Source organism: Nocardia sp. NPDC003482, assembly GCF_053588115.1.
The window spans coordinates 1-113,162 of the sequence record NZ_JBSFPI010000005.1; the positions used below are offsets into that span (position 1 = coordinate 1).

At 66.2% G+C, this 113,162-nt stretch carries 110 protein-coding genes and 2 pseudogenes (1 of these 112 running past the window's edge); 61 read left to right on the forward strand and 51 right to left on the reverse strand.

Annotated elements, in window-relative coordinates; all coding sequences use genetic code 11:
- Positions 1-194 (reverse strand): hypothetical protein (locus ACWDSJ_RS09095; protein WP_450030439.1); only part of this gene is annotated, 194 nt, incomplete at its 3' end.
- A gap of 382 nt (positions 195-576) precedes the next feature.
- Between ACWDSJ_RS09095 and ACWDSJ_RS09100 the strand changes: the two genes are divergently transcribed.
- The 3 genes from ACWDSJ_RS09100 (at position 577) to ACWDSJ_RS09110 (ending at position 3,496) form a co-directional block, all read left to right on the forward strand.
- Positions 577-1,767, forward strand: a complete 1,191-nt coding sequence (locus ACWDSJ_RS09100; protein WP_450030441.1) for a hypothetical protein — start codon at positions 577-579, stop codon at positions 1,765-1,767.
- Positions 1,768-1,876: 109 nt separating this feature from the next.
- On the forward strand, positions 1,877-2,563 hold the full coding sequence (locus ACWDSJ_RS09105; protein ID WP_450030443.1) for a hypothetical protein: 687 nt from the start codon (positions 1,877-1,879) through the stop codon (positions 2,561-2,563).
- A gap of 9 nt (positions 2,564-2,572) precedes the next feature.
- Positions 2,573-3,496 (forward strand): hypothetical protein, encoded by a 924-nt coding sequence (locus tag ACWDSJ_RS09110; protein WP_450030445.1) that lies wholly within the window; start codon positions 2,573-2,575, stop codon positions 3,494-3,496.
- A gap of 151 nt (positions 3,497-3,647) precedes the next feature.
- On the opposite strand, the gene ACWDSJ_RS09115 is transcribed toward ACWDSJ_RS09110, so the two are convergent.
- The 7 genes from ACWDSJ_RS09115 to ACWDSJ_RS09145 all read right to left on the reverse strand — a co-directional run bounded on the left by ACWDSJ_RS09115 (position 3,648) and on the right by ACWDSJ_RS09145 (position 9,383).
- A complete protein-coding gene (locus tag ACWDSJ_RS09115; protein ID WP_450030447.1) occupies positions 3,648-4,328 on the reverse strand; it encodes an HIT family protein in 681 nt (226 codons plus the stop codon).
- A gap of 23 nt (positions 4,329-4,351) precedes the next feature.
- A complete protein-coding gene (locus ACWDSJ_RS09120; protein WP_450030449.1) occupies positions 4,352-5,263 on the reverse strand; it encodes a hypothetical protein in 912 nt (303 codons plus the stop codon).
- Positions 5,257-6,291, reverse strand: coding sequence for a hypothetical protein (locus ACWDSJ_RS09125; protein WP_450030451.1), 1,035 nt, complete (start codon positions 6,289-6,291; stop codon positions 5,257-5,259). Before ACWDSJ_RS09125 ends, ACWDSJ_RS09120 begins: the two co-directional genes overlap by 7 nt.
- Positions 6,291-6,956 (reverse strand): hypothetical protein, encoded by a 666-nt coding sequence (locus ACWDSJ_RS09130; protein WP_450030453.1) that lies wholly within the window; start codon positions 6,954-6,956, stop codon positions 6,291-6,293. Before ACWDSJ_RS09130 ends, ACWDSJ_RS09125 begins: the two co-directional genes overlap by 1 nt.
- Positions 6,950-7,849 carry a hypothetical protein gene (locus ACWDSJ_RS09135; RefSeq protein WP_450030455.1) on the reverse strand — a complete coding sequence of 300 codons (900 nt, stop codon included), beginning with the start codon at positions 7,847-7,849 and terminating at the stop codon, positions 6,950-6,952. Before ACWDSJ_RS09135 ends, ACWDSJ_RS09130 begins: the two co-directional genes overlap by 7 nt.
- Positions 7,846-8,541, reverse strand: coding sequence for a hypothetical protein (locus tag ACWDSJ_RS09140; RefSeq protein ID WP_450030457.1), 696 nt, complete (start codon positions 8,539-8,541; stop codon positions 7,846-7,848). Before ACWDSJ_RS09140 ends, ACWDSJ_RS09135 begins: the two co-directional genes overlap by 4 nt.
- Positions 8,542-8,945: 404 nt before the next feature.
- Positions 8,946-9,383: a hypothetical protein gene (locus ACWDSJ_RS09145; RefSeq protein ID WP_450030459.1), complete on the reverse strand. Its 438-nt coding sequence runs from the start codon at positions 9,381-9,383 to the stop codon at positions 8,946-8,948.
- Between the two features lie 272 nt (positions 9,384-9,655).
- On the opposite strand from ACWDSJ_RS09145, the gene ACWDSJ_RS09150 reads away from it, so the two are divergent.
- Both ACWDSJ_RS09150 and ACWDSJ_RS09155 read left to right on the forward strand, forming a co-directional pair.
- Positions 9,656-10,972 carry an XRE family transcriptional regulator gene (locus tag ACWDSJ_RS09150; protein ID WP_450030461.1) on the forward strand — a complete coding sequence of 439 codons (1,317 nt, stop codon included), beginning with the start codon at positions 9,656-9,658 and terminating at the stop codon, positions 10,970-10,972.
- On the forward strand, positions 10,969-11,862 hold the full coding sequence (locus ACWDSJ_RS09155; RefSeq protein WP_450030463.1) for a phosphotransferase enzyme family protein: 894 nt from the start codon (positions 10,969-10,971) through the stop codon (positions 11,860-11,862). Before ACWDSJ_RS09150 ends, ACWDSJ_RS09155 begins: the two co-directional genes overlap by 4 nt.
- 62 nt (positions 11,863-11,924) lie before the next feature.
- Here ACWDSJ_RS09155 and ACWDSJ_RS09160 read toward each other — a convergent pair whose 3' ends face one another.
- The 8 genes and pseudogenes from ACWDSJ_RS09160 to ACWDSJ_RS09195 form a co-directional block, all read right to left on the reverse strand.
- On the reverse strand, positions 11,925-13,058 hold the full coding sequence (locus ACWDSJ_RS09160) for a hypothetical protein (RefSeq protein ID WP_450030465.1): 1,134 nt from the start codon (positions 13,056-13,058) through the stop codon (positions 11,925-11,927).
- 17 nt (positions 13,059-13,075) lie between these two features.
- Entirely contained in the window at positions 13,076-13,879 is an 804-nt protein-coding gene (locus tag ACWDSJ_RS09165; RefSeq protein WP_450030467.1) for a hypothetical protein, read from the reverse strand.
- A complete protein-coding gene (locus ACWDSJ_RS09170) occupies positions 13,876-14,607 on the reverse strand; it encodes a hypothetical protein (protein WP_450030468.1) in 732 nt (243 codons plus the stop codon). The genes ACWDSJ_RS09165 and ACWDSJ_RS09170 overlap by 4 nt, the downstream gene beginning before the upstream one ends.
- Positions 14,608-14,628: 21 nt before the next feature.
- Positions 14,629-15,525: an MBL fold metallo-hydrolase gene (locus ACWDSJ_RS09175; protein WP_450030470.1), complete on the reverse strand. Its 897-nt coding sequence runs from the start codon at positions 15,523-15,525 to the stop codon at positions 14,629-14,631.
- A gap of 147 nt (positions 15,526-15,672) precedes the next feature.
- Positions 15,673-16,107: a sigma factor-like helix-turn-helix DNA-binding protein gene (locus ACWDSJ_RS09180; protein WP_450030472.1), complete on the reverse strand. Its 435-nt coding sequence runs from the start codon at positions 16,105-16,107 to the stop codon at positions 15,673-15,675.
- A gap of 759 nt (positions 16,108-16,866) precedes the next feature.
- The gene (locus ACWDSJ_RS09185; RefSeq protein ID WP_450030474.1) at positions 16,867-17,385 is read right to left on the reverse strand and encodes a GNAT family N-acetyltransferase; all 519 of its coding nucleotides are present in this window, start codon (positions 17,383-17,385) and stop codon (positions 16,867-16,869) included.
- Positions 17,385-17,924 carry a GntR family transcriptional regulator gene (locus ACWDSJ_RS09190; RefSeq protein ID WP_450031017.1) on the reverse strand — a complete coding sequence of 180 codons (540 nt, stop codon included), beginning with the start codon at positions 17,922-17,924 and terminating at the stop codon, positions 17,385-17,387. The genes ACWDSJ_RS09185 and ACWDSJ_RS09190 overlap by 1 nt, the downstream gene beginning before the upstream one ends.
- Positions 17,925-17,954: 30 nt before the next feature.
- Positions 17,955-18,173, reverse strand: a pseudogene (locus ACWDSJ_RS09195) (winged helix-turn-helix domain-containing protein); the annotation flags it as partial.
- Positions 18,174-19,022: 849 nt separating this feature from the next.
- On the opposite strand from ACWDSJ_RS09195, the gene ACWDSJ_RS09200 reads away from it, so the two are divergent.
- From ACWDSJ_RS09200 to ACWDSJ_RS09220, 5 genes are read left to right on the forward strand one after another with little or no spacing between them, the layout of a single operon-like run.
- Positions 19,023-19,493, forward strand: a complete 471-nt coding sequence (locus ACWDSJ_RS09200) for a hypothetical protein (RefSeq protein WP_450030476.1) — start codon at positions 19,023-19,025, stop codon at positions 19,491-19,493.
- Positions 19,493-19,846, forward strand: a complete 354-nt coding sequence (locus tag ACWDSJ_RS09205) for a hypothetical protein (protein WP_450030478.1) — start codon at positions 19,493-19,495, stop codon at positions 19,844-19,846. Before ACWDSJ_RS09200 ends, ACWDSJ_RS09205 begins: the two co-directional genes overlap by 1 nt.
- Positions 19,843-21,567, forward strand: a complete 1,725-nt coding sequence (locus tag ACWDSJ_RS09210) for a replication initiator (protein WP_450030480.1) — start codon at positions 19,843-19,845, stop codon at positions 21,565-21,567. The genes ACWDSJ_RS09205 and ACWDSJ_RS09210 overlap by 4 nt, the downstream gene beginning before the upstream one ends.
- Positions 21,564-21,794, forward strand: coding sequence for a helix-turn-helix domain-containing protein (locus ACWDSJ_RS09215; RefSeq protein ID WP_450030482.1), 231 nt, complete (start codon positions 21,564-21,566; stop codon positions 21,792-21,794). Before ACWDSJ_RS09210 ends, ACWDSJ_RS09215 begins: the two co-directional genes overlap by 4 nt.
- Positions 21,794-22,918, forward strand: a complete 1,125-nt coding sequence (locus ACWDSJ_RS09220; protein ID WP_450030484.1) for a tyrosine-type recombinase/integrase — start codon at positions 21,794-21,796, stop codon at positions 22,916-22,918. Before ACWDSJ_RS09215 ends, ACWDSJ_RS09220 begins: the two co-directional genes overlap by 1 nt.
- Here the strand turns inward: ACWDSJ_RS09220 and ACWDSJ_RS09225 are convergent.
- Entirely contained in the window at positions 22,814-23,212 is a 399-nt protein-coding gene (locus tag ACWDSJ_RS09225; RefSeq protein WP_450030486.1) for a hypothetical protein, read from the reverse strand. The two genes, ACWDSJ_RS09220 and ACWDSJ_RS09225, sit on opposite strands and share 105 nt — an antisense overlap.
- Positions 23,205-23,402 (reverse strand): hypothetical protein, encoded by a 198-nt coding sequence (locus ACWDSJ_RS09230; RefSeq protein WP_450030488.1) that lies wholly within the window; start codon positions 23,400-23,402, stop codon positions 23,205-23,207. Before ACWDSJ_RS09230 ends, ACWDSJ_RS09225 begins: the two co-directional genes overlap by 8 nt.
- Before the next feature lie 303 nt (positions 23,403-23,705).
- On the opposite strand from ACWDSJ_RS09230, the gene ACWDSJ_RS09235 reads away from it, so the two are divergent.
- The 3 genes from ACWDSJ_RS09235 (at position 23,706) to ACWDSJ_RS09245 (ending at position 25,493) form a co-directional block, all read left to right on the forward strand.
- Positions 23,706-23,900, forward strand: coding sequence for a hypothetical protein (locus tag ACWDSJ_RS09235; protein WP_450030490.1), 195 nt, complete (start codon positions 23,706-23,708; stop codon positions 23,898-23,900).
- On the forward strand, positions 23,879-24,436 hold the full coding sequence (locus ACWDSJ_RS09240; protein ID WP_450030492.1) for a hypothetical protein: 558 nt from the start codon (positions 23,879-23,881) through the stop codon (positions 24,434-24,436). The genes ACWDSJ_RS09235 and ACWDSJ_RS09240 overlap by 22 nt, the downstream gene beginning before the upstream one ends.
- Before the next feature lie 193 nt (positions 24,437-24,629).
- Positions 24,630-25,493 (forward strand): DUF4365 domain-containing protein, encoded by an 864-nt coding sequence (locus tag ACWDSJ_RS09245; RefSeq protein WP_450030494.1) that lies wholly within the window; start codon positions 24,630-24,632, stop codon positions 25,491-25,493.
- A 145-nt stretch (positions 25,494-25,638) separates the two neighbouring features.
- Here ACWDSJ_RS09245 and ACWDSJ_RS09250 read toward each other — a convergent pair whose 3' ends face one another.
- Both ACWDSJ_RS09250 and ACWDSJ_RS09255 read right to left on the reverse strand, forming a co-directional pair.
- On the reverse strand, positions 25,639-25,926 hold the full coding sequence (locus tag ACWDSJ_RS09250) for a hypothetical protein (RefSeq protein WP_450030496.1): 288 nt from the start codon (positions 25,924-25,926) through the stop codon (positions 25,639-25,641).
- A complete protein-coding gene (locus ACWDSJ_RS09255) occupies positions 25,923-26,606 on the reverse strand; it encodes a hypothetical protein (protein ID WP_450030498.1) in 684 nt (227 codons plus the stop codon). The genes ACWDSJ_RS09250 and ACWDSJ_RS09255 overlap by 4 nt, the downstream gene beginning before the upstream one ends.
- Positions 26,607-26,929: 323 nt before the next feature.
- On the opposite strand from ACWDSJ_RS09255, the gene ACWDSJ_RS09260 reads away from it, so the two are divergent.
- From ACWDSJ_RS09260 to ACWDSJ_RS09275, 4 genes are all read left to right on the forward strand, one after another.
- Positions 26,930-28,237: a helix-turn-helix domain-containing protein gene (locus ACWDSJ_RS09260; RefSeq protein ID WP_450030500.1), complete on the forward strand. Its 1,308-nt coding sequence runs from the start codon at positions 26,930-26,932 to the stop codon at positions 28,235-28,237.
- On the forward strand, positions 28,234-29,133 hold the full coding sequence (locus ACWDSJ_RS09265; protein ID WP_450030501.1) for a phosphotransferase enzyme family protein: 900 nt from the start codon (positions 28,234-28,236) through the stop codon (positions 29,131-29,133). The genes ACWDSJ_RS09260 and ACWDSJ_RS09265 overlap by 4 nt, the downstream gene beginning before the upstream one ends.
- 107 nt (positions 29,134-29,240) lie before the next feature.
- A complete protein-coding gene (locus ACWDSJ_RS09270; protein ID WP_450030503.1) occupies positions 29,241-30,554 on the forward strand; it encodes an AAA family ATPase in 1,314 nt (437 codons plus the stop codon).
- Complete coding sequence (locus ACWDSJ_RS09275) at positions 30,551-31,204, forward strand: HNH endonuclease (protein WP_450030505.1); 654 nt, start codon at positions 30,551-30,553, stop codon at positions 31,202-31,204. The genes ACWDSJ_RS09270 and ACWDSJ_RS09275 overlap by 4 nt, the downstream gene beginning before the upstream one ends.
- Positions 31,205-31,226: 22 nt before the next feature.
- Here the strand turns inward: ACWDSJ_RS09275 and ACWDSJ_RS09280 are convergent, their stop codons facing one another.
- From ACWDSJ_RS09280 to ACWDSJ_RS09295, 4 genes are all read right to left on the reverse strand, one after another.
- On the reverse strand, positions 31,227-32,114 hold the full coding sequence (locus tag ACWDSJ_RS09280) for a hypothetical protein (RefSeq protein WP_450030507.1): 888 nt from the start codon (positions 32,112-32,114) through the stop codon (positions 31,227-31,229).
- A 129-nt stretch (positions 32,115-32,243) separates the two neighbouring features.
- Entirely contained in the window at positions 32,244-32,504 is a 261-nt protein-coding gene (locus ACWDSJ_RS09285; RefSeq protein ID WP_450030509.1) for a helix-turn-helix domain-containing protein, read from the reverse strand.
- 195 nt (positions 32,505-32,699) lie between these two features.
- The gene (locus ACWDSJ_RS09290; protein WP_450031019.1) at positions 32,700-32,870 is read right to left on the reverse strand and encodes a hypothetical protein; all 171 of its coding nucleotides are present in this window, start codon (positions 32,868-32,870) and stop codon (positions 32,700-32,702) included.
- 5 nt (positions 32,871-32,875) lie between these two features.
- Positions 32,876-33,268: a hypothetical protein gene (locus ACWDSJ_RS09295; protein ID WP_450031037.1), complete on the reverse strand. Its 393-nt coding sequence runs from the start codon at positions 33,266-33,268 to the stop codon at positions 32,876-32,878.
- Between the two features lie 46 nt (positions 33,269-33,314).
- Here ACWDSJ_RS09295 and ACWDSJ_RS09300 point away from each other — a divergent pair, with 46 nt between their 5' ends.
- A complete protein-coding gene (locus ACWDSJ_RS09300; protein WP_450030511.1) occupies positions 33,315-33,827 on the forward strand; it encodes a hypothetical protein in 513 nt (170 codons plus the stop codon).
- 166 nt (positions 33,828-33,993) lie between these two features.
- On the opposite strand, the gene ACWDSJ_RS09305 is transcribed toward ACWDSJ_RS09300, so the two are convergent.
- The 3 genes from ACWDSJ_RS09305 to ACWDSJ_RS09315 all read right to left on the reverse strand — a co-directional run bounded on the left by ACWDSJ_RS09305 (position 33,994) and on the right by ACWDSJ_RS09315 (position 36,291).
- Positions 33,994-34,488, reverse strand: coding sequence for a MerR family transcriptional regulator (locus ACWDSJ_RS09305; RefSeq protein ID WP_450031021.1), 495 nt, complete (start codon positions 34,486-34,488; stop codon positions 33,994-33,996).
- A gap of 5 nt (positions 34,489-34,493) precedes the next feature.
- Complete coding sequence (locus ACWDSJ_RS09310) at positions 34,494-35,237, reverse strand: SDR family NAD(P)-dependent oxidoreductase (RefSeq protein WP_450030513.1); 744 nt, start codon at positions 35,235-35,237, stop codon at positions 34,494-34,496.
- A gap of 187 nt (positions 35,238-35,424) precedes the next feature.
- A complete protein-coding gene (locus tag ACWDSJ_RS09315) occupies positions 35,425-36,291 on the reverse strand; it encodes a LysR family transcriptional regulator (RefSeq protein ID WP_450030515.1) in 867 nt (288 codons plus the stop codon).
- Between the two features lie 119 nt (positions 36,292-36,410).
- Here ACWDSJ_RS09315 and ACWDSJ_RS09320 point away from each other — a divergent pair, with 119 nt between their 5' ends.
- Positions 36,411-36,896, forward strand: a complete 486-nt coding sequence (locus ACWDSJ_RS09320) for a pyridoxamine 5'-phosphate oxidase family protein (protein WP_450030517.1) — start codon at positions 36,411-36,413, stop codon at positions 36,894-36,896.
- A 112-nt stretch (positions 36,897-37,008) separates the two neighbouring features.
- On the opposite strand, the gene ACWDSJ_RS09325 is transcribed toward ACWDSJ_RS09320, so the two are convergent.
- Genes ACWDSJ_RS09325 through ACWDSJ_RS09335 form a run of 3 tightly spaced genes read right to left on the reverse strand, consistent with a single transcriptional unit; the run spans position 37,009 to position 38,946 of the window.
- Complete coding sequence (locus ACWDSJ_RS09325) at positions 37,009-38,235, reverse strand: RNA polymerase sigma factor (protein ID WP_450030519.1); 1,227 nt, start codon at positions 38,233-38,235, stop codon at positions 37,009-37,011.
- A complete protein-coding gene (locus tag ACWDSJ_RS09330) occupies positions 38,232-38,570 on the reverse strand; it encodes a YciI family protein (protein WP_450030520.1) in 339 nt (112 codons plus the stop codon). The genes ACWDSJ_RS09325 and ACWDSJ_RS09330 overlap by 4 nt, the downstream gene beginning before the upstream one ends.
- Positions 38,571-38,577: 7 nt before the next feature.
- A complete protein-coding gene (locus ACWDSJ_RS09335) occupies positions 38,578-38,946 on the reverse strand; it encodes a YciI family protein (RefSeq protein WP_450030522.1) in 369 nt (122 codons plus the stop codon).
- Positions 38,947-39,125: 179 nt separating this feature from the next.
- Between ACWDSJ_RS09335 and ACWDSJ_RS09340 the strand changes: the two genes are divergently transcribed.
- Positions 39,126-40,016 carry a TIGR03619 family F420-dependent LLM class oxidoreductase gene (locus tag ACWDSJ_RS09340; RefSeq protein WP_450030524.1) on the forward strand — a complete coding sequence of 297 codons (891 nt, stop codon included), beginning with the start codon at positions 39,126-39,128 and terminating at the stop codon, positions 40,014-40,016.
- Positions 40,017-40,021: 5 nt separating this feature from the next.
- Here the strand turns inward: ACWDSJ_RS09340 and ACWDSJ_RS09345 are convergent, their stop codons facing one another.
- The 3 genes from ACWDSJ_RS09345 to ACWDSJ_RS09355 all read right to left on the reverse strand — a co-directional run bounded on the left by ACWDSJ_RS09345 (position 40,022) and on the right by ACWDSJ_RS09355 (position 45,260).
- Positions 40,022-40,615 (reverse strand): hypothetical protein, encoded by a 594-nt coding sequence (locus tag ACWDSJ_RS09345; protein ID WP_450030525.1) that lies wholly within the window; start codon positions 40,613-40,615, stop codon positions 40,022-40,024.
- 67 nt (positions 40,616-40,682) lie between these two features.
- On the reverse strand, positions 40,683-43,562 hold the full coding sequence (locus tag ACWDSJ_RS09350; protein ID WP_450030526.1) for an EndoU domain-containing protein: 2,880 nt from the start codon (positions 43,560-43,562) through the stop codon (positions 40,683-40,685).
- 1,083 nt (positions 43,563-44,645) lie between these two features.
- Entirely contained in the window at positions 44,646-45,260 is a 615-nt protein-coding gene (locus tag ACWDSJ_RS09355) for a TetR/AcrR family transcriptional regulator (protein WP_387365243.1), read from the reverse strand.
- 104 nt (positions 45,261-45,364) lie between these two features.
- Between ACWDSJ_RS09355 and ACWDSJ_RS09360 the strand changes: the two genes are divergently transcribed.
- Positions 45,365-46,339 (forward strand): alpha/beta fold hydrolase, encoded by a 975-nt coding sequence (locus ACWDSJ_RS09360; protein WP_450030529.1) that lies wholly within the window; start codon positions 45,365-45,367, stop codon positions 46,337-46,339.
- A gap of 30 nt (positions 46,340-46,369) precedes the next feature.
- Here ACWDSJ_RS09360 and ACWDSJ_RS09365 read toward each other — a convergent pair whose 3' ends face one another.
- Positions 46,370-46,858: a hypothetical protein gene (locus ACWDSJ_RS09365; protein WP_450030531.1), complete on the reverse strand. Its 489-nt coding sequence runs from the start codon at positions 46,856-46,858 to the stop codon at positions 46,370-46,372.
- 110 nt (positions 46,859-46,968) lie between these two features.
- Between ACWDSJ_RS09365 and ACWDSJ_RS09370 the strand changes: the two genes are divergently transcribed.
- Together ACWDSJ_RS09370 and ACWDSJ_RS09375 are read left to right on the forward strand one after the other, a co-directional pair.
- Entirely contained in the window at positions 46,969-47,715 is a 747-nt protein-coding gene (locus ACWDSJ_RS09370) for a helix-turn-helix domain-containing protein (protein ID WP_450030533.1), read from the forward strand.
- 54 nt (positions 47,716-47,769) lie between these two features.
- Positions 47,770-48,189 carry a VOC family protein gene (locus tag ACWDSJ_RS09375; RefSeq protein ID WP_450030535.1) on the forward strand — a complete coding sequence of 140 codons (420 nt, stop codon included), beginning with the start codon at positions 47,770-47,772 and terminating at the stop codon, positions 48,187-48,189.
- Between the two features lie 104 nt (positions 48,190-48,293).
- Here the strand turns inward: ACWDSJ_RS09375 and ACWDSJ_RS09380 are convergent, their stop codons facing one another.
- On the reverse strand, positions 48,294-48,635 hold the full coding sequence (locus ACWDSJ_RS09380) for an LGFP repeat-containing protein (RefSeq protein WP_387365228.1): 342 nt from the start codon (positions 48,633-48,635) through the stop codon (positions 48,294-48,296).
- 215 nt (positions 48,636-48,850) lie between these two features.
- Positions 48,851-50,305, reverse strand: coding sequence for an MFS transporter (locus tag ACWDSJ_RS09385; RefSeq protein WP_450030537.1), 1,455 nt, complete (start codon positions 50,303-50,305; stop codon positions 48,851-48,853).
- A 1,163-nt stretch (positions 50,306-51,468) separates the two neighbouring features.
- Between ACWDSJ_RS09385 and ACWDSJ_RS09390 the strand changes: the two genes are divergently transcribed.
- From ACWDSJ_RS09390 to ACWDSJ_RS09430, 9 genes are read left to right on the forward strand one after another with little or no spacing between them, the layout of a single operon-like run.
- A complete protein-coding gene (locus ACWDSJ_RS09390) occupies positions 51,469-52,473 on the forward strand; it encodes a 2OG-Fe(II) oxygenase family protein (protein WP_450030539.1) in 1,005 nt (334 codons plus the stop codon).
- Positions 52,474-52,495: 22 nt separating this feature from the next.
- A complete protein-coding gene (locus ACWDSJ_RS09395; RefSeq protein WP_450030541.1) occupies positions 52,496-53,545 on the forward strand; it encodes a 2OG-Fe(II) oxygenase family protein in 1,050 nt (349 codons plus the stop codon).
- 23 nt (positions 53,546-53,568) lie between these two features.
- Positions 53,569-59,727, forward strand: coding sequence for a type I polyketide synthase (locus tag ACWDSJ_RS09400; RefSeq protein ID WP_450030543.1), 6,159 nt, complete (start codon positions 53,569-53,571; stop codon positions 59,725-59,727).
- 28 nt (positions 59,728-59,755) lie between these two features.
- Positions 59,756-60,367, forward strand: coding sequence for a hypothetical protein (locus ACWDSJ_RS09405; protein WP_450030545.1), 612 nt, complete (start codon positions 59,756-59,758; stop codon positions 60,365-60,367).
- Between the two features lie 12 nt (positions 60,368-60,379).
- Positions 60,380-61,192: a cupin-like domain-containing protein gene (locus tag ACWDSJ_RS09410; RefSeq protein ID WP_450030547.1), complete on the forward strand. Its 813-nt coding sequence runs from the start codon at positions 60,380-60,382 to the stop codon at positions 61,190-61,192.
- Positions 61,189-61,473, forward strand: a complete 285-nt coding sequence (locus tag ACWDSJ_RS09415; RefSeq protein WP_450030549.1) for an acyl carrier protein — start codon at positions 61,189-61,191, stop codon at positions 61,471-61,473. The genes ACWDSJ_RS09410 and ACWDSJ_RS09415 overlap by 4 nt, the downstream gene beginning before the upstream one ends.
- Positions 61,470-62,792 carry a cytochrome P450 gene (locus tag ACWDSJ_RS09420; protein WP_450030551.1) on the forward strand — a complete coding sequence of 441 codons (1,323 nt, stop codon included), beginning with the start codon at positions 61,470-61,472 and terminating at the stop codon, positions 62,790-62,792. Before ACWDSJ_RS09415 ends, ACWDSJ_RS09420 begins: the two co-directional genes overlap by 4 nt.
- 12 nt (positions 62,793-62,804) lie before the next feature.
- A complete protein-coding gene (locus ACWDSJ_RS09425; RefSeq protein ID WP_387365202.1) occupies positions 62,805-63,701 on the forward strand; it encodes a phytanoyl-CoA dioxygenase family protein in 897 nt (298 codons plus the stop codon).
- A gap of 30 nt (positions 63,702-63,731) precedes the next feature.
- Positions 63,732-64,619 carry a phytanoyl-CoA dioxygenase family protein gene (locus tag ACWDSJ_RS09430; RefSeq protein WP_450030554.1) on the forward strand — a complete coding sequence of 296 codons (888 nt, stop codon included), beginning with the start codon at positions 63,732-63,734 and terminating at the stop codon, positions 64,617-64,619.
- A gap of 15 nt (positions 64,620-64,634) precedes the next feature.
- Here the strand turns inward: ACWDSJ_RS09430 and ACWDSJ_RS09435 are convergent, their stop codons facing one another.
- Entirely contained in the window at positions 64,635-65,174 is a 540-nt protein-coding gene (locus ACWDSJ_RS09435) for a DUF6879 family protein (protein ID WP_450030556.1), read from the reverse strand.
- A 1-nt stretch (position 65,175) separates the two neighbouring features.
- Positions 65,176-66,210, reverse strand: a complete 1,035-nt coding sequence (locus tag ACWDSJ_RS09440; protein WP_450030558.1) for a 2OG-Fe(II) oxygenase family protein — start codon at positions 66,208-66,210, stop codon at positions 65,176-65,178.
- 221 nt (positions 66,211-66,431) lie between these two features.
- Here ACWDSJ_RS09440 and ACWDSJ_RS09445 point away from each other — a divergent pair, with 221 nt between their 5' ends.
- From ACWDSJ_RS09445 to ACWDSJ_RS09470, 6 genes are all read left to right on the forward strand, one after another.
- Entirely contained in the window at positions 66,432-68,027 is a 1,596-nt protein-coding gene (locus ACWDSJ_RS09445; protein WP_450030560.1) for an ABC transporter substrate-binding protein, read from the forward strand.
- Entirely contained in the window at positions 68,024-70,669 is a 2,646-nt protein-coding gene (locus ACWDSJ_RS09450) for an oligopeptide/dipeptide ABC transporter ATP-binding protein (RefSeq protein ID WP_450030561.1), read from the forward strand. The genes ACWDSJ_RS09445 and ACWDSJ_RS09450 overlap by 4 nt, the downstream gene beginning before the upstream one ends.
- A 35-nt stretch (positions 70,670-70,704) precedes the next feature.
- Positions 70,705-71,703 carry an ABC transporter permease gene (locus tag ACWDSJ_RS09455; protein WP_450030563.1) on the forward strand — a complete coding sequence of 333 codons (999 nt, stop codon included), beginning with the start codon at positions 70,705-70,707 and terminating at the stop codon, positions 71,701-71,703.
- 212 nt (positions 71,704-71,915) lie between these two features.
- The gene (locus tag ACWDSJ_RS09460) at positions 71,916-77,084 is read left to right on the forward strand and encodes a type I polyketide synthase (RefSeq protein WP_450030565.1); all 5,169 of its coding nucleotides are present in this window, start codon (positions 71,916-71,918) and stop codon (positions 77,082-77,084) included.
- Between the two features lie 33 nt (positions 77,085-77,117).
- Positions 77,118-77,975 (forward strand): SAM-dependent methyltransferase, encoded by an 858-nt coding sequence (locus tag ACWDSJ_RS09465; protein WP_450030566.1) that lies wholly within the window; start codon positions 77,118-77,120, stop codon positions 77,973-77,975.
- Positions 77,976-78,092: 117 nt separating this feature from the next.
- Positions 78,093-78,542, forward strand: coding sequence for a hypothetical protein (locus ACWDSJ_RS09470; RefSeq protein WP_450030567.1), 450 nt, complete (start codon positions 78,093-78,095; stop codon positions 78,540-78,542).
- 1 nt (position 78,543) lies between these two features.
- Here ACWDSJ_RS09470 and ACWDSJ_RS09475 read toward each other — a convergent pair whose 3' ends face one another.
- From ACWDSJ_RS09475 to ACWDSJ_RS09510, 8 genes are all read right to left on the reverse strand, one after another.
- The gene (locus ACWDSJ_RS09475) at positions 78,544-79,785 is read right to left on the reverse strand and encodes an esterase/lipase family protein (RefSeq protein ID WP_450030569.1); all 1,242 of its coding nucleotides are present in this window, start codon (positions 79,783-79,785) and stop codon (positions 78,544-78,546) included.
- Positions 79,786-79,857: 72 nt separating this feature from the next.
- Positions 79,858-80,805 carry an ABC transporter substrate-binding protein gene (locus ACWDSJ_RS09480; protein WP_450030571.1) on the reverse strand — a complete coding sequence of 316 codons (948 nt, stop codon included), beginning with the start codon at positions 80,803-80,805 and terminating at the stop codon, positions 79,858-79,860.
- Between the two features lie 35 nt (positions 80,806-80,840).
- A complete protein-coding gene (locus tag ACWDSJ_RS09485) occupies positions 80,841-82,010 on the reverse strand; it encodes an LLM class flavin-dependent oxidoreductase (protein WP_450030573.1) in 1,170 nt (389 codons plus the stop codon).
- A complete protein-coding gene (locus ACWDSJ_RS09490; RefSeq protein WP_450030575.1) occupies positions 82,007-83,068 on the reverse strand; it encodes an LLM class flavin-dependent oxidoreductase in 1,062 nt (353 codons plus the stop codon). Before ACWDSJ_RS09490 ends, ACWDSJ_RS09485 begins: the two co-directional genes overlap by 4 nt.
- Positions 83,065-84,090, reverse strand: a complete 1,026-nt coding sequence (locus ACWDSJ_RS09495; protein ID WP_450030577.1) for an ABC transporter substrate-binding protein — start codon at positions 84,088-84,090, stop codon at positions 83,065-83,067. Before ACWDSJ_RS09495 ends, ACWDSJ_RS09490 begins: the two co-directional genes overlap by 4 nt.
- On the reverse strand, positions 84,087-84,824 hold the full coding sequence (locus tag ACWDSJ_RS09500) for an ABC transporter ATP-binding protein (protein ID WP_450030579.1): 738 nt from the start codon (positions 84,822-84,824) through the stop codon (positions 84,087-84,089). Before ACWDSJ_RS09500 ends, ACWDSJ_RS09495 begins: the two co-directional genes overlap by 4 nt.
- Positions 84,821-85,660, reverse strand: a complete 840-nt coding sequence (locus ACWDSJ_RS09505) for an ABC transporter permease (protein WP_450030581.1) — start codon at positions 85,658-85,660, stop codon at positions 84,821-84,823. The genes ACWDSJ_RS09500 and ACWDSJ_RS09505 overlap by 4 nt, the downstream gene beginning before the upstream one ends.
- A gap of 1 nt (position 85,661) precedes the next feature.
- Positions 85,662-86,699 (reverse strand): NrtA/SsuA/CpmA family ABC transporter substrate-binding protein, encoded by a 1,038-nt coding sequence (locus ACWDSJ_RS09510; protein ID WP_450030583.1) that lies wholly within the window; start codon positions 86,697-86,699, stop codon positions 85,662-85,664.
- 285 nt (positions 86,700-86,984) lie between these two features.
- Here ACWDSJ_RS09510 and ACWDSJ_RS09515 point away from each other — a divergent pair, with 285 nt between their 5' ends.
- From ACWDSJ_RS09515 to ACWDSJ_RS09605, 19 genes are all read left to right on the forward strand, one after another.
- Entirely contained in the window at positions 86,985-87,740 is a 756-nt protein-coding gene (locus ACWDSJ_RS09515; protein ID WP_450030585.1) for an IclR family transcriptional regulator, read from the forward strand.
- A gap of 93 nt (positions 87,741-87,833) precedes the next feature.
- Positions 87,834-88,652, forward strand: coding sequence for a hypothetical protein (locus tag ACWDSJ_RS09520; RefSeq protein WP_450030587.1), 819 nt, complete (start codon positions 87,834-87,836; stop codon positions 88,650-88,652).
- A 33-nt stretch (positions 88,653-88,685) separates the two neighbouring features.
- On the forward strand, positions 88,686-88,832 hold the full coding sequence (locus ACWDSJ_RS09525) for a hypothetical protein (RefSeq protein ID WP_387365145.1): 147 nt from the start codon (positions 88,686-88,688) through the stop codon (positions 88,830-88,832).
- A gap of 50 nt (positions 88,833-88,882) precedes the next feature.
- A complete protein-coding gene (locus tag ACWDSJ_RS09530) occupies positions 88,883-90,004 on the forward strand; it encodes a hypothetical protein (RefSeq protein ID WP_450030589.1) in 1,122 nt (373 codons plus the stop codon).
- Positions 90,005-90,033: 29 nt separating this feature from the next.
- Complete coding sequence (locus tag ACWDSJ_RS09535) at positions 90,034-90,423, forward strand: hypothetical protein (protein WP_387365140.1); 390 nt, start codon at positions 90,034-90,036, stop codon at positions 90,421-90,423.
- Positions 90,424-90,425: 2 nt separating this feature from the next.
- Positions 90,426-90,590, forward strand: coding sequence for a hypothetical protein (locus ACWDSJ_RS09540; RefSeq protein ID WP_450030591.1), 165 nt, complete (start codon positions 90,426-90,428; stop codon positions 90,588-90,590).
- A gap of 30 nt (positions 90,591-90,620) precedes the next feature.
- Positions 90,621-92,099 carry a hypothetical protein gene (locus tag ACWDSJ_RS09545; protein WP_450030593.1) on the forward strand — a complete coding sequence of 493 codons (1,479 nt, stop codon included), beginning with the start codon at positions 90,621-90,623 and terminating at the stop codon, positions 92,097-92,099.
- Positions 92,099-94,963 (forward strand): hypothetical protein, encoded by a 2,865-nt coding sequence (locus ACWDSJ_RS09550; RefSeq protein ID WP_450030595.1) that lies wholly within the window; start codon positions 92,099-92,101, stop codon positions 94,961-94,963. Before ACWDSJ_RS09545 ends, ACWDSJ_RS09550 begins: the two co-directional genes overlap by 1 nt.
- The gene (locus ACWDSJ_RS09555) at positions 94,960-95,454 is read left to right on the forward strand and encodes a hypothetical protein (protein ID WP_450030597.1); all 495 of its coding nucleotides are present in this window, start codon (positions 94,960-94,962) and stop codon (positions 95,452-95,454) included. Before ACWDSJ_RS09550 ends, ACWDSJ_RS09555 begins: the two co-directional genes overlap by 4 nt.
- A 10-nt stretch (positions 95,455-95,464) precedes the next feature.
- Positions 95,465-95,842, forward strand: coding sequence for a hypothetical protein (locus ACWDSJ_RS09560; RefSeq protein WP_450030599.1), 378 nt, complete (start codon positions 95,465-95,467; stop codon positions 95,840-95,842).
- A complete protein-coding gene (locus tag ACWDSJ_RS09565) occupies positions 95,830-97,488 on the forward strand; it encodes a hypothetical protein (RefSeq protein WP_450030600.1) in 1,659 nt (552 codons plus the stop codon). The genes ACWDSJ_RS09560 and ACWDSJ_RS09565 overlap by 13 nt, the downstream gene beginning before the upstream one ends.
- On the forward strand, positions 97,488-97,796 hold the full coding sequence (locus ACWDSJ_RS09570; protein WP_450030602.1) for a hypothetical protein: 309 nt from the start codon (positions 97,488-97,490) through the stop codon (positions 97,794-97,796). The genes ACWDSJ_RS09565 and ACWDSJ_RS09570 overlap by 1 nt, the downstream gene beginning before the upstream one ends.
- A 7-nt stretch (positions 97,797-97,803) precedes the next feature.
- Complete coding sequence (locus tag ACWDSJ_RS09575; RefSeq protein WP_450030604.1) at positions 97,804-98,202, forward strand: hypothetical protein; 399 nt, start codon at positions 97,804-97,806, stop codon at positions 98,200-98,202.
- A complete protein-coding gene (locus tag ACWDSJ_RS09580) occupies positions 98,199-99,509 on the forward strand; it encodes a baseplate J/gp47 family protein (protein WP_450030606.1) in 1,311 nt (436 codons plus the stop codon). The genes ACWDSJ_RS09575 and ACWDSJ_RS09580 overlap by 4 nt, the downstream gene beginning before the upstream one ends.
- On the forward strand, positions 99,506-103,471 hold the full coding sequence (locus ACWDSJ_RS09585; RefSeq protein WP_450030608.1) for a LamG-like jellyroll fold domain-containing protein: 3,966 nt from the start codon (positions 99,506-99,508) through the stop codon (positions 103,469-103,471). Before ACWDSJ_RS09580 ends, ACWDSJ_RS09585 begins: the two co-directional genes overlap by 4 nt.
- 3 nt (positions 103,472-103,474) lie before the next feature.
- Positions 103,475-104,062 (forward strand): hypothetical protein, encoded by a 588-nt coding sequence (locus ACWDSJ_RS09590; RefSeq protein WP_387365108.1) that lies wholly within the window; start codon positions 103,475-103,477, stop codon positions 104,060-104,062.
- 41 nt (positions 104,063-104,103) lie between these two features.
- The gene (locus tag ACWDSJ_RS09595) at positions 104,104-105,192 is read left to right on the forward strand and encodes a hypothetical protein (RefSeq protein WP_450030610.1); all 1,089 of its coding nucleotides are present in this window, start codon (positions 104,104-104,106) and stop codon (positions 105,190-105,192) included.
- A 130-nt stretch (positions 105,193-105,322) separates the two neighbouring features.
- Positions 105,323-106,498 (forward strand): lipase family protein, encoded by a 1,176-nt coding sequence (locus tag ACWDSJ_RS09600; protein WP_450030612.1) that lies wholly within the window; start codon positions 105,323-105,325, stop codon positions 106,496-106,498.
- Positions 106,499-106,601: 103 nt separating this feature from the next.
- Positions 106,602-107,528 (forward strand): LysR family transcriptional regulator, encoded by a 927-nt coding sequence (locus ACWDSJ_RS09605; protein ID WP_450030613.1) that lies wholly within the window; start codon positions 106,602-106,604, stop codon positions 107,526-107,528.
- 76 nt (positions 107,529-107,604) lie between these two features.
- On the opposite strand, the gene ACWDSJ_RS09610 is transcribed toward ACWDSJ_RS09605, so the two are convergent.
- The 3 genes and pseudogenes from ACWDSJ_RS09610 to ACWDSJ_RS09620 all read right to left on the reverse strand — a co-directional run bounded on the left by ACWDSJ_RS09610 (position 107,605) and on the right by ACWDSJ_RS09620 (position 109,439).
- Positions 107,605-107,727: an SDR family oxidoreductase gene (locus ACWDSJ_RS09610; protein WP_450030615.1), complete on the reverse strand. Its 123-nt coding sequence runs from the start codon at positions 107,725-107,727 to the stop codon at positions 107,605-107,607.
- 65 nt (positions 107,728-107,792) lie between these two features.
- Positions 107,793-108,371: pseudogene (locus ACWDSJ_RS09615) on the reverse strand (SDR family NAD(P)-dependent oxidoreductase); the annotation flags it as partial.
- Positions 108,372-108,971: 600 nt separating this feature from the next.
- Positions 108,972-109,439, reverse strand: a complete 468-nt coding sequence (locus ACWDSJ_RS09620; protein WP_450030617.1) for a MarR family winged helix-turn-helix transcriptional regulator — start codon at positions 109,437-109,439, stop codon at positions 108,972-108,974.
- A gap of 80 nt (positions 109,440-109,519) precedes the next feature.
- On the opposite strand from ACWDSJ_RS09620, the gene ACWDSJ_RS09625 reads away from it, so the two are divergent.
- Both ACWDSJ_RS09625 and ACWDSJ_RS09630 read left to right on the forward strand, forming a co-directional pair.
- Positions 109,520-109,843 (forward strand): rhodanese-like domain-containing protein, encoded by a 324-nt coding sequence (locus ACWDSJ_RS09625; RefSeq protein ID WP_387365090.1) that lies wholly within the window; start codon positions 109,520-109,522, stop codon positions 109,841-109,843.
- Positions 109,844-109,928: 85 nt separating this feature from the next.
- Entirely contained in the window at positions 109,929-110,957 is a 1,029-nt protein-coding gene (locus ACWDSJ_RS09630) for a terpene synthase family protein (protein ID WP_450030619.1), read from the forward strand.
- On the opposite strand, the gene ACWDSJ_RS09635 is transcribed toward ACWDSJ_RS09630, so the two are convergent.
- Positions 110,920-111,750, reverse strand: coding sequence for an alpha/beta fold hydrolase (locus ACWDSJ_RS09635; protein ID WP_450030621.1), 831 nt, complete (start codon positions 111,748-111,750; stop codon positions 110,920-110,922). The two genes, ACWDSJ_RS09630 and ACWDSJ_RS09635, sit on opposite strands and share 38 nt — an antisense overlap.
- Before the next feature lie 82 nt (positions 111,751-111,832).
- Here ACWDSJ_RS09635 and ACWDSJ_RS09640 point away from each other — a divergent pair, with 82 nt between their 5' ends.
- On the forward strand, positions 111,833-112,366 hold the full coding sequence (locus ACWDSJ_RS09640; protein ID WP_450030623.1) for a TetR/AcrR family transcriptional regulator: 534 nt from the start codon (positions 111,833-111,835) through the stop codon (positions 112,364-112,366).
- Positions 112,367-112,376: 10 nt separating this feature from the next.
- Here the strand turns inward: ACWDSJ_RS09640 and ACWDSJ_RS09645 are convergent, their stop codons facing one another.
- Positions 112,377-112,832, reverse strand: coding sequence for a MerR family transcriptional regulator (locus ACWDSJ_RS09645; protein ID WP_450030625.1), 456 nt, complete (start codon positions 112,830-112,832; stop codon positions 112,377-112,379).
- Positions 112,833-112,872: 40 nt separating this feature from the next.
- Between ACWDSJ_RS09645 and ACWDSJ_RS09650 the strand changes: the two genes are divergently transcribed.
- On the forward strand, positions 112,873-113,162 hold the 5' portion of the coding sequence (locus ACWDSJ_RS09650) for an FAD-dependent oxidoreductase (protein ID WP_450031023.1). It continues 1,333 nt past the right edge of the window; 290 of the gene's 1,623 nt are visible here — the first part of the coding sequence; it begins with the start codon at positions 112,873-112,875; the stop codon falls past the right edge of the window.

A 113,162-nucleotide genomic window follows, 5' to 3' on the forward strand; every position in this document is an offset into this window, starting at 1 on the left:
CTGACCGTGGCGGGTGCCCGCTCGTCGCATTCGGCGAGCACAGTGCTCAGATCGCGATACAGGCTCAACGCCTGTGTCAGGACCAGGGTGAACACTTCGCCGGCCACGCGGGCATCATCGGTGCCCGGAACGACCGGGTACAGAGAATCTTCGATCTCGATACCCGTCGTTTGGACCGTCATCTTCGTGCCCATCGGGCACCACCTTTCTTCCTCTTCTTTTTCGTAGAGATCGGATGGTTGTTGTACGGTGCGGGCCTACTGCGCCCGAGAGTCTTCTTGCACCTGCAGCAGCATTTGCACTGCTTTTCCGGCTGTTCGTCGAAGCGCGGGAGCTTGTACAACTCGCGCAGGACATGAGGCCGAACGATCAGGAAACTCAAGGCGGCATAGGCCCACACCGTGAAGGCTGTTGGTTCCATTGCGGTCCCTCACACTGTGTAGTTCTCAAAGTTCGCGGTTGGCCCGGTTGAAGGAGCCACATTTGTTGTAGCGCACCGAATGCGGCCAAATCGAGCGCAGACGGTACTAACCGGGCGGGAACCGGAAATCGGGGCATGAAGCTGGTGGGAACCGGGTGGAAACCTTGCATAAACCCCTTGCAGATTTCGTTGCATATTGCTATTTAGCGGCGAATGTGTTATATGTAGTAGTACAACTAAATAAAACAAAACTGAATATGGTACATCACGAATCACTAGACACTCACGCCGACAGGCAACCGCATGTAGAAGCGGAAAATGTAGCCGAAGAACAGCACAGATTTCACTATTTCCGGGCTCCTGGAGTTGGAGCAAAAGTTCTTGAAGCCATAGCGCAGCCGTCGGGCGCCGACAAAAAGATCAGCGATGTACTTGATTGGAGACGTCAGAGAATCCTCGAACGATTCACGTCAGATATTGAAGGTCTTAACATCGAGCGTGTCGATAACTTCTTTGATGAACTCGGGCTCCGGCGGGCTCCGCTAGTTGTCATTGATAAATCTCGGAAAGCAGAGCTGCGACGGTTTCTTGAGAAAGTCGAAGGTCCGGTGCCAGTATTGGATGATGAGCACGATCACCGCGGGTGGTATAGGAACGACTTAGATATAGCCTTTGTATTCCGTAACCGAGAATTTGAAGAGTTTAACGGTCCAGAGTACACCGAGGGAATCATCGTACATGAACTAGCACACAGTTCCGGCAGGCGGCCAGATACAAGAGTCGTCGTCGAAGGAGAAGATGATGAGCAGGCTCTGGGTGTCACCTTTGTCCGCTCAGGCCAAACGGTTCACAGTTATTCCGCAGACATTAACGAAGATGAGGGCGTGCCCGACGCCACCGGAACATTCCTGGAAGAAGCTTTTGCCGAACAGATACGGGCGAAGTACCTGACAGATGAACTTGGCTTTACAGGAGGCTTGGCCAAACTAGAAAAAGAGACAGTGACTGGGAGGGTTGAGGAGACAGGGTTCGATTTTTCAGTACCGTCCAAGTACTTCCAGTATGAAAGCTCTGACGGCAATCCCGTTCTCTCTGCTTCGTCTTACCCAGGCGCGGCAATGGATGCACTGATCACCAAAGATCCAGAACTATTTCCGGCGCTGATAGAGGCGCGCCGTAGTGCTTATGGTCTCCGCGAGGTTGCCCGCCGGATAAATGGAATACACTCGGGCTTATATAAGACTTTGCGTGATGAGTTTAATCATTCCGGAGATTTTGCAAATGGATATTTCTATGTCCTTGAGGCCCTCGCTAGTGACGACGCCCGCGACGCAGAACCTTCATAGGATGGGTTCAGCCCGGTTGCTACATACATCATCACAAAATCCTGGGACGATTGCCGTCCGTGAGCCAAGCAGCCTGCTCCGGTGAGATACTTCTATGGTGCAGCCATCCGTGCCCACCGACTACCGATTCCGGTTCAAGCGTCTGGTCGATCAGCTTGGCCAGCTGCGTCTGCGTGGCGGTGCCAGTCGAGCATTCGTTGATCTTGAAGACCAGGGTCCGCTTGATCTCCCCGACTTCTTTCCTATCGTGAAGCGACTGCGATCCCAGATGTGGGCTGACGAGAATCGGCGGATCGAGGCGATCAACTGGGTGCTCGAAGACGCCATTAGCAGCTTGCCGACACACAGCTTGTCAGGAGCTATGCGAGATACGTTGAGTTGGCAAGAAGCAGCGCGGATTTTATTCAATATCCGCCTTACGTCAGAAGCCAAAGAAGCTATTCAAAGATACAGGGGGCAATTACATGCCAGACTGGCGCGCTATGTGCGCGAACAAACCGGGATGTATCCGAAAGAAGAAAAGTATAGAAAAGCAGAAGATAAAAGATTTCATAGCATCGTAGAAGAGATGAGGGAAAAGATGGCTGAGCACCTACTCAAGATTGTTCCTAACGACGGTAGCGATGAACAGGCGGAAGCATCTTCCGATGATTCTGCGGACATCGCCGAACCTGCGGGCGATCCCGAATCGGCAACAGCTCCCGACTATAGCAAAGGTAATGTGACAATCCACAAGGCAGCGCAAGTATTTACTGGCGACAACATAACAACAAACCCGACATTCAACAACTGGTGATCGCCGGTCGTGAGAATCAGACGAAGAGAAGCCGTCGTCAACGCTCAGGCTTCAAAGGTTGAATTCCAAGCAGCTCATGTTGTTCTCACTGGGAATAACAATAAAGTACGCGCTGAGGTCAACTACTACCTGAAACAGCGCTACTTCGGCGATAATGCTAAGCTGCGCCGAGCGATCCAGCATGATCTCGAAATGCTGGAGCGTTATCCCGATGGCAAGGTCAGGGATGAGCTGGTCGCCTCCATTGAGGAGAATACCAATAAACTCATCGCTCGCGGCCGGATCACACCTCAGCAGGTCTGGACACGACGTGGGATAAAAATCACCGTCGCGCTCGTCGTCATCATCGTCGTAGCCTTCTTCGGCATCGCGGTCACCACTCGTCACACCAGTATTGCGAACGGTCACCCGGAAGTTTCGTCATGGGGAAAATGGCTCTTTGCAGCCGAAAACCTGTTCGGCGGTCCAGACCTTTCGCCACGCGGCAATCCATTGATCAATCGTGGCACCGAAATCCCGATAAGTAGCTCGCTACCGGATGGAAAGAAGGTGACATCGGCGAACGTCAAGCTGCAGGATATCAGCGAAGTAAATACCTGCGATCCAAGTGTCCAGGACCGTGTTCCACACCCGAAGCACGGCTATTTTGTTCGACTAGACTTTGAGGTGGCAGGTGGGGATGAAATCGGACTCCAGGATGTCAACCTCCTTGCTCGGCGAAACTTTACCGTCATATCTTTTGACGGGAAGACGGCGGACCTTGGCGAGAACGCGGGCACTGACTGTCTTCGCGATGCGGTCTTGGATGGTCCACGGGATATTCCACGGCGTTCGGTTCAGCGTTTCACACTCCTTGCGGACATTCCCGTGGAACATGGCTATCTCTCGTTTTTCATAGACCCTTACGATTGGCCGACGGAGTGGGCATTCTAAGGTTTGCCCAGCACATATCGCGCCACTCATCACATCCTTGGCATCGAAAATCAACCAAGCCCCGAGCCGCTGACGGCTCGGGGCTTGGTTGGGGCATCGTCCCTCGCTGGTCGCTCAGGTACTGACCGCCCGAACGTACCAGGCCCACCCGCTATTCACGAACCCACGAGTGCCCGTGACGCTCGATCATGCTCCGCACGCGCTCCACTTCCGGGTACACCAGCCAATCCCAACTCCCGGCCTCCGCGCTCAGCCACTGTGCGAGGTGTCGTCGGAAGAATTGCGAGCGAGCTTGGCGTGAGTTGCCGATGTAGCTCTGCGAGGCCGTGCTCATCGCGAGGTACGACCGTTCATCTCGTCGCACGCTGCTTGTGGCGGCCTCGATCCAGTCGTCACACGGTCGCAGCACAACGTCTTCGGCGACGGCCTTTACGAACGCCTCGGGTTGCGCGGCTGTGGCGATCAGGTGGATGTGGGCATGGTCGTAGCAGGCTCCTCCCTTATCGCGGAAGTCGTAACTGCCGTGCTCGAACAGCACAACGTTGTCGGCCGTGCCGCGAAGCCGGCCAGCCCAGCGCGTGAGGAGCTGCCGCAGCTCGGCCTGCTCCGCGGCGTCGAACCATCCGGCAGACAACACGTGTCGTTTGCTCACCACCAATACGTAGTCCGGCACCAGCGCGCCGATGCAGGGGAATACGACGAAATGCTCTGTCTCATCGAGGATGTAGGCGCGGCTGCCTTCCTCAGTGATGTTGAGGTCGTAGAACAAATTCGATGCCGACCCGCCGCTAACTTCGCAGCAGAACGTGCAAATTTCCTCCAGTGCTGTCACTGGGGTGCTCCTGTCGTGAGCGGTCAGAACAGGCTGGCCTGTGCGGAAGCGGGCTTATTTTCGATCGAGTCGTCCAGTGTGATCATGCGGCCGACGAACGGCGCTTCGTTCACGAGCACGAGGTCAGGTGATCCATCGCCGTCATGGCAGAGCAGGGTGTGTCCGAGGGCATCTACAGCGTCGATGACATGCTCGCCGGCGCCGCCTGATGGTGGCACCGCTTCCAGCATCCGGCCGTACTCCAGCAGCTTGTTGTAGAACCACTCGCCGCCGGTCCATGTGTCGTAGAGGACAGAGGTTTCGGGCGGCAGGCTGCTCACGGCTTGGGCGGCTGCCTTGGAAAGCGCGCTCTCCAGCATTTGCCAGCCTTCGAGCGCGCCGGTGAGCGCCACCGTCTTGGCATTGCTCGTCATGGCCTGTTTGAATCCAGCGGCCGACACAGCTCGCTCCAGCTGGCGCACGTGCAGGCCATCCGGCGAGCTGGCGACGATGCGCGCCAGGATCGCTCCCTGCTCGTACAGGCGCGCGTTGCGGCGCGAGAGGGCAGCGGTGCCCACCTTGCACTCCTTGTTGCCGAAACAGGCGATGTAGAGGAGGTGTGGCTGCGCGATGTAGTCGCGGATCTGCGGCGGCAGCCCCTCCAAGTTCCCGAGGTGTTGATGTACCGCGCCGAAGCCTTCGAGATAGCGACACCGATCACACTGTTTGCCGGTTTTCAGCTCAGCGCGGTTCGCGCACGGCTGGCGCGTGCCCGCGCCCGCCTCAAACGTGAAATAGCCAAGGCACCAGCGCTTTTCGTCTTCGATCCGAAACGCCAGCCGGTTGTTTTGGCCCGGCCAAAACTCCACCGTTCCGTCGGACGAAATCGCCTCATGGAACCACTGGCCGTCTTCACGCCAGCTCAATCCGCAATACAGAAAAGGTCCCCTCAGCATGTCTGAATTATACTCCTTCGTATCATTTGCTCAGCTTCGAGCAGTAGTGTTTTCCGTTGCGATGCAATACTTTTCGAGCGTTCGTCGTACAGGCCCTGGTCGAAATCCTTGACGAGGTTATCCGTGACGAGATGCAAGTAGTCGAACGACGCGCCAGCCCGAACGGCGGCCCGCCCCATGTACCCGATTTCCGGGTCAACTACCTGAGCGTGCTGCGACGCTTCGGCCGCCCATTGCTTCGTCTCGTCGATCACCGAGGGCATTGTCACGTGACAGACATTCCGCAGTAGTCGAGCCGTGGGGTTCATGTGCTGGAGATGCCCGCGCCAGCTGACCGGCGAGCCGTCGACCACCGAGCTTTGTCCTGTGGCGAGCCACTGGTTCGGCATCAGGCTGGCATCCAACGACCCGAGCTTGCCGACGTACATCACCCACGACGTGACGCCGCCGCGGAAGAGGGCAGCCGCCAGACTTCCGGCCAAATCGCCCCAGTAGCTGAACTCACAGCCGAGCAGGAGTACCGCTGCCCCTGACACCTCGATGCGTTTCCATCCGAAGCCGTGGCATCCGCTCCACGGCACCTGTGCGGCTTCCCGACGGAAGAGTTGCTGAACGTAGCCGAGTATGACCAAATCCACAGGCGGGAGTGACTGCGGCAGCAGACGGCCGATGAACTTTTCCACGTCGTACCGGCGTGGCTGGGTGAGGAGCACGGGCACGTGCTTGTTTCGCATCAGCCCCGCAGTGGCCACGAGGTTGGCGTAGTGCCAGCTGTAGTCACGGCCCGGCGACGTGACGCAATGAATGTCTCGGCCGACCCTGACGAACTCGGGTCGCCGCCAGTTAAATTGCTTGCTCTCAATCGGTTTCGCGTTCAGGAGGAGCGATAGCGATTGCGAGCCGTACACCTTGATCGCCTGCACTCCCGACAAGTCAAGATCCGGCACCTTCGGTAGCACATACCGGTGGAGCTGATGGTCCATCGTGTGGTCGGCCGGCGGTGTCGGCGAAACAAGCTGCGTCACCATCAGCTGACTCCGAACAGATGTAAAAAGCCTGCGGCGTTCAACATCTCACCGGACGGGGCGTACCGAACGTCGGTCAGCTCGTCGTCGATGTCCTCGGCCAGCTCGCGTATATGGCTCCACGTCGCCTGTTGGTATCTGTCGAAGCTGGTGGCACCGCCCGTCTGAAACGCACCGAGTTCGGACGGCTTGAGCTGCTTCACCGGCCCGTCGCCCGCGATGACACCCGGCGGTAGCAGCAGCGTCTGGTCAGGCCACGGCAGCTCACGAAACACCCGGTCGGCGGTCTCGCGTATGGCTGGCGATTCGTGCATGCGGAAACGTGCCCAATGCTTGATCGCCCAGCCGTCGGTAACGACGAAGGGGGCGACGCGGCCCGCTTGCGTGATGACGGTTTCGTAATAGAGCCAGAACCAGCTGGCAAGGCTGTGCAGCCAGTAGCGTGTCCCGTATTCCCATACCTCCTCCTTGGGGTCGTAGTCCCATACCAATTCGCGGAGCGCGATCAACCGCTTACTCACGTACAAGGAGCTGTCCAGCGCCTGTTCCGGCTTGTCGTCGCGTACCAGCACGCGGGTGCGCTTCAGGTCGAAACCCTGCAGCTGGCGGGTGAGGGCAGTCTTGCCCGCGCCGTCTACTCCGTCGATCGAAATCCAATCCATCACCATCGCCTTACTTCGAAGCCTCGCTGCCGCAAGGTGATTGCCATATGGGAGAGAAGACCTGAGCGGACGTACACAATGCCGACGTCCGCGGATGCGAGGCTGTTCGCGAACTTCAGGAGTTCGTTCGCGCGTTCTCGGCCGATGCCGACTGCCAGGCGAACGGCTTCGGTTCGCGGAATCATCTGCTTGGTATTGGTGATGAGCGGGACATGTGCGGGCGCGGTCGGCTGTGCTTCAGCCGGTACCACCAGGCCGGTGGTTCGGATATTTTGCGGGCTCAATCCGAACCGGCGGGAGTAGTGCAGTTTGACACCAACGACGTTGGCGCCCACGGTTCGTCTGAGCTGCTGAAGCTCGCCGGCATTCTCGCCGATCCACGAAACCACATCGCGCAGCTGCCAGTCCTCAACCCGCGCGTACTGCGTGACGTAGCCTTGGTGGGTAGTCCAGTACTTGGCTGGCTGTGCAGCTACCGGCCCGCGAAGGCGGACGGAAATTTCGTCCGACGGGGTGAGGATGAGCGTGGTCGGCTCCGCCAGGTTATCCAGCTCCCAGATGCCGGGGATCAATTCCGCCACGTACTGGCGATCGGTCGCCACCAGCTCGACCGAAAATATGAGGTCGTCATAGGGCTGCACGACGACGGTCGCGACGCCATCAAGGACAGCTTCGGCCAACCAGGGCTCGACCTCACCGAGATCACAGCCGACGATCCGCGGAAGGTTCTGGTCTTCGCCCACGCCGCAGGCCCGCAGTGTGAAGCAGGTGGTGTTGGGCAACTGCTCTCGAATGACGTCAATCGGGTCGGCGCACGGAAGCTGCAGCAAAAATGCGGGAAGGCCGTCGAGATGGAGCCGCTGGAAGAGCGCGACGGCTTCGGCCTTCGTGATCGTCATGTGTTTGCCTCACTATTCAGCGGCGCGGTGACCGGCCGCGCTTGGACCAGAAACGTCGTCCGGCCGTCGAACACCCACTCGATGTCCACGGGTGTGCGCATGATTGCGTGGGTCCGAGCGCTCAGGCTTTCGATCTGCAGCGCGAACCGCTGATACTGCACGTTCTCATGGTCGACGAACTCCCAATCACGAACGCCCCCACGCGAAACCAGCCGCACTTGTGGAACCTCGCCACTCGTCGTGGCCCACGACGACTCAAAACTTCCTTCCACGACAAGCGATTCCGTCGTCATGAATGCGACGCCGCCCAGGACGCACGGAATTTGTTCTTGAAGGATGCAGCATCGCCCGCCCTTGTAGCGGTTCAGATCCGGCTCGATTTCCTGCTCGATAACCCGGATCAGATGTTCAGACGACCTCGGCAGATCCGTCAGCGAGACAGTCTGGCCCGCACCGGCTTCGTTCATTCGATCCTCTGCTTCGGTTGAGGAGCGAAGCACGACGCGATCGGAAACCAGCGCCTCCAACCAGTGGTCGAGGATGCGGCCTCGCCACAGCCCGGTCAACGCGCCTGGCTGCAGACATAAGGCGGGAGGCACGGGCAGTCCTTCGGTTGCCAGCTGACTCAACTGGGCTGCTTTGTTGCCCCAAAGACTCGGTGCCAGTGGGGCATTCGCAAGATCAACGATCATGGGCGGGATTCCTTTCGCCGTGAAGAGGGATCGTCTGCAACTGATGCGGTGTTTCTGGCGTGATCCATACGCAACGTTGGCGGGGCATCACATCGGTGACGTTCTCCGGCAGCGACTGGCTCGGCCGTGCTTCGACTGGCGGTACGGTGAAGGCTCCAAGTGATGAGAGGTTAAATGGCATGGGCAACAACTCTTTTCGATGTAGAGATGTACAACCGGTAGGTCAAGGCCATCGCCAGAGCCGGGCGCATGGCAGGGGCGGGAGGTCATCCCGGAGTTCGTCATCAAGAACGGCGGTGGCACCCACGGATGGCGCTGCCAGCGCGAACCGACATGCGACATCACGCTCAGCCCGGTAGTCGAGAGGCGGGAAGTCCGCAAACTGCACACGTAGGTGACACCATTCAGACATGGCGGAACCTCCTAGTGGTTGGGGAGGTAACTGGTTGCCAGGGAATGGAATTGGTCGATTGCACCGGCACGATGAACCAGGTGGCCTTGCCGATAGGGAGTCGGGTTTCATCCCATCGGACTGTCGGATACACCGGCGCGGCCGGCGGCATCGGGATGGCAACAACCGTGGGGTCTTCGACTGCGAACCCGACCACGCCGCTCCGAAACCACAGCACGCAACGGATCAGCGGGACGGCGTCATCGGCTTCGGTATGCGCTGGTCTCGCCGAACCGATCGTCGAGACCAGGCTCCTCACCAGATCAGTTGCCAGCGCCTCTATTACGCCCGCGATGTGGCTCAGGCCCCATTGAGGCAGTCGGACCAGCACGAGGTCCCGCACACACCGCACCGCGGTCGGTTGTGCGACGAGCTGCAAATCAGTCTGCATGCGGCCACCCCTGGGTGATAGGTAGGTGGCACCTACCGGTCGAGGTAGCGCGGAGGGGCGGCAACCCCGAGCGTCAGGTGCCGATTGAAGCGTCGCCCCAATCGCGAACGGCCGGAAGGCCCACCCGTCGCCCCCGTTTAGAACGGCGCTAAACGGGGGGCTCCGGGGCCGAAAACGGGGGGTAGAAAGGGGGTTTCGCGCCAAAAACCGCCGGTCGGCGTAACCTTCGACTAATCCGAAAGGCCCGACGGCACCCGCACCCGGAGGCGGATGTGACTAAAAATTTGGTGCCCAATGCGAAGCTGCAGCGCCTCATGAGCGAGGCGAACATGAAGCAGCAGCAATTGGCTGACCTGCTGAACGCGCGTGTCGAGCAGTGCGGCGGCAAGCCCGGCCGCTATACCGACGAGACAATCCGCCGGTATCTACGAGGCGAACGAACCTGGCCGAATCCTCGCTACCGCGAGGCATTCCGCTACGTCTTCAAGGTCGAATCCGACCATGACGTGGGGTTTTACGACCAGCGCTCACCCCTGACGCTGGTCTCTGATCTACCCGAGGAGGAACCAGTGCGCCGCTCCGATTTTTTCCGTGTGGCACTCGGCACGGCGGCAGCGTTCGCCATGCCGACGCCGCTTAAGGAGTTGGCGACGGTCATGCAGCCTACCCCGGTTCCCTCGTTGGTGGGGAAGACCGAGGTCCAGCAGGTACTCAATACGGCGCGCGTGTTCAGCACCTGGGACAACACGTACGGCGGTGGGCTGGTCCGCGAAGCAGTCGCGGCACAGCTGGCGTATGCAGTTGACCTGCTGAACGCGCGCTGCTCGGCGAGCAATCGGGCGGACCTGTTTACTGCTGTCGGTTTCCTCGGGCACACGTCGGCCTGGATGGCGTTCGACGCCTTCGCTCACGATGACGCCCGACGGATGATGCAACTTGCGCTAACGTGTGCCGAGCACGCTGGCAACCCGCATCTCAGGGCAGAAGTGTTGTCACGCATGGCTCGTCAGGCGATTTGGTGCGGTGACCCGGACACCGGACTCACGTTCGCGGAGCTGGCCCTCGTCCGCGCCGATATGCTGACGCCGACCGAGCGCGCCAACCTGCACACCGTGCGGGCACGAGCTTTGGCGAAGTTGCAGCGCGTCGATGATGCGGTGCGGGCCGTGGGACAGGCCGATGACGAGTTCAGCAATAGCAATCGCGAAAACGATCCGATCTGGATGGCGTACTACGACGAGGCTCAGCACGGCGGCGATACGGGACATGCCCTCTACGATTTGGCGATTCACGGCCGGTTCGTCTCGGAAGCACGCAAACGCCTTCAGACGGCCGTTGACGGGCATGGAGATAACTACGTGCGGTCCCGCGCTTTCGCCAGCTTGAAACTCACCTCGCTCGTGATGGCCACGGGAGAACCCGAGGAGGCCGCGGTGCTCGGACAGGCCGCGCTGGACGATGTAACCCATGTTCGGTCGCAGCGGGCGGGTTGGTATCTGCGGGAACTGAACGCGCTAGCGGCGCCGCACCGCAGGCTGGACCCTGTCGCCGACCTTCGGCAACGCCTTGGTGGTATAGCTGCTGTATGAGCCCGGAAGCTGAAACCCGCGCCGTCCTCGAAGCAGCGTGCACGGCAGTTGGTCTGTCCGCCGAAAGCGCCGAAGTGATCAGCATGAACGAGAACGCCGTCTACCGATTGCCTGGCGGCGTGGTTGCGCGAATCTCGCGGCCCGGACAGTTCGATGCTGCTCGGCGCGAGGTAGCGGTGTCCAAGTGGCTGGAGGAGTCCGGCGTCAGGGCAGTGCAGGTGATTCGCGACTACGACCAGCAGCCTTTGCTGGTAGATGATCGGCCAGTGGTGTTCTGGCATGAGCTGCCCCCGCACGGCATCAGCCGGCCGGATGTCATGGGCACCATGTTGCGTCAGCTTCATAGCTTGCCTGCGCCGAAGGGAATCGGCTTGGAGGACGTGCAGCCGTTCGTCCGTCTCGACAAACGCATCGAGGCGTCGCCGAGCCTCACCGAGGATGATCACATCTGGATGCGTGAGCACCTCGATTCGATGAAGCAGCGATGGTCCGAGTTGCCGCCCGGTTTGCCGTGGTGCGCGATTCACGGCGACGCTCACGAAGGAAACATTGTCACGGCCGACGATGGCGGAACGATCCTGCTGGATCTTGAGCGGTTCTGCGTCGGCCCGCCCGAGTGGGACACCGTGCAGACGGCGGTCAACTTCGCGACGTGCGGATGGATTACCGCGGCTGAGTACCGGGAGTTCGTGACGGCCTACGGACACGACATCATGGAGTGGGAAGGCTTCGAGCTGCTACGCGACGTTCGTGAGTTCCGAATGACGACGTGGTTGGCGCAGCTTGCCGCTGAACAACCGCGGCTCCGGGAGCAGGCCACGTACAGGGTGGCTTGCCTGCGCGGAAAGCATGGGGAACGTCCGTGGCTGGAATGGAAAGCCGAGTACTGAGGTACAGAGAAACGACTCTCGTCGCGTAAGCGCAATAGCGGAAATATCGGATGCAGATTTGGTTAACGATAGTTAATGTAGCTAGGCTCAAGCTGACCGAAATATGATCGGAATGCGGTAAGCGAAGTTAAAATATTGTAGCTTAGACTGTCCATACCTTGCGGAACAACGCAAAGAGCTCCGATTGCCGATCGCCATGCTCCAATGTTCTTTGCATCATCTCCTGCATTAAACATCACGAGCACTCGCACGACATCCTCGTTCGTCCACCGTTGGATCAACTCTGATAAAAGGGGGGTCGCCCGAGGGCGCTCTAAAACTTCGGAGTGGATGATGACAACTACATCGCCCTGGGCATGCAATGGGCGCGACTCGACCCTATAGTCAGAGCCTTCATCAAATCCAAACTGGGTAAAGAAAGGCGAAGTCCATTCATAAGTTGAATGAAGAATGCCGCGATGGATAGTGAGTGCACCCAGAGGATTCGCGAATAGGCCATCTGCGAAGACGGATTCGGTCTCCTCAAATCCATGATCATTCAACAAGCTCAGCGCTATGTCTTCAAACAACTTGGGCTCGGGACTCTTAAATGAACTACGAAGCGGGTCAATTCCATGTCCGAGGGCTCGCCCGCGAAAGGGCTTGTCGTCAATTCTCACGCTCTGATGACTCGGAACATCGTCGAGGAAATGTTTGAGACTATGCTCAAGCGATATCTTGAGTGTAGTCGTTTTATGCTCCCTCGCAATTCGACCGATGCCGCTGGAGCCGAGTTGTTCATCCACGAGACGACGGGCATCCTGTAGGAAGTAGTCGTCAAGACTCTCAACATACGCGACGAGGTAGACAGGCTCTGGAGCTGCATACCAGTAGGCGATATGTTGCGTATTTAGTCCTTTTACCGGAACATAACCAAGTCTCGTTACATCCAATTTTGATAGTTTCGAGGAGTTAATGCCTTTACATTGCATCCAGATGCGAGAGCTGCCCAGGAGCTTGTCAGTCCCTACGCCTGCTCGATAGAAATGCAGGCCGAGGTCGATGGTCGCCCGGTCCTTCACATACTCGATTAGCGATCCGTGCTTCGCCAAGATGGACATCAAGCGGTATTTGTAAACGTCCTCCATGACATCAGCGGCGCCTATTCTTATTTCAAAGGCATTGTCGTTATCTGCCGGCTTGAGAGCATCTGACATTCTTTCATTATCGCATATTACTGTACGAGCACGGTAAAAGTGAAGAAGAGACTATACTTGTAGCCTCCCCGGACTATTCCGTCCATCTGATCAAACCCCACTAGCTGCCCCTTTGAAGTCAGGAAGTCGTTGCCGGGGATACTGAAGCCAGGATTAGGATTTACGTTGTTTAGGACGGCTGCGTTTCCGTCATAGTAAGCCACATTGAAATCTTGGTCGGATGTGAAGGTTACTCCACCCCAAACTTGGCCTGGATATGAGTTAGAAGAGGTCACGAAAGCTGCGGAGGATATCCTACGTCCAGTGCATGCGGGAAGATTTATGGCAAGGCGGACGCCCTTCGCTGCCATATAATCAAAATCTCCTGCACTGTTGTGTATATAGACCTGAAGCAAGTATTTTTTGCCTCTTTGAACCTGAATGGTGTTAGACCATCCTCCAGGGCTCGTGTTACCAGCATCTTTCACTCGATAGAAATTTCTTTCGTCACCGTAGTTCGGATTGTCGGTATCAGCGTTTATTGATGGCCAGTTCAGAACCGTAGGACCGGAAACGACTGGGCGATCGGGACCCCATCCTGCCTTGTTGCTGGAGTCGTCACTACATGATTTGTCGATTTGTGGATTTTCTTGACCGGCCAGGCCGTTCACATTTGGAAGATAGTTATTAACTACCGGCGGGGGCGTGGCGGGTGGCTTCTTTACATACGCAAGTATCCCGACAATCAGTGCGAAAACTGCGACCATTGCCGAGATTGTTTTTACCCACCAGTCCGCCCACCAATGGGGCTTCCTGGGCTTCCACTCCTCAGTTCCAGTCACTCCCGTACCTCGCTTGGATTCAGTGTCTCCAGCGATGTAAACAGCTGAGCAGCATACTTTTCAGCAGAGCGGCGAACGGCCTCTTCCGTGCACAGGCGCCACCACCCGAGGGCGGCTAGGACATCAAAGCCGATGAGCGCCGTCTGCTGCTGCCAACTGAGCGGCACCACCGAAAAGTGCGCCAATATTGCGGTAGCTAGCCCTGCGAGCCCGCAGGTGACTATTGCGGGAATCCTGCATGCGTAGACGTTACGGCGAAATCCGTAAGAAATATTCTCTTCGTATACCAAAGGAAATTTCTTACTATCTCGCGTACGTTCTCGCAGCACAGCAGTCGCCGCAGCATACAGGCCATCGGCATCTGGCGGATCAGCTGTCTCGGCAGTTTCGTTGGGAAGCGTAATGCCTAGATGCTTCTTTACTAGCTTATGCCTACGAGCGATAGCCGACCTTGTGGTACTTGAACGCCACCGCAACATCTGTTCCGAAGGCCGCCCACCCCATTTCTGAAACAGCATCGACTCTACTTGAAGACCACGATCACGGACAATCTGCGACGCGACGAAAGGCAGGCAAAAGGTAGCAAAAACGGCAACTTTAGTCCAAATTGTTACGACTACAGGAACTGTCGTAACCGCAAGAACGATTATCGGCAGCACCGCTAGGACGGCGGGCAGGAAGCGCGCCGTACGGGTGTATCGATCTGTTATTTGTTCAAGAAGACTCACGACCCAGCCTTTGCGCGCAAATTAGTAGATATGACACGGCAAGGTGCCGATGTAGTAGAGGCCGTGGCTGTGATCTCGCCCTCTGTCATCGAGGAAATTGACGGAGTAGGCATTATCGCCTACATAGATGTGTACCTCGTAGGTATCCGTCTCGAATAGGATGTCGCCACAAGAGTTCTGAGTAATGGTGTTATAGCCATCGTAGTAGTGAAGGTATTCGGAGGGTGCCTCACCGATGACAACGAGACCAGGGTCCATCTTCTCAAGCCAGCCCTTCGGCACCTTGCCGGATGTGCGGCCGTGATGGGGTGCAAACAACACGTCGACTTTCGGTATGGCTACCTTGTCCGCGATTTTCTCCATGAAATCGGTTTCGAGATCTCCCATCCAAAGCATGCGAGGGCCATTCTGTGCAGAATACTGCAATATGCAGGAAATATTGTTCGGAGAGAGGCCGGCCGCCGCATCATCAAGAGCGCTTATGAAATCGGCATCGGAAGTGTCTGGCCAGAGAATGCTGAGCCCGGACGACTTGCGCTCATCGCTGTCGAGGTTCATCCACCGACGACTGCAGCCCTTATAGAGATAAAATGACTTTTTGGGATCGTCTCGAAGCAGGCAGTATCGCTTGAAGTCTACGGTTTCGTCCTCTTTGGTAGCTTCATTTTTGACACAGTAGAAGTTTCCGACGCCGAGGATGTCGTCCAGCTCGGCGAGACCTCCAATGTGATCCTGATCGGGATGCGTCGAAATGAATCGAGTAATGCCCTTGTCTTTGGACTGGGTAGCTATCTCGGTCAAGATGCTCCCGAGTCGGTCATCGGGCAACGAACAGTCGATGATCGTGAAGTTGTCACTGCCGTGCCGAATGTAGTACATGTCGCCATTGCCAATAGCGAATGACTTTACGATAGGCATACCTAACTCATCCTCCCTGGTGAGCGGCACCCGCCGTGACTCATCCCCCGTAGGGCAATCTATCCGCGACATGCCTGGCCTCGGTCAGCGCCGACTATTAGTTAGCGCATGGAAATTTCGCGTGATCGCCCCCGCTGGTACACCTCGTCAAGACCGATCTGCAGATGACTTTCGAGAAACCGGCCCCCGTGTTACACCCTGGCTGAGTACTGCCTCCCGTACGCTGCTCCTGGCCTTGCCAAGCCGTCGAGCAATCTCTGCATACGAGTGCCCTTCGCCGTAGAGGAGCACAGCCTGGCGAGTCTGCGCCTCGGTCATCCCTTGCTGACGCATCTTCACGTCAGCTTCGCGCAGAAGCTTGAGGATGCCGCCCTTCGACAGACCGTAGCGCTTGCAGAGTTCGGCTGTTGAGGCCCCTGACTCGTAGGCCGCTGCTATCTCGGCGATCGTGTCGACCGACAGCCGACGGTCGAGCCGTCGCGGTTGAACAACTTTTGTGTTCGTTCTCGCAGGTCGACGGAGCGGAGCAGCCTCGATCTTGGCGATCACTTGGCTCAGCCAGTCCGGCTCCCACTGTTTCAAGTACCGTCCGCTAACCCCGACCAACTTTGGTCGGTATCTGCCCTGGTCAGTCCAGTATCCGCGTACGTCGTCGCGCCGGAGTGATATCCCAATTTCGCCGTCGCTGACCGCTGTTTGCCTACAGCTGTTGCACGTAGATCGCACGGCCAGGTGCGGCCCCTGACTTCTCTTCCCCCACCTTCCTCATACTGGCCGCCCTCTGTGGAGGTCGGGCGTGTCAAGGATGCGGAGCACCGCGTAGCGGACACCGCAGGTGGTCCTTGACTCGTTCGACCGGAGCGAGACAATCGGGCCATGAGGAAGGTGGGGGATTCGTGCGTGCGCTGAGGCAACGGGACCACAGCCGGTTGCCGCGGCTGGAGGGCGGGGATTCGGCGTGCTGACTGCGGGAGGTCAGTCGGGGTACGGCTCTCGGCGCGCCCAGCACTGCTCGGTCGTTGCAAAAGTAGGCGGATAGGGGGTAGGGGCGTTCTGCCACGTCGCCAAAGCGGTGCCGACGCGCCCAACGGGCCACGGTGCGGCCGGAGCTTGCGGAGGCCGTGCCGTGCTGCGCGGTGCCGCGTGGCGGCACCGGTGGGCGGCGCGCCAGCGCCGCCCCTTGATCCTATATAGCCAAATTCGGCAGCAACTGCGAAAGGCGCGTGTCGGGCTTCAGGTGATGCTGGCTACGCGCTGCTCGGGTCAGTGAGCGGGCGGAAGTTGCTGCCCCGCAACGGTTCCTGTCGTCACGGCGGCGGAGGTGGGCTCCGAAGATCGAGGTCAGGCTGATTGCCTCGGCGCGACATACACAGCGGCGGGCTCGGCCTGGCCGTCGCTGTGGGTGTGAGTGACTGTGCCGATTCGCTGGCATCCCATTTTCTCGTAGAGCCGGATCGCGTCACGGTCCTTCAGCATCACGTCGAAGGCTATCGCGAGGCCGCGGCTGGTGGCGTAGTTGTAGGCGGCGGCCATGAGCTGGGTTCCGAAACCAGAGCGGCGATACTCGGGGTCGACAAACAATCGCACCAGAACGGCTAGCTCGGTGAGGCTTCGTCCTGTGTGTTGGTGCCACAGCCTGGCGGCGTCGTCATTTTGGCTGGCCTGTGTAAGTGCGATGTGCCCAATAGGCCGCCCGTCGATCAGAGCCGTCCAGGCCGCAAGCTCGTGCGGCGGGGTGAGCCAGGCTTGCGGATCGGAAACGCCTTCGACTGGGTAGCCGTCTCGCGCATGCACACGAATAAGAACCTTCCCGAGTTCGGTCAGGTCGCTATCCTCACGCGGGCGGACGGCTGGACTCATCAGTCGTCAACCCGCATCGTGTAATCCAGGCCCATATAGTCAGCTCGCATGGTGAACTCCGTGACTTCGAACGGGTGAAGGTTCTGGTCCAAGCCAGTATGCAGCACAACTAGGACCGGTACACCGTCCGGCAGCATCAATCCCTGAGCCTCCTTGAGCGTGGGCATTCTGGCGGTGACCTCCTCACGGGTGTAAGTGATCAGATGTCCCTTGTCCTCGAACCGTGCGTAGAGGTCGCCAGGTCCCAAGTCGTCGCTGACGCCCAGCACTGAGTCCTTGGCGATCTCCCACGGTATGAACGTCACCCCGATCTGCATCGGTTCTGAATCGGCGAAGTACCAGTTCTCTCGCCGTACGACACTCGCAGTGTCGGGGTCGACGTGGAGACGCTCGGCGACAGGTGGTGGCGGGACAACTCGTCCGATTTCCATGAGAAAGGCGTTCGGGACGCGCTTCTGCGCCTGAACTTCGGCATGGAACGGTGATACGCCGGTCTCATCCCGGAGCTTCTTAGAATATCGGCTTTGCCCGAATCTCATCAACCGTGGCCGACTCCGAACGAAAACTCCACGTCCATGCTGCGCGGTGACTAATCCGGATTCAGCGAGTTGCCGAATAGCTTCCCGTGCCGTATTACGCGCAACCCTATGAGAGGCTGCAAGTTCTCGCTCTGATGGGAGTTTGGCTCCCGGCTGAATTTCTCCGGACTCGATTGCGGCGCGGAGTTCGGCTGCAATTTGCCGACTGGCTGTATTGCTTCCCTGTGGTGTCCTGGGCGGCTGTGTCATGCCCTCCACCTTACTACTGGTCCAAGCCAGTATTGAAACTGGCTCAAGCCAGCGTTACACTGAGCTGGCTTAAGCCACATGACGCGACTACGGCAGGAGTGACATGGCAAGATTCGACTGGTGGAGGGAGGCTGAGCCGGACGAGACATCGGCCCAGGCGATCATAGACCGCGTACAGGCCGAATTGCGGGCTGAACAGGGTCGTCGGCGAGCTGCGGACATGAGGTACTGGCCGGATGGGTGGCCCCATGAGGCCCCCGAGCATCCGCTAGGGATTGATGAAGCTCACAGGATCATGCAGAGCCATCGCGGATGCCGTACCGACGAATGCCCGCGGAAGGATTCGGCTTGGCGAACTTTGATCGAGGCGGGACGTGTGACGCCCGATCCTAGACGTAACTACTAAATAGCTATACCGGTCAGAACAAAGAGGGGATTATTGAGCAATTGGAACTCGAGGAAGGCAAAAGAAGCCATTCTCAATGGGCAATTGTGACGTTGGGCAATAGTTGCGGTGAGCACAGCGGCCCATGCCCTAATGGCATATGGGGTCCATATGGAAGTATGCTGGAGGCACATTCGGCGTCGCGGTTTGTGTCAGCAGGACATAAGCCGCATGTTGTCCCTTATTGGGCGCGTGGAGTCGGACCTGTCAGCTAAATAACCACCTCTAGAACGAATGGGTCTCCGCAATGGCGCGGGGACCCTTTTTCTATGTAGTACATGCACACCTCTTATTCCTGCGTAGTTCGCGAGACTCCGGCCTCCATCAACTGGCTCGAGCCAGTCTTGCCAACTGGCGCAAGCCAGTGTTAAAGTGGCTTAAGCCAGTTGAACAGGGAGGTCATCGTGCAGGCATTGAGGATCGCGCCCCAGGAGGCGCTTCGTCCGGGACGGCTGAATGCCGCGGGTTGGTGCATGTATTGCGGTGAGCGGTGGTGTGAGTCGGCGCGGTGCGTGTCGATCTACGCGCGGTCGTTCTGGGTGGAGTGCGATCGGTGTGATGGCACGCAGCGGATCGACGGTCAGGTGGGTCTGTGCGGGTGGTGCTACGGCGGTCTGATCGAGGCGGAGCTGGGCGATCCGGTGGCTCCGCTGGCCGTGGTGCCTGAAGTGGTGGCTCCCTCGGCCGCGGAGGTCGCGGAGCAGGAGGCGGCGCGGCAGGCGCGGTTGCTGGGTGCGGATGCGTCGGCGGAGTTGCGTGAGGCGGCGGGGCTGGTGGCTCGCCCTCCGTCGGATGGGGCGCGTCGGGTGGCGGTGAGCGATCCGGATTACCGCCCGGCCGCGGGTATGGCGCACGTCCCGGGGTGGGGGCTGTGATGGCGAAGAAACTGGACGAGCTGGAAGCCAAGCTGCTGCTGTTGGGGATGGACGCGCTGCCGGTGCGGGAGCGGCCGTTGCTGATGTGGCTGGTGCGGGTCGGCGCGGATGTCGGGGCGGACTTCCTGGAGTTCACCCAGGCGCAGGGGATCGACTTCCAGGAGATGGCGACCCGGTGGAACCGGATGGGGTTGCTGGCGACGGGCTACGACTGGGAGCGGGATTGCTCGTTGTGGATGCCCTCGGATCGGGCGGTGGATCTGGTGTACCTGTCCGAGACGGAGTGGGTGATGGCGACCATGGCGAACCCGGTCGATCTGGACGCGCTGGACGTGTCGGGGGTGGCCGCGTGACGGAACCTGTTGTCACGGAACCGGTTTCGGATGTCACGAAACCCGAGGACGCGCGGCGTGCGACGGCGGCGGATCGTCGGGCGCGGCTGAATTTGGTGGAGTTGGCGCAGGCGACCGCGGACCGGTTCGAGGTGTGCAAGCGGCCGTTGGTGATGACGGCGACCGGGCCGGATGGTTCGACGGAATATGTTGGCGCGCCGTGTAAGTCGACGTTGGAGTGCGTGTGTCCGGCGTGCGCGAAACGGGCGTTGCGCCTGCGGATTCAGCAGTGCCGGGAGGGCTGGCATATCGAGGAGGAACCGGTGACGGAGAAGAACGAACCCACCGAAGCGCAAACCGACCTGATCCGGGCGCGGGCGGTGCTGGTCGATGAGTACGGCAAGGCCAAGACCGAGGGCGACGTCGACGCCATGGGCGAGATCGCCGAACTCGTCGCGGAGTTGGATCACGAGTTGCGCGCCTCGGGTATCCGCGGGAAGTTCCCGCCCCTGGAACCGCGGGAACGCACCGCGCGGAAGCGGTCGACCAGGCGGCGCCAGGCGGTCCCGGACCTCCCGCGTAGGAAGGTGGATAAGACCACGGTCGGGCGGGTGTACGCGGGCAAGTACCGGCCGTCGATGTTCCTGACCCTCACCTTGCCCTCCTACGGCCGTGTCGGCCCGGACGGGGCACCGATCGACCCGGCCAGCTACGACTACCGGCAGGCGGCGCGGGACATCATCCATTTCGCGGCCTTGTTCGACCGGTTCGTGCAGAACTATCGGCGGGCGTCGGGCCGTGACATCCAGTACTTCGCCACGGTCGAACCTCAACGGCGCGGTGCCCCGCACATCCACATGGGTATCCGCGGCACGGATGCGCGGCAGTTGATTCGCGAGATCGCGGCGGCGACGTATCACCAGGTGTGGTGGCCGCATTTCGACCGCGAGGTGTACGCGCCGGGCCGTCTGCCGTTCTGGGACTACAAGGCCGGTCGTTTCGTGGACCCGGACCGGATCGACCCCGACAGCGGGGAGCGGGTGCCGGTGCCGACGTGGGATGAGGCTTTGGACGCCATGGACGCGGTGGATGAGTTGGAGCCTGCGCATGTGGTGCGGTTCGGGTCGCAGATCGACGTGAAGGGCATCTTGGGTGGCACGGAGGAGGCGGGCCGTCATATCGGCTACCTGACCAAGTACCTGACGAAGTCGATCGGGGACGTGATCGAACCCGAATCCCAGAGGGCGGCCGATCATTACGACCGGTTGCACGCGGAGTTGCAGCGCACGCCGTGTTCCCCGTCGTGCGGGTTGTGGTTCCGCTACGGCATCGTCCCGAAGGGCGCGGGCGCGAAGACCATTCCGGGGGTGTGCAAGGGCAAGGCGCACCGCCGGGACACGCTCGGCCTGCGGGGGCGTCGGGTGCTGGTGTCGCGCAAGTGGACCGGCAAGGATCTCGCCGACCACAAGGCCGACCGGGTCGACTTCGTTCGGCAACGGCTCGCTGAGGCGGGTATCTCGGCTCCGGAGCTGGAGCGGGTGACGATCTCTCCGGCGTCGCCGGGTGACCCGAACGTCCCTCCGCGTGAGCATCTGATCTTGGCCATGGTGAACGACAAGCTGTCCAAACGCGCGCAGTACGACAGGGCGCAGATCGCGTTGGGGGAGAGATCATCTTTGGTTCCACGTGAAACGGAAACCGTTGTAACACAAGAGGATTCGACAGAATCGGACGTGGCATGAGTACGGGAACGGGCACGGGGTCGGCGTATCTGGATGTCGACCAGGCGGCCGTGTACCTCGGTGTTGGGGTGCGGTTCATTCGTCGGTTGGTGGCTGAGCGGCGGGTGGTCTTCTACAAGGTTGGCGGACATTTGCGTTTCAAGGTCGCGGACTTGGAGGCGTACGCCCAGGCGGGCAAGGTCGAGCCGGTCCGGGTCCGCTGGAGTGGTGGGCGGGCGGTGGCCTGATGGCGGGTAAGCGGCGTCGGTTCGACAACGTTCGTAAGCTGCCCTCGGGTCGGTATCAAGCGTCGTTCCCTGCCCCAAATGGCAAGCGGCAGAACGCACCTCATACTTTCCGTACCAAGACCGATGCGGATCGTTGGCTGGTCCAGGTAGAGACGGATATCAGTCGTGGCACGTGGCTTGATGAGGGCTTGGGGCGACAGCGGTTCGGCGAGTACGCCAAGGAGTACCTTCGCGATACGCCGGATATTGGACCGCGTTGGCAGGAGACCTGCCTGCGTAATCTGCGCTTGCACATGGTGACGCTCCACGACATGCCGTTAGCGGCGATCACTCCTGCCGTGGTGCGGCAGTGGTACGCGGAAGCGATGGCGGGCTCCGGCGGCAAGACCTCGATTGCCCAGTCGTACCGGTTTCTGCGGGCGGTGATGAACAACGCGGTCCGCGAGAAAGCGATTTCGGCAAACCCGTGCCAGGTGCGCGGTGCCGGTTCGGATCGAGCGAAGGAACGGCCGATCGCGACTCCAGCCAAAGTGGAAGCGCTCGTAGACGCGATCACCCCGCGGTATCGGGCGGCCGTGCTGCTGGCTGCGTGGTGTGAACTCCGGCGCGGTGAACTGTGCGCACTGCGGACAAGCGACGTGGACGCCGATGCGGGCGTGGTGTGGGTGTTTCAGAATCGCGTTGAGCTGCTGGAGAGTCCGGTCAAGTTCGATAAGGCACCGAAAACCGCGGCTGGCGTTCGCGCCGTGGCAGTGCCTCCGCATGTGCTGCCGTACCTCCGGAAACATCGGGACGAATGGGCTGGTCCTGACCGGTTCTTCGTCGGCCAGGATGGCCTGCCGATGCGGGGAAATGCGATCTCGCAGGCGTTCAACCGCGCCAAGAAGATCGTGGGGTTTGAGGGCAGCTTCCACGATTTGCGCCACACCGGGCAATCGCTGTCGGCGGCTTCCGGGGCCACGCTGGCCGACCTCAAGAAGCGGGCTGGGCATGCCTCCGATGCGGCGGCTTCGCGCTACCTACACGCTGTTGCTGGCCGTGATCGCGAGATCGCAAAACGGCTGAGCGAGTTGGCCGCCAACGGAGATGCGGCGCTGTTGCCTCCGGGGATCTTCATGCGCTAACGCGCCGGTGCGTGTTGCACATGGATTGCACATGTACACGCGGATAACCGACTGACCAGGGGAGATGTGCCCGCTTTGGGAGCGGAGGTGGAACTCCGCGACGGTGATCGCGTAAGTGCGTGCGAACGCGGTGGCCTGGTCGGTGTCGACGGCGTCGGGCCCGCGCGCGTCCTGGTAGCCCCAGGCGTAGCCCTCCGCGCGCAGATAGGCTTCGACAACCTCTGGCGCGACTTGTAGAGCGTCCCGGAATCGCTCGACGTCGATCATCGCGCGAATGACCGCGTCGTCAGTCATGGCAGCCTCCTCCGGCCGGGGTTGTCGAATGCGGGATCATTTGCCGCAGGCGGTAGCCGGTCAGGACGGCCGAGCGGTCGCGATGGACCACGGGATTGGCGAAGTCGCAGGCGACCACTTCGGTGTCGGGTTGTCTGAGCCGCCAGCGGTTGCGGAACAGCGAGGTATCGATGCCCTTCGACGGTTCCAAGATGACGCCGGTGCCCGCGACGAACCGCTCGTATTAGCGGCTTGCGTGCCAGGGCCTGTCTAGTTCTCCCGTCTAGTCCATTCGTTCAGTTCTTCAGATTCATCAGTGCCCCGGTTCGCCCCGCCGACCAGCCTTCAACATCTCAACCGAGCAGACACCACCACGAAAACCGCTGGTCGGCGGGGCGATCCGGGGCGCACACATGGGGGCGCATATCTGTGCGCCCCCCATGTGTGCGTAGCAATCTTGCCCCACAACGTTGATTCGGTAGACCTTCATCGCGTTGTAGGGAAGGATGCATCCGTGGCGGATGATCAATCGGACGAAAGCTTGAACAGCCCGGATGCAGACCCAGCAGCACTTCTGGGATTCAAGGAACGCATCCTTGCGCTGGTTCTCGGCATCTCGGGTGGAGTGCTGGGGCAGTCGCAGCTTTCGTGTCCGACAACCAAGCCGGCACAGCCGCACTATTCGTCGTGGCAGCTGCGCTGCTGTTGATGGCCGTGCAAGGGACTCCTCTGACACGGTTCGGTTCTGGTGATCACAGCTTCGAATTCGTGCGGAGAAAACTCGGTCGTGAATTGATCGAGCAAGGGAAACTGGAGGAAAACGGTGAGGCAGCTCAAGCATACACCGAGGCTGCTGAGATCGTAGAGCCCAGTATCGCCAGCAATATTCACGCGAGAGCAGCACTATGGGAAGCAGAACTCATTGAGGCACTGACACGCATATCCGGCTCTCATGTCAGAAGAGGGCACCTTGACTACGGTGTGGACTTATCCGTCAGGTATTCGGAAACTACAATTGGAGTAATAGTAAAATATGCGGACCAGTATCGGCACCCAATAATTCTTCCGCGACTACAAGATCCAGTAATCCGAATGAATAATCGGGTCTCGCCCCTACTCATCATAGCAAATGATGCCGATCCGATACTGTTGATAAGTTTTACAATTGGCTGGAGGGCGCTGACCGTCGCAATATCAAGCTGGTTGTATGGAATGGACGTCGTGATGACTCTGCGCTGCAAATGACAATGACTGACCTTGCGGCGAGCGTTTAATGGGTTTCCATCTCAATCCGATGCCGCGTCAGCCGGGGCCCCTCGCCTTAACCCGCTTCGACAGTAACCATCGCATAGCCGTGTTGCGTTAAGTTGGGTTGTACCGGGGAGTTCGCGTAGCCTCAGCAGCCGCGGACGCATAAATAACGACACAAGGGGGAACCTTGACTCATCGTCCACGCAGCCACGAGATTGCATCGATCGCCGCTGCCGCCGTTTCACGAATGTGGACAGACCAAGGCGCAGCGGTCGAGGAAGTTAGAAATGACTACGGCGAAGATCTTCTGGTACAAACGTCTCACAACGGCGAAATGGACGATTCTCGAATCTGGGTGCAGGTCAAGGGGCGCGAAAAACTCTCCTTGTCGAAAAGGGCAGGTTCGCCGCCGAATTTGGTGGTTGACTCAAGCCATGCACTCAGATGGGTTAATACGGCAGACCTCGTTGTAGTCGTACAATGGGACATTACCAGAAACACTGGCTGGTACGTAATCCCCAAAGACGTTATTAGGTCGTACGATCTGCTCGAATCCGGACGTCCTACAATAGGCTTAAGATTCGAGCCTAACCTAATCCTGGATGCTGAGGCAGTAAACCGAATTACATGGGACGCCAGACTCTGGCATGCTAGCCGACGGATTTCTTTTGCACGCCTATCGGATATCAACAGCATCGAAAGTCTAGATAGACCCCATAAAGCGGGCAGCCAGGAGGCGGCTGTCACGCTGCTGCGCTTGTGGCACAAGATGGGAATCGAATTCGACGAATCCGGGAGCCCTCGCGGAAAGTTCGATCGTCTCGTCAGGAGTGCATACAAGAACCTACTCGAAGACGACGACGATTTTATCCGAGACTCTAATAATCGATTCCTAGCGTCCATTCAGTTATCATTACTCGCAACAATTCAGAAAGTGGCGAATACCGGTCTAGATACTAATCTGATAGTCGAAATGTCCGAAGGTATGGCAAATGTCTACATGAGTGCGTACGGCGACATCGACGCCTGGGAGAGGAGCCGCCAAACATAGCGCGCGCGTTGGGACCGACTTGGGACCACACGCTGCACACGCTGGCAAACAATCCCTGGTAGCGAACACAGCCTGCAAAGATGCGTATCGTGCCCGACGTGCGCAAACGGTAAATCCGGATTCTGGGGGTCAAGGGGTCGCAGGTTCAAATCCTGTCAGCCCGACCGCCCAGCCGGCGCCAGGTGGTGAGCGTATCCACGATCTTCGGGAGTGGCATTTTCAGCGCTCGGTCCAGCCGTTCGCCCATGTAGCAGTGCTCACACCGCAGTTGGCAGGCCTCGGTGATGTAGAGGTAGACGTTGCGGAAGCGCCCGTACGCCACACGGTCGATCTTCTGTGGCTCGGGGACGTTTCCACCCCTGGGCATCCGGGCGTGGCCATACCCGTTGCCACTGAGCTTCAGCGACGGCATGGGCAAATTGGTACTCGTCATGACACTGGACTCCGTGAAATGAGAAGCGGCGCAAGCAAATTGGCCGCGCCGTCGATGGTGTTGGTGGTGTCGAGCTGCGTGACCGCCAAGCCGGAGGCGGCGAAGCTCTCGCGAATGCCTTCAGCCGCTTGGTGGTAGCGCTGGAGCCGGGCTTTGAACAGCCGCGGCGAATCTCCGCGCCTCGGATGGAGCAGGCCGCCGCACCGGCTACACGCCCAATCGTCATCATGCGCGGGTGCAGCGGGGAGCCGAGGATCGTGAATCGGATCGTCTTCGCATCGGTGGCAGACCTTGCGGCTCCGGGCTCGCTGCTTCAAAGTTTTTGCATCCGTGACGATCTCGACCGGTTCGATATGCACGGGCGGCAGCAGCGGCCAGAGCGTTGCGAGCAGTTGGCTCACCTGAGAGCCGGAACCGGGAAAGTTGTCCAAGAGGACCGTATGCACCGTGGGATCAGCCTGGGCGCTCGCGAAATAGGAACGGAGCGCATCGGCCACGGTGAACTCATCAATCCAGCCCAGGCGGGCGCTATCCGTAGCGGTGGCGGCAAGTACCTCCTTCGGAACATGTTCGCGCAGACGGAAAATGGTCCGGCCTGGCGACAGACCGAGGTGGAGCGTGAGTGTTGTTTTTCCTGCGGCCGGTGGGCCGAATATGGGCACTACCAGGCTCAATGGCATGGCCAACCCCTTTCGATAGGACCGGGTGTGTCCGGTCCTAAGGGTCGGTTTTGCGCCGACATGCCACCACGGCCACGGCGAATGCGCGGTATACATGAAACGTATATCCATCCGGAAAATCCGGTGGTAGCGTCGATCGACCAGGGCAAACGGGGTGGTAAGGGTGCCCCAACGACCAAACCGGAGTGGCCACCATGACGCGCGTACCCGACCAGCAGCGCTACTGCGCTCGCTGCGGGAGCAGGCTCAATAGCTACAACGGCGAAACACTATGCGGCCCTTGCGCCGTCGATGCTCGTAGTGAACTGCATCAGCCTCCAGCCGTGCCGTTCGCGTTCTGGCAGACGGACCAGATGCGCGATGCACTTGCCACCTGGCACATGGGCCGCGTGATCTTCGCCTACCGCAACCACCCGTACCATCGACAGCCGTTACCGCAAGAGCGGCTTGCGGAGTGGCTTGGGGTGACGCAAGCGCAGCTAAGTCGACTGGAAAAGGGCTCGGCCCCGGAGAATCTGTCCAAGCTGCGGCGGTGGGCCGAAACCCTGAACATCCCGCCGGAATTGCTGTGGTTCAAGCTGCCAGGGACTGCGATCGCTACGCTCGAAGACGTGAAGCGCCAGGATTTTCTACGTGCCGCCCTCGGCGTCACAATGACGGGGGCCGCCGCGCCGCTGCTTGAGCTGCTTAGCACCTTGGAGCCGACTCCGGTTCCATCCCTGGTCGGTCCGACCGAGATCGAACAGATACGCCGAACGGCTCGCGAGTTCAGCACTTGGGACCACACCTACGGAGGCGGGCTGGTTCGAGAAGCGGTCGCCGCGCAGCTCCGGTACGCCGTTACCCTGCTGAATGCTCGCTGTTCGGAGAAGTATCGAACCGACCTTCAGAGCGCCGTCGGGTTCCTCGGCCACACCGCGGCGTTCATGGCCTTCGATGCCTACGCGCATGCCGATGCTCGAAGTATGTTCCGCTTGGCTTGGACATGTGCCGAAGAAGCCGGCGACTGGCACCTTCGCGGCAAGGTGCTGTCGTCGATGGCCCGCCAGGCGATCTGGTGCGGCAATCCCGATGACGGCCTGACCTACATCGAACTGGCGATGGTGCGCTCGGACCGGCTGACGGCGACCGAACGCGCCATGTTGCATTCAGCAAGGGCACGGGCACTTGCCAAACTGCACCGGGTCGAGGAGGCGGCGCAGGCGGTTGGTCAGGCCGACGAGGAGTTCGCTCGCTCCTCGCCGCAAAACGATCCGCCCTGGATGAGCTACTACGACGCAGCGCAGCACTCCGGCGATACTGGCCATGCTCTGTTTGACCTGGCACTTCAGGGTCAATTCGTCACCGAGGCCCGTTCGCGGCTCCAGGCTGCCGTAGAGGGGCACACTGAGGCGTACGTCCGGTCCAGAGCGATTTCGGGGATCAAATTGGCGTCGCTCACTATGGCGACCGGCGATCCGGACGAGGCGACTACCTTCGGCAATGCGGCATTGCTCGACGCCGGACACATTCGGTCACGGCGGGCGGCTGACAACCTGCATGAACTGGCCGGCTTTTCTGAAAAGCACTGCGCCGTAACCGAAGTCGAGGAGCTTCGGACACGGATCAAAGCAACTGTGGCGGGCGTATGACCGCTGAGTCGGCCGCGGGCGATACCCTCGGCATCCTGCGTGCTGCCTGCGCGAAGGTTGGGCAGGACGCCGAAGGTGCGGAACTGCTGCGTCGGAGTGAGAACGCCATCTACCGACTGCCGGGCAACATGGTGGCACGAGTCAGTCGACCCGGGCAGTACGCCGCTGCTCAGCGTGAGGTCAATGTCGCGCGGTGGCTGGAGACCTCCGGCATATCCGCTGTTCGGGCCGTGCCGGACATAGAACAGCCCGTCGACATCGAGGGCCGGTCGGTCACGTTCTGGTGGGAACTGCCGCCACACCATCACGGCACACCCGCCCAGGTTGCCGCCGCGCTCAAGCAGCTTCACGCGCTGGCGCCGTCGGCGGATTTCACGCTCGGAGAGATTGCGCCGTTCGTCCGGCTGGAGGAGCGGATCAAGGCGGCCACCATTCTCAGCGATGATGATCGGGATTGGATATTCGGGCACCTCGCGGAGCTTCGCGAACGATGGGAGCAGTTGCCGGAGGGCTTGCCGTGGTGCGTGATTCACGGTGATGCCTGGGTGGGCAACGTGGTCGCTGCCGACGACGGCCGCGTGATCCTGCTCGACTTGGAACGGACGTCGATCGGACCGCCGGAGTGGGACTTGGTACATACGGCGATCAAGTGGTCGTCGTTCGGGTGGATCAGCGCGAAACAGTACAGCGAGTTTTGCGATGTCTATGGGTATGACGTCACAGCGTGGGAGGGGTTCGAGTTGCTGCGGGACATCCGGGAGTTCCGGATGACGACGATGGCGGTGCAGACAGCCTCAATCGACCCTGATTGGCGAGACCAAGCCGATCACCGGCTCGCGTGTATTCGAGGCCAGAAGGGCGAGCGACCGTGGAAAGGATGGGGTGCGCTCAGCTAAGAGCACAGGACCGCGCCCACCTCTAAGGGAACTCCATGACGACGCGTAACAGGTATTCTCAATACCTTCAAATTCTGTTACTTTTATCATATGCAGGGGAGTAAAGTGTGACGAATTCCGAAAGCGAAACACTGAGCCCGCCACCGGGCTTCAAAGCGTTAACGTTGCATAACTGGCGTCAGTTTGAGAAAGTGGAGATCGACTTTCACCCTCATCTGACAATTCTCACGGGAGCCAATGCGACAGGCAAGAGTACAATTCTTGGCATTCTTGGCCGACATTTTAACTGGGCGCGGTCATACTCCGCATCCCCCGTGCGGCGTGACGGTAAAGAAAATGTTGAGTGGACTACTTTCTGGGAACGGAACGCTGACGAGCAAACTATGGCACCGGTCAGCCATGAAATGGTCGAGATCGGCAATCTTACTTACGGTTTTGGTGGGTCTGCACCGATCAGCGTGCCCGCTCGTCCATCGGGAAATAATCGGCGAACTGACTACGACCTGCATATGCCCCATTCCTCTGAGGTTAAAGGCGCTTTCCTTACCTCTCACCGGACGATGACCAATAGTTATACCCAAGTTGACACGATTCCAACAATATTCGGTGACGCTAATCAGATTTTCGAGCAGTTCACTTCGGAAATACGCACCCGATGGGCCGGCGGATATAGCGGGAGGAGTCCACAACGCGCACTGAAGGAATCACTCATCGCAGCCGCAACGTTTGGCGGACGAGGGAATGATTCTGTTGATTTCAATCCCGAAGCCGCTGCGGTGTGGAGTGGTTTTCAAGAAGTTCTGAAAAAAGTGATGCCACGCTCTGCGGGATACACGGGCATGCGGGTCAATGTGCCTGACGTGATAGTACAAATGCGCTCAGGAGACTTTCTCCTGGATGATGTCTCAGGGGGTTTATCTGCAATAATCGAAGTTTCGTGGCAGATTTTTCTGAAGTCTAGGACAGAACCTTCGTTCACCGTCCTACTTGACGAGCCAGAGAATCATCTCCATCCCAGTTTGCAGCGAGAAATACTACCCAGCTTGCTGAGGGCTTTCCCGTCGGTGCAGTTCATTGTCGCTACCCACAGTCCATTCGTTGTAACTGCAACCCCCGACTCGGCAGTCTATGCGTTGGACTATAACGAGTCTGAACGCGTCGAATCGAGGCTGCTTGACTATGCAAACAAAGCCGCGAATGCAGACGCAACACTGAGGCGCGTCCTTGGTGTTGAAAGCACGATGCCTCGGTGGGCAGAAGAAGCTTTCGATGAAATCGTCAATCGTTATGCGACAGGCCCTTTGGACACTGAGCGCCTCAGAGCACTTCGGAATGAACTTAAAGAACGCGGCCTAGATATGGAGTTCCCCGATGCTGTTATTGCCTTGACCGATCGGGACAAGCCAGGGACATCGGCATGAGGCAATTGACCAAAGGTGAGAAGCCGGCAATCCTTAAGGAAAAAGAAGAGGAGTGGACAGCTGCCTATGTCGCTGCGGTCGTAGCTGGACGTGAACGAAAGCCTGAGCATTGGCGAGATCCTCAAATCAGGACCGCTCTCAGCGATGAAACTTCTGGAAAGTGTGCCTACTGCGAAGCGCTTATGGCGGATATCTCATATCCACATGTAGAGCATATGATTCCAAAGAAGCTCAAGCCTGAACTAGCTCATCAGTGGACCAATCTGACGTGGGCATGCCAAGTGTGTAATACAGAGAAGGGCGACTTCTACGATGAAACCGAAGGGCTAATTAATCCGTACGAAGACACAATAGCCAGTCATGTACATTTTTCCGGCCCGTATTTGAGCCCCCATCTTGGAGCTCAGCGTGGGGAAATGACTGTAAAGCAGCTGAAGCTCAACAGAATGGATCTGGTACATGCGCGAGCAGAGAGGCTAACCAAGGTTTGGGAAATGTTGGAGCGCTGGCATTCCGCGACGGGTCCTCGCCGCGAGATTTTGGCCGATACCATTCGTTTAGATGCTACTGACGGGGAGTTTACTGCGATGGTTCAAGCATATCTTCGAGGTCTTGGTTTCCCTGTTGATACTGAGGTGGAGACGCAATAACGGATGACGATACAGTTGACCGCTATGTATCCTTACTCGGGTTCACAATAACACCCGTCTGCTGCGCTCCCTCAGGACTTTCCGTTAAGACAAATGTCACCTTGTCGCCTCTAAAAGTTGTAGTCCCGACAGCATATCGAGCTACATCGTTGCCAGGACCATCGGGCATGACGTACGTCAGCTGTCGATGTTCAAGCGAGGGTGCCTCGACGCCCAAGCTATTCTCGATGGTGACATGCGCGATCCGCCACAACTGACTGTCTTCATTTGCCCTGAGAAATAACTCCACCGGAGCCTCACTCGCTGCCACGCGGACTGTTGTCATATCCACATCTAGGGTAAGGTTCTTTTTATCGCCCGTTGACTGCTGCAATACCTCAGCGATTTGGCTTCCGCTGCCCTCGATAAGGTTGTCGACCAAGGTCTGCCCATTCATCTGCACCGTGCCATCTGATCCATAAATCGGAATGTCCGTGGAGATGACAATCGTCTGGCTCTGATAGCCAGGGCGTTCAAGCTGAACTGTGACCGCTTTAGGGAGGGCTCGGAAGAAGCGAAGAGTTTGTGTTACGAGAGAACTTGCCACTTCATCCGGCAAGGCATCAATTTTGCTGAGCGACGAGACCAGCTTGATATCCAGGTCGGTGTAGGCAGCAGCATGAGGCGCAGCAGTAGCGGTAAACCCCTTTTCAGAGACAAGAATCAGGACGTGGGTGGGCAAACGCCGATGCTTGGCGTACATCTCCTCAACGAAGTCAATGCCGTGCTTGCGGTCGCTGCCTGAGGCCTCATCGCTACGGCACTCGACGCTGATCGTCATCAGGTTCCCTGCCATCATCGTTTGGATGACAGTGTCGACCTCTCGGAGCTGGCCCGTACCCCTATCGGGCAACATTGCCGATTCGGTCACCTCCGCGTCTCCGCTCAGGTGCGAGTACACCGTATGGATAACTTGCTGAAAGAGATTCGTCCGCTTCGGCACAACTCACGATATCGCGTGTTCGAGCGGGTCGTTGACCTCCCCCGCGGATGAGCTGGACTACGTCCCTGCAATACCCAGCACCGCAGCACGCACACTACTCTTCGCCTTGCCGATCCGCCGTGCGATCTCGCTGTACCCAAGCCCCTGCTCGTGGAGTTGAACCGCCATTTCGATCTGTTCCTCGCTGAGCCCTTGCCGCCGCATCTTCACCCCCGCCTCTCGGAGGAGCTTCAACACGGCGGTCTTGGATAGGCCGAAGCGCCTGCACAACTCCGGCGAGGAGGTCCCCGCCTCGTAAGCTGCCGTCAGTTCGGCCACCACAGCGGAAGATAGACGCCTGTCCAAACGCCGAACCTTAACCGGCACAGCGCCCTCCGGTTGACGTGGGGGAGCTGCGTCGATTCGCTCGATCACTCGACGGAGTTGGTCAGCGGACCATTGGTTCGAGTACCGTCCCAGTATCTCGACACGGAAGAACCCTCTCTGACCAGCGTTGTAGGGGTTGTTCGCATCTCACACCACCCGGAGAGCGGGACCAGAACGGGACCGTAGGTGTTTCGACAGCTTGTCGCCTGCCCCGGTGACCTCGCGGAGATCCGGGTGTAGGTACTTTTCTGTCGTGCGGCTGGCGGCGTGTCCGGCGATCTTCTGGAGGATGTGCAGTGGGACCCCGGCATCGTCCATCCACGTCAGGCCCGTGTGCCGCAGATGCTCATACCCCAGCACGCCGACCACCTCATCCCAATGCGTCGCGTCCCGCAGCACGCCCGTGGCGATCCGGCCACCGCGAGGGCCGCGGAACACCGCGCGTCCGGATCGTGACCAGCCACCGCCAGCCGAGCCGCGACCGGTTGCCGAACTTCCTCGATCAGCGGAACCGTCCGAGCGCGATTTCCCTCGGTGCCCTTGTCATCCAGCCCGCCCGGCGACGGAGTGGTCTGCCGCCGCACCCGCCACGTCCACGACTCCGGGTCGATGTCGCGCACCCGGCACCCGGACACCTCACCGATCCGGGCCGCGGTGCAGGCGGCGAAGATCACCACGTCACCCCAGCCCTGATACCGATCAGCCGAGCGCTGCACCAACGCGACCAAAGATCTACCGATAAACGGAAGTAAGGAGTTGCACGTGACCGATTCGGGGCGGGTTACATACTGTCTCCAGTGGGATTTCGACAGTCACCAGCCGATCGAACTTTACTCGGAAACAGTTGCGCGTGAACGTGAGATCGCTGGCGAGCAGTACACTGTGGCGATATTCGACAATTACCCCAACGTGCCGGATGTCGTATTGGAGATATTTTGGCAGAACGATCACGCTGGCGTTTGGTTCATCGACGAGCGCGGACGGCAGTCGCTGAGCTATACTTTCCGAAAAGTGGATGCCGGACGGCTTTTTCTCGGTGACATGATCGAGTACTCATATCCTGACGTCGATGCGGAGACGCTGTCCGGGGCGTGGAAGGTCTGCTTCGTGAGCTTCTCCGAAGATGGAATGGTAAGTGAAATAGTGTACGATCATCGGGAGCACACGAAAGAGACTATCGAACGCGGCGACGTAGATGTGTCCATCATGTGGGAAGCTATACCGGAATTTGGCAATTGGTCGTCCCTGGCCCGTTGGGACAGGAGCGGGGTGTAGAGCCCGCGAGATGAGTCGTTCTCACCTCTGACACACCGTGAATAACGTTGGCGTGCGTGGCATTCCGTGAAACCCCTCCCCGTTGGATGGGACTGTCGGGTGTGGTTCAGGTTCCGGCGCCGATGGTGACGATCGGGATGAGGGTGCCCACGGGGCTGCTGGTGGTTCAGGAGACGGTGCCGCCCAGTACGTCACCGTGGTGTTGATATGTGGCGATCTTGTATTCGGTCGCGGCGAGCGAGAGATTGAGTTCGCGTATTCGGCGGCGGATGGTGTCTCGATGCTCGAGCAATATGTCGAGTCGTTCGGGGATCGAGTCGTCACCTGATTCTGCCAGGTGGATGTAGTGCTGGAGGTCGCGCATCGGCATGCCGGACAAGCGCATACGGGTGATGAAAACCAGTCGGCGCTGGGCCTCGGCGTCGTAGATTCGATGACCACGGGTGTCGCGGCCCACGGAGATCAGACCGGCACGTTCGTAGTATCGGATCGAATGCGCGGAGATATCGAGCATGTCGGCGACCTCGGCGATGGACATCGGCGCGGGGTCATCGCCCGCGTCGACCAGTCGGTGAATGGCCTCGACTGGAATTGCCGCGTCGGTTTCGGTGAAGTCGCCGATCTCGTCGAGTATTCGCGCCATCAGATCGTCGGTGGCCATGTGCGTCATACCTCCTGGGCCGGGTAGTCGGCGGATCGGGCCACGCTCGACCAGGCTCGCACCTCGTTCAAGCCGGAAGTATAGGTTGCGGTGAGCCGGTCGACGGCCTCTGCCCCGAGGGGCAGTCGCAAGGGTACGTCGGGCGCGTGCGCGAGGTCGGCGAGGATGACAGCGGCCCGTGCGGGGTCTCCTTCCTGGTGTCCGTCGATACCGGTCAGAGCCGCGCGCACGGGATCGACGACCGCCGCGTAGGCGCTTGTCGCGTCGACGAGTCGCAAGGAATGGGGGGTGTTGAATCCGGTGCGGAAACGCGACGGCTCGACCAGCACGACTCGGATACCGAAGGCGGCGACCTCGGCGGCCAGGGCTTCGGACCACCCTTCGAGAGCGAATTTGCTCGCCGAGTACGCCCCGACTCCCGGGAACGACAGCCGGCCGCCCTGGCTACTCATCTGAATGATGGTTCCCGCGCGGCGTTCCCGCATCCCGGGCAGCGCGGCACGGGTGAGCGCGGCGGCGGCGAAAAAGTTGAGTTCGAGTTGCTCGCGCAGTTCGGTCATGGGGATCTCTTCGGCCGCGCCGATAATCGCGCGCCCGGCATTGTTGACCAAAACGTCGACGGTGCGAGATTCGAGAACTGTGGCCACTCTCGCGACATCCTGAGAATTGCGCAGGTCCGCCGAAACAATAGTGAACGTGTCCGGATACCGGGAGGAGAGGTCGTCGACCGCGGCGGTATTACGGACCACCCCACGACGTTCTCCCCGCGCCGCAGAACTTCGGCCGCAAGAGCCTTACCGAAACCCTGCGACGCGCCGGTGATCAGCCAAGTCGGAACCTTGCCGGTGTTCGTCATGCCGGTGACGGTAGAGCTTTGAGCGCGCTCGAACGCAACCTCCTCATCGGCAACCCTCGCGACCGAGGCCGGAGACTTCGCTAGGTCGGTCGGATGCTGGCGAGGAGGGCGTGAACGAGCGCGGTGGTGGCGGGTGGATCGGGTGGGTCGCCGTAGGTGATGGCATAGATCTGGCGAGCACTGCCGGGCAGTTCCGTGGTGTGGATGCCGGGTGTCCGGTGTGCGCGCAGGGCGAGTCCGGGCAGTGTTGTCACCCCCATGCCCGCGGCGACCAGTGCCTGCATGACGACCATGTCGTCGCTGACCATCGAGATGCGCGGGGTGAAGCCGGCGCGCTCGCAGACGGTGATCAGCTCCTCCCGGCAGCGCGCGCAGCCGCCGATCCATGGAGAGTCGCGGTGGTCGGCGACGGTTTGCCCGGCCTCGTGCGTGACCAGGTAGAGGGGGTCGTCGAGCAGGTGGACCAGCCGGAATCCGTCCTCTTCGCGCGGGGAGTCGGCGTACCGGAAGATCAACGCGACGTCGATCCGCCCCGCGCGCAGCATGCGCAGGGCTTCGTCCGGGTGGACGTCGACCAGGTTGAGCTCGATCCCGGGGTGGTCGCGAGCCAGGGCGGCGGCCGCGTCGGGGACGATGGTGCTCAGGATGGACTGGAACCCGGCCATCCGGACGCGCCCGGACCGCAGCCCGACCTGCGTGGCCAGCTCGATCGCGGCGGCATCCACCCGGCCGAGGATTTCGGCGGCGCGGACGGCCAGCAATTCTCCTTCCGGGGTGAGCCGGATGCCGCGGCCGACCCGCTGGATCAATTTCGCGCCGGTGGCCGCCTCCAGCCGCGCGAGGTGATGGCTCACCGCCGGTTGGGTGTAATGCAATTCCTTCGCGGCCCCGGTCACCGACCCGTGCCGGGCCACGGCGGCCAGCACCGAGAGCTGGGTCAGATTCATACATAAATGGTACTTATGCGAGTGCGAGAAATATGGCATTGGATGTCATGTGAGGCGTCGGCCACGATGTAGGACGTCTGCTGAAAGCCACCCATCTCGCGACTTCGAGGAACACGATCATGGATCCCCAGCGCATCGAACAGGAATTCGCCGACGCCCACGAGCTGTTGAACCAGGCTTCGATGGCGCGGCTGGCCTACCTCGGGCTCGACGGGCTGCCCCGCGTCGTTCCCATCGGCATCTTCTGGACCGGCGAGGAGATCGTCATGTCCACCGCCGCCACCGCCCCCAAGGTCGCGGCCTTGTCCGCTCGCCCCGAGGTGGCTCTGAGCCTCGACTCCGGCGACACCCCCGGATTGGCGAAGAGCCTGTCGGTGCGCGGGATCGTGCACCTCACCATCGTCGACGGCGTGGTCCCGGAATACCTCGCCGCCGCACGCAAGAACTTCGACCCCGAGTTCGCCGCCGAGTTCGAACGCAACTGCCGGGCCATGTACGACCGGATGGCGCGCATCGCACTCGAACCGCGGTGGGCGCGGTACTACGACTTCGGCGTCGGCCGAATGCCACAGTTCCTCACCGACCTCGCCGCGAACGTGAGTTGACCGCACCCCGCGGGTGAAACATCCTGTGCGGCAAACCATCAACAGATTTCGATCCATGACGGAAGGTTGAGGGTGGTCAGAACCGCTTCCTGGATGCGCGGGGCCGAGTCGGTTAGCGGGGTCGATCCAACCTGTTCGCCCGCTCGAGCAGGTAGCGCTGTTCGGGAAGGCTTGTGGTGCGACGGGCCGCCAGTGTGTAGTTCGCTCGAGCCGCGGTGTGTTCGCCTGCCTGCTCTTGGAGGTGGGCGCGGACGGCGTAGAGGCGGTGGTGGGCGGCGATTCGGGGGTCGCTGTCGAGGGTTTCGAGGAGTTCGAGTCCGGCTCGGGGGCCGCGGGTCATCGCGACCGCGACGACGTGGTTGAGGGTGACCATCGGGTTCGGGGCGATCCGATGGAGAATTCCGTAAAGGATGCGGATCTGGTCCCAGTCGGTGTCCTCGGCTCGGGGTGCTTGGACGTGCAGCGCGGCGATCGCGGCTTGCAGCTGGTAGGGGCCGAGGGGGGAGGAGGACATGGCGGCGGTGATGAGGGCGACGCCTTCGTCGATCATGGTGGCGTCCCACTGGGTTCGGTCTTGTTCGGCCAATGGGATGAGGGCTCCGTCCGGGCCGGTGCGGGCGGATCGGCGGGCGTCGGTCAGCAGCATGAGGGCCAGGAGCGCGGCGACCTCACCGTCGTCGGGTAGGGATCGGTGCAGCATGCGGATGATCCGGATCGCCTCCGCGGTGAGCTCCTCGCGGTGTAGATCGGGGCCGGAGCTGGCGGTGTAGCCCTCGTTGAAGATCAGGTAGAGCACATGCAGGACCGCGTCCAGTCGCTCGGGCCACTGGTGAGCGTTCGGCATCGTGAACGACGCTCCGGACGCTTTTATCCGCTGCTTGGCACGGCTGATCCGCGGCCCCATGGTGACCTCCGGTACGAGGAAGGCCCGCGCCACCTCGGCGGTGGTGAGTCCGCCGACCGCCCGCAGGGTGAGCGCGACCTGGGAGGCGGGCGTCAACGCGGGGTGGCAGCACAGGAACAGCAGGACGAGGGTGTCGTCCTGATCGCCGGGCGGCAGGGGGTCGGGCGTCTGCTGTACCGCCGCGCTGATCTCACGGTGGCGGCGTGCCTGTTCGCTGCGTATCTGATCGACCATCCGGCGGGCGGCGACGGTGATCAGCCAGGACCGCGGACTGTCCGGGACGCCCTCGACGGGCCACCGGGTCGCCGCGGCGAGCAACGCCTCCTGGACCGCGTCCTCGCATTCCTCGAACCCGCCGTAGCGGCGCAGGAGCGCCCCGAGGACCTGCGGCGCCAGCTCGCGCAGCAGGTCCTCGAGGCGTGCGTGCGTGCTCACACGTCCGTTCCGGCCGAGTCCATCAACGGTCGCACCTCCACGCCGCTGGTCCGGTCGCTCGATATCAGGGCGGCGAGTTCCGTTGCGCGCTCAGGGTTTTCGCAGTCGACCAGATACTGACCGGCGACATGATCCGGGCTCCGCCGATACGGCCCCTCGGTCACCGTCACGACGCCACCGCGGACCCGGACGACGGCACTGAGCGACGGATCGGCGAACAGGTACCCGCTGATCAATTCCCCGGTCCGCTCGGCCGCGGCCAGGAACCCCTCGTGGTCGAAGCCGTCTCCCGGCAGGGCCGCGGCATCCAGATAGAGATTCAGCAGGAACTTCACCGTGTGCTCAGTCCTCGGCTGTGCCGGCGAAGACGACCGGCCGCACCTCGATGCCGAGGCCCTCGACACGAGCATCCGGGATGAGCGCGGCCAGCTCCAACGCGCGTTCGCGGCTCGCGCATTCGACCAGGTAGTAGCCGCCCAGGAATTCCTTGGCCTCGAGGTAGGGCCCGTCCGTCACGGCCTGGACACCGCCCCGCACCCGGACCACGGCGCTCTGCGACGGGTCCGCCAGCGCTGTTGTGCCGATCATCTCTCCCGACTTCTTGATGGTCTCGATGAACGCGCCGTGGCCGCTCATCACCTCATTGCGCTCCTGCTCGGTCAGCGCGTCCCAGATCTGCGGGTTGTTGTGCATGATCAACAAGAACTTCACGTCGTCTCCTCGGACAGTCGGCGGCACTCGGTCGAGGTGCCGTTCGTGATGTGAGTCGGAGCCGGTGACGCGTTCTTGCGGTGCTGGGACCGCAAGAATCTCCGAATCTCTCCGACTATCTGTCGAAGAACGCCTGACCTGGGTGTTCGTTGTCCATCGGCTATCAGTGGAGTATAGGAATGACTCTTCCCCGCATCGGCGTCAGCCTGCCGTACATCGACCCGTACGCCGGTCCCGACGCCGTCGTCACGGTGGCGCGGGCGACCGAACGACTCGGATTCCACGCCGTGTCCGCCAGTGACCGACTCCTGATCCCCACCGGACCGCAGTGGAACAACGATGCGGGCCTGCCCGAGTCGCACGCCTGGGACTCACTGGAGGTTCTGACCTGGGCGGCCGCGCATACGGAGCGGATCCGCGTGACCACCGACATTCTGAATTCGATCTTCCAACCGCCCATCGTCCTGGCCCGCAGGCTCGCCACGCTGGACCGATTGTCCGGCGGACGCCTGGATGTCGGGATCGGCCAAGGCGGCGGCACCCGCATGCCGCCGTTCTACATCCCCGAGGAATTCACCGCCGCGGGTGTACCGGCCAGCCGCCGAGGAGCCGGATTCGTCGAGCACATCGCCGCGATGCGGGCGTGCTGGGGCCCCGATCCCGTCGAGTTCCGTGGTGAGCGCTACCGGATTCCGCCGTCCATGGTCGGCCCGAAACCGTCCGGCGGCACCATCCCTCTGTTCCTCGGCGCGATCACCCGCCACACCATCGAACGGGCGGCCCGCATCGGTGACGGCTACATCACCACCGCTGTCGACTGGGAGGACACCCGCGCACACGTCGGCTGGTACCGAGCGGCCGGCGGTACCGGCACCGTCGTGGTGAACGTGATCCCGGCCCGTCGCCGACTCTCTCCCCGCGCGTTCACCGACGCCGTGCTCCACGAACTCGACCACGCGCTGGAGGTCGGCGCCGACGAGATGCACATCGCGCTCAATCTCGTACCCGTGCACCCCGAACAGCAGGTCGAACTGCTGGAAGCGCTGCGCAACCGGATACGGACTGCATGATGTCGTTATGGCCATATTCTGGCCGAATTCGCCACTGCTGATTTGTGGTAGGGCGGGAGGGTTGCGCCTTCTCTGAAAACTTCCACGAGACATTGGTCCTGAAGAGCCGTCCAGAGCATTCTGCTGATTGCAATGTAGTCATTGAATTCGTTGGTATCGGGTGCCGTCTCCACGACATACAGCCACGTCGCCGCTTCCCCGGATCGGGCGATCGGTGTGCGCCGAGACCGTCCGATCCATCGTGGATTGTTTTCGGCGGCCCATTCGCGGATCAATTTGTCAGCGTAGGAGGGATCTGGAAGATCCCTCGTTCCATCGGCGTCGAACCCGTACCGGAGAGGTGGCGCTTCATCGATGATAGGTATAGAGTTCACGTCGCTTTCGTCCAGATCGGCTTCGTCGAGCAGACTTCGCATCAGACGGGCTTCGTCGCGGGTGACGCCCACGCGATCATTTTCCGCCCCCAGAATTATAGCCTGTAGGGCCATGGCATATTCACCGCCTACGAAACTGCCCCGGGCGGCGTCGATGTAGTGGTCGGGAAGTCTTCCTGCAAACTGTCGACACAGCTCGGACGTTCCCGAATAGACGTCCACCATTGCGCCCTCCTGAAATCATTTCGCTGCCATCAAAGATTATTATCATACCTCGCCATAGCCTCTAGGGTCACTCTTGGTCAGGGCCATGGACTGTGCGATTCCACGTGCCGTCGGGCTCGCGGACTGCTCGAGTCCAGGTTTGGTCGGGATATAAAACGATCTCGGTATCCCTGCCGCCTTTCTTTCCTCGCCATGTCCAACTACCATCTCCGCCGAGTTCTGGATTGCTGTATCGAGGGGCATGCGACTGTGGGATGGATTTCTTTACTTTGGAAGGTATGTCGGCTGGGAGACTGGGATTGCTGATTACTCCCGGATCGGTAGATTTGAGCGGGAATGACGTGCGTATTTCTCCGTCCGCGAACACGGTGGTTCTTACGGTTACCTCATCGATCTTACCTTCGTAGCTGAATGCCACTCTTCTATTTCCGAGGGCGTCCTTCGTAATAAAGGGACCTTTCGTCATTTCACCCTTCTGGGTGACCTGATAAGCGGCATCGATGATGTCCTCATCGGTCCAATGCTTCGGAAATTCCGTCTTCCCGCTGAAGCCGGTACCTGGTCGATGCCCTCCTGTCGAGGAGTTGCGGACATCCCCTCCTAGGATGTGTTGGCGTGAAACGTCGGTGTGTCGGACCGCGTCCAACGACGGAGGACTCGCCGGTTTTGGGCCCGTTGTGTCTCCAACCGGTGTCTCCTCGGGTGTCAACGGCGACTTGGATTGTCCGGTCGAGGTCCGTGCGGTCGGATCCTGTGCTCCCGGTTTGGAGGGGGTGGCGTGGCTGTTGGGTAGATTGTTCGTTCCTGGCGACTCGTGAGGCCCGCTTTCGCCCTGCCTGCCTCCCGTTATGGTTGGCTGTCTCGCCTCGACGATCACTTCGGTTTCCGCGGTCGAGGGACCGCTTATTGGTTCGGCGGTTCGAGTGACTGTTTCTGTCGTAGGCATTTGCGGAGATGGCACGTTTTCGGCGGGCTCGGGTAGCCCGCGTGGACCTTGTCCGGCGACGGTGTCGGAGGTGCCGGTGGCAGGTCCGGTAGCACGGGTGGTACCTCGCCCGACGTAGCGGCTCAGAACGTGGCGGCCCAGGGCTGTTGCCCCGCGGGCGGCGATCGAGCCGACGAGTTCGCCGCCGGCGAGGAAGGCGAGATCGATTGCGGTGCTTTTGAGTTCGTCGGAGACGGTGAGGGCCTTGCCGGGGTCGGTGGCCCAGTGGGTTCCGCTGGTGTCTTCGACGAGCACACCGCCGCCGGCTACTTTGTAGAGCCGGTGCGCGGTGAGGCCTGGTGGGAGGGGTATTTCGGCGATTTCGGCCCAGATTCCGGTGTCGGGTCGACGAACATAGAGTCTGGGGGCATTGGTTCCCCGCGCGGGCGAGTCGGGCAGTTCCCAGTACTGGGAGGCGCTGTCGCTGCCAGGTTTCCGCTGCTGGATTCGCACGTCTTTGGCGGCGGGGTTAGGTGGGATGGTGACGGTGTGGTCGGTGTTCAGGTGGAGCTGGGAGCCGTTGACCATCACCAACGGGTTTCCGTTTCGGTCGGTGACGGTGCCGTCGGGGTGGCGGTAGAAGTCGAACTGTAGGCCGGGAGCGAATTCGTCGGTGAGGGCTGTGACGACGTGTTCGACTCCATTGCGGTCGGTGATCGAGACTTGGACGATGTTGCCGTCTCGGTCTTTGATGACCCCGACCAGGTCGCCGGGTCTGCCGCCCAGCGCGGACAGCATGGTAGATGTCCGCTGCGCGGCAGTGATCGCGGGATCGGTGGCCAGATCTCGGCCGGTGGCACGAGCGGCTGCGTAGGCGCGGGTGATGTCCTCGTAGGTGGTTTTGCGTGCTTCGTCGAGAGGGGTTTTGATGACGGTGTTGCCGTTGGGCAGTTGCCAATTCGCCTGGACTCCGGAGTTGGTCCAGGACAGGTGCTGCCCGTTGGAGAGGGTTACGTCGTAGCCGGTCTGCCATCCGGTGTCTGTGTTGGTGATGGTTTTGATCAGTTCACCGCCACCGGCGAGCGGGGTCGTGCCGTCCTCGCCGTGACCGAGCGCGGTGGTGAGGTCGACCAGCTCCTGCGGGCCGACCACACCGGGCGGCCGCACGCCGCTGGTCACCGTGTCGACGACGCGCTGAGCTGGATTCGACTGCGCCGGGTCTTCGACACCAGGCACCTGGTTGAGGACATCGCGGGTGGCGTTCTCGCTGTTCCGCTGTTCGGGAAGCTTGATAGTTCCATCAGCGTTGTAGGTGGTCTGAAGTACCGGAAAGCTTTGCAGCAGAGCGGGATCGACCCGCGCAGGAGGCGACGACGACTCTGCCAGGGATGCCGGCTGCTGCGCCGGTGCGGGTTTGGGCTGTTGCTGGGTCTGAGTGAGCAGCCATGGCAGCGAACCTTCAGGTGCCGGGTTGACCGATGTACCGCCGCCGACGATCATCGCGACCACCGGATTGCTCGGGCTGGCCGTGTCAGCAGATCCCGGGGCGGCTGTGCTCGGTGTGCTGGTCGCTGGTTGTGGTTGCGGCGCAGGCTGGTTGGCGGCCGGTGTGCTGGTTGCCGGTTGCGGCGTGGCGGTGGAGGATTGCTGGGGCGTGGTCGCCGACGACGGGGAGTTCGCCGATGGGGTTGGTGTTTCCTGCTTGGCCGGCGGCGGGGAGCCGGGGGTGATTCGGTCGTACTGCTCGCGCTCGGCGTACCACTGGTTGAGGGTCCCGGTGTCCACCTGACCCGGGCTACGACCCGGATCCCACTGTTGTGGGATTGCTGCAATGGGTACAGCCACCGCTTTCGACGAACCTGCTAGGGCTGCGCCTTTGATCTCGTCGTTCTGCGGGACGGTGAAGAAGTTGTTTGGCTCGGTCCGGGTTTCGGTCGCGGCGCCTGTCATGTCCTGGACCGACAAGATCCGATCCAACCGCCGTGCCGCGCCCGTAGCGGTCAGTCCGTGGAAGGTGTACACACGCCCACCCCCGCCCCCGCCGGCTACGATCCCGGACGTCCGACCTCGCACGGCGGGACGCCCGGGTGTCCACGGCGGTATGGGGTTCTGCTGCGGCCTATCCAGATCCGGCACAACACTCCTCACAACACAACAAACCCCACCGTGTCGCGAAAACGCGGCGGGGTCAACGGATTTCGATACAAGAGCTCAGCGGCCGGCAACGGAAGTCGAAAGATCTTCCGCTTCGGTAACCGAGTGGGATCCACAAGCCGCTACTGATCAGCGAATCGTGGTCGCGGCCCGGCGATCAGCGACCGAAATCGACCGCGTCCCGGATGGGTGCGCACAGGAAGCGGAAGTATCAGATCAGCTGGAGCCGCCAGAACGACGACCTGGTCACAACATCCAAGGCTCGCCATTGGGATGCGTTGCGAGATACGACTTCTCGCAGGAAAATACTGATGGCACAGCCGTAGCGCTGCATCGAGCTTCACGTAAGAAGTCAGATTTGTCAACAGGCGGTGGTGTACGCGTCTGCTCGACCGGCCAGGCACCGGCCGTCAGCGATGTCCGCTGCCGGGTTGTAGCCTACAAACGGTGCTGTGACAATGGCGTTCGAGAGTGTTGAAACCGGCTGTTAGAACACCTTTTCGAAGCACAGTGGCGCCTGACGCCGCGACAGTCACGCCGTGCCGGTGACCGATCGCCAGTTGCGGACCCAGTGAGAGGCCTCCGAGAGGAAGATCTCGGTGCTGAAGTTCGATCATCGAGGCGGGCTTGGCGTTTCAGTTCGCGTCGGACGCGTTCTTCGATGTGGTCGGTGGGTCGTTAGGGCGTCGGTCCAGGCCACAGCGGGGCAGTATTCCGCGATGCGGAAGTCGAAATCGTTGCCGATCAAGTGGATTCGGCGGTCATCCGGGAAATTGGGGTGCAGTCGCATCGAACCTCTTGTGGTGCAGGACGATTCGTCATGTGGTGTGAACTCTGGGAGGAGGGTTTTTGGATTTGGATCGTCGGGAACTCGGGTCGCCGGGGCGGCGATACGCTCACCGAGGTGTCGAATTGCCTGATTTCAGGGATGCTCTGCGGCGTCGAACGCCGCTAACCCGGATTCGCCAACAGCCCATTGGCGATGACATCGGCGGCGGTTTCCAACAGCTCTCGTAGTTCGGCCTCGGTGCGGTGGAGTTGGTCCGGCCGCCAGTTGAGGCTGATGATGCCGTTCCAGGCGGCGAGTAGGACGGTGGCGACCTTCGCGGGATCGACGGGGCGGGCGATGCCCGCGGCGATGGCGGCGGTGAGGGCGTCGACCAGGCGGTCGTTCTGGCGCTTGATGTTTCGGGCCAGGCGGTCGGACAGGTCGCGTCCGGCCGAGTATCGGCCGGGATCGGTGGGGAAGGCGAGCATGCGGAAGTACTCGGGGTGTTGGAGATAGAACTGTAGGTACTGTTCGGCTACCGCGTAGATCTGCTCGGCGGGGGTCCGGTCGGGCGTGAAGGCCAGGTCCATGAAGCGGCGGTCGAGGTCGAGCACGCGCTCGACGACCGCGGCGTGCAGGCCGGATTTGGACCCGAAATGGTTGTAGATCGAGCCGACCGCCACGCCGGCCCGCTCGGCGATCTCCTCCACGGTCACCTCGTCGGCGGGGCGGTCGCTGAAGATCTCGCCCGCGGCGTGCAGGAGTGCGTCGATCGTGCGTTGTTTGCGGGGGTCCACGCTCGGCCTGTCTCTTGTAATCGTTGCAATAAGTCCGGTCGGTGCGTAGCGTACCGTCCGAGAGTTCATGCAAGCGTTGCAAGAACTCGGATCGGGGAGGAATCGTGACCGTTCGTACCGACCAGACCACACCGCGACCGTTCCGGCAGCAGCGCTTCGCTCGGCTGCCCGAGTTTCCGACGCGGCCGCACCCCTACTTCGCGTCGACGCCGCGGGAGCTGGAGATGGACTCGGCGTCGTTGGGGCCCGTCCGGGTGCACTATCGCGAATTCGGCAGTGGCGCACCGCTTCTGTTGATTCACGGCCTCATGACCACGAGCTACTCGTGGCGGTACGTCCTGGAGGGGCTCGGCGCCCATTTCCGTCTGATCGTTCCCGATCTGCCGGGCAACGGTCGCAGTAGCCAACCGGCCGTGCGGCTTTCGGCACCGGCGATGGCGGCGTGGATCGGCGAATTCCAGGACACGCTCGGATTGCGGGGGTGTGCCGCGGTCGGCAATTCCCTCGGCGGATATCTGGCCATGCGCCACGCCCTCGCCGATCCCGGCGCGTTCTCCCGCCTGGTGAACATCCATGCCCCGGCATTCCCGGTCGCGCGGATGCACGCGTTGCACGCGGCGTTGTCGATTCCTTGTGCGACAACGGTTTTCGGGTGGTGGGTCCGGCGCGACACCATGCGTTGGGCGCACCGGGTCGTGCACTACTACGACGACACGCTCAAATCACTCGAGGAGGCCCGCGAGTACGGCACACCCCTGGCGGCCGACGAGGGCATTCGCACCTTCGTCGGCTATCTGCGGGATGTGATGGCGCCCCGCGGGTTCGCCGAGTTCACCGGCGAACTCCGGAGGCGCCGGAGCGCACGGCAACCGTTCCCGATGCCGTTGCAGCTCATCTATTCCCGCCAAGACCCGATGGTGCCGCCCGCCACCGGGCCGAAACTGGCCGGGCTGATACCGGATGCGCGGCTACACCGGCTGGACCACTCATCGCACTTCGCGCACGTGGACAGTCCGGCCGAGGTCACCGCGTTGGTGGTCGATTTCCTGACCTCGGATGCCGGCGCACCCCGTGAGTGAATCAGTCGAAACGATCTCTCGGACAAGGGATTACGTCAAGACGACCGTCGCCCGCCCCGCGATGTGCTCGAGGTCCGCGTTCTGCGGATAGACCTCGGAGTACGTGTCGATCCACGCCTCGACCCTGCCGGTGCCGGGGGCCATGCCGATTCCGGTGATCACGTTGTCCGGTAGGCCGACCACCGTGGTGCCGTCGACGCGCTGGGACTGTCCGCTGGTCAGGCCGGTGTCGGTGTTGCGCCAGTGCACGGTGAGGTAATAGGTCCCGCAGAACTCCCCGGTCTGCGTGATCTTCGCTCGGACACCGAAGGTGCCGGACTGTGGTTGCGGTACGGTTTCGGCGTTGATGATCGCGGCGCAGTCGGGGCCGGGGACCCTGGTGAGGGTCGGGGTGAACTGGGCGACCGGATCGGTGGGGGTGGCGGCGGCGGGACCGGCCAGCGCGCCCCAGGCGGCTGCCGTCGCTGCCGCGAGCACGGCGGTGCGTAGTGTGAACTGTTGTAAGGGAACGTGTTTCATGTTCAGTTTGTCGTCCCGCGTGCGGACAGCGTTATGGATTCCCGAGCCCTCAATCCTCGGGGCACACCGACAGTCGGACGTGTTCATCGCCGGGTGTTAGGTTCATGCCCGTGACCGATGAACCGGCCGACGGTCTCGACCAGCGCTCCTCGGATTCCCCGTATGTCGAGCGGGTCTACCGCGCAGGGCCGGGCGCGGGGCCGGTTCCGTCGCGGATGCGGTCGGTGGCGAATTCGAACTGGGAGCTGGTCGTGTGGCGCGATCGGGGGGAGACGCACGTGTCGGTCCGCGGGCCGGAGACCGGTCCGACGGTGGTGGAACTCGGTGCGGGGGTGGGCGAGACGGTCGGGATCATCTTCCGGCACGGCGCGTTTCTGGCCTCGCTGCCGGTGCCGGGGCTCGTCGATACCGCGATATCGAGCCCGTACACCACGGCTCGCTCGTTCGTGCTCGACGGTGAGGAGTGGGAGATCCCCGGCTACGACAACGCCGATGTGTTCGTGGACCGGCTCGTCCGCGCCGGGTTGTTGCGGCGGGATCCGCTGGTCACCGATGTGCTGCGCGGTGACACGACCACATTGGTGACGCCGCGGTCGGTGCAGCGGCGGGTGGCGGCGGCGACCGGGTTGACGCAGGGCGCGATCCGGCAGATCGAGCGGGCCCGGCTGGCGGTGCAGCTGTTGCGGGAGGGGGTCGCGGCGGTCGAGGTCGCGCAGCGGGCGGGATATCACGATCAGCCGCATCTGGCGCGGTCGCTGACCCGGTTCACCGGTCGCACGGCCTCGCAGCTGCGGCGCGCCGACGACGAGGAGATGCTGTCGCTCCTGTACAAGACCGAGGTCGAGGTGCGGCCCTAGATTTCGTGGTGACGCCGGAAGATCCGGCACCCGAACATCTTTGGAGGCACTGTCATGGCATTCGCGCAGATCTACGTCAACCTGCCGGTCACCGACCTGGAGGCAAGCACGAAGGTGTACACGGCGATGGGGGGAACGATCAATCCGGACTTCACCGGCGACACCTCGGCGCAGGTGGTTCTCGCCGACGCGATCGTGGTGCAGCTGATGACGCGCGAGACGTTCGCGACGTTCACCGAACGCGACATCGCGAGCGGCTCGCTCGAGGTGATCAACGCGCTGGCGGCCGAATCGCGCGAGGAGGTGGATCGTCTGGCCGACGCGGCGTTGGCCGCGGGCGCCACCGAACCGCGCGCGGCCCAGGACATGGGCTGGCTGTACAACAGGGCGATCGACGATCCGGACGGGCACAGCTGGGAGCTGCTGGCGTACAACCCGAGTGTTGGGGAGGGGGACCCCACGCCCGGCGAGTGAGCCTGTCACAGCTAATGATTGGCGACAGTGGCTGGTCCAATCCGGGCGAGCCGGGTGGCCGTCGGCGCGAGGACCGACGGCCACCCGACCCGGAGCGCGGTCCGCTAGTCCTGGTGAACCGTCGCCTTGCCCTCGGCAAACGAGTAGCTGATCGAGCCGTGCTCGAAACGGCTGATCTTGCCGCCCTCGATGTCCTCCTCGTCGGAGACCGGGTAGCCCAGCGGGCCGCCCGCGCCGCCCTGGGCCTCCCACGCCTCACGGATGGCGCCGTACACGGTGTAGGTACCCGTCGGGAGGCTGAAATAGATGACGCCGCCGGTGAATTCCTGATACTTGCCGCCGTTGGGGGCGTCCAGCTCCTCGGAGATCGGCTCACCGAGGGGGCTCGACGCGCCGCCGGCCTCGTTGTAGTGATCGGCGATCGTTCCCTTGATTTCGAATCCCATTCGACAGGTTCCTTCCACGCGAATCTACATTCTGGCTAACGCCGAGCATCACAGTAGCGCAGGTGCGTTCGTTCCGTGGGGCGAGTCACGCGGCGATCAGAATCCGTACACCCGCTGTTTGCCCGCGACGAATGATCAACTCGCTCAGCGGGCTTGGCGGGGAGGCTGGCTACCAGCCAGTTTCCGATGTGAAAGGGCCTGTCGCACACGCGTCGTCAGGTCGGCCGGACGCGAGATCCCAGCATCGCCGCGGCGGCGACCAGGACGAGCAGCGCCGCACCGGTCGTGGTGGCGACGTGGATGCCCGTGACGAACGAGCTCCGGGCGGCGTCGGCCGAGGCGGGGTCGTCGCCCGACCGCGCGAGTGTCTCGCCGAGGGTCGGGGCGAAGTCGCCGCCGGAACGGAACACCAGCGTCGCGAGCGAGCCGAGGAGGGAAAGGCCCAGGGCGTGGCCGAGTTCGAGGCTGGTCTCGGAGACGCCGAGGGCCGAGCCCGCCCGTTCCGGCGGCACCGCGGCCACGGCGAGATCGGGCACCAGCATGAACACGATCCCGTAGCCGATGCCCGCGATCGTGGAACCGGTGATGTACCAACCGATTCCGCCGTCGACGCCGATGCCGAGCAGCAGCAGGTTGCCGACGGCGGCCGCGCCGAGCCCGGCCCCGAAGGCGTTGCGCACCCCGAGCCGCCGCGCCACCCGGGCCCCGCTCATCGAGAACACGAACACCGCCATCGCGCCGGGGATGCCGAGCAGGGCCGCCTCGAAGGCGTCGCGCCCGGCCACCGATTGCAGGTACATGCTGGTGAGAGAGCCCATTCCGGCGCCGGAGAGGGTGCCCACCACGCTGGAGGTGACGGCGAGGCGGAATCTCCCGTCCCGGAACAACCGCGGATCCACCAGCGGTTCGGCGAGCCGTCGCTGCCGCCACACGAATACGGTCAGCACCATCGCGCCGACGACGCCCACCCCGATTGTCGCCGCGCTCATGGTCGCCGCGGCGGCCTCCTTCACCGCGTACACCAGCGGCAGGATTCCGGCGATCGACAGCACCACACTCGGCAGATCCAGCGGCCCGCGCCCACCCGCCCGACGCTCCGGCAGCAGCAGTGGACCCACTGCCAGCAGGACCAGCAGTGCCGGGATATTGATTAAAAACACCGAGCCCCACCAGAAGTCGTGCAGCAGCACCCCGCCGATGATCGGCCCGACGGCCGATCCGCCCGCCGCGAACGCCGTCCACACGGCGATGGCGGTGGAGCGCGCGCGGGGTTCGGGGAACAGGCTCGAGATGAGCGCGAGGCTCGACGGCAGCAGCATCGCACCACCCACGCCCATCAGCGCCCGGGCCGCGATGAGCGCGGCCGCGGTCGGCGCGAACGCGGCGAGCACCGAGGCCAGCCCGAAGACGGTCGCGCCGCCCAGCAGGATCGCGCGCCGGCCGATTCGGTCGCCCAGATTTCCCGTTGTGATCAGCAGTCCCGCCACGACGAACGCGTAGATATCGAGAATCCACAGCCGTTGGGTGGCCGACGGGGTCAGGTCCTCGGTCACCGTCGGCATCGCCAGATACAGGATCGAGACATCCATCGATACCGGTAGGACCGGCAGGATCAGCACGGCCAGGCCCAGCCGGGGCCGGGTGGTAGCGGGGGTATCGATACGGGTCATCACCTGTCCTCCGCTCGGTGCGAACGACGTGCGTGGTCGGTGGCGGCGTGGGTCGAGCGGGCGGGCCAGTGATTAGCTGTCTATTTGCCAGGGTCACATCTTCGAGTATGCCCACTTATTACCAAATGGAAGAAAACGGTAATAACGAATTCGACACGAACGTCGTGTGGCTGCTGAGGCGGGAGGGCAGCGATGTGACGGATGAGCAGGAGGCGTTCGGCGACCGATCACGTCGCGCGGCGCGTTGGCGCTGGACGAGAGGGCATACCGGCCGCTACTGCTCCGGTGGGGGACCGGTGCGCGTGCCGGGCAGCGTACGGGCCGACGATCGTCATATTTCCCTGAATTCGCGGGTGCGCGTTGGAGTTTCCGCAACGGTTCGATTGTCGAGACGAGTCGGTTGCGTGCGAGCCGTCGTACCCGTATCGGCTGCGTTTCTCTTCGGCTCGACGACGGCACGGTATTCGCGGCGGGACAGGCTTCTGCCGGTGATCGCCGAACGAAGACTCGCGGAGCAAGATTCGCACTTTCGATCTTGGGTGCGCTCCTCGTGCGCAACAGTTCAGCATGTTCGGACCCCGGACTCCGCGCCGAAGGTCGACACCTTCTGCTCAGCGGGGTACAGGGCCGTGGTCCCGCACTCGCGCACGCGGGATCGCCGCCTTGTCGAGGGGGAGCCAGCGACAGTCTCGAGAACTCGCGGCCGAACCGGGATGCCGTGCGCCGGATGCGCGGTCGCCGGGCGCGACCACTGTCGACGTCGCGGCCGACTCGACCGTTCTCGAACGGGATTTCCGGCGGCGAATATATGGGTACCGCATCGTCTTTCGGCGACAACCGTCGCACGCGGTTGCGTACCTCGGCGCGCGAATACGCGTGCACCGATAATGGATCATTCTCCTGAATGCGAGGCATACTGCCGGGTCTGATTGCCGTCCCGTAGCCATTGTCGCGTCGTCTTCCTCGAATTCTCCCCCCTTTAGTCGAGCTGTTGACAGCGCACCCGCAGGTGGGGCAACCTTGGACCACGCGGTAGTTCCGTCTCGTACGATCATTCTCGAGCTTTTTCGGCCGTCGGGTGTATCCCGCCCGGACATCTGATCCTGACCTGTGGGGCTGGTGTGAGCGTAAATACAGATGCAGAGCACACGAAATTCGCGGTGGTGGAGAACGATCTCGACAACCTGGAATATTCGCTTGTGGAAGGCCCCGACGACGTATTCGACGACGGTTTCGAGCCCGTGGTCTGCGATATGGCGGACCTCGACGGCGATGCAGTCGCGCGGCGTCGGTTCATCGATCGACTCGGCACGGCCATGGCTGATATCGGTCTCGTCATCCTGATCAACCATGGGGCCGAAGGGGTGCTGCCCGCAGCCACCGACGCGGCGCTCGAGATGTTCACGACGGTACCTCTCGAACGAAAGATGAGATACATCGCGACGGACTGCACATTCGGCGAGCCGCTGCTGATGGGGTACATTCCGCTCCAGGAGAGCACCCCGTCGCTGCCGAATTCGGTGGAAGCCTGGGAGCTCGACAAATCGGCATTTCGTATTCCGGGGGAGGATGCCGAGAAGGCCCTCGCCTTCTGGCCGGAGGAGCGATTCGAGGTCGCGTTGCGGCCGTATTGGCAGGCGTGTGAGCGCATTGTCCTGCCCCTCGTGCACGCGATGTTCCGATATCTGGGCGTCGAGCCCTCGTTGTACGACGAAGAACTGTCCCCGCCGAACAGCGTGCTGCGGTTCAACCACTATCCGCCGATCGAGGAGGCCACGGCCGCGGCCGGGCGGACCGGGCGCGTTCTCGCCCACGAGGACTACGGTCTGATCACCCTGCTGCCCGCCACCCCGGTCGAGGGATTGCAGGTCTTCCACCCGCGCCGCAAGACGTGGAGCAGGGTGTACGCGCCCGCCGGATCCTTCGTAGTGAACAGCGGCGACTGGCTGAAGATGATCACCAGCGACCATTTCGCGTCCTGCACCCATCGCGTCGGCGTGCCGCGTGACCGCGCCCAGCGGGCCGTGCCCCGCCTCACCATTCCGTATGTGGTCCACCCGCACGAGACGTCGACCGTCGAGGTGTTGCCGGGTTTCGATCCGAAATATCGGCCGATCAGCGGGCGGGATTTCATGACGAGGTTGGCCGCGCGGTACGCGGATCGCTGATCTATCGCCAGGAGGCGGAAACGTGGGTACCAGTAACGCGAAGAAGGCGCTCGGCGCGTACGGCGTGGTGGACAAGGATCTCGATTACTCGCTCGAGGAAAGCCCCGACGATGTATTCGACGACAGTTTCACGCCGCCGGTCTGCGATATGTCCGAGCTGACCGGCGACGCGGCGGCACAGGAACGTTTCATCGAGACGCTCGGCAGCGCGATGGCGGATACCGGGCTCGCGATTCTGATCAATCACGGCATCGACGCCGACCTGCTGGACGCCACCGACGCGCACGCATTGGCACTGTTCACCACGATTCCCGAGGAACAGAAGCTGAAATTCGCCGCGACGGATTTCGTGTACGGCGGAGCGTTCCGTCGTGGGTACTTCGCGGTCCAGGAGTGGACACCGAACCGGCCGAACGCCGTGGAGGCGTGGGAGTTCTTCCGCGATTCCTTCCGTCTGCCCGGCGAGGATCACGACAAGGCGCTGAGATTCTGGCCCCACGAGAAGTTCGAAACCGCGCTGCGACCGTATTGGCGGGCATGCGAGGAAATGACGCTGCCGCTCGTGCGGGCCCTCCTCCGCTATCTGGATATCGACGCCTCGATCTACGACGAGGAATTGTCACCGCCGTACGGCGTGCTGCGGATCAACCACTATCCGGCCGTCGCGGACCGGGTGAGCGGGCCCGCGAAGACCGGGCGTTTCATGACGCACGAGGACTACGGCCTGATCACCCTGCTGCCCGCCAACCCGATCGAGGGCTTGCAGGTATTCCACCCGCGGCGCAAAACCTGGAGCCGGGTCACCGCGCCGCGTGGGTCGATGATTCTCAACAGCGGCGACTGGCTTCAACTGGTCAGCAACGACCGTTTCCGCTCCTGTTCGCACCGGGTGTGCGCGCCGCGGGACCCCGGACATCGGGCGATATCCCGGATCTCCGTTCCCTATCTCGTTCTTCCCCGGGAGACCTCGACGCTCGACGTGTGGCCCGGCGGAACTCCCAAATACCGTTCGATCGGCGCGAAGGACTTCATGGCCAAGCTGGCCGGGAAATACGTGGACTACGCCTCCTGACGGCGCGACGAACGAACGGTGCGATGATGGACCACGCAGACTCCGGCCCCGAGAAATTCGTCGCGATCGTAGGGATGGATTGTCGGTTCCCCGGCGCCGATGATCCGGCGGGTTACTGGGAGATTCTGTCCGAGGGGCGACACGTCTCCGCCGGTCTCCCCACCGACCGCGGCTGGGATCTCCGGCGCGTCTACAACGCGGACCCGGCCGTGGAGGGGTCCACCTATATCCAGCGGGGTGGCTTTCTGCCGAATATCGGCGCCTTCGATGCCGGCCTGTTCGGGATAGGCCCGCGCGAGGCCACCACGATGGACCCGCAACAACGCATGCTGCTGGAAAGCTCGTGGCTGGCGCTGGAACGCGCGCGGCTGACCCCGCGAGCGCTGAGCGAGGTCCGGGCGGGGGTCTATGTCGGCGCGACCGACAGCTATTACGGTCTGGCGGGCTCGCGAATCCCGGGCCTGGAGCGGCATCTGCTGATGGGCACGATGCTGAGCGCGACCTCCGGACGAATCGCCTACGCCCTCGGGCTCGGCGGGCCCGCCATCACCGTGGACACCGCCTGCTCGTCGGCGCTGGTGGCCGTGCACCTGGCGACGCGGGCGGTGCGGTCCGGCGAGTGCGAGGTGGCGATCGTGGGCAGCGCCACCGCGATCTGCGACCCGTCGATGCTGGCCCGATACTCGCGGCACCGGGTGCTGTCGGTGGACGGCCATTCCCGCGGATTCTCCGCCGACGGTAATGGTTTCGCTCCGGCGGAAGGGGTCGCGTCGTTGGTCCTGATGTCGCTGGAACGAGCTCGGCGGCTGAAAAAGCCTGTGCTGGCGGTGATTCGGGGCAGCGCGGTCAACGAGGACGGGGCCAGCGCCACCTTACAGGCGCCCAACGGGCGCGCCCAGCGGGCCGTGATCGCCGCCGCGCTCGACGACGCCGGGCTGCGTCCCGAGCACATCGGGGCGATCGAGGCGCACGGGCCGGGCACGCCGCTGGGAGACGCGACCGAGGCCGAGACGCTCCGAGATGGTTACGCGCGGCACCACCGCGCGGACGATCCGCTGTGGGTGGGTTCGGTCAAATCGAATATCGGCCACACCCTGGCCGCCGCCGGACTCGCGGGCCTGATCAAAATGGTGCTGGCGCTCCAGCACGAGCGATTGCCCGCCACGCTGCACGTGGAGCATCCCCTCGCGGGAGTCGACTGGTCGGGCGGGATGCGACTGCTGCGGGAGGCTCGGCCGTGGCCGCGAACGACCGAACCGCGGCGGGCGGGTGTGCTGTCGTACGGGATCACCGGCACCAATGCCCATGTGATCCTCGAGGAGGCGCCCGCACCTCCGGACGTCGGTACAGGACGGCGCCGAGGCTCGAATCCTAAACGGCGGCAAGGATTTTCGATGTTGCCACTGTACGGCGCGTCGCCGTCCGCGCTCGTCGCCCAGGCGCGGGCGCTCGCCGCGCACATGCGCACCCGTCCGGAATTGTCCGAGGTGGATCTCGGCTGGTCGCTCGGTACGACGCGCAGCGCGCTGGCGCATCGCGCCGTGGTCACCGGCACCGGGCGCGCGGAACTGCTGGCGCGGCTGGACGCCGTCGCCGCGGGGACACCGGTCGCGCCCGGGGTCGCCCTGGGCAAGGTTCGGCACGGACCCGGTCCGGTTTTCGTCTTTCCCGGACAAGGTTCGCAATGGGAGGGGATGGGCGCCCGGCTGTTTCGCGATTCCCCCGTATTCGCCCGCTCGGTGGCACGCTGCGCCGACGCGCTGAAACCCTATGTGACCTTCGATGTCCTCGGCGTGTTGCGCGGGGAGCGGAGTGCGCCGATCGAGCGGGCCGAGGTGATCCAGCCGCTGCTGTTCGCGATGTATGTGTCGCTGGCCGAACTGTGGCGCGGCCTCGGTGTCACGCCCGCGGCCGTCATCGGGCACAGCCAGGGCGAGATCGCCGCGGCGCATGTGGCGGGTGCGCTCACCCTCGACCAGGCCGCCCGCGTGGTGGCGCTGCGCAGCGCCGCGCTGCGAGCGGTCGACCGGCGAGGAGCCATGGCGGCGCTGGCGGTGCCCGTCGAGCGCGCGCGAAAACTGTTGTGCCGGTGGGACGATCGGCTCGAGGTGGCGGTGGTCAACGGGCCGTCGGCCACGGTCGTCGCCGGTGACGCCGAAGCGATGACGGAGCTGCTGCGCCACTGCGAACACGCCGGTGTCGACACTCGGCTGCTGCCGGTGGATTACGCCTCCCACAGCCAGCATATGGAGACCCTGCGCGACCGTATCCACGCCGACCTCGCCGACCTCGAATGCCACCCGGCGCGGCTGCCCATCGTCTCCTCGACCACCGGCGAGATCATCGACGCCACCCGCCTGGACGGCTCGTACTGGTTCGAAAACCTCCGCCGCCCGGTCGATTTCGACGCGGCCATCCGGTGCGCGCTGACCGCGGGCTATCGGCAATTCGTCGAGGTGTCGCCGCACCCCGTGCTGACGGGGGCCATCGACGACCTCGCCGCCGCGGTCGACATCGACGCCGGGATCACCGCCACCTTGCAGCGCGAGCGCGGCGGCGGCGCGGACTTCCTCGCCGCCGTCGCCGACGCGCACGCACAGGGCGCCGATATCGATTGGGACGCAGTGTATCCCGACGCGCGCGAGGTCGACCTGCCCACCTACGCGCTGCAACGCCGGTCCTACTGGCTCCCCACCAACAGGTCACGGGCGGCGCGCGAGGGATCGTTCGATACCGCGGACCATCCGCTGATCACCGCCACCACCGACCTGTCCGACGGCGGGCTGTTGTGCCTGGGCCGCCTCGATCCGGGGGAACACGCGTGGTTGGCCGACCACAAGGTGTTCGACCGCGTCATCGTGCCCGCCACGGTGACCGTGGACATTCTCACCTGGTGCGCCGCGCGAGCGGGCGGCGGCGGGATCCGGGACCTGGTGCTGAGTTCCCCGCTGCCACTGCGGGATTCGGCCGTCGACATCCAGGTCGTGTGCGGCAGCCCGGGACACGACGGCGACCGCCGACTCACCCTGCACTCCCGCGAGCGCGCGGACAACGGGCCGTGGCGGTGTCACGGCGAGGCGACGACGATCATCGACCCCGCCCCGGTGAACGGCGGAGACGATGCCCGCGACCGGGCGTGGCCGCCGCCCGGCAGCCGTCCCCTGCCCGTGGACGGATGCTATGCGATGCTCCGAAACCGAGGCTACGACTACGGTTCCGGCTTCCAGAATCTCACCGCCGCCTGGCGCGTCGGCGACACGCTGTACGCGGAGGTCCGGCTCGGGCGGCAACCGGACGGCCCCGCCGAGGGCTTCGCCGTTCATCCCGCGCTGATCGACTCGATCCTGCACGCGCTCCTGCTGTCCGGATCCGAGCGGGACACCCTCGTGCCGTACACCCTCGGCTCCGCACGCATCCTGCCGTGCCGGGCCGACCATCTGCGCGCCACCATAATTCCGGCCGGACCGGACCGTCACCATGTGCGGGTCACCGACACCGAGGGGAACCTCGTCGCGGACTTCCGGGATCTGCTCCTGCGTCCGGTGACCAGACGTGGGCTGCGTGATGTGCTCGCCGCGAACGCCTTCCGAATCGGTTGGCGGCCAATCGATTTGGACAGCGAGGGCGATGCGTCGGGGTGGGCGGTTGTCGGCGCGCGCGGTGACCTCCCGGGGGCCGATGTGCGCCCCGATGCCCGCGCGCTGACGGTCGCGCTGCGGGCCGGTCGCCGTGTCCCGGAGGTCGTCCTGCTCGATCTCCGTCGCCAGGAACCCGGACTGCCCACGGAAACCGCGCTGTGGGAACGTCTTTCGCGCACGCTGGCCGATATGCGGACACTACTGTCCGACGACACGCTCGACCGGACGATGATCGTCTGCCTCACGCACGGCGCCGCCAGCGCGAGCTTCGCGGAATGCGTGTCGGACGCGGTCGGAGCGGCCTGCGCGGGGATGATCCGCACGGCCCTGACCGAGAATCCGGGCCGCGTGCGGCTGATCGATCTCGACACCGGCCCAATCGATCCCCGTCTGCTGATCGGCGCGATCGGCTGCGGCCGTCCGCAATTGGCGCTGCGCGGCGGACGGGCCCTCGTCCCGCGGCTCGCTCCCGCGGGCGACGGCCTGCTGCGGCCCCCTGCCGTCGACCAACCGTGGCGGCTCGTGCCGGGCGCGGACAAGACCCTGGACGGCGTGGCGATCGCGCCCGCACCCGACCTCACGCTGCCGCTCGAGCCGGATCAGGTGCGGATCCGCGTCGTGGCCGGCGGCGTGAACTTCCGCGATCCGCTCGTCGCGCTCGGCGTCCTCCCGGAGACCGCACTCGGATTCGAAGTGGCCGGTCATGTCGTGGAGGTGGGCGAACGGGTCCGCGATGTGGAACTCGACGCTCGTGTCGCCGCGGTCGTGCTGCGCGCGGGGGCACGGCCCGGGGCGTTCGGGCCCTGGGCGGTCGTCGACCGGCGTGCGCTCCTGCCCGTGCCCGACCAGTGGAGCGATGCCGAGGCCGCCGGTGCGCCCATCGCCTTTCTCACCGCCTACCACGCGCTCGTCGAACTCGCCGAGGTCAAACCGGATATGCGCGTGCTGATCCACTCGGCGGCGGGCGGGGTCGGCATGGCGGCCGTGCGGATCGCCACCCTGCTCGGAGCCGAAATCTACGCCACCACAAGCCATTCCAAGCAACGGCTGGTCGAGGCGATGGGAATCCCGCCGGAACGCATCGCCGACTCGCGCACACTCGGATTCGAACAGCGGATCGCCGACAGCACCGGCGGCGACGGTGTCGATGTCGTCCTCGGCAGCCTGGCGGGCGAGGCGGTGGACGCGTCGCTGCGGCTCCTGCGGCCCGGCGGAACCTATATCGAAATGGGGCGGACCGACCTGCGGGATCCCGCCGAGTATCCCGAAATCACCTACGCCGCAATGAATATCGCGGAACTTCCGATGGCTCGGGTGGCGGCAGTCCTCGACAGACTCCGGGCGCTGTTCGCCGACGGCGGGTCGGGCCCGCTGCCCGTTCGAACCTGGCACATCGGCCACGTGCGGGATGTGCTGCGGCACCTCGGGCAGGGCTACAGCACGGGCAAGCTCGTCCTGACCCAGCCCATCGCGCTCGAACCCGAGGAGACCGTGCTGATCACCGGCGGCACCGGAGGTCTGGGCCGATCGCTCGCGCGTCATCTCGTCACCGCGCACGGTTGCCGTCATCTCGTTCTGGTGAGTCGCCGCGGCGATCGGGCGGCCGAGGCCCGGGAACTGGCGGCCGAACTGCGTGAGCTGGGAGCGGAGATCACGCTCGCGGCCTGCGATGTGTCCGACCGCGCCGCCCTGGCGTCGGTGATCGGCGGTATCCCGCCCCGCCATCCGCTCGGCGCGGTCGTGCACGCCGCGGGGGTGCTCGACGATTGCGTGTTCACCGAGATGACCGATGATCGGCTGCGAAAGGTGTTGGCCCCCAAGGCGTTCGCCGCCCGGCATCTGCACGAGCTGACCGCGGGGACGAAGTTGCGTGCCTTCGTGATGTTCTCGTCGGTCGCCGGGGTGATCGGCACGGCCGGGCAGGCGAACTACGCGGCGGCGAACGCCTTTCTCGACGCGCTGGCCTACCACCGGCACAGCGTGGGGCTGCCCGCGACGTCGATCGCGTGGGGGCTGTGGCGGCAGTCCAGCGGGCTCACCTCCCGCCTCGACGACACCGACCGCGCCCGGCTCGCCCGGCAGGGCATCGCCGCCCTCGACACCGCCGACGCGCTCGCCGTGTTCGATACGGCCCTGGAACAGAACGAGCCGCTGCTCGTCGCCACGGCGCTGTCGCGCGCCGACCCGGACACGCCGCTGGCGGAGATCCTGGCCGAACTGCCTCGGACCCGGACGCCCGTCCCGGACGGCGACGCCACCGCACCCGAGCCCCGACCGGAGCTCATCGGCCTCCCGCGCGGCGAACGCGTCAAGGCGCTGACCGCGTTGATCCGTACCCACGCCGCCCTCGTCCTCGGCCACCAGGACCCCGACGCCCTCGCCGCGGACCGGACCTTCCGGGATGCCGGATTCGACTCGCTGTCCAATGTGGAGCTGCGCACCCGTCTCAGCGGCGCCACCGGCGTGCGGCTCACCGTCGCGAACATCCTGGACCATCCCACGCCGACCCGACTCGCCCTGCACCTCGATGAGCAACTCCGGTAGCGAGAGTGGACCCGCGGAAGGAAGGCTCATGCCGACAACAGATGTAGAGGTACGCGATCTTCGACTGTCCGACCTGGACCGGGTGGTGGAGTTGGAGCACGCCAAATGGGATCGTGCGCAGGCCGCGACCCCGGCGGAATTGTTCGAGCGGATCGATCGCCTGCCCGGCCATGCCGCCGGGGCGTTCTCGGCGGACGGGGAGAAATTGCTCGCGTCCATGTTCGCTCGACCCGTCACGAGGGAAACGGTTCGCGACGCGGACAGTTGGCGGGGGTGTGCCTACGCACCCCTGCCCCCGGCCGGGAGCACGGATTGCGTATTCGGCGTCAGTTTGACCAGTACCAGCGCCGACGCGGCCGAGGCGCTGTTCCGCTCCTTCCTGCCGCGATTGGCCGATATGGGTTATCGCCACCTGTACGGGGGTTCGACCGTCCCCGGATTGCGGGAATGGCTCGCGGCCAATCCGGAGGGTTCGCCCGACGCGTACGCGCGGGCGACGAACGACGACGGCACACCCCTGGACCGCCAACTGCGCTACTACCACATGCACGGCTTCACGACGATCGTCGCGGTCAAGCCGAACTACTTTCCGCACTCGCAGTCGATGAATTACGGGGTCGTCATCCACCGGAGTCTCTGAAGGGTGAGTACCGTGCCGCAACTGCGACCTGCCACCGCGCCGTTGAGCGACTACATCGCACGACGAGAACCGGCCTTCTTCCCCGGCCTGGCCGCGGGGTGGCCCGCCGTCCGGCGGTGGGATTTCGACTTCCTCGGGCGACTCCGGCCGGAGATGTCCGTTCGATTGGTGCGCGGAGATCGGGAGAGCGGCGCGACGCGTTTCGTCGAGTCGACGCTGGGCGCCTACATGCGGCTGCTCGCGCACGACGAGTTCGGCGAGGAATTCCTGTATCTCAAGGAATTCGATCTCCTGCGGCGATTTCCGCACCTGCACGCCGACATCTCGCCGCGCAGAGTACTCCTTCCGCGGCGGGCGTTCGCCCCGCCGCCGGGAGTCTGGGTCGGTCCCGCCCGGGCGCGGACCGGGGCCCACTACGACCTCCTGGGCAATATCGCCGTCATGATCCGCGGCGGCAAGCGTTTTCGCGTCGCGCCGCCCGGTTTCGTCGAAGCGGCCGATGCCCTGTCGGCGAAATACGACCCCTTGGCACGCCTGTCGGCCCGGCCCTTGGCCGAGATCGCCGCGGCCACGCGATCCGAGGAAAGGCTGTACGAGGTCGAACTCGTCGCCGGTGACGTCCTGTACGTGCCCGATCGCTGGTGGCACGAGGTCCGCAATCGCTCGGCGAGCATTCTGCTGAGTGGATTCTTCGGCGGCTATGGACATGTCGCGGTGCGGGCGGCCCAGGTGGCCGTGCGCCACGGTCTGCATCTCGCCCACCGCGACCGCGCCACGGGATGCACCTGCCATGAAACCGGTAGCGGCGACAAGGAGTACCGATGAGAGCGTTCGTCCTCGACGATTTGAGCCGACTGTACCGGGCGTGTGAAGGAGCCGAACGGGACCTCACGGAGAAAGCCCTCGACCAACCCTTCACCGATCTCGGGCTGGATTCGCTGGGCACGATCGAATTGGCCGAACGGATCCAACGGGAATGGCCTGTTCGGATTCCGACGCTGCTACCCCACGAGACCGTGGAGATTCTCCGAACCCCCCGCCTCGCACTCGAATACGTCAACAAGCTCTTGGTCGCGGCGCGAGACACGGAAGGGGTTCGCGAGTGATACCGACCGCGCCCGGCGCACGGCCGCTGGTCGGCCACCTACCGCCATTCCTGAAGCAGCCCTTCGCATTTCTCGCGCGGCTGCCCGAACACGGCGATGTCGTGCGAATCCGACTCGGGCCGAAAACCGCTGTGGTGGTGTGTGATCCGGGATTGACCCGCCGAGTTCTGGTGGACGACCGGACTTTCGACAAGGGTGGGCTGTTCCTGGAACGCGAACGGGAGTGGCTGGGCGACAGCGTCGCCACCTGTACCCACGGCACGCATCGGCACAAGCGGCGCCTGGCCCAGCCCGCCTTCCATCCGAGACGGATCGCGGGCTACGCGGACACGATGACCACGCAGATCGCCGCGGTCGTGGACGGCTGGCATTCCGGTCGAATCCTCGATGTGTGCTCCGAGATGTTCACCATCGCCTCCCGGGTCTTCGGCGCGGCCATGTTCTCCAGCACCCTCCCGGCCGCGGCGCTGCATCGGGTGATCGGCGATCTCACCACCACCTTCGACGGCACCTTCCACCGCACGCTGCTCCCGGACGCGGTCGGCCGCTTGCCGATTCCCGGCACGCGGCGGTATCACACCGCCAATCGCCGGTTGCGGGCGACGATGAACGGCATCATCGCCGAGCGCCGCGCCAGCGGCGTCGACAACGGGGATCTGCTCTCGGCGCTGCTCGCGGCCCACGACCGCGACAGCGACGCGCGCGGCGACGTGAGCGACGCCGTCGTGACGTTCTTCGTCGCGGGCGCGGAGACCACCTCCGCCGCGCTGTCGTGGGTGCTGTATTCCCTTGCGCGGCAACCGGATATCGAGGCGCGGTTGCATGCCGAGGTCGACGCGGTGCTCGCGGGACGACTGCCCGAGTACGACGATCTGGAACGGCTGCCGCTGGCGAGCCGGATCGTCACCGAGACGCTACGGCTCTACCCTCCCGCCTGGTTCTTCACCCGCAGGGTCACCACCGCGGCCGGGCTCGGCCCGTACGAGCTGCCCGCCGGGAGCACGATCGCCCTGAGCCCCTACGTCATTCAGCGACGCCCCGACCTGTTCGACGCGCCCGACCGGTTCGATCCCGACCGGTGGCTGCCGGAGCGCGCGGTGTCGACCCCCGACGCCCTGCTGCCCTTCGGCGGCGGGGCCAGGAAGTGCATCGGCGAAGCCTTCGGGATGACCGAGGTCGTGCTGGCCCTGGCGATCATCGCGAGTCGCTGGCGGTTGGCGACCGTGCCCGGTGTCCGCGTCCGGCCGCCGCTGTCGGTCTCGTTGGTACCCGGAGGGCTGCGTCTGCGTCTCGTCGACCGCCGGTCGGCGCGGGACTGAGAGGAGTGGTCGGTGTTCCAGTTGACCAGGGCCGCACGGGAATTGTTGCCGTCCGATGACGACGTCGAGTTCTATCGGCGGCACGGCTGGTACGTCGCGCCGCGCTTGTTCACCGACGCGGAGATCGACGAGGCATTGGCCGCGGTCGCGGCGCATCAGCGAGGCGAGCGCGACGACCCCCTGCCCGGCGCGATCGACGAACTCTACGACTGGGTTCCGGGCGCGACGCATCAGATCCGGTTCAACGACTATGTGGCGCTGACGAATCGCCGCCTCCGCGATTTCATGCTGCGCCCCATGATCGCCGCCACCGCCGCCCGGCTGGCGCAGACGAGCCGAATTCGCCTGTGGCAGAGCAGCATCGTCCACAAACAGCCGCAGACCGGGGACGGCGACACCACGATCGGCTGGCACACCGACCGTGCCTACTGGCGCAGCTGCACCTCGACGAAGATGCTGACCGCGTGGATCGCGCTTCAGGACTGCGACGAGGATATGGGTCCGGTGGTGATGGTCGACGGAAGTCACCGCTGGCCGGATACACCCGAGGTGCGGGCGCTGCGCTGGGGTCGAACCTTCTTCGGCGTCGATCCGGCGTTGTTGCAGGACCGCCTCGAACGCACCGGGATGCCGCTGCGATACGTGCCGTTGCTGTTGCGCAAGGGGCAGGTCAGTTTTCACAACTGTCTGACCGTCCACGGCAGCGGACCGAATCGGAGCGGGAAGGCCAGGATCGGGGCGGCGGTCGATATGCAGGACCGCTCGAACCGCTATCAACGGGTCTACGACGACGCGGGCGAATTGCAGTCCTATGCCAATGACCGGATGTGCAGACGGCTACCGAACGGGGATTTCGACTACAGCGATCCGGTCATCTGCCCCGTGCTGTGGGATGCCGAATCCGATTGATCTACAACGACTTTCGCGGGAAGAGGTGTCATGTTCGAATTGTCGCCGAACGAACGAGAGTTGCTGCCGTCCGACGACGATGTCGAGTTCTATCGGGAGCACGGCTGGTTCGTCACCCCGCGGCTGTTCACCGACGAGGCCGTGGACGCCGCCGCGGCGGCGCTGGCGGACCATCACCGCGGCGAGCGCGACCGGGTCCTCCCCGTTCCCCTCGACGAGATGGACGATTGGGTCGAGGGTTCGGCCCACGCGGTCCGATTCAACGATCACGTCGCCCTGACCAGTGATCGTCTCGGCGGCTTCATGCTGCAACCGCTCATCGCGGCCATCGCGGCCCGGCTGGTGGGGACCCCGCGCATCAGGCTCTGGCTGAGCAGCTTGATCTACAAACCGCCGCGCACGCGGGTCACCCTGGAATGGCATGCCGACCGCGTGCACTGGCACACCTGCACCTCCACCAATATGGTGAGCGCGTGGATCGCCCTGCAGGACTGTGACGAGTCCATGGGACCGGTCGTGATGATCGACGGCAGCCATCGGTGGCCGGACACCGCGGAGATCCACGCGATCCGCCACAACGACACGTTCTTTCGCGGCGACGACCCGGCGAAGGCGGAGCGCATGCTCCAGCGCACCGGAATGCCGATCCGGCGGGTGCCGCTCCTGCTGCGCAAGGGGCAGGTGAGTTTTCACAGCTGTATGACGATTCACGGCAGCGGGTCGAATCTGAGCGACCGTCCGCGCGTCGGACTGATCGTGCACATGCAGGACGACGCGAACCGCTATCAACGCGTACACGACGAAACCGGCCGACTCCTCACGCATTTCAACGATCGGATGTGCGGCCGGCTGCCGAACGGGGACGTCGACTACCACGACCCGGCGATCTGTCCGGTGTTGTGGGAGTCGGCCGAATGAGGTCGCGGGTGCGGCTCAACGGGGAGCGCCCGGCGAATACTCCTCGTGCGGAACGGCTTTCGCCCACAGCGCGTCGCGGACGGCGATCGCGCGCGCGACCTCGACGGGATCACGGGTGAGGCCGTAGCCGACGAAATCCTCCTCGTCGAACAAGGTCCAGGCGAGGGTGTCGTCGTCGATCAGGCACCACTCGTCGGTGGTGTAATCCTCCGGCCGCACCCGATGCCGGGGAAGCCAGCGAATATCCTCACCGTGCGCCTGATTGCGTCCGGTCACCGCGTGCAGGAACGAGATGTATTCGGTCAGGGGTTCGGTGACGACCCGGACGCGTTGCATCGCGACGCCGCGGGCGGTGGTCGCGTCGCACAGATCCTCCCATTCCTTCCACAACACCGGATAATCGTCGGGATCGAGCGGCACCAGGCCCGCCCGATAGCGGCGCATCGGTTCGTGCTCGTCGCTCACGACGTGGAAGTCCTCCACCTCGAATTGGAAGGCGCGGTACGTGGCCCGGCCGAACAGCGAGGCCAGCTCGGATCGGGGCAGAAACAACATGTCACGACTCCAGCGCTCGGCATTTCTCGGACAGTCTGCGGGCCACATCGGTCATGAAATCCATACCGCTCGCCGGGGCGAATTTCGGATCGAATTCCGGCAGTACCCGGACGACCGCCGCGGGATAGGGGTGCAGCGTGTACAGGACAGTGACCCGAGGCACCGCCCAGTCGGCGGGGTCGCGTGGCACGCTGACGCGATGGGTGCAGGCGCGGAAATGGTCGTTACCGATCACCCGCAGCCATTCGCCGCTGATCACGACGAGCGCGTCGGCGGGTGTGCGCACCCGGCTCCACGCCCCGCTCTGCGGGCGATACACCTGGAACCCTTCCACCGGGCTGCCGAGCATGAGGCTGAGGAGCCCGTAATCCTCGTGGGCGAGCACGCGAGCCGGTGAGGCGAGGGCTCCGGGGGCGGTGGCGATGGGCGGGTAGTGATTGATGCGCAGGACGTCGTTCGTCGGGGCGATCTCCGCGTCGTATCCCGCGGGATCGACGCCCAGATATTGGAGCAGCGCCCTGCCGAGCGGCGGGATCAGTTCCTCGCAGCGTTGCCAGAAGGTGCGCAATGCCGGTTCGAATTTCTCGTCCGGCCAGCGGTCGAGTGCGCTGGCCGGGTCCTGTCCGGTAATTCGGAAGGCAGATCGGTCGAATTCCCAGGCCTCCACCGCGTGCGGCAGGGACGGCATGCTCTCCTGGAGTGGTACGTACCCCAGATAGTAGGGCTCGCCGTAGGCGCAGTCCGGCGAGACGAAACGCATCTTTTGCGCCTCGGGTACCGTCGTGAAAATACTCAGCGCGTCGGCCTCGGCGGCCCGGAGTTCCTCGGGGGCGATGCCGTGGTTGATCAGAATCGCCGATCCGGAATCCGCCATGGCCGAACCCAGGATATCGATGAAACGATCGCGCGCCGCCGGGCCGCCCCACAGATCCCGCATATCGCAGACCGGTGGCTGGAAATCGTCGTCGAAGAGGTCGGCGGGACTTTCGATGAGCGTGGGGCCGGGATCGCCGAGGTCGGTTGCCTTCTCGCTCACGCCTGCACCCCTGTCGGATGAGTCCGATAATGATCGGCCGCTGCGAATCGTGCTGTCTCCAACGTTCGCAGCACCCGGCCGCACTGTCAACACCCGACCGGTTCCGAAGATCCCATCTGTCCTGTTGTGCCACATATCGATTCGGCTTCCGGAACCGGATTCTTGTGTGACACTGGAGATTCGGAACCGGTGTCGGCGCCCCCTGGAAGGTGCGTGGCGATATGAGTTCGACCGCGAATCGACGAACATTCCTCCGAGGCACCGCGCTGGTCGCCGTGCAGGCTTTCGGAGTCTCGGCGTGTGCGAACGGATTCGGCGGAACCGGAACGGTCGGCGACACCATCCGGTTCGGCTTCCTGGCCGATATGCAGGTGCCCGATCCGGACATCTTCTACGAGGGCGAGGGGCTCCAGGTCACCCTGAGCGCCTACGAGGGACTCGTTGCGTACCAACCGGATTCGCCCGAGATCGGGCCCGCCCTCGCGGAGTCGTGGACGGTGCTCGACGACGGGCGCACCTACACGTTCCGGCTCCGCGCGGGGGTCACCTTCCACGACGGCACGCCGATGACGGCCACCGCGATCATCGAGAGTTTCCACCGGCGTTCCGCCGTCGACCAGGCGCCCGCCTATCTGATCGCCGATGTGGAGTCGATGTCGGCGCCCGACGACGCCACGCTCGTGATCGCGCTCCGGGAGCCCGTCGAGCCGTTCCTGCACTACCTCGCCTGTCCGTGGGGGCTCAAGGCCGTGAGCCCCACCGCCGTGCGGACCCACAGCGTGAACGGTGATCTGGCGCAGGACTGGTTGAGCACGCACGACGCCGGAACCGGGCCGTACCGGATCGCGGAATTCGTGCGGGGCAGCCACTACACGCTGACCGCCTACGACGGCTACTGGGGGACGCGACCGGAGTTCACCACCCTGCGCATCGAGATCATCCCCGACATCACGACGCAACGCCTGCTGCTGGAGCAGGGGCAGCTCGACATGATCACCAAGGGGTCGCCGGTCGCCGCGATCGAGGCGATGCGGACGAACCCGCGGCTGACGGTGACCCAACGTCCCACGGCGTTCAAATCGACGATCTTCCTGAACTGGAAGCGGGGCGCGTTCGCCGATCCGGAGTTCCGCCGGGCGATGCGCGCGGCGGTGGACATTCCCGCGCTCGTCGAGCCCGCCTACGGCTCGACCGCTTCCCGATCCACCCAGTTCTACCCGGCCGGGGTGTTGCCGGAGGGCGTCGCGCCGGATGCGCCCGACCACGACGTGTCCCCGCTGAAGGCGCTGATCGCGAGGCTGCCCGACGGTGACAAGCGGATCGATCTCGCCTACGACGAGGCGGGCGGGGCGACCGACGCCCGCGTCGCCGAACTGCTCCAGACGCAGCTGGCGGCGTTGGGGCTGACCGCCCGCGTGCGGGCGCTGCCCACCTCGCAGGTGTTCGCGCTGCACGCCGCGCCCGTCGGGCAGCAACCGCATCTGCTCGTCCACGGATACGGCGGCGACGCGCTCGACGCCGATACGACATTGCGGATCTTCTTCCGCACGGGCGTCGCGCCGATCAACTGGTTCAACTATTCCGATCCCGCGCTCGACGCGGTCATGGACGCCGGGAAGCGATCGGTCGGCAAGGCCGACGCCGAGCGGCACTGGGTCGAGGGCGCGCGGATCGTGACGGATCAGGCATGGATCATCAACCTCTGCGATATCGCGGACGTCATCGTGACCGGTTCGGGCATCGGTCGGATCGTGCATTCCCTGCTCGGTACCGGAATGGTGCCGATCAACGAGCTTCGACGGGCGGCGGCGAGGTGACGGGCCCGCCGACCGGACCGGCCCGCGCGGCCGTGCGGGACCTGCACGTGACGTTTCGCCGTCGGGGCGTCGCGGTGCGTGCCGTGCGGGGAGTGGACCTCGAGATCGGGGCCGGAGAGATCCTCGCGCTCGTAGGGGAGTCCGGTTCCGGGAAGAGCGCCTTGGGGTCGAGCCTGCTCGGCCTGCCGGTGGGAGATCCCCCGGCCCTCGTCACCGGGCGGGCCGAGGTGTGCGGTGTCGACATGGTCGCCGCCCCGCCCGCCGAGCGCCGCCGGATCCGTCGCGCGCATCTGGGCGCGGTGTTCCAGAACCCGATGACGTCGCTGAATCCGACCATGCGCGTCGGCGACCAGGTGCGCGAGGTCGTCGGCTCGACCGCGGCGGCGGGCCGACTGCTCGACCTGGTCGGAATTCCGCACGCCGCGCGCAGGCTGCGGTCGTATCCCCACGAGCTGTCCGCGGGTATGCGGCAACGGGTCATGATCGCGATCGCGATCGCCGCGCACCCCGATCTGATCATCGCCGACGAACCGACATCGGCGCTGGATGTCACCGTGCAGGCGCAGATCCTGGCACTGCTGTCCGACCTGCGGGCCGAACTCGGGTGCTCGGTGTTGCTGATCACCCACGACATCGGTGTCGCCGCCGAGATCGCCGACCGGGTCGCGGTCATGTACGGGGGACGCCTGGTCGAGATCGGTGCCGTGGCCGACGTTCTCGCCGCGCCCGCGCATCCGTACACCGCCGGGTTGCTGGGTTCGCGGCTGGATCTCACCCTGCCGTTGGGTCACCCCATCCCGGTGCTGACCGGTATGCCACCGGATCCGAGCGATCCGCCGCCGGGGTGCCCGTTCGCGCCGCGGTGCGCGCTGCGTATCGACGACTGCGAGCGGTCGCCGATCCCGCTCACACCGGCGGCCACGCATGCCGGGACCGCGGCGTGCGTGCTTCCCGAGCCGGTCGACCGGGCCGGGGCGCGTCGGCTGCCGCCCGCGTTTCCGCCGCTGGCCCCGCGCGTCGACGCGCGACCGGCGGTGCGCTGCGTCGACGTCGGCAAGGAGTACCGACTGCGCGGCGGTCCGGCCCGGCGCGAGACGCTGACGGTGCTGCGCGGGGTCACCCTGCGGGTGGCGGCGGGGGAGGCCGTCGCCGTGGTGGGCGAGTCCGGGTCGGGCAAATCGACGCTGTTGCGGGTGATCGCGGGGTTGACCGAGCCCGACGGCGGTGTCGTCGAGGTGTCCGGGGCGTCGACGCAGATGATCTTCCAGGACGTCAGCGCGTCGCTGACCCCGTGGCTGACCGTCGAACGACAGGTGGGTGAGCGGCTGCCGCGGACGCTCGGCCGGGCGGCCCGCCGGGCTCGGGTGATCGCGGCCCTCGAACGGGTAGGGCTTCCGGCGGGCGTCGCCGACCTGCGCGCGGAGAGTTTGTCCACCGGGCAGCGTCAGCGGGTCGCGTTCGCGCGGGCGACCATCGTCGTCCCGTCGGTCTTGCTGTGCGACGAGCCGACCTCGGCATTGGACGCGCCGCTGGCGGCGACGACACTGAACCTGATTCAGGCGCTCCGGCGGGAGTTCGGGCTCACGGTCGTCTTCGTGACCCACGATCTGGCCGCGGCCCGCTTCATCGCCGATCGGGTCGCGGTGATGTATCGCGGGGAGATCGTCGAGATCGATACCGCCGAGAAGGTGGCCCGGGCGCCCTCGCACCCCTACAGCAGGACGCTGGTGGCCGCGGTGCCGAAGCTCGGGTGCGCGCCCGAACAACCGCGCGGCGAACCGATCGTCGCCGCGTCGGCGCCCAGCAGTGGCCCGGGCAGCGCACCCACGCCCGCGGCGCGACGACAACGCCCGAGACCGGGCGAGGTGATCACGGTGGGTGTGCTCGCGGCGCTGATCCTCGTCATGCTCGCCGCCTCCTGGATCGCCCCCTACGACCCTCAGCTCCCCGTGGGACACCCGGTCTCCCCACCCGGCGCGGCCCACTGGCTCGGCACCGACGAGATCGGGCGCGACATCCTGAGCCGGGTCCTGATCGGGATGCGGTCCAGTTGGTGGGGTGCGCTGTGCGTGATCGCGTCCGGGGTCGTCCTCGGTGGCACGGTGGGGCTCGTCGCCGGAACGGTCGGCGGGATCGTCGACCGGATTCTCATGCGGATCACCGATCTGTTCATCGCCCTGCCCGCACCCCTGCTCGCCATCGCGGTCGTGGCCGCGATCGGTCCGTCGTACGCGCACACCCTGGCGGCGGTGGCGCTCGTCTGGTGGCCGTTGTACGCGCGCGTCGTGCGGGGCGAGGTGACCCGGCTCCGAGCGCTGCCGCACATCGACGCCGCGCGGATGTCCGGTGCGGGCAGCCTGCGGCTGGGCTGGCTGCATCTGCTGCCCGGCGCGTGGCCGCCGACCATCGTCGCGGCCAGTCTCGACGTCGGTGCCCTGATCCTCATGCTGTCGGGCCTGTCCTTCGTCGGACTCGGCGCTCCCGCACCGGCTCCGGAGCTGGGCGCGATGTGCGCGCGGGGGCTGGCCTACCTCCTCGATTCCTGGTGGATCCCGATCATGCCCGCGATCGGGCTGTTCGTCCTCGCCACGATCGCGAATCTCACCGGTGATGTGCTCCGCGACCGCCTCACCGATCGCTGACCGCGCCGCTGTTCCCCAGCAAGGGAGTGATCCGAATGCTCGAAGTCGTTGCCCGGCGCGGCATCTCGACGATCCTGGTGCTGCTCGCGCTCGTCGCCGCGGTGTTCGTGCTCCGGCAGGTCTCGCCGGTCGATCCGGCCCGAGCGTATGTCGGCGACCGGGCCTCCGCCGAGGTGGTCGAGCGGGCGCGGCACGATCTCGGCCTCGATCGGCCGCTGCCGGCGCAGTACGCCGACTACGTCGGCAAGGCGGCCACCGGGGATTTCGGGCAGTCCGCGGTGACCCGTCGGCCGGTCGGCTCCGATATCGCCGAATTCCTGCCCGCCACAGCCGAATTGGTGGGTTGCGGATTCGTGCTGGCGGTGGTTCTCGGCATCCTGCTCGGCACGGCGACCGCGTTGCGGTGGCGCGGCTCGGGCGTTGTTCGTCTCGTGCTGATCGGCGGCTCGTCGATGCCGGTCTTCCTCGCCGCGCTGTTCGGAATCCTGCTGTGCTACAAGGAATTCGGTCTGCTCCCCGCACGCGGGCGCAGCTCCTACGCCGACGCGCCCGACGGGCCCTCCGGATTCCTGCTCATCGACTCGCTGCTCGCCGGGCGGCCGACCGTATTCCTCGACGCCGCGGCGCATCTGGTGCTCCCCGTCGTGTGCCTGTCCCTGGTCCCCACGGTCGCCATCGGTCGGGCGCTGCGCAGCAGTATGCAGCACACGCTCCGCGCCGATCACGTCCGCACCGCCCGCGCCAAAGGTCTGCCCGAACTCCGCGTCGTCGCCAAACACGCGCTGCGAAACTCCCTGAACTCCACCATGTCCATCGCGGGCATGCAGGTCGCCGCCCTGTTCGGCGCCGACATCCTGCTGGAACTGATCTTCGCCTGGCCCGGCCTCGGGCTCTACACCGCCCAGGCCATCAAGATCGCCGACTACACCACCATCGCCGGAATCACCCTGACCCTCGGCGCGATCTACGTGCTGACCAACTTCCTGGTCGATCTCGGCCAGGCCCTCGCCGATCCCCGAACTCGGCAAAGCTGACGAGGGACGGCAGGCCGATCTCCAAAAAAATCTTGAAAACTCCAGAGCCGGAGGGCTTTTCGGTCCAGGAGACCCGGGTATGGCGGCAGTACCGAAGTTCGCCGCGGCCGATCCTCAGCGCGTGATCGCCGGGTCGGGGGAGCAGGGGTGTGGGGAGCGGATCCGATCGGCGAACCGTCACGACTTCGACGGAACGGAGCAGGAGGATCATTATGTCCGGAACTACCGAAGGGCAAGCCGCGGAATCGGACCCGATCGCGGTGATCGGAACGAGTTGCCGGTTCGCGGGTGGGGTGGACAGCCCGGACACGTTCTGGGAGATGCTGGTCGAGGGCCGCTATTCGGTGTCGGAGATCCCGGCGGACCGGTGGGAACAACCCGAGGACGCGCGCGCGGCCGCGGTGTGGCGGAGGACGACGCGGCGGGCGTCGGTGCTCGACGATGTCGCGGGATTCGATGCCGCGTTCTTCGGGATCTCGCCGCGGGAAGCGGTGATGATCGATCCGCAGCATCGGATCGTGCTCGAATTGGCTTGGGAGGCTTTGGAACACGCGGGTCTTCCGGTGGAGCGGTTGCGAGGCACCGACGCGGGCGTGTTCGTTGCGGCCACCTCGCACGACTATTCGGAGCGATTGCGGGCCGATCTGCGGACCCTCGAGGCGTGGGCGGTCAACGGCGCCAACGCCTTCGGAATCTCCAACCGTATCTCCTTCGCCCTGGATCTGCACGGTCCGAGCATGACGGTGGACACCGCGTGCGCCGGGTCGCTCAACGCGATCCATCTGGCGTGCGGGCATCTGTGGCGCGGGGAGATTCCGTTGGCGGTGGTGGGCGGCGTGAACGTGATCGCCGGGCCGGGATCCACGGTCGCGCTCGAGGGCACCGGGGCGACCGCCGCGGACGGGCGCTGCAAGGCGTTCGACGCGGCGGCGGACGGGTACGGGCGCGGCGAAGGCGCCGCGGTGGTGGTCTTGAAGCGGTATTCGGACGCGGTCGCCGACGGTGACCGGGTGCTGGCGCTGATCCGCGGCACGGGCGCGTTCCACGACGGGACCGGCGACGGTTTCATGACGCCGAACGGCGAGGCCCAGGAGCGGATGCTGCGCGCGGTCTATCGCCGCTTCGGCATCGATCCCGCGAGCGTCGACTACGTCGAGGCGCACGGAACCGGGACGCCCGTGGGCGATCCCATCGAGGCCGCCACGCTGTCGCGGTTCTTCGGCGCGCACCGGACCGCCGACGACCCGTGCCTGATCGGCTCGGTGAAGCCGAATATCGGACATCTCGAGGCGGGAGCCGGGATCGCCGGTGTCATCAAGACCGTTCTCGCCCTGAACCGCGGGCGGCTCCCGGCCAGCCTGCACACCGAACTCACACCGTCCGTCGACTGGGCGGCCTCCGGGCTCCGCGTGGTTCCCGCCCTGATGCCGTGGCCGCGGCGGGACGGGCCGAGACGCGCCGGGGTCTCGGGCTTCGGCGTCGGCGGCGCGATCGGACACGTGATCCTGGAGCAGGCGCCGGAGCGGACCGCGGAACCGCATTCGCCGAATCGGCCGGGGCCGTGGGTGTTTCCGTTGTCCGCCCGATCCGAGGCCGGGGTGCGCGCGGCCGCCGGTCGGCTGGCGGACTGGTTGCAAAAGACTCCCGAGGTCCCGCTGTCGGCCGTGGCCGCCACGCTGGCGACGCGGCGCTCCCATCTCCAGGTCCGGGCCGCGGTCACCGCCGCGAACGGTGACGAACTCGCCGACGCGCTGCGAAACCTGGCCGCGGGCAACGACATCGGAGCCGAACGGGCCCGCGTACTTCCCACCGACCGCCGCGATCCGGTATGGGTGTTCTCCGGGCAGGGCGCCCAGTGGAGCGGCATGGGCCGCGAGTTGCTGCGCGAGGAGCCCGGCTTCGCCGAGGTGATCGACCGGCTGGGTCGGATCTTCGAGCAGGAGTGCGGTTTCACCCCCCGCGCGGCGATCGAGGCGGGGGACTGGTCGTCGCCGGTCCGCACGCAGGCGATGGTGTTCGCGATGCAGGTCGCCCTCGCACACGTGTGGTTCGAGCGCGGCCTGCGGCCGGGCGCGATCATCGGGCACTCCACGGGCGAGATCGCGGCGGCGGTCGTGGCCGGTGTCCTCGACCTCGAGCCCGCCGCGCGGTTCAACTGCCGACGCGCCGTCGCGCTGGCGGATGCGGCGGGCAAGGGCGCGATGGCGATGGTGAATCTGCCGTTCGCCCAGGCTCGACAGCGTGTCGTCGCCGGTGCGGAGGCGGCGGTCTCGGCGGCACCCGGATGGACGGTGGTGTCGGGGGACGCCGACGCCGTGCGGCGCGCGACGCGGCGATGGTCGGACGAGGGGGTGGTGGTGCGCCCGGTCGACACCTCGATCGCGTTCCACTCGCATCTGCTCGACCCGTTCGTTGCCGACGTGATCGACGCGGCGCGCTGCCTGACACCGCGCGACCCGCGAATTCCGTTGTACAGCACCGTGACCGCGGACCCGCGGTCGACCGCGCCGCGCGACGCCACCTACTGGGGAACGGCGGTGCGCGAGCCCGTCCGGTTCGTCGAGGCGATCGGCGCGGCGGCCGAGGACGGTCACCGCATGTTCCTCGAGGTGTCGAGTCATCCGATCGTGGCGCACTCGGTGAGCGAGATCCTCGACGAGTTCGGGCACACCCGCGCCGCGGTCGCGCACAGCCTGCGCCGCGATCGACCCGAACTCGCCACGCTGCTGACCAATCTCGCGCATCTGCACTGTCACGGAGCGGCCGTGGACTGGTCGCGCTCGACTCCCGGCGGCGATCCGGTGGACCTGCCCACCATGGCCTGGCAGCACCAGCCCTACTGGATCTCGCCCGCGAGCGACTCGACCGGTCCGGCGGGCCACGATCCCGACAGCCATACCCTGCTCGGCGCGCCGCACCATACGACCGCGCCCACGGCGATGCACGTTTGGGAGACCGCCGTCGATTTCGACAGCCGCCCCTATCCGGGTCGACACCGGCTGCTCGGCGTCGAGATCCTGCCCGCCGCGGTGCTGCTCGCCACCTTCGCCACCGCGGTCGCCGGACCCCGGACCGAGCGGTGGCCGGTGGTGTTGCGGCAGGTGGAGTTCCGGTTCCCGCTGGTGCTCGACGGGCCCCAGCGCGTGCAGATCGTGTCGCACGCCGGACAATTGAGCATGACGGGCCGGACCGCCGAGGACGAGCGGGACGCCGCCGATCCGGAGGCGAACGTCGTCCACGCCACCGCCGCGGTCGAGTCCGAACCGCCCGGCCCCGGTGACCGCGCCGACATCGCCGCGATCCGGCGGCGGTGCGGGCGGGGACTCTCGTGGCGCGACGCCGAGGACCGGTTCACCCGAAACGGCGTCACCGGTTACGGTTTCGACTGGCAACTCGAGGATCTGCGCACCGGTTCCGGCGAATTCCTCACCGCCGCATCCGTTTCCGATTCGGGTGCCGCGCCGCTGAGCCGCTGGGCGCCGTTGCTCGACGCCGCGCTCACCGCCCTGCAACTGATCGCGCCCGAGGACGATCGTCCGCGCGTGCTGGCGGGGATCGGCACGGTCGCGCTGCACGGGATACCCGATACCCGGCTCCTCGTGCACGGCGTCGGGCACGAGGACGGCACGCTCGACATCCGAGTACTGAGCAACGACGGGTCGGTGCGCGCCGAACTGCTCGGCGTGCGTCTGGAAGCGGTCGAGGGCGCGCTCGACGAGCGCCCACATCCGCGCGAACTCGTTCACCGACTGTCGTGGGAAGCGCGTTCGGCCGATGGGGGAGCGGCGCCGGAGGAGGTTGTTCTCCTGGGTGAGGATCCGAGCGTGCTCGCGGCGCTGCGGAAACGCCACGCGGAGAACGGGATTCGCTGCACGGTGGCCGCGGGCCCGGACGATGTCGCCGTCGAGGGCGCCGCGGTCGTCGTCCTCCCATCGGCCAGCGGGCCCGCGGACGAGGCGGCCGAGCGGAACACGTGGGCGCTCGTCCGCGCGGCGCAGTCGCTCGCCGCGGCGCGACGCGATCACCGGCCGAGGCTGTGGTGCGTCACGCGGGGCGTGCGCGCGGGGGAGAACGCCGCCGACGGAGCGCTGTGGGGCGTTGCCCGCGTCCTGGCGGGCGAACATCCGGAGTTCTGGGGCGGCCTGATCGATCTGGATCCGGACGCGCCCCTCGAGGCCGTCGCCGATGTCGTCGGCCGCCACTCGGGCGAGGACGTGCTCGCCCTCGGAGCCGGCGGCGTGCTGGCGCCGCGGTTGCGGCCCGCCGACAACGACTCGGCGCGAACCGAATTCGAATGCCGCGCCGACAGCAGTTACCTGGTCGTCGGCGGACTCGGCGCGCTGGGTCGCAAGACCGCCCTGTGGCTCGCCGAGCGCGGCGCGCGCCGACTGGTGCTCACCGGACGTCACGGGCTGCCGCCGCGGGGTGAATGGGACACGGCCACCGGCGACGCCGCGGACCGGATCGCGGACGTCCGGGCGCTCGAGGCACTCGGCGTCACCGTCCACATTCTCGCGTTCGATTGCGCGGACGCGGACGCGACCGCGGCGGCCCTGGCGGAACTGGACATTCCCCCGATCCGGGGCGTGGTCCACGCGGCGGGGGTCTCGGACGGCACGCTGCTGACCGAGCTCACGCGAGAAAGCCTCACCCGGGTGCTGCGGCCCAAGATTCGAGGCGCGGCGGTACTGGATCGCCTCTTCCCACCCGGCGCCGTCGATTTCTTCGTGCTGTTCTCCTCCTGCGGCCAACTCGCCCGCATCACCGGTCAGAGCGCCTATGCGGCGGCCAACGCGTTTCTCGACGCGCTCGCCGCGCGACGGCGTGCCGCCGGGTGCGTGGGAACGGTCAGCCTGGCGTGGAACACCGTCCTGGACACCGGAATGTCGGTCGACAACACCGCCGCGATCCAGGAGGCCGAAACCCGCGGCTTCGGCTCCCTCGGCATCGCCGACGTGTTCCGCGCGTGGCAGTTCGCCGCGCGTTGCCCCCAGCACTACCTCGCCGTCACGCCGGTCGTGGCCGCCGCGGCCAATCCCGTCCCCCTTCTCGACGGATCGGTCTGCGGCAGTGCGGATTCCGACGAGGACACACCGGAATGGCAGGATGTGCCGGACGGCGAACGGGCGGGGGCGATCCTGTCGGACGTGCGTGAGCAGATCAGCGCGGAACTGCGGATGCCCGCCGAGGAGCTCGAGCCCGAGCGCCCGCTGTCGGACCTCGGCGTCGACTCGGTGTTCACCGTTCGGCTGCGCACCCGCATCAACCGCCGCTACCGCCTCGAACTGCCCCCGACCCTGTTCTGGGACAGGCCCACCGTCGAGGCCATCGCCGCCCACGTCGCCGAAGAGACGGCGAAGGCGGAACGGGCGGCGCGATGACCGGCGTGGCGAGGTCGAGATCTGCGAGGAACGATGCGGAACCGTCGGCCGCGCGCGAGCCTCAGTGACACGGCGCTCCTCGCCGCGGCCGGGCGTGCCGCAGAGAGCCGCCGACCCGATCCGCTCGTGACCGATCCGCTCGCCGAGTCCTTCCTCGACGCCGTGGCGCCGCCGGTCCTCGACCCGTCTCGAAAGGCGATGGGGGAGAGGGTGGCTCGCCTGCTGGGGGACATGTTCATCCTCCGTACCCGGTACTTCGACGACGAGCTGACGCGTTTCACCGCCTCCGGCGGCAGGCAGTGTGTCCTACTCGGCGCGGGCCTGGACACCCGAGCCTATCGGTTGCGATTGCCCTCGGCGACAACCGTTTACGAGCTGGACCTGCCCCCGACGCTGGAGTTCAAGGACAGCGTGCTGCTCGGCCGGAGCGAACGTCCGGTGTGTCGACGGATACCGGTGCGGGCCGACCTCGCCACGGACTGGACGACCCCGCTGATCCGCGCGGGGTTCGATCCCCGGGCGCGAACCGCCTGGCTGGCGGAGGGCCTGTTGCTGTATTTGACCGCGAGACAGGGCGATCGGCTGCTCGCCACTCTCACCGCGCACAGCGCCCCGCACAGCATGGTGCTGGTCGAGCACGTCAATCGTGCCGCCCAGACCGCCGCGGCAGGCCGTGCGGTGGCCGAGTGGGTCGCGGCGCTCGGGGAGCCGTGGCGCTCCGAGCTGGACGACCCGGCCCGGTGGCTGGCCCGGTTCGGGTGGACCGGCCGCGTGCACGACATCCGCGAACTCGCCCTGACACACCGGCGTCCGGTGCCGCCGTTCGCCGGGACGGAGTCCGGTGACGACCGCAGGGTCTGGTGTGTCTCGGCGACACCGCGGAATCCCTAGTGCCAGTGCCGAAGACCGCCACAGGGTTGCCGCTGTTACCGTCGAGGTCTCATCGGAACGATCTTGACGAGGAGTGTTCGCAGTATGTCGCGAGATTCAAGGGGTGCGAAGCGTTTCGTGGTCGGCAGGGTCGCCGTCGGGGCGGCCGTGGTCACCGCCGGGATGCTGGCGAGTCAGGGTGTGGCCGCGGCGGATTTCTCCGCGGTGGTGATGAACTGTAGCGGTGTCGGTCCCAATGTCGTGGATGTGCCGTATTCGGCTCAGGTCGTGGTGGGGCAGTACAGCGGCAGGCCGGGGTGGACGGGGATCGCGGTGCACAGCGGCGCCAGCGTGTGGGGCGGCTACACGTCCCGGCCGACGCTCACGTGGACCAATCTCGCTACGGGAGTGAGCGATACGGCCACCGGTCAGTACCCGGTGTCCAGCGTGTTCGGGACCGGCGGGCAGGCCAACTTCGACGCCTGGAACATCGGTGGGGGACCTGTCCGGTTCGATCTCACCGCCGTCAACACCGGGCTGTTCCCGGTGCCGCCGGTGACCTGCTCGGCTGTCATCGACATCCCCTGATTCAGCCGGAACGAAGGGATCGCTGTTCGCGCTCGCCGCGCAGCCACCGGGACAACGCCGCGTAGACCGCTTCGTGGTTGAGCAGCGTGAAGTGATTCGCCCCGGGCAGGTGCAGGCCGTTGTCGTCGTCGAAACCGATGCGGCGGGCGCGATTTCGGCCCGAACCGCTCGCGGCCAGGACCAGACCGTCCCCGATGACGCGGCCCAGGGGGTGGCGCGGGCTGCGGGTGACGGTCGCGGTGACGAAGTAGTGATCGGCGCCCTCGAGCAGCGGGACCTCGCGAATCGCCCTGCGGCGCAACGCGTCCGCGTCGACCCCGTCCCAGTCCTCGTCGACCAGCGAACCGTACCGCAGATCGCGGATGCCCGCACTGCGGCGGCGGAGCAGTCGTCCGAAGGGGCGGGTCTCCGGCACGCGGACCAGCGCCGCGGACAGGTAGTGGACGACCTGCTCGAGCGGCGCGCCGAGATGCGGTGACCCGAGGCAGACCACCTGGCGCACCCGGCCCACCCACGAACGCCCTTCCTGAGTGGCGGCGAAACACGCTCCGCGAGCGATGAGTCCACCCATCGAGTGGCCGACCAGCGACAGCTGTTCGATCTCGACCGGCCAGTGCTCGACGAGGCGCTGGAGCAGATCGTTCAGTTGCCGGGCGTTCTCGGAGATGTGCAGGCCGCTGTTGTACCGCACCTGAACGCAGGTGTAGCCGAGGTCGGCCTCGAGTCGTTCGGCGTAGGTCGGTCTGCCGCCGAGACGCCAGGCGTGTTCGGTTTCCACCAGACCGTGCAGGAAGATCACGACCCGGCCGCTCGGTTCGGCGACGCGCTCGCCCAGCTGTTCCGGCGCCACCGGTTCGCCGTCGAGCCGAAATGCCATAAGCTCGGCCAGAATCGGCCGCTGTTGGGCGAGGGTGTCGCCGATCAGACCCTGCACGGCCGCGAGGAGTCCGGAGCCGTAGACCGTGCGCGACGGGGTGGGTATCCCGGTGCGCGGCGCGGCCTGTTCGGCCAGCATGCCCGCCGACGCCGCGGAATCGCTGACGATCCGATACACGGCGTCGGTGATGGTGTCGTGGACCGCCTGCACGGGCCGCGCGGCCGGGCCGATCCCGAGCCGCACGGCCGCGAAGACGTGATCGGAGAGCGCGCGATGCACCGCGGCGATCCCGTCGACGGCCCCGGCGAGTTCGTCGCCCGCCAACCGCGCGAGCGCCCTGATCTCCTCCTGTCGCCGATCGCTCATCAACTTAGTGTACGACTGTGCACTGAACGCCGCGACGCCGGAATTACACCCGAGGGATGACGCCGCCTCGAATCAGCCCGCGACGGAAGCGGATCGGGTCGCGGTGACGAATTCGCCGATCCAGGGCAGCACCGCGGCGCGCACCGGGACGGACCGGGGGATGAGGCCGTTGGCGGCGAGGAGGTCGGCGGCGTGCTGTTGTTCGGCGAGGAAGGCGTCGGAGACGGGGTGGACGCCGAACGGGCGGTTGCGCAGGGCGGCCTCCCAGGCGTCGAGGTCGGCGACGCCGCCTCGGACGCGGACGTCGTCGACGAAGTATTGCGCTGCGGCGCGGGGGTTTTCGGTGATCCAGGCGTCGGATTCCTGGAGGGCGCGCAGGATCACCTCGAGGGCTTCGCGATTGTTCTCGGCGAAGTCGCGGCGGGTGAACCACAGCGACGGATGGCTGAACACCGATTCGGTCTCGACGAGGGTGCGCAGATCGGCGGCCGCCTCGATGGCGGCCAGGCCCGGATAGGCGCCCACCCACGCGTCGAGTTCACCGGCGAGCAGGGCGGCGCCGCCGTTCACATCGGTATCGACCGGTTCGATATCGGACCAGGTCAGTCCCGCCTTGTCGAGGGCGAACAGGAGCAGGGTGGTCTGCCAGGAGCCGTGCGCGATGCCGACCCGCTTGCCCGCGAGATCGGCGACGGACTCGATCCCGTTGTCCGCCTTGGTGATCAGGCGGCCGTTCTCGACCCGCGGGCCGGAGATGCCGAGATACACGATGTCGCGGCCGTTGGCCAGCGCGGTCACGGGCGGGGTGAAGCCGGTGCCGATGACGTCGTAGCCGCCCTCGGTGAACAGCCAATCCGAATGCTGGGACGGCAGCGCGGATTTCACGTCCACGGGCGCGGGCGCGGGCAGGGCGCGCAGGTCCACCCATTCCACGTCGGGCAGGGCGCGTTCGACGATGCCGCGGTGCCGCAGGACGAACAGCGAATTGTTGTGCGGGAAATAGCCGATACGAACAGGCATGGGGGAGTTCCTTCGACGAAGAGAGGTGGATCGGATCAGGACGCGGCCGACGCGGCGGCGACGGACGCGGATGTGGTGCGGCGGGAGCGGCCGAGCAGCGGCAGCACCTCCTCGCCGACGCGGTACGCCTCCTCCAGATGCGGATTGCCCGCCAGGATGAACGCGTCCACGCCGAGGTCGATCAGCTGGTCGAGCCGTTCGGCGACCTGTTCGTAGCTGCCGACCAGCCCGAAGGCCGGCCCGCCGCGGATGAGGCTGAACCCGCACCACACATTGGGCTGCACCTCCAGGTCCCGGTATCCGGTGATGGTCGGCGGCACCCACCCCTGGATGCGGGCGGCGCCGACCGAATCGCCCTGCGCGGCCCGGTTCGCGGCGTCGCGGTCCACGAACGCCCAGCCCTTCTCGAGTTCGGCCCAGGCGGCCTCCTCGGTGTGCCGCGCGAGGATGTCGATGCGGACCGCGAATCTCGGTGTGCGGCCGATCCTCTCGGCGTGCGCGCGGACGCCGTCGAATTTGGCGCGCAGGTCGGCGAACGGCTCGAGCCAGGACAGGTAGTAGTCCGCGTGCCGCCCGGCGGCCTGGACCGCCGCACCCGAGGACCCGGAGAAGTAGACCTCCGGGAACGGCTGCCCGGCCAGCCCCGGCGCCAGCGCGGCGTCACGCACCCGATAGAACCGCCCGTCGTGGGTGAACGGCGTGCCGTCCCAGACGCCGCGCAGCACATCCAGGAACTCGCTGGTGCGCGCGTACCGGTCGTCGTGGGAAACCTTGTCGCCCCACCACAATTGGGCCGGACCGCCGCCCCCGCTGATGATGTTGTAGACCAGCCGCCCGCCCGTGGCGCGTTGCAGGCTGGCCGACATGCGGGCCGCCTGCACCGGATGCAGGAAGCCGGGCTGGAAGGCGACCATGAACCGGTAGGTGGTGGTCTCCCGCGCCAGCGCGGCCGCCACCGCCCACGGATCCTCGGTCACCGGGAACGACGGCAGCAGACCGCCCAGGAATCCGGCCGATTCCGAGGCGCGCGCGACGGCGGCGATGTGATCGATGTAGGCGTAGCCGTCGAGCTCCCCGCCACGGATGGCGGGTGCGATATTGCCCGGCCCGTACCCTCCGGCATGCCCGCGGTTGTACCGGCGCGGCGTGCGCAGCGAGGCGTGATCGCCTTCCATGCCGATGCGCCAATAGATGTCGATGCTCATGCGTGGGCCTCCGTGAGAACGCGTCCGGCCGGGTCGGCGAGATGCAGCAGGTGCTCACCGGCGCGATGCACCTCTTCGATGTGCGGATGACCCGACAGCACGAACGAGTCGATACCGGCCGCGGCGTACGCCCGCAGCCGCGCGGCGACCTGCTCGTAGCTGCCGACCAGTCCGAGGGCCTGCGGGTAGCCGAGTTCGGCGAATCCGGCCCAGCGGCCGTCACCCGGGCCCAGCGTGGCCGCGTCCGGACCGTCGGGACGCAGTTCGCGCCACTGCCTTTCGACGCGCGCCCACGCCTCCTGCTCGGTCTCGCGGGCGATCACGGGCAGTTCCAGCCCGGCGCGCACCCGGCGACCGTGTTCCGCGGCTCGTCGGCGCAGATCCGCCAGCGCTCCGGCGAATCCCTCGGGGGTATCGGTGAACACGTGCAGATCCGCGTATCGCGCCGAAAGGTCCAGAGCCGCAGGCGAATTCCCGGTCAACTGCACCTCCGGGAACGGCAGGCCGGACAGGATGCCCCGGAATCCGCCGTCGATCACCTCGTAGAACTCGCCCGCGTAGTCGAAGCCGGTGCCCCGGAAGCCTGCGGCCGCAACGGGTTCGGCGTTCCAGACGCCCCGGGCGACGTCGAGGAACTCCGCGGCGCGCGCGTACCGGTCGTCGGCGGTGTCGGCGTCCACGGCCAGTCGCCAGCCGAGCCGTCCCGCCGAAAGCCGTTGCAGGGTCGCCGAGATCTTGGCCGCGTACACGGGAGTGCCGAAGTCCGTGGGGAATTCGACGATCACCCGGGCGTGCCGGGTGGCGCGCAGCGCGCCGCCCGCGACGATCCAGGATTCCTCGCCCAGCGGATCGTAGGGTGCGAGAACGCCGTCCAGTCCGGCCAATTCGGCCGCGTCGACGATCTGGTGCAGGTCGTCGAACGGCCCGAACCGGCCCGGCCGCGGATCGGTTGCCGGGCTGGTCGGCGCGGGGCCGCCGAATCCGCCGCGATGACGCCGCCGCGGATCCGCGCGGCGGCCGTCGCCGCGCGCGGGCAGCCGCCACAGGTAGTCGGTCATACCGTCACCGTCCCGGCGGCGACGAGTGCGCGCGCCTGTTCCAGGGGCTCGGGCGCGACCCAGGTGTCGAGGTCGAAGTCGGCGGCGAGGAATCCGTGGGTGTAGAGGAACTGCTTCTGGATGTCGAGCAGTTCGAGGCGTTCCGCCGACAGCGTCGGATGCAGCCCGCGGTGGAAGTCCGCGCCGTAGGCGGCCACGACACCCGCGGGGCCGGAAAGGGTTTCGCGTTGCAGCACCGTGCGCACGCCGGCGAGGTCCCCGGCGGCCCAGTCCGCGGCGCGCAGGCTCTGCGCGAGGAAACCGATCACCACCTCGGGATGGGTGTCCAGCAGTTCCTGATGCACGGTGATCGGCCGCGGCGTCCCGTTGTTCACTCGCAGCCGCTTGGTCTCGGTCGCGTCCAGGTCGACGGCGACCCGCAATCCGTGCTCGGCGGCCACCTCCCGCGCTCGCGCGCCCTTGACGTAGATGGCGTCCACCGAACCGTCCAGCAGCTCGTCCACACCCCAGGTGACGTTGCGACGCCGATCCTGAATCTCGGTGCGCACCTGCGGATCCCGCTCCACCCCCAGCTCGACGACCCGCACGTCCGCCAGCGTCAGCCCGCCCAGCCGCAGCGCGTCGGCGAACCCGTGCAGGGCCATGGCACGCGGGAAACTGCGCGCCCGATCCCGCGCCCACGCCGGGACGCCGATTCGCAGCCCGGCCAGTTCGGCGGGTGCGGACACCTCCGAGCGCGGGCCCACGAGAATCGCCTGCGCCTCGTCGATCCAGGTCAGTCCGATCAGCCGGGTCGGGGAACCCTCGGCGCGGGCGGCCAGCGCGGGCACATTGCCGCCCTCGCGGATCAGCCCGGCCAGTTCGTGGGAGAAGTGGAAGCCCGCCAGTTCCGGTCCGGCGTCCTGCAACACCCCGAACCTCAGCCCGTGACCCGCCGCCGCCTCGGCCAGCCAGCCCAGGCTGTGGGCCAGGCCGCTGGCGGTGGGCACCGGGCAGCGGGTGTACCAGAGGGTGTCGGTCATGAAGTGCTCCTGGGGTTCTCGGTGGCGCGGCCGACGCCCAGCTGGGCGAGGAAGGCCGCCTGATAGCGCAGTGCCGCGGGGTCGGTGCGGTCGCGCGGATGCGGCAGGTCGATGGCGGTGTCGACGGCGAACCGCCCGCGGTCCAGGACGAGGACGCGATCGGCCAGCCGCACCGCCTCGTCCACGTCGTGGGTGACCATGAGCACCGCGGGCCGGTGCCGCGCCACCAGCTCGCCGACCAGGTCCTGCATCCGCAGCCGGGTCAGCGCGTCGAGGGCGGCGAAGGGCTCGTCGAGCAGCAGCAGTTCGGGTTCGCGCACCAGCGCGCGGGCCAACGCGGCGCGCTGGGCCTCACCGCCGGACAGGGTGGCCGGCCACTGCCGGTCCTTGCCGTCCAGGTGCACCTCGGCCAGCGCGCGCAGTCCCGCCGCGCGGGTCGCGCGCGAACGGCGCTGGCCGACAACCACATTGGCCAGCACGCGCTTGGACGGGATCAGCCGGGGTTCCTGGTAGACGGTGGTGCGGGCCGCGGGGACCAGTACCTGCCCGGCGTCGGGCCGTTCCAGACCGGTGAGCAGGCGCAGCAGGGTGGTCTTGCCGGTGCCGCTGGGCCCGAGCAGCACCACGAACTCGCCGCGCCGCACGGTGAGGTCCACGCCGTCCAGGACCACCTTGTCGCCGAACGTCTTTCGCAGTCCGGTGATCGAGACGGCGATCGGGCGCTCGGTGGTCATCGGATCGCCACCTGACGCCGCCACGGCATGGCGTAGCGTTCGGCGATCCGCACCAGCCCGTCGAAGATCAGGCCGAGCAGGGCGTACAGCACCACGCACAGCACCATGTAGTCGGTGCGGTTGTACTCCTGGGCGAGGGTCACCAGATATCCGACGCCCTCGGTGGTCCCCACCTGCTCGGCGGCGATCAGGGCGGTGATGCTGATGGACAGGCACACCCGCAGGGCCATGAGCACGCCGGGCAGGGCGGCGGGCAGGATCACCTCGAGCACCAGCCGCGCGCCGGTCAGCCCGAAGCCGCGGGCCGCCTCCACCACCTTGCGGTCCACATTGCGGACGCCGAGGTAGGTATAGGCGTACATGGGCGCGATCGTGGCCACCGCGATGAGCAGCACCTTGTACAGTTCGTCGATGCCGAACCAGGCGATGAACAGCGGAACCAGCGCCAGGAACGGCACCGCGCGCACGATCTGCATGGTCGAATCCACCAATTCCTCACCGAGGCTGGACAATCCGGCCGCCAGACCGAGCAGCAGGCCCAGGCCGACGCCCAGCGCCACGCCCAGTCCGGCGCGGGTGAAGGACGCCAGGGCGAAGTCGATCAGCTGCCCGGTGCCCAGCAGTTCGGTGAACGCGGTCCACACCTTCGGCGGCCCGGCCAGCACCTGCGGCGCGAGCGCCCCCGTCGCCGAGCCGATCCACCAGGCGGCGAAGATCAGGGCGGGCAGCAGGAACCGCAGCGGTACCGAAAGCCATGCGGGCCTGCGTTTCCGGAGCCGGGTGGGTGGTGGGGCGAGGTGACCGGCGGCCGGGGACGCGGCGACGAGGACGGCCATGTCAGCGCTCCTTCAGCGCGGTCAGCTGCTCGGGGGTCAGCTTGGACCTCAGGTCGTAGAAGATGTCCGCCGCGGTGATCCGCCGGGTGATGACGCCGTTGTCGGCGAACAGGTTCACGATCTCGGCGAGGTCGGCGGCGTCGGAGTCGCGGGGCAGGCGGGGATCGGTCGCCTCCGCGTCGACCCGCAGCGCGTCGGTCAGCCGCGGACCGGTGAGGGCGCGCGGGCCGGTCTGCTCGAAGACGTTCTCGGATCCGGCCGGATTCGCGCGTTGCCGCGCGGTCAGATCCCGCAGCACCTCGAGATATTTGGCGGCGATATCCGGTCGGCGGTCGAGGATCTCGGTGCGGAACACCACGACCGAGTTGTCCTTGGAGCCGATGCTCGCCTCGGTGGCGAGCTCGATGCCCCCGTTGGCCTTGGCCTCCTGATACGGCACCAGGAACGAGGCCCAGGCGTCGACCTTGCCGGTGGCGAAGGCGGACGCGGCCTCCTTCTGCTGCAACGGAACCCGGGTCACCTTGTCCGCCGGTATCCCCGCCTGCGCGAGCGCCGCGAGCAGGATGTATTCCCCCTTGCCCGCCGGATTGACCGCCACGCGCCGGCCGACCAGATCGGCGACCGAGCGGATCCCGGAGCCCGGGTGCGCGATGATGCCGCTCTGGTCCTTGCCCGCCGGATCCTGCACGGCCACGATGCGCACCGGCACGTCCTTGGACAGCGCGCCCACCACGGGGCTGAACGCCGCGCCGGAGACGTCGAGCTGGCCGGTGTTGAACAGTTTCAGCATGGAGCTGAAACCCGGTGTGGTGGTGACCCATTCGATGCGCGCGCCCAGCGGGGCGAGCGCCCTGTCGAAGTCGCCGTCGCGCTTGCCGACCGCGATCGGCCCGGAGTTGCCGGGATCGACCACCTTCAGCACCACCTCCGAATGCGGTGCGCCGGTGCCGGACCCGGGACCGCACGCGGCGACGAGAGCGATGATCGGGGCCAACGCGAGGGCGAGACGCCACCGGTGTGGTCGGCGCGTGCGGAACATCGTGGGGCACCTCTTCCGGGTCGAGAACCGATCGCGATGCCGATCGGTGCTCTGGGACAGTAGGCATCCGGGGACGTGGCGGCGAGATAATCCTTTCCGAGGATTGGAAGGCTTGACAAAAGTCGGTGAGAACCGATATGCCGCTCGTATTTCGGTTCTGCCTGCCGAAAGAGCCGGTGGTAGACAGGGTTTCGCGCAGGGTGAGGCGAATTGCCTTGTCCGACAGTTTCCGAATATCGGAATGACGCCCGGTTCGTCGGGCCGCGGCTGTGTTACCGTCGCTGCGTGGAAGCCTCCGGTGTGCAGACCGTCGCCCGTGCCCTGTCGGTGCTCGAATGCTTCCGCGGCGGCGAGGAGCGCGGGGTCTCGGAGATCGCCCGTCAGCAGGGTCTGGCCGTCAGCACCACCCACCGCCTGCTCACCGCACTGGTCTCCGCCGGATTCCTGGAGAAGAACGAGGAGTCCAGCCGCTACCGGATGGGCGGAGCCCTGGCCGAATACGGGCAGATCGCCTATCGGCAGCACCGCATCTATCTCGCCGAACCGTGTCTGGAACAGCTGGCCAACACCACCGGCGCCAGCGCCTCGGTCGCCATCCGGCACAGCATCCACGCCGTCCTGCTGGGCACCAGCCGCTGGCGCGAGACCGACGGCCATCGCCTCCAGGGGGTGCGACTTCCCTTGCACGCCAGCGCACTCGGCAAGGCGCTGCTGACGTGGTCCGACGTCACCGACACCGAACTGCGGGCGCTGCCCTACGACGAGGGCACCGCGCGGTCGGTGTCCGGCCCGGACGAACTGCGCCGGGAACTCACCGTCACCCGCGAGCGCGGCTACGCCTACAACGACGAGGAACTCGACCCCGGCTTCCGCACCATCGGCGTCCCCGTCCTCGACCCGGCCGGCCGCTGCCGCTTCGCCCTCGGCCTGCGCGGCCCCACCACCCTGATGATCCCCGAGCGCGTCCCGTTCCTGGTCGAACTCGCCAAGGTGACCGCCGCCGACATCGCCGCGCGCTTCGCCGCGGCCGCGGACCACTGACGCGGTCCGCACCCGTGAGACGTCCGTGAGACGTCGGTGAAACTCTCGGCCCCAACACTTCTTCTCAGTCACCGAACACGCTGAGGAGGAGCCGTGGGCCAGGCCATCGATACCGTCCTGCTGCGTCTGGCGACCGCGTCCGGGATTCGCGACCTCGTGTTCCCGGACTCGGACACCGGCCGCACGCGGATGCGGACCCTGCTCGCGGCCGTGTACGAGCTGCCCGACGCGGTGCTGCACGACGTGACGGGCGTCGAGGTGCTCGCCACCGAATGCGCGCGGCCGGTGTACCCGGTGATCCGGCGCACCGGCAACTGGACCCGAACCATGCCGGGGCACATCCGCACCGACGTCGATCTCGTCGGCAGCGACGGCGCCGATCCGGCGTGGATCGATGTCGTGGCCGACCTCGCGGCGACCGTGGTGCTCGAGATCGACCCGGGCGAACTCGAGTCGCTGCGCCTCGGCCCGATCGGGGACTTCGCCACGCTCGACGAATTCCGGGCGAAGTTCCGCTACCTCGACCTCGACGCGTACATGCGGGAGAACGGGCTCACCACCGTGGAGGATCTGCGGCGGGCGTTCCGTCACCTGCTCGCCGAGGTGAAGGTCAAACCCGCCCCGGCCTTCGATCCGGCCGACCCGTCGGCCAGCCGCAGGCTCACCCTGCGGACCGGGATCCTCATCCGGGAGTCCCTCGACCTCACCGCCGCGCTGCGCGACGTGCGACACCTGCTCGCCGCGCAGCCCGCCGTCATGGACGAGCACCACGACGGCGACTTCGCCGAAACCGTCTCGGGCACAGCGTTTCTCGTGGTCTTCCCGGCGTCCGCGGTGGCGGGCAGCGGATTCACCCAGGACCAGATCACCGCGTTCTTCGCCGCCGAGCGGATTCTCGCCGTCTTCGTCTGATCAGCGCACGACACCTCTCCGAAGGAGCAGCACATGCCGAAAACCCCGCAGGCGGCGCCGGATCCCGACCGCGAACCGCCCCCGCAGCCGACGCCCCCACCCGAATCGGGAAATGCCCTGTCGGACATCGAAATCGAGGCGTACCGCGCGAAGCTGCGGGCCCGCTACCACGAGCCGTGACGGCTCCGCCGCCCGCCGTCCCCTTCCCTCCCAGCTAGGAGAACACCCTCATGACACTCCGCTACGTGCGTGTCTTCCCCTCGTTCGACTACGTCGCGCCCTCGGTCCGCCCGACCGGCAACATGGTCGTCATCGGCGCCGCCACGGCCGCCGACGTGAACGTCCCTCACCAGGTCAGCACGCCCGCCGAGGCGCTCGCGACCTTCACCCCGAAGGATTCCCCGACGGCCTCGCCGCTGTCGGCGTCGCTGGCCACGGCGATGCGCCAGACGCCGAGCGCGACCCAGTTCTGGGGCATCCGGCAGGACACCGACATCACCAAGGCGCTGACGGCCGCCGAGGCGCTCGACGTCCAGTTCGTCGTCCTCGCCGCGACCCCGCTGACCGCCGAGTCGGCCGGAGCGGGCGGCGCGGTCGCGGCCTTGCGCGACCACGTCGTCACCGTGTCCGAGGCGGTGGACGGCAAGGAGCGCATGGGTGTGGCCATGCTGGCCAAGGGCGTCGACGATCCGGCCCTCGTCGCGGCCGGCCTCGCCGTCGACCGCATGGTCTACGTCGCCCATCAGAGCGACGAGGACGCGGCGGCCGCGGTCGCGGGCACCATCGCGGGCTATCCGCCCTACACCTCGATGGTGCTCAAACAGGTCGCGATCTCCAGCGCCCCGTTCACCGCCGCCCAGATCGACAAGCTCAACGGCGGTGAGGACGAGAAGAACCCGATCCCGCCGGGCATCGCGGGCCGCGGCGTGGTCTGGCTGACCAAGCCCGCCCTCATCCCCGGCGGCGGGGTCTACCTCGGCGAGGGTTACACCGGGAAGGTCGACGGCCTGAAGTTCATCGACGTGCAGCGCACGATCGATGACGTCAGCTTCCGGTTGAAGGCTCGCCTGATCGCCTCGATCGGCAACCTGCGGATCAGCCGATCGGGCTTGCGCGCCTTGATCGTTCAGATGGAGGCGGTGCTGAACCCACTCGTCGCCGGGGGCGTCCTGGAGGGGTACGAGGTCACCATCCCGGTGCTGAACCTGCTCGACGCCGACCCCGCGACGCTGTCCCCGGCGCAGGTGCGGGCGGTGCAGGACGCGCACTCCAGTCGCATCGCGCAGGTCCTGGTCAGCGTCGAGTACGCGGGCGCCATGCACCGCATCAACATCAACCTGAAATTCAACTGACCACCGCCCCACGACATTAGGACACGACCATGCCCAACTGGAACACCCGGCTCGAGGTTCGGCTCGGCAGCACGGTGGTCAGCCCGATCTCGCAGTTCACGCCCACCTTCAACGTGCCGCACACGGTGGTGCACAGCGTCGAGGACGACAACCTCGGCTACGTCCGCCAGCCGCAGACGTTCACCTTCACCATGACCGTGCAGGCGTTCGCCTCGGTCGTCGCCGATCTCACCCAACTCGCCGTGCAGGGCAAGGAGTTCGAGATCGCCGTCGCCGAGAAGACCGGCACCGACTGGTCTTTCAAGGCGCTGAAGTTCAGCCGCTGCATCGTCACCTCCGCCAACCCCAGCAATGTCGTCATCGACGGCGTCCCCCAGGCCACCTTCACCTGCATGTGCCTGCAACCGGGAGTGGAGTAGCCATGGCCGACGAATCCCGCTGGGACACCGACACTTCCGCGCCCGACGCCGCCCACCACTTCCCGGTCGAGGTGGAGGTCGTCGGCGAACTGGGCGAGGACCAGCTCCGCCAGGTCGCGAAGTACGTCTTCGAGCAACTGCACACCACGCTGCGCGGCCGCGGCTGAACCCCTTCCGACACCGAGAGGAGGACGACCATGCCCCCGGAGACCAAGGGCCGCACCGTGATTCCCGTCAAGGTGCGCATCACCGGTACGCCGACCGCCGCGCACCTGGCCACACTCGAGGCCACGGTGTCCCGGGCGGTCGCCGCGCGACTGCGCGCGGCCGACGCCGCCGGGGCGCGGGAGGCCACGCGCCGAGCCGATACCGAACAGGACCTCCGCCGCCGCCTCGCCGAGGTCGACGACGCCCTCTCGACGGGTATCGGGGTGCGCGCCCCGGCCGTCGTCGCCGACCTCGAGGCCGAGCGCGGCCGGTTGCTCGGCGCGCTCACGACCGTCCTCGCGGACCGGCTGAAAGAGGTTCGGGCGCAACAGCAGACCGGCATCGGCGTGCGCTCGGAGCGGGCGTGGGCGGAGCTGGCCGCCGACGAACGCCGGATCTCCGGCGAACTGGCCGCGGCGCAGCTGCTGGCCGAGCAGGCGGCGGGCCTGCGGCCGACCCCGGAACTGCCGATCAACTGGTTCGCGGGCAGCACCGAACGCGGGCTGAGCGGCGAGCGGCTGGTCCACGGGCGGTACTACCCGGAGGCCACCGCACTGCCGCGGAACTACAAGGGCATCGATCTCGTCGAGGGCGGGACGCGGACGCCGCTGACCGGTGCGACGCGGTTCCGGGGCTCCTCGTGGCCGATGACCGCGGACAGTTTCCGGGTCGAGGGCGGCACGGTCGTCCAGATCAAGACCCTGGAGAACAGCACCGCGGGCTATCAAGCGCCCGGCAGCATCACGCGCACCCTCGGCAAGGCCGTCGAGGACATCGTCAACTTCGACCGGGCGACGTCGCTGAACGAGGCGCGCGGCGAATCGGTCTATCACGTCGAGCACAGCGGTGCCGTCGACCGCCGGATCCTGCACGTCGAACTCGACAGCGTGCCCTCGCCCGCTCAGGCGGCCGAGCTGGAGTCCGTGCGAGAGACGTGCGCGCTCAACGGAATCGAGTTCACCTACCACGCGGCCGAGCCGCCGTCCCTGGCGGTGCCGGGCGTGGCCGGGCTCGCGCTCGGCGTGGCGGGCGCGATCGGGCGGGAGTCGCGGCGCGAGCGCCAACGCGAAACACAGGGGTACGCACCGGTCGGCTCGGCCGCCTTCGCGGATTCTCCCTGGTACGAACGGCTCGGCGGCTTCTTCCGCGGTGACTGGTTCGAATCGAGTGTGCGCTCACCCGATTCCGTCGACCTCCCGGTTTGGCGGGAGCACGTCCGGCGGCAGGTGGCCGCCAAGAGGATCGGCGACACCCTGTCCTTCACCTGGCAGACCCGCGACCGGTCCCGGCCCGACGACCACACCCTCGATGTCCTCGTGCGATACCGCAAGGGCCCGGACGCCCGGTGGGTCGTCGAATCCGTTGCTGACGCACCCGAGGGCTTCACCGTGCCCGATCTCGATCGGATCCTCGATCCCGCCGTCAGCGATCTCGACATCTCGATCATGCTGAAGATCGGTGGAGCGTGATGGCATCGATCTCGCTCACTATCTCCGGCGCCGCGACGCTCGGGAATCAGCGCGCGGTGGAAACCGCGCTGCGCCAGTCGATTCGGCAGGCGGAGGTGGTGTCCTCCCAGGACGAGGGGATGTCGCGCGTGCCCCCGCCCGCGACCCTGGCGGAACTCGCGGCCGTGAGCCCGCTGCCGCGGGAGCGCGAGATGTCGGTGCTGGGCGGCGACATCTTGCGGATCGGGCCGGTCGCCGAGAGCCCGGTGCTGAGTCTCGGACAAGGCATTCGGTACTGGGTGAAGGCGGGTGGCTATCTCGAGGTCGAGACCGGCGATCCCGTACGGGCGGTGCGGTGGGGGGAGCTGCTGTTCGGCGAGCGCGGGTACGCCGTGCTGACCTCCGCGGATCGTCCCGGGCGGCTGTCGGTGCGGGCGCTCACGACGGCCTTACGCGCCAGGGATTTCGGGGAATCCATTCCCGCGGTGAGACAGGAACGCGGTCGGGCGGGAGTCGCGGCGAGCACATGGGCCAACGGTCCGACGCTCCTCACCGATCCGAGCCTGCAACCGCTCCTCGTCGCGACCGCCGACCGGGCTCGGGTGTACAGGCAGGCGGCCGCGCAGTCGCCGGACGATTGGTCCGGGGAGAACATCAACCGCGCCCTGGCCCAGCCCGGACATCCGGGCGGGCTGGATCCGGAGCACGTACATGCCCTGCTGGAAGCGGTCACCGCCGAGTTCGTCGACGACGCGAGTATCGCGCAAGTGCTTGTGGCGCTGGATCATTCGCTGTTCGCGACGATGGCGCTCGCCGATCGCAGGCGCTACCTGCTCGCGCTGGTGCGAATGGCGGAGCGGTTGGCGGGCGGGATCGACGGCGAACAGCTCGCGACGGCCATGGTCGAGCTGATCGCCTCGTGCCGGTTGGTGTCGGAGCTGCGGGCGTTGCTGGAACCGCTGGCCGCGGACGGCTCGCTGGCGAAGGTGTTCACCCAGTTCGACAAGCCCACCTTCCGCCTGCTGCTCGCGGTCGGACAGCACCTCGAGCCGCCGCCGGTGGACGCCTCGGAGCTGATGGACATGCTCGTGTACCAGCTGCGACATCCGATGTCGCTGATGGACGTCATCGAGTTCGCGGGCACCGCGTACGACTGGCTGCGCGGTTCGGTGAGCGCGCTCGCCGACCTGCCGCTGCTGCCGGTGGAACTCGGCGGCAGCCTGCCCAAACTCTACGAACTCTACAAATTGGTCTGCCGCGCAACGGGAGTCGTGCCGATCGTGGTCCCCGGTGTCGTCGTGGTCTCCGGAGCGGCCGATCCCGAGGCCATGGCCGAACTGCGCGCGCTGCTGGCGAGCGCGGGCACGACCGGGCGCACGGCGCTGGCCGGGCTGAAATTCCTCGAGACCATGGCGGGCGAGGCGGGGGCGATCGGCAGCGCGCTGGCCCGCCGCTGCGCACGCGTGGTGCTGCTCGAGATCCTGGCCGCGTTCGTGACCGGCGCGCCCGCGACGAAGGCGGCCGAGATCGCCGAAGGCATTGCGGCACAGGCCCGTTTGTTCGAGGCGCTGGCGGCGTCGATGAAGATGCAGGAGGCGGGCGAGGTCGGCAGGCTGATGCTGCTGCTGCCCGAGTCCGCGGCCGACGACGTGCTGCGGCTGCTCGCGAAGGCCCCCAAGCGCGCCCGGACCCTGGCGGGGTACCTGAGCGTCAGCGCCCAGGCCAAACAGTCCGGTGAGCGACTGGTCACCGCGCTGCGGCTGGCCCGCACCCTCGAGGAAACCCTCGGTCCGGCAACCCAATTCACCAAGGACCTGTTGGAAGGGGCGCACCGAATCGTCGAAACCATGGCGTCCGCGCCCCGCTGGGCGGCCGAGGCCGAGGCCGTGCTCCGGCATGTCCCGGCCACCGAACTGCCGGATCTGCTGCGCGTCGCGCGGCGACTCACCGTCGAGCAGTGCGCCGCCTTCGCGCCCGCCGACTTCGCCCGGGTGGCCCGAGCGCGCGGCGCGCTGGAGTTCCTGGTCGAGGCGGGTCCGGACGCGCTCGCTTCGACCGCCCGGGAGTTCGGCACCAATCAGAGCCGCTACGAGCACTTCCTGGCCCGCGTGCGCGCGGCGCGTCGACGCATGGGCGCGCAGGAATTCCACGAACTGGCCGAACGGCTGGCGGCGGGCCGTTTCGAGGGGTTCGACGATTCCGATTGGCTGTCGGAGATCACCGGGTCGATCGAGAGAGGGCTGAGTTCCACCGCGCGGCCGACGATTCCGGCATCAGCGCTGGGCGAGATCGGCACGATCTCGAGCAAGGAGGGCTTCCGTCGTGCGTGGGTGCGGATCCTGCGCGACGACCCGAGCCACCCCCTGCGATTCCTGTTGAACGAGCACGGTTCCCCGTACCCGGCGACGGGCGATTTCCGGCATTGGCTGGAGAACCCGCTCATCACCGAGGCCGGGCATCTGACCAGTGCGAAAGCGCTGGGCGGCGCGGGCGGCGATCAGTTGGTGGTGATGTCGACCTATCGAAACCGGCTCGCCAGCAGCACCATCGAACATCCGTCCCGGGGCGGATTCATGAGCATCGAGACGGCACTGGAATTCCGCGGCATCCCCGTCGATCCCGAGACCGCCGTCGACTGGGTGTCGATGGGAAAGCTCGACCCTCTGGAGTTCGACCGCGCCCGCCGGGTGCGCTACCGGCCGGTGTCCGAGGCGCCGCGAGTCCGCGTCGCCACCGACGAGCCCGCGACCCGATTCCGCATCGAAACCGACGAGCCCGCAACACGATTCCGTGTCGACACCGAGACGACACCCCCGCCCCCGGTCGAGGAGCCGATCGAGGAGCCACCCGCCCCGCTTCGCCTGCGGAAGGAGCCGGACAAGTGACGGCGCAACCAGTACTGATCGGTCCCGTTCCGCTGCTGTACGTGCAGAGCATCGGGATGACCGAGGGTTATCAGATCCAGCGCATCGCCGACAGCAAGTTCTCCCAGGCGATCGCGCCGACTCGCAAGGCCATCGCGATCGAGGCGATGCTGCTGGGGCCGGAGCGGCTCGTGCTGAAGAAGGCGCTCGAGGTGCTGGCGCTGAGCTCGCGGCTGCTGGTCGCGGCCAGCGGCCCGGCCGCGACCGGCATTCCGGTGGTGTGCGGGCTGACCATCAGCCTCGATATGCAGATCACCGATCTGCGATTCACCCAGAGCGTGCAGAAGCGCGACGCGATCGATGTGTCGGTCAGCCTCGAGCACGTCCCGCGCGGAACCGTGAGCGCCGTGGCGGGCGAGATCGCCGATCTGGCGCTGGCCGCGGGAACCGCCGTCTTCGCCGGGGCCGCCGCGCCGTCCGCCGTGCCCGTCGTCCCGTCGAACCCGTTGTGAGGCAGGCGTTATGACCACGACCTATCCCTATCTGCGCATCCCGATCGATGCCGATCGCGGCTTCCCGCAGGCCCTGCGCCTGTCGCTGGGCCAGCGCGTCTACGTGCTCTCGGCCCGGGTGAACGTGACCGACGAGACCCTGCTGTCGGCGACGGCGCCGCTACCGCTGCCGCTGCCGGGCGCGTTCCTGGCCGTGGAGATCTCCGCCGAGGAGACCGATGGAACCCGGATCCTGTTCCGCCGCAAGGTCGTTCCCGACCTGGAATACGCGGCGGGGGAGCTGGCCCTGCTGTTCACCGACATGTCGGTGCATCCGCGCAATGTCAACGGGTCCGGCGCGTACGGCTCGTCCGTGGTGGGAGGGGTGGCGCTGCGATGGGCATCATGATCCGGTATCAGCTGCGGTTCCGCACCGCACCCGGCGCGCCGCCGTTCCTGCGGGCGTCCAACGACGTGCTCGACGGCGGCGCGCTGATCGACGCCGCGATCGACACGACGGCGACCCTCGGTCCGCATCCGGGCGGTTTCGACATCACCCTGTGGGATCTGCCGCTGGACGCCGCCGAGGATCTCGCCGAGCGCACCCGCACCCGATCCGGTTCGGACACACCGGTTCTGGTGGAGATCGAGCTCGGCTACTTCGATCAGCTCCCGACGCGGAGCGCGACGGTGATGCTCGGCGCGATCACCGAGACCCGCAACGAGGTGGCCGCCGACGGCAGCCTGCTCACCCGGATCACGGGCCTCGAACGCGCGGGCTACCTCCTGCGCCGCCGCGACTACCGGTACCACAAGCCCGGGGAGTCGACCTTCGAGGAGATCCTCACCGACCTGGAGCGCGCGAGCGGGGTCGCGATCGACCGCCGGGGTGTGACCGGATCCGCGCGCGACCTCACCATCGCCGCGGGCACCGCGCTCGGCGCGCTGGGCGACCTGGCCGTGCGGGCGGGGGTGCCGCTGGCGGTGCGCGCGGGGACCGCGCGACTGGGCTCATTGGCGAATCAGCCACCGGGCGCGCGCTTCACCGCCGCGGACAATATCGTCACCCGACGACGCTGGGACAGCGGTTCGCCGGATCTGCAGGCCGCCCCGGGCACCACCACCCGCCACGAGGTGACGGTCCTGGGCGACCCCACCCTCCAGCTCGGCGCGCGAGTCCTGTTGGAGCACTACGAATCCCACGACCTGTGCGTCGAATCGGTGGCGCACCGGTTCAGCCTGCGCGGCGGATACACCAGCGAGGTCACGCTGCTCGACGTCGACCAAGCGAACCGGCCCGACGCGGTCGACGGCGCGCACGCGGTCGCCGACGACCTCCGCTTCCTGACCCGCTCCCTGCTCACCAATCACCCGGCCGTGGACGTCGGCGACGTGAGCGCCTACGCCAAGGCGGGCGCGGGCGACAACGGCGGCCACCGGACCACCCTGAACTACGGTCGGCCGCAACCGGATTCGACCGTCGACGATCCCGTGGACGACCGGCTCGTGCTGCACGACAAGCCGATCGCCTCCGTCTTCGCCTGGGACCGAACGGGTTTGGTGGTCCCGGTGTATCCGGGCATGCGGGCCACGGTGCTGCACAACGGCGGCGCGGTCGACGACGCCGTCGCCAGCGGATTCCTGTGGTCACGCCCCGCCGGGCACCGCCCGCCCGCCAACGAGCCCGGCGACTACTGGCTGTGCCTGCCCACCGGCGTCGCCGACGGACGGCCCACCGGGAAGGGCGTCAACGATCTGACCGACGCCTCCGGCCACCGGGTGATCCAGGCGATGGGCCTCGACATCGAGGTCGGCGCCGCGACCTTGCCCGAGGTCGGCGCGCGCCCGCAACCCCCGGCGGCGGAGACGCTGACCATCCGGCATGCCCAGGGCACCACGGTGACCATCGCCGAGGACGGCTCGGTCGACGTGCGCACCGACGGCAAGGAGGTGACCCTCGGCAACGGCCGATCCTCGATCACGCTGAGCGGGGGCACCATCACCCTGGCCGCCGACACGGTGAAACTCGCCGCCTCCGCCGTGGAGGTGGGCTGATGGCGCCGGTTCTCGTCGTGGGCGCGGTGCTGAGCTGCGGCCACGGTCCCATCACGGTGAAATCGAGCGCGATCCTGACGGTCGCGGGCCAACCGGTGCTCCTCGCGGACGACGCCAGGAGTCAGGCGGCCTTCAAATGCTCCCTGTCCACCCCGTGCACCGCCTTCGGGCCCTTCGAGGGTCTGTCGACCGTGCTGACCGTCCGTGGGCAGCGCGTGTTGCTGACCACCACCACCGACAAGACCCTGCCCAACGGCTATCCCCTGATCATCACCGCCCCGGGCCAAACCGTCCTCGTCGCGAAGTAGGCACCCCATGACCACACCGAACAACACCGGAATCCGTTTGGACGACGGCGATCTCGTCCTCGAGAACCGCGACCTCGCCACCGTCACCGGACTGCCGAACCTGGCCCAGGATCTGCGGCTGCGGCTGCTGACCCCGCTCGGCGACGACCGCTACGACACCCGGTACGGACTGGACTACGCGGCGGTGTTCACCACCCCGGCGAACGCGCACGAGATGCGAGACCTGTTGCGCCTCAATATCGTCCGCACGCTCGGCGGCGACTCCCGGGTCCAGGAGATCCGCGACATCCAGGTCACCGACGCGCACACCGACCCGCATCACCGCGTCTGGCAGGTCCTGGTGTCGATCATCACCAGCGGCGGCGTCCCGGCCGTGCTGACCACCACCGTAGGAGCACCGGCATGACCCGATACGGCGTGACCGAGGACGGCTTCGTCCCCAAGGGCTTCACCGAGATACTCGACGCCGCGCGCCGGCGCGCCCTCGACGCGTTCGGCCCCGACATCGATCTGTCCACCCCCAGCGTGCTGGCCAAACTCCTGCAGGCGACGTGCGACGAGGACGCGATGCTGTGGCAGCGGCTCGAGGACGTCTACTACAGCCAGTTCGCCTCCACCGCCTCCGGCGTCGACCTGAACCTGCTCGGCCAGGACATCGGCCTCGAGCGGAACTATCTGTTCGCCACGGGCGCGGCGGAGTTGACGCTCAGCGGTGGCGAGGCGGGCCGCACCTACACCCTGCCCGCGGGCACGGTGGTGCTCGACCGGTCGGACCCCGTGAACGCCTACTACACCACCGCGCCGATCGATCTGACCGCGCAGGCGCCCAAGGCCACTGTCCTCCTGCGCGCCTTCGAGCCGGGCTGGCAGGCCGACATCCCGGCGCACACGCTGGCGCAGGTCGATCCGGATCACCTTCGGGCGCAACTGAACTTCCCCGACACCGTGACGGTCGCCGCGGACAACCCGGCCGCCTTCACCGGCGGCGAGGACCAGGAGGACGACACTTCTTACCGAGCCCGCCAGCTCGGCTTCCCCCGCGACATGTGGACCCCGCAGAGCGTGCGCTCGGCCGCGCTCGGGGTGCGGGGCGTGCTCGATGTGCTGCTGTCGGATTCGCTCGGCGGCGTCGATGTCACGCAGAGCTTCTTCGACCAGTTCGTCTTCGGCGATCGCGCCTTCAGCGCGGAGCGCGCCTTCGGGGAGCCGTACTTCTTCGACGTGGTCGTGGCCCACGAATTCGTGCGTCCCTGGCGCACAACGGGTTCGGTGACCGGCATCTACGAACGGGTGAGCGCCGAGGTGGACCGGGTGCGCCCGGTGGGCATCCACCCCAACATCATCGAGGCCGACCACATCGAGATCGGGCTGCGCGCCACGGTCGTCCTCGAGCGCGGACAGGATCCCGCCTCCCTGCGCGCCGCCCTGCTCGACCGCCTCTCGCGCAGCCTCGGCGCGCTGCGGCTGGGCGCGGACGTGCTGTATTCGCAGGTGATGTGCGTACTCGCCGAGCAGCCGGGCGTGGTGGACGTGAACGACCTACGGCTGCGGCGCTTCCCGCCCGCCCTGGGCCGGATCACCTCCGGCGGTGAGCTGTTCGCCGCCGACCCGATCGAGGCCGGAGTGGGGGAGAACCTCGCGCTCGCGCCCACCGAGATCGCGCTGTTCCGCCAGGACAGCGGGCTCATCGACATGCAGGTGGTGGGACGATGACCGCCGCGGAGTTGTATCCGGCCGCCGTCGATCGGATGGCGGGCACCCTCACCACGCCGTTCGCGGCGGGCGCCGACCGCCTGCCGTTGCGCTACCGCGGCGGTGAGGCCACGACCAGTGCGACCTTCGCCCCGTACGATTTCGCCGAACATCGCGCGCGCTTCGGCACCGAACCGCGCGTCCGCTATCTCGTGCGGATCGTCGGCCCGATCGCCGACGACCTCTCGCTGCGGATCACCTACACCACGGGCGGCACCGCGAAAAACGTTGTCACATTGGATATTCCGGCAGACACCCCGATCGGCGCGGCGCTGCTGGTCCCGTTGGGCGCCGATGCCGCGACGGCGGTGCTGCGATCAGCGGCCGTCACCGGTCCGTCGGCGGAGACGACGCCCACGGTGAAGGGAACCTTCGAGTTCACCGCCCTGCTCGGCGATCTCGCCGCCCTGCTGTGGGTGCTCGGCGGCGCGCGCGACGAACTCGCCGCGGAGCTGCGCCGGGTCCGCCAGCAGCGCACCGTCGCCGCGGCGACCGGGCTGTCGCTGGACCTGATCGGCTCCGACCTGAGCATTCCGCGGTTTCCGCCGCTGCCGTACGGCGTCACCGAGGACACGATCGCGCTGTATCACCTCGACGACAGCGGTGCGACCACGGTGGTGGCCGACGCGACCGCGCTCTACACCGACGCCACGCACCCCGGACAGCGCGCGCCATCGGTGGTCACCGGCGTCGACGGCCGGTTCGGATCCGGTATGCGCTTCGACGGCTCGGGCGATATCCGCGTCGACGACCACACCGATTTCGCGCTGCCCGACACGGCGAGCCTCACCGCCGAATGCTTCGTGCGGCCGGTGGCGGGCGCGCCCACCGGGGCCGTGCTGTCCAAACACGGCGACCTCGATCCCGCCGCGCCCGGCTGGAGCCTGCACGTCGGCGCGTTCCGCGGCATCGAACGCAATGTGCTGCTGACCCTTTCGGACGGCACGAGCGCGGGAACGCTGTCGCTGTACGCCGACGTCTCCCTCGACACCGACCGGTTCCATCACCTGGCCGCAGTCCTCGATCGCGAGCGCGCGGAGGCGCGACTGTACGTGGACGGCGTGCGGCGGGCGTCGGCGGCCGCGAAACTCGGTGCGCTGACCAATGTCTCGCCGCTGCGGATCGGCTACGCGGGCGGCGCGGCGGTGAGCGGGCCGTTCTCCGGCACGATCGACGAGGTCCGGATCTCGCGGGCGGCGCTCGCCGCCTTCGCGCCGGTCCTCGGCGAGGACGACGAGAGCTACCGGGGACGGCTGGCGGTGTTCCAGCGCTGGAATCTGCCGACCCCGGCGCAGATCACCGCCCGGGTGAACGAGGTGGTCGGCGAGATCGAGGGGTATCCGGACCCGATCACGGTGTCCGACAGCTTCGATCGCGTTCCCACGGGCCTGCATTCGGTCACGATCCGGCCGGTGTCCCTGCCGCCCGGGGCGACCATCGACGCCCGCGGCCGCGCCACCACCACCGAGGCCCAGGTGTGCGGCACCGTCGCCGACGACCGCTTCGACCCGCGATGGCTGGTCCCGTATCGGCCCTCGGTGACGATCACCATCGACGGGGACGGGCGTGTGCGCGAGTCGCTGCGCGGCCCCCTCGATGCGTTGATCCAGTTGCTGCTCGACGACGGCGGTGTGGCGTTCTCGGATGTGCACCTCGCCGCGTTCGATCCGAGCGCCGACACCCTGCGCGCGGTCGGGCGAGCGGTGATCCTCCGGTGCCCGCCCGGATATCGGAATCGGTTGGGCGCCTTGGCCCATCGCGCCGGATTCTCCTGGGTGTGGCATCGCGCCGACACCGGCGAGATCTACGCGTCGGTGGCGGATCGGTCGGCGGTGCGGATCCTCGGGCCCGCCGGAGCCTGGTACGGCAAGGACACCGCGGCGGGCCGGAGCTACCCGCTGTCGCTTGCGCCCGCACCGCCCAAGGAGAGCGAGGTCCGCTGGTCGGTCCTCCAGGCGGGACCCGGCCGGGCCCGGCTCGACATCGACCCGGCCGCGGGCACCGTCGAGCTCACCGTGCTCGCGCCCGGTGAGGTCACCGTGAAAGCCGAAGTGCGCCTGGGTGGTTCGGTCTACAGCGCGACCCGGCGGATCACCGTCGGCACCGACACGGTCGGGGAGGGGGTGTCGATCGGCTCCGACGGAACCTACGGTGTCCCCGAATCCGTCGCGGGCACCCCCGACGACAGCGCCTACTCGCCGGAACACCTTGTCGCCGTGTCGGATCCGGCGCTCACCGTCGCCGTGCCGGGCAGCAACCGGTTCCAGGGGTCGGTCGCGGTGCGCCTGGGGCGGCTGCTGACCGTCATTCGCCGGATGAGCCGGGTCACGCCGAACGTGCTCGAACCGATCCGCCTGGTCTCCGGGTGGAGCGCGGGCGGCGCCGGGCTCGACGGGGTGGGACGGGCGTTCACCCTCGACGGCGGCGACCGGGGGCTGAGCCCGGTCAGTCTGGCGGCGATCGCTCAAGGTGTGGGCTTCGACTACGTCCGCAACACCGGCACGGCCGTGCGCATCGCTCACCGCGGCGGGCGGCATCTCGCGGTGAGCGGTCCGAGCGAGGTCGAGGTGGGCACGACCGCGGCCCTCGGCGTGCTGCGCCACGACAATCCGGTCGGCGCGGTGCTCGCCGGGAGCACGGTGTGCGTGGTGAACCAGGGCAATGCCGCTGTGGCGCTGCTGGATTCGACGACCGGCACGCTGGTCGGCGACCATATCGCGGTGGACCCGCTGCCCGTCGGCATCGCGGCGAGCCCGGACGGCCGCACCGTCTACACCGCCAGCGCGGGCAACCTGTCCCTCACCGCCGTCTCCGTGCCCGATCGCGCGGTGCGCGCCACCACACCGCGCACCTTCCTCCCGTCGGCGCCCGTGGCGATCCTGGGGCATCCGACCCGGCCGTTGCTGGTGGTGCTGGCGTCGAGCTGGGTGGTGACCGTCGACGCGGACAGCCTCGCCCTCGTCGGACAGTGGCCGATACCCGGGTCGGTGCAGGGCCGGGCCCTGGCGCTCGATCCGGTGGGCGGCACGGCCTGGATCGTCTGCGACGACAAGACGCTGCGCGGCGTCGACATCGCCTCGGGCACATGGCGATCCCCGGTGACACTGCCCGGCGTTCCGCTGGCCGTCGCGGTGAGCGGTACGGCCGTGTACGTGACCGGGACCGGGACGGTGTGGGCCTTCGACGCGAAGACGGGCGCGCCGATCGCGACCTACTCCGTGCCGGACGCCTTCCCGTCGCGGGCGTGGGCCGACGACCGCGCGGGCTGTGTGTACGTCGGCGGCTGGGAGACCGATCGCGTCTTCCGTCTGAAACCGTTGGGCGGCGGCAGTTTCGAACTCGCCACCTGCACGACGCCGGGCACGCCCGTGGCGCTGCTGCCGTTCGGCGGGCCGATCCTCGCCGTGGTGAGCGGTGACCTGGGGAACGAGCGCGGCGATGCCGTCGTCACCGTGGCCGGACCCGGCCCCACCCTGCCGGTGACCGCGCAGTGGCCGCTCGCCGCCGCGGGCGGCGCCCGCCTGGTGTGGTCGCTGGTCACCGCCGACGAGGCCGCCGCCGCACTGGACGGATCGACCGGGGAGCTGACGCGGCTCACCGCGTCGAGCGCGGGCGCGGCGCAGGTGCGGGTCCGCGAACCGGAGACGGGCAACGCGTCCTACGTGGGGCGGGTGGATCTGATCCAGCCGCTGCTCGACCTCGAGGCGGCGGGGACGACGATCCGGATCCGGCGCGGCCAGTACGAGCGACTCATGAACGTGTTCAACGAATTACATCCGATCGGAGTGGAGTTCCGGACCGACCGGATCCGCGCGCGCGTCCCCGAATTGCGGTCCGGCGATCTCACCGCCTTCCCCGCCTACACCTATCCCACCTACCGATTGCGCGGGCAGCGGCTCGCGCGTCCCCTCCGAAAGGACTGAGCCATGGCGCTTTTCACCCGCACCTTCAGCCACAAGAAGTGGGTCGACGCCGTCGACCGCGTCACCGCGGGCGGTGACAACGGCTTCAATGTCCGATTCCAGGCCCTCGAGGTCGATCTGGACAACATCAGCGCGGCGTTCAATACGGTCGCGTCGGGTCTGTCGCGGCAGGTGACGATCAACCTCGTACCCAGCCTGACCCAGGTGGGCCCCAACGGCTGGGTCCACGACCTCGGCGTCGCGAGCAAGGGGGGCACCGCGACGGCCGCGTACGGCATCCAACCGGTGGTGCTGCCCCCGACCGGGACGATCAAATCCTTTCGCGCGCTGGGCCAGAAGTCCGGCGACGGCGATCTGCGGCTGGAACTGTTCCGCCAGGAGTTCCTCACCTCGGACCAGTCCTCGGTCGCCCTGATCTCCGCGCCCAAGACCGGCCCCGGGGAGACGTTCGATCGCACCCTGCCGCCCGTCGCGGGCACCGAGGGCCTCGACCCGAAGTACTCCTACTGCATCTCCGCGCGACTGACCGGCGCGGCGGCCGCGGACGCGGTGGGGCTGTTCGGCTTCCAGATCGTCTGTGTCACCAGTTGAGCGTCGCTCGGGGAAAACCACTGAGAGAAAAGGAAATTCACATGCCCAATCTCAATCCCAACGGCCGCTTGGTCGTTTCCTACGTGGGCGGCGACCAGGGCACCGGCCGCCCGCTGCCGCAGGGCACCGCCGTCTGGGCCAGCCCGAACATCCGCTTGGCCACCGAGGGCGAGAAGGACGCGCTCCTCGATCCCGCCTATTGGGACCGTCCCGAAGCCGCCTGGGACGGTAGGGTATTCGTCGACACCAAATACTATCTGCTCGTCCGGGTTCTCAATCGCGGCGACTTCGCCACCGAACCGCACGACGTCCCGATGCCGCTGCACGGCATCTCGATGGAGGGCTGGGTGTCCGACTTCACCGCGGGCTACATCGGACCGGCCAGCCAGATCGACCCCCCGCCGAATCCGGACATCAACGGCGACACCGCGTTCAGCGGTATCCGGAACGTGGTGCTGGAGCCGAACGCGCAGACCGTGGTGGCCAGCGACGGTTTCTGGCGTCCGCAAGCGGGCGATATCAACCACTACAACGGCGGGCACGTGTGCGTCGGCGTGAACGTCTTCTCCGCGGGCGGTGACGTCATCGGCGGCGGGGGCGGGGTGATCCATGTGGCGCAGGCCGACGCCACCTATCCGGCGGACGGGAAGAAGATGCGGGCCCGGCCCATCACCACCCAGTTGAACGTGGTCGGCGACACCCATCACGGCCAGCGCAACATCATGATCACCCCGAAGCCGGTGAACGCCACGCTGGTTCGTCAGGTCCTCGTCGAGGTGCCCGCCGACGACCGCTGCCCGCTCGAGGCCGAGGTCGCCCTGCGTCCGGTCGCCTTGCAGACGGACGGCGGGGACGCGCAGCGGGTGGCCGCCGCGGTCGGACTCGAGCGGTACCACTGCCCGACCGACCCGTTGGACAATGTGGGCATCGATGACGACGGCGATCCCAGCCACGAGGTCGGGATCTTCTTGAAACCCGGCGAACGCCGCTGGCTGACCATCACCGTCGCCCCCGCCGAGAACGAACGCCCCGGCGACATCTACGCCTTCGACATCGTCACGACCGAGGAGGGCACCGAGCGGCTCTACGGCGCGGCCCGCATGTACGTGGCGGTGGTCGCCGAGGGCTGATATCGGAAAGGGTTGCGGTCGTGCGAGATTCGGCCACCGGCGAGGCGAGAGCCTTCGAGATGTCGAGGAGGGCGGCCCCGGCCTTGTACGATCCTGAACGGATGGCCAGGAGCGAGGCGGGGACGGCGTTATGAGAACGATGTGCCGAGCCGTGGTCGTCGCGCTGCTGGCGGTGTGCGTGCCGGGTGTCGCGACGGCCGCGCCGGACGATGCGGCGGCGGGGCGACCGGGGTCGGTGATCGCGGTGCTGCCGCAGGACGACGGGTGGCATCACCTGTCCGGCGGGTCGATCGTCGAGTACTGGATGACCGGATCGGAGGGCGCTCCGCGTCCCGCGAGCGGCGCGCTGTTCCTTCCGTCCGGTCCACCGCCGCCGGGCGGCTGGCCGATCATGGCCTACGATCACGGCACCTCCGGACTCGGGCAGGGGTGCGGGCATCAGTCCGACCCGGTGACGCCCGGGGCGCAGCCGGAGGGGACCGCCCTGCCGAGGGCGGGGGGTTTCAGCGAAAGCGTTCTGCTGCAACACCTTCTGGACCAGGGCATGGCGGTCGTCGCGCCGGACTACCTCGGCCTCGGCCGGTTCGCGACCGGACCGCATCCGTACCTCAAGGTGGATACGGAGGCGAGCGCCACCATCGACCTGGTGCGGGCGGCCCGGGCCGCGCATCCGGAGCTGTCCCGTACCTGGGCGGTGATCGGCGGATCCCAGGGCGGTCAGGCCGCGCTCGGCACCGCGCAGCGTCAGCGAATCGTCGCGCCGGACCTCGACTTCCGCGGCGTCATCGCCGTCGACCCCGAATCCGACGCCGAGGATCTGCTGCCGCTGGCCGGGCCGGGGGTCCCCGCGCTGGCCGCGGCCGGTGGCGGCGAAACCGCCCTGGTCGCCATGATGCTCGTCGGCCTGCGCGCCGCCCACCCCGAACTCGATATCGACGGCTACCTCACCCCGCTGGGCCGGGACATACTGGAAACCATTGCGACACAATGCCTCCCGCAGATCGGTGCCCGGCTGCGCGGCATGGCGATCGGCGACCTGCTGTCGAAACCGCTGAGCGACGAGCGGTTCCGCCGCACGGTCGCCGACTACCTGGCCGTGCCCACCGATGGCTACGACGCGCCGATCCTGTTGCTGTTCAATACCGCCGACCTCGTGGTGCCCTCGCCGTTGCACGCGACGCTGGCGGCCCAGTTCGCCGCCCACGGAGTCGCCTACGACACCGTGGTCGGCACCGGCTCCCACACTCAACTCGACCCGCGCATGTGGGCCGCCATCGACAGGTTCATCGCGCCCTTGCGCCCGTGACCGCGGCGGGTCGCCGTGCCGGTCCGGAGTAAACGCGCCGCCGTGTGCGTTGTCGCGCTCGAGGTGTCGCGGCGGCGGTCCGCGCCGGAAGGGACGGGAGTCGATGAATCTGCGTCAGTTCGAGTACGCGCTGGCGGTGGCCGAGGCGGGGTCGGTGACGGCGGCCGCGGAGCTGATGCGTGTCGCGCAGCCGTCGATGTCGCAGCAGATCCGCAATCTGGAACGGGAGCTGGGGGTGACACTGTTCGCCCGCACGCCGACCGGGCTGACGCCGACCGTGGTGGGGCGGGCGTTCCTGCGGGAGGCGGAGGTCGCGGTGAGCGCGTCGCGGCGGGCGCGGGCGACGGCACGGGCCGGTGCCGAGGAACTCGTGGGTGAGTTGGTGGTCGCGGCGCAGATGGGTTTCGGCACGCGGCAGCTCCCGGGCGTGCTCGGCGCGCTGCGCCGCCGCTTCCCCGGGCTCGAGGTCACCGTCTTCGAGGAGCCGAGTTCGGCCGAGCTGGAACGACTCTGCAGTCAGGGCGTACTGGACCTCGCCCTCATGGCGGCCTGTGAGCGGGGTCCGGCGGGCGCCCATCACCTCGGCTACGAGGAGTTCGTCGTGGTGCTGGGCGCCGGACACCGGCTGCTCGACGCGGACCGAGTCGAACTGGCCGATCTGGACGGGGAATCGTGGGTGCGCTTCGACCGCGACAGCGCCCTCGACGGCGTGCTGACCGGCGTGCTGCGCGACAACGACCTGACCTCGACCACCGCCGCCCGCGTCTCCCAGACCGCCACCGCCATCCGCTGGGCCGCCCACGGCCTGGGCATCACCCTCGTCCCCGCCTCCGCCGTGCCCCGCGGTGACGAACATCTGGCGCGCCCGCTGGTCCCGGCCGTGTCCCAGCCCGTCGTCGCCGTCCTGCGGGCGCAGCCGGGTCCGGGGGAGACCGCGCTGCTCGAACTCCTGCGTGAGCAACGCTGGCACCAACCCGCTCAGAGCTGGGTGACACCGCCGTCCACGACCAACTCGGTGCCCACCGCATAGGTGGCCCGTCGGTGATGACGGCGTTCCTGTCGGTGTGCGCGTCCCTTGCCGAGTTCCGTTCTCTCTCGAAAGGTGTTCAGCCTCGGGGGAATTCGCCGCCGTCGACGACGAGGGCGCTGCCGGTGAGCCAGCTCGCGCGCGGGGACACCAGGAACAGCACGGCGTCCGCGATGTCGTCGGGTTGTCCGTCGCGGCCCAATGGGGGAGTGGTGTCCGCCCCGGGGCCCGCGTCCAGGCGCGCCCACTGCTCCCGGGTGGCCTCACCGCCGGGGGTGGCGGTGCGGCCGGGGAGACGGTGTTGACCCGGATTCCGAACGGGGCCAGCTCCGCGGCGAGTCCGCGGCTGTAGTTCTCCAGCGCCGCCTTCGCCGTCGTGTAGTGCAGGAACGGCGGGGCGGCCGTGGGTACCGCGGCCGAGGAGATGTGCACGATCGTTCCCGAACGCCGTCCCCGCATCCCCGGGGCCAGCAATGCGTCCAGCCGCACCGCCGCCAGGAAGTTCAAATCCAAGGCGTCCCGCCATATCTCGTCCGGAATGGCCAGGGCGCCGGGATACGGGCTGGCCCCGCCCGCATTGTGGATCAGGATGTCCACCCCGCCGAGCACGTCCCCCGCGGCCGCGGCGAGCGTCCGCGCTCCCGTCGGCGTCCGCACGTCGGCGGCGACGAAGGCGGCTCCCTCCGGCGCGGTGCTCTCCGCCGACCGCGCGGTGGTGAGCACCGTGGCGCCCGCCGCGAGGAGTCGGCGTACCACGGCCGCGCCGATTCCGCGCGTGCCACCCGTCACCACGGCGCGCTGCCCAGCGAGTTCCTTTGTGGCCGAATCGGTTTCGATCATAGTCATGCTTCGCGCAGTCCTCTCGAATTCCCTGTGCTCGACGAAAAGACGGATGAGCCGCGGGGGTGCGGAAATTCGCGATGTGCGGCTCGCCGAGCTGTTTTCACGGTATGGGCGGGCGACCGCGCGAGGCAAAGACGAATACTCAGCGGGCGGTATAGGAAATTCCTATGCGGCGCTTCAGGACAGCTCCAGCACCGCCTTGCCGTGCGGGCGGCGGGACAGCAGGGCGTCGGCCGCCGTCCCGAACCGCGTCCAATCGCCCCGCCAGGCGATGCTCGGATCCAGGGTGCCGTCGGCGACCCGGGCGGCCAGCCAGGTCAGGTCCGGGCCGAGGCCGGTGCACGCGAGCAGGAAGAACGTAGCGATGGACCGGTCGTACCGCCCTCGGACAGGCGCCGATACGCCTCGACCAGGTGCGGGCCGCCCACCAGATCGATCACGCCGTCGACCGGTTCGCGCAGGTCGGCGGGACCGGAGACGACCTCGGTCGCGCCGAGTGCGCGCAGACTCGCACCGTGCGCGTCGGGATCGCCGGTCGACGCGACGACGTGCGCGCCGCCGAGGCGGGCGAGTTGGACCGCGTAGCGCGCGCTTCGTCGGCCGCTAGGCGGAACCGGCCGGATCGGGCAGGTCAGTCCGGCCCAGCACCTTGTGCAGCGTCGCCGTCAGGGCGTTCAGATCCTCGATCGGCACTGCGCGGAAACGTGTTTCGATACCCGACAGGTAGTGCGGGGCGGCCTCGTGCAGGCGCTCGCGGCCCGCGTCGGTGATGCTCACGAACGCCGAGCGGCCGTCGTCGGGGTTGGCTTCCCGGCGGACCAGGCCCTCGCTGGCCAATTCGGTGATCAAACGGCTCACCCGGGTGCGGCTGAGGACCACGCGTTCGCCGAGGTCGCTCATCCGGAGTCGTTGTGGCCCATCGAGTTCCAGCAGGACGTCGTACCAGCTCAAGGGCATTCCGGTGGCACGGCGCAGTGCGGTGTCCAGCTCGGGCACCAATTGGGCGTGGACCCGCAACAGCGCCGACCAGGCGGCGGCCGCCGGTCGAGTTCGGTTCGCGGACTGGGGCATCGCCCGATCCTATCCGGTTGCGTGCGCCCGCACATATGTAGTAGCGTGCACACGCACATAAATTTCGAGAAAGGCTCGCCATGACCGCACTCATCACCCGCGACGAACTCGCCCGGGAGATCGAAGCCGGCTCGGTCACCGTGATCGACGCGCTCGGCGCCGAGTACTACGCCAAGGCGCATCTGCCCGGCGCGTTGAACCTGGTCGAATCCGACGTGGAAACCGCGGCGCCCCAACTCCTCCCGAACAAATCGGCGCCGATCGTCACCTACTGCTCGAACGCGGCCTGCGGCAACAGTCAACAGGTGGCCACCAAACTGGAGGCCCTCGGCTACACCAATGTCCGCAAATACCGTGAGGGCATTCAGGATTGGACGGAGGCCGGGCTGCCGATCGAGAGCTGAACCGCTGCTATTCTGGTGGACAATCGACGCGCCCAACGGGGGGTCCGCCTGCGGCAATAGTTGACCAGGGGGAGTGATGGACGGCGTGGAATCTGCCGATTTCGAGGTGCCGGGCTTCGAGTTCCCCTGGTCCGGAGCCTGTCACCCCGAGGTGGCCACGGTGGAAGGGCGGATGATCGATTGGGGAAAGGCGCAGGGGCTCATACCAACTCCCGCCTATGAGGAACGCATCACCCGTACCCGATACGGCTACCTCGCCGCGAGGTGTTATCCGAACGCCGATGTCGTCCTGTTGCAAACGATCGCCGACTACCTTCTGTGGTTCTTCCTCGTGGACGACCTGTTCGTCGATCGCGTCGACACGGTGACCCCCGCGACATTGACCAACCTGACCGCCATGATCGACGTCCTCGACCTCGACCGAACCCGCACGCCCCCGGTCTACGGCGAAATGCCGTGGGCGGACGTGTGCCACCGCCTGCGCACCCGACTCTCGCCGGAGCATTTCGACCGATTCGCCACCGGCATGAGACTCTGGGCGGCCACCGCGGGGCTACAGATTCTCAATCATCTCCAGTCGGCTCCCATCGGCCTCGGCGACTACGAGACCATCCGCCGCCACACCAGCGGCATGAACCCCTGCCTGGCCCTGTCCGACGCCGCGACCGAACCCCTCCCGCCGGAGGAATATCACCATCCGGATGTCCACCGACTACGCCTGCACGCCAACAACGTGGTGTGCTGGTCCAACGACATCCAAAGCCTGCCGGTGGAGGCCCGCCAACCCGGCCAGTTTCGAAATATGGTGACGCTCTACGCCTCTCACGGCCACACCCTGCCCGAGGCCGTCGCGATCACCGCCGATCGCGTACGAGCGGAGATCGCCGCCTTCACCCGGCTGGCCGACGCCACCCAAAACGGGGCCGGTCCCGCCCTGGCCGCGTACATCGACGCCCTGAAGCATTGGATGCGCGGCTACCAGGACTGGTACGACCACGACACCCAGCGCTACGCCACCGCCCACGCCGAGCGCGACGCGGACGACCGCGGCGTCATCTCGCGGGACTGGGAAAGGTTCACGCCTCCTGCTGGGCGCCCGGGGTGTCCTCGGTGAAGAACGCTCGCAGGGCGTCGGCCATGGCGCGCGGGCGGAGGGTCGGTGCGATGTGACCACTTGGGAGCGTGTGGGTTTCGGTGCCCAGGAGGGCGGCGAGGGTGGTGGTGCATTGGTGGAGCAGGCCCGTGGTGGTGGCTCCGATGGCGGGGGTGAGGGCGGGGGCGTGGGTGCGCAGGGCGGTCAAGTCGGGTTCGTAGCGGCGGACGGCGGGGGCGTCGTGGGTGAGGAAGACGGTGAGGTTGGCGAGGCGTTGGGGGTCGGGTGGGGTGAGTTCGACGTCGGGTTCGCGGTCGGTGGGGTCGAAATCGATCAGGCGGAGGAATCGGGCCATCGCCGCCTCGATACCGGTGCTGGCATAGGCGGTTTCGACGTCGTGTTGGGCCTGGCGCAGTTCGGTGCGTGCCGGTTCGTCGAGGACGGCCGAGAGGGGTGGTTCGTGGAGCATGGCGCGGCGGACGAGGTCGGGGTGGGCGAGGGTCAGTTGCAGGGCGATGACCGCGCCGATGCTGCTGCCGAAGACGAGGGCGGGTGTGTCGGTCGTGGCGGCGAGGATCGCCGCGGCGTCGTCGGCGTGGCTGGCGATCGTCACTTCCGTTGGGGCGGTGGCGCTTCGGGACAGGCCGCGGCGGTCGTAGGTGACCACGGTGAATGTCGAGGCGAGGTGGTCGGCGAGGCGATCGTAGGTGTCGGCGTCGCCGTCGCCGCCGGGGAGCAGGAGCAATACCGGTCCGCGACCGCGAATCTCGCAGAAGAGGCTACCGCCGGGGACATCGACCATGAGCGTTCTCACCACACACTCCTCGAGCTACTCAGAGTTGCTTACGAGCATAGGAATGCGCCCGGGGATAAGCAACTCGAGGTAGCTTAAGAGGGTGGCCGAGACGAGGAGACGAGGTGCGGTGCTCGAGCGGGCACTGCTGGATGCGGCATGGGAGGAATTGCGCGAGAACGGCTTTCACGCCATGACCATGGCGGGCGTCGCCGCGCGGGCCGGGGCCGCGAAGTCGGTGGTGTATCGCCGGTGGCCCGACAAGGCCGCCGTCGTGCACGCGGTCGTGCGGGACCGGGTACCCCGCCTGGGCCGGGTGGAGATCACCGGCGAACTGCGCCGCGACGCGCTCGCCGTCCTGGAACAACTGTCTGCCACCCTTCGGGGACTGTGCCTGGTGGATGACACCGATCCGGTTCTGGCCCAACGACTTCGGCGGGCCGCGGGCGACGAGGCGGTCGCACTGCTGACCGATGCCGTGACCGCGTACGGGTGCGACGCGGCGACCGTCGGCAGGCACGTCATACGGGTGCCGGTCGATCTGCTGGCCCACGCCCCGGCCGATGAGCAGACGCCCACGCTGGACCAACTCGTCGACGACATCTTCCTCCCCTTGGTCGATCGTCATCGCGGGTGAGCCACGGACGTCATCGGCTCTCGGGGGCCTCCGACGACACGCGAGGTTCCGCCCGGGACCCGAGCGCGGCATCGACCGCGTTCTCGAGGTTCTTCCGCAGAACGGGGCAGTCCCGGGCCGGGTCGTCGCGGGGGCAGGTGAGGACGTGGTCGAGGACGCGTTGCGCCTCGGCCAGCCGGTTCATCTGCTCCCGCATGGCGTGCAGGGATTCGGCGAGAACCCGCCGACCGAGCGTTCGATCGTGCGGGGGCGGATCGGCGAGCACCGCGGCGGTGTCGGACAAGCTCATCAGGCCGTCGCGGTGCAGCAGTTGGATGAGCGCGAGTCGGCGCAGTTCGTTGCGGCCGTAGGTGCGCACGGTCGCGCGCCGGCCCGCCGGGCACAGCAGGCCGAGTTCGTCGTAGTAGCGCAGCGCCGAGACCCGGATGCCGAACGCGCGGGCGACCTCGCTGATCGTGTGATCCATCGGACCATCCTCGCAGCCTTGCGCTCCAGTGCACTTGAGCGTGCACGGTGAATCCGAACGGATCACCGAGGAGGACGGCATGCGGCAGCGGTACGAGGTAGTGGTGGTGGGCGCGGGCCCGGTGGGGCTGTCGACCGCCTTGTTCCTGGCGGAGCAGGGCGTGCGGGTCGCGGTCGTGGACAAGCGCGATCCGATGAACGCGCCGCCCCGGGCCAGCACCTCGGTGCGCACCCTGGAGTTGTTCCGCTCGATCGGGCTGGGACCGGCGCTCGATCGAGTCGGCTGGGACGGTCCCGCGCCGCTGTGTTCGGTGTTCAAGGACAGCGCGGT

Excerpts from the sequence above, each read along its gene's own strand:
- ACWDSJ_RS09120 (WP_450030449.1), bottom strand. The coding sequence starts at position 5,263 with ATGCTGAGGGGACCTTTTCTGTATTGCGGATTGAGCTGGCGTGAAGAC.
- ACWDSJ_RS09125 (WP_450030451.1), bottom strand. The coding sequence starts at position 6,291 with ATGGTGACGCAGCTTGTTTCGCCGACACCGCCGGCCGACCACACGATG.
- ACWDSJ_RS09130 (WP_450030453.1), bottom strand. The coding sequence starts at position 6,956 with ATGGTGATGGATTGGATTTCGATCGACGGAGTAGACGGCGCGGGCAAG.
- ACWDSJ_RS09135 (WP_450030455.1), bottom strand. The coding sequence starts at position 7,849 with ATGACGATCACGAAGGCCGAAGCCGTCGCGCTCTTCCAGCGGCTCCAT.
- ACWDSJ_RS09140 (WP_450030457.1), bottom strand. The coding sequence starts at position 8,541 with ATGATCGTTGATCTTGCGAATGCCCCACTGGCACCGAGTCTTTGGGGC.
- ACWDSJ_RS09145 (WP_450030459.1), bottom strand. The coding sequence starts at position 9,383 with ATGCAGACTGATTTGCAGCTCGTCGCACAACCGACCGCGGTGCGGTGT.
- ACWDSJ_RS09155 (WP_450030463.1), top strand. The coding sequence starts at position 10,969 with ATGAGCCCGGAAGCTGAAACCCGCGCCGTCCTCGAAGCAGCGTGCACG.
- ACWDSJ_RS09160 (WP_450030465.1), bottom strand. The coding sequence starts at position 13,058 with ATGTCAGATGCTCTCAAGCCGGCAGATAACGACAATGCCTTTGAAATA.
- ACWDSJ_RS09175 (WP_450030470.1), bottom strand. The coding sequence starts at position 15,525 with ATGCCTATCGTAAAGTCATTCGCTATTGGCAATGGCGACATGTACTAC.
- ACWDSJ_RS09185 (WP_450030474.1), bottom strand. The coding sequence starts at position 17,385 with ATGAGTCCAGCCGTCCGCCCGCGTGAGGATAGCGACCTGACCGAACTC.
- ACWDSJ_RS09190 (WP_450031017.1), bottom strand. The coding sequence starts at position 17,924 with ATGAGATTCGGGCAAAGCCGATATTCTAAGAAGCTCCGGGATGAGACC.
- ACWDSJ_RS09205 (WP_450030478.1), top strand. The coding sequence starts at position 19,493 with ATGGCGAAGAAACTGGACGAGCTGGAAGCCAAGCTGCTGCTGTTGGGG.
- ACWDSJ_RS09215 (WP_450030482.1), top strand. The coding sequence starts at position 21,564 with ATGAGTACGGGAACGGGCACGGGGTCGGCGTATCTGGATGTCGACCAG.
- ACWDSJ_RS09220 (WP_450030484.1), top strand. The coding sequence starts at position 21,794 with ATGGCGGGTAAGCGGCGTCGGTTCGACAACGTTCGTAAGCTGCCCTCG.
- ACWDSJ_RS09225 (WP_450030486.1), bottom strand. The coding sequence starts at position 23,212 with ATGACTGACGACGCGGTCATTCGCGCGATGATCGACGTCGAGCGATTC.
- ACWDSJ_RS09250 (WP_450030496.1), bottom strand. The coding sequence starts at position 25,926 with ATGACGAGTACCAATTTGCCCATGCCGTCGCTGAAGCTCAGTGGCAAC.
- ACWDSJ_RS09255 (WP_450030498.1), bottom strand. The coding sequence starts at position 26,606 with ATGCCATTGAGCCTGGTAGTGCCCATATTCGGCCCACCGGCCGCAGGA.
- ACWDSJ_RS09265 (WP_450030501.1), top strand. The coding sequence starts at position 28,234 with ATGACCGCTGAGTCGGCCGCGGGCGATACCCTCGGCATCCTGCGTGCT.
- ACWDSJ_RS09275 (WP_450030505.1), top strand. The coding sequence starts at position 30,551 with ATGAGGCAATTGACCAAAGGTGAGAAGCCGGCAATCCTTAAGGAAAAA.
- ACWDSJ_RS09290 (WP_450031019.1), bottom strand. The coding sequence starts at position 32,870 with ATGGACGATGCCGGGGTCCCACTGCACATCCTCCAGAAGATCGCCGGA.
- ACWDSJ_RS09305 (WP_450031021.1), bottom strand. The coding sequence starts at position 34,488 with ATGGCCACCGACGATCTGATGGCGCGAATACTCGACGAGATCGGCGAC.
- ACWDSJ_RS09315 (WP_450030515.1), bottom strand. The coding sequence starts at position 36,291 with ATGAATCTGACCCAGCTCTCGGTGCTGGCCGCCGTGGCCCGGCACGGG.
- ACWDSJ_RS09320 (WP_450030517.1), top strand. The coding sequence starts at position 36,411 with ATGGATCCCCAGCGCATCGAACAGGAATTCGCCGACGCCCACGAGCTG.
- ACWDSJ_RS09340 (WP_450030524.1), top strand. The coding sequence starts at position 39,126 with ATGACTCTTCCCCGCATCGGCGTCAGCCTGCCGTACATCGACCCGTAC.
- ACWDSJ_RS09345 (WP_450030525.1), bottom strand. The coding sequence starts at position 40,615 with ATGGTGGACGTCTATTCGGGAACGTCCGAGCTGTGTCGACAGTTTGCA.
- ACWDSJ_RS09365 (WP_450030531.1), bottom strand. The coding sequence starts at position 46,858 with ATGAAACACGTTCCCTTACAACAGTTCACACTACGCACCGCCGTGCTC.
- ACWDSJ_RS09375 (WP_450030535.1), top strand. The coding sequence starts at position 47,770 with ATGGCATTCGCGCAGATCTACGTCAACCTGCCGGTCACCGACCTGGAG.
- ACWDSJ_RS09380 (WP_387365228.1), bottom strand. The coding sequence starts at position 48,635 with ATGGGATTCGAAATCAAGGGAACGATCGCCGATCACTACAACGAGGCC.
- ACWDSJ_RS09385 (WP_450030537.1), bottom strand. The coding sequence starts at position 50,305 with ATGACCCGTATCGATACCCCCGCTACCACCCGGCCCCGGCTGGGCCTG.
- ACWDSJ_RS09400 (WP_450030543.1), top strand. The coding sequence starts at position 53,569 with ATGATGGACCACGCAGACTCCGGCCCCGAGAAATTCGTCGCGATCGTA.
- ACWDSJ_RS09405 (WP_450030545.1), top strand. The coding sequence starts at position 59,756 with ATGCCGACAACAGATGTAGAGGTACGCGATCTTCGACTGTCCGACCTG.
- ACWDSJ_RS09415 (WP_450030549.1), top strand. The coding sequence starts at position 61,189 with ATGAGAGCGTTCGTCCTCGACGATTTGAGCCGACTGTACCGGGCGTGT.
- ACWDSJ_RS09430 (WP_450030554.1), top strand. The coding sequence starts at position 63,732 with ATGTTCGAATTGTCGCCGAACGAACGAGAGTTGCTGCCGTCCGACGAC.
- ACWDSJ_RS09435 (WP_450030556.1), bottom strand. The coding sequence starts at position 65,174 with ATGTTGTTTCTGCCCCGATCCGAGCTGGCCTCGCTGTTCGGCCGGGCC.
- ACWDSJ_RS09445 (WP_450030560.1), top strand. The coding sequence starts at position 66,432 with ATGAGTTCGACCGCGAATCGACGAACATTCCTCCGAGGCACCGCGCTG.
- ACWDSJ_RS09455 (WP_450030563.1), top strand. The coding sequence starts at position 70,705 with ATGCTCGAAGTCGTTGCCCGGCGCGGCATCTCGACGATCCTGGTGCTG.
- ACWDSJ_RS09460 (WP_450030565.1), top strand. The coding sequence starts at position 71,916 with ATGTCCGGAACTACCGAAGGGCAAGCCGCGGAATCGGACCCGATCGCG.
- ACWDSJ_RS09465 (WP_450030566.1), top strand. The coding sequence starts at position 77,118 with ATGCGGAACCGTCGGCCGCGCGCGAGCCTCAGTGACACGGCGCTCCTC.
- ACWDSJ_RS09475 (WP_450030569.1), bottom strand. The coding sequence starts at position 79,785 with ATGAGCGATCGGCGACAGGAGGAGATCAGGGCGCTCGCGCGGTTGGCG.
- ACWDSJ_RS09480 (WP_450030571.1), bottom strand. The coding sequence starts at position 80,805 with ATGCCTGTTCGTATCGGCTATTTCCCGCACAACAATTCGCTGTTCGTC.
- ACWDSJ_RS09485 (WP_450030573.1), bottom strand. The coding sequence starts at position 82,010 with ATGAGCATCGACATCTATTGGCGCATCGGCATGGAAGGCGATCACGCC.
- ACWDSJ_RS09490 (WP_450030575.1), bottom strand. The coding sequence starts at position 83,068 with ATGACCGACTACCTGTGGCGGCTGCCCGCGCGCGGCGACGGCCGCCGC.
- ACWDSJ_RS09495 (WP_450030577.1), bottom strand. The coding sequence starts at position 84,090 with ATGACCGACACCCTCTGGTACACCCGCTGCCCGGTGCCCACCGCCAGC.
- ACWDSJ_RS09500 (WP_450030579.1), bottom strand. The coding sequence starts at position 84,824 with ATGACCACCGAGCGCCCGATCGCCGTCTCGATCACCGGACTGCGAAAG.
- ACWDSJ_RS09505 (WP_450030581.1), bottom strand. The coding sequence starts at position 85,660 with ATGGCCGTCCTCGTCGCCGCGTCCCCGGCCGCCGGTCACCTCGCCCCA.
- ACWDSJ_RS09510 (WP_450030583.1), bottom strand. The coding sequence starts at position 86,699 with ATGTTCCGCACGCGCCGACCACACCGGTGGCGTCTCGCCCTCGCGTTG.
- ACWDSJ_RS09525 (WP_387365145.1), top strand. The coding sequence starts at position 88,686 with ATGCCGAAAACCCCGCAGGCGGCGCCGGATCCCGACCGCGAACCGCCC.
- ACWDSJ_RS09530 (WP_450030589.1), top strand. The coding sequence starts at position 88,883 with ATGACACTCCGCTACGTGCGTGTCTTCCCCTCGTTCGACTACGTCGCG.
- ACWDSJ_RS09535 (WP_387365140.1), top strand. The coding sequence starts at position 90,034 with ATGCCCAACTGGAACACCCGGCTCGAGGTTCGGCTCGGCAGCACGGTG.
- ACWDSJ_RS09540 (WP_450030591.1), top strand. The coding sequence starts at position 90,426 with ATGGCCGACGAATCCCGCTGGGACACCGACACTTCCGCGCCCGACGCC.
- ACWDSJ_RS09545 (WP_450030593.1), top strand. The coding sequence starts at position 90,621 with ATGCCCCCGGAGACCAAGGGCCGCACCGTGATTCCCGTCAAGGTGCGC.
- ACWDSJ_RS09550 (WP_450030595.1), top strand. The coding sequence starts at position 92,099 with ATGGCATCGATCTCGCTCACTATCTCCGGCGCCGCGACGCTCGGGAAT.
- ACWDSJ_RS09560 (WP_450030599.1), top strand. The coding sequence starts at position 95,465 with ATGACCACGACCTATCCCTATCTGCGCATCCCGATCGATGCCGATCGC.
- ACWDSJ_RS09565 (WP_450030600.1), top strand. The coding sequence starts at position 95,830 with ATGGGCATCATGATCCGGTATCAGCTGCGGTTCCGCACCGCACCCGGC.
- ACWDSJ_RS09570 (WP_450030602.1), top strand. The coding sequence starts at position 97,488 with ATGGCGCCGGTTCTCGTCGTGGGCGCGGTGCTGAGCTGCGGCCACGGT.
- ACWDSJ_RS09575 (WP_450030604.1), top strand. The coding sequence starts at position 97,804 with ATGACCACACCGAACAACACCGGAATCCGTTTGGACGACGGCGATCTC.
- ACWDSJ_RS09580 (WP_450030606.1), top strand. The coding sequence starts at position 98,199 with ATGACCCGATACGGCGTGACCGAGGACGGCTTCGTCCCCAAGGGCTTC.
- ACWDSJ_RS09585 (WP_450030608.1), top strand. The coding sequence starts at position 99,506 with ATGACCGCCGCGGAGTTGTATCCGGCCGCCGTCGATCGGATGGCGGGC.
- ACWDSJ_RS09590 (WP_387365108.1), top strand. The coding sequence starts at position 103,475 with ATGGCGCTTTTCACCCGCACCTTCAGCCACAAGAAGTGGGTCGACGCC.
- ACWDSJ_RS09595 (WP_450030610.1), top strand. The coding sequence starts at position 104,104 with ATGCCCAATCTCAATCCCAACGGCCGCTTGGTCGTTTCCTACGTGGGC.
- ACWDSJ_RS09600 (WP_450030612.1), top strand. The coding sequence starts at position 105,323 with ATGAGAACGATGTGCCGAGCCGTGGTCGTCGCGCTGCTGGCGGTGTGC.
- ACWDSJ_RS09605 (WP_450030613.1), top strand. The coding sequence starts at position 106,602 with ATGAATCTGCGTCAGTTCGAGTACGCGCTGGCGGTGGCCGAGGCGGGG.
- ACWDSJ_RS09620 (WP_450030617.1), bottom strand. The coding sequence starts at position 109,439 with ATGCCCCAGTCCGCGAACCGAACTCGACCGGCGGCCGCCGCCTGGTCG.
- ACWDSJ_RS09625 (WP_387365090.1), top strand. The coding sequence starts at position 109,520 with ATGACCGCACTCATCACCCGCGACGAACTCGCCCGGGAGATCGAAGCC.
- ACWDSJ_RS09645 (WP_450030625.1), bottom strand. The coding sequence starts at position 112,832 with ATGGATCACACGATCAGCGAGGTCGCCCGCGCGTTCGGCATCCGGGTC.